General features: G+C 69.7%; 103 protein-coding genes and 1 pseudogene (1 of these 104 only partly in view). 44 read left to right on the top strand and 60 right to left on the bottom strand.

Annotated elements, in window-relative coordinates; all coding sequences use genetic code 11:
* Nucleotides 1–299: 299 nt before the first annotated feature.
* The 7 genes from ACIA47_RS18275 to ACIA47_RS18245 form a co-directional block, all read right to left on the bottom strand.
* Nucleotides 300–1106: an amino acid ABC transporter ATP-binding protein gene (locus ACIA47_RS18275; protein ID WP_396709272.1), complete on the bottom strand. Its 807-nt coding sequence runs from the start codon at nt 1104–1106 to the stop codon at nt 300–302.
* Nucleotides 1107–1111: 5 nt separating this feature from the next.
* Nucleotides 1112–1906: an amino acid ABC transporter permease gene (locus tag ACIA47_RS18270; protein WP_091406922.1), complete on the bottom strand. Its 795-nt coding sequence runs from the start codon at nt 1904–1906 to the stop codon at nt 1112–1114.
* Between the two features lie 101 nt (nt 1907–2007).
* Nucleotides 2008–2826: a basic amino acid ABC transporter substrate-binding protein gene (locus ACIA47_RS18265; protein ID WP_396709269.1), complete on the bottom strand. Its 819-nt coding sequence runs from the start codon at nt 2824–2826 to the stop codon at nt 2008–2010.
* A gap of 176 nt (nt 2827–3002) precedes the next feature.
* Nucleotides 3003–3680 (bottom strand): hypothetical protein, encoded by a 678-nt coding sequence (locus ACIA47_RS18260; RefSeq protein WP_396709267.1) that lies wholly within the window; start codon nt 3678–3680, stop codon nt 3003–3005.
* An 86-nt stretch (nt 3681–3766) separates the two neighbouring features.
* A complete protein-coding gene (locus ACIA47_RS18255; protein ID WP_396709265.1) occupies nt 3767–4678 on the bottom strand; it encodes a sulfotransferase family protein in 912 nt (303 codons plus the stop codon).
* A 3-nt stretch (nt 4679–4681) separates the two neighbouring features.
* Nucleotides 4682–5701 carry a sulfotransferase gene (locus ACIA47_RS18250; RefSeq protein ID WP_396709263.1) on the bottom strand — a complete coding sequence of 340 codons (1020 nt, stop codon included), beginning with the start codon at nt 5699–5701 and terminating at the stop codon, nt 4682–4684.
* A complete protein-coding gene (locus tag ACIA47_RS18245; protein ID WP_396709261.1) occupies nt 5698–6981 on the bottom strand; it encodes a glycosyltransferase in 1284 nt (427 codons plus the stop codon). Before ACIA47_RS18245 ends, ACIA47_RS18250 begins: the two co-directional genes overlap by 4 nt.
* Before the next feature lie 258 nt (nt 6982–7239).
* Between ACIA47_RS18245 and ACIA47_RS18240 the strand changes: the two genes are divergently transcribed.
* Genes ACIA47_RS18240 through ACIA47_RS18230 form a run of 3 tightly spaced genes read left to right on the top strand, consistent with a single transcriptional unit; the run spans nt 7240 to nt 10452 of the window.
* Nucleotides 7240–8202: a hypothetical protein gene (locus ACIA47_RS18240; protein ID WP_396709259.1), complete on the top strand. Its 963-nt coding sequence runs from the start codon at nt 7240–7242 to the stop codon at nt 8200–8202.
* Nucleotides 8195–8974, top strand: coding sequence for a sulfotransferase (locus ACIA47_RS18235; RefSeq protein ID WP_203119573.1), 780 nt, complete (start codon nt 8195–8197; stop codon nt 8972–8974). The genes ACIA47_RS18240 and ACIA47_RS18235 overlap by 8 nt, the downstream gene beginning before the upstream one ends.
* Nucleotides 8971–10452: a hypothetical protein gene (locus ACIA47_RS18230; RefSeq protein ID WP_396709257.1), complete on the top strand. Its 1482-nt coding sequence runs from the start codon at nt 8971–8973 to the stop codon at nt 10450–10452. The genes ACIA47_RS18235 and ACIA47_RS18230 overlap by 4 nt, the downstream gene beginning before the upstream one ends.
* Nucleotides 10453–10628: 176 nt before the next feature.
* Here the strand turns inward: ACIA47_RS18230 and ACIA47_RS18225 are convergent, their stop codons facing one another.
* The 7 genes from ACIA47_RS18225 to ACIA47_RS18195 all read right to left on the bottom strand — a co-directional run bounded on the left by ACIA47_RS18225 (nt 10629) and on the right by ACIA47_RS18195 (nt 20042).
* On the bottom strand, nt 10629–11483 hold the full coding sequence (locus tag ACIA47_RS18225) for a sulfotransferase (RefSeq protein ID WP_203119567.1): 855 nt from the start codon (nt 11481–11483) through the stop codon (nt 10629–10631).
* Nucleotides 11480–13069 carry a flippase gene (locus tag ACIA47_RS18220; RefSeq protein WP_203119565.1) on the bottom strand — a complete coding sequence of 530 codons (1590 nt, stop codon included), beginning with the start codon at nt 13067–13069 and terminating at the stop codon, nt 11480–11482. Before ACIA47_RS18220 ends, ACIA47_RS18225 begins: the two co-directional genes overlap by 4 nt.
* A 31-nt stretch (nt 13070–13100) precedes the next feature.
* Entirely contained in the window at nt 13101–14114 is a 1014-nt protein-coding gene (locus tag ACIA47_RS18215; protein ID WP_396709254.1) for a Wzz/FepE/Etk N-terminal domain-containing protein, read from the bottom strand.
* A 24-nt stretch (nt 14115–14138) separates the two neighbouring features.
* On the bottom strand, nt 14139–15596 hold the full coding sequence (locus ACIA47_RS18210; protein WP_396709252.1) for an O-antigen ligase family protein: 1458 nt from the start codon (nt 15594–15596) through the stop codon (nt 14139–14141).
* 180 nt (nt 15597–15776) lie between these two features.
* A complete protein-coding gene (locus ACIA47_RS18205; protein ID WP_396709250.1) occupies nt 15777–17069 on the bottom strand; it encodes a glycosyltransferase family 4 protein in 1293 nt (430 codons plus the stop codon).
* Between the two features lie 244 nt (nt 17070–17313).
* Nucleotides 17314–19590 (bottom strand): catalase/peroxidase HPI, encoded by a 2277-nt coding sequence (katG, locus tag ACIA47_RS18200; RefSeq protein WP_396709248.1) that lies wholly within the window; start codon nt 19588–19590, stop codon nt 17314–17316.
* Complete coding sequence (locus ACIA47_RS18195; protein WP_396709358.1) at nt 19587–20042, bottom strand: Fur family transcriptional regulator; 456 nt, start codon at nt 20040–20042, stop codon at nt 19587–19589. Before ACIA47_RS18195 ends, katG begins: the two co-directional genes overlap by 4 nt.
* Nucleotides 20043–20241: 199 nt before the next feature.
* Here ACIA47_RS18195 and ACIA47_RS18190 point away from each other — a divergent pair, with 199 nt between their 5' ends.
* The 3 genes from ACIA47_RS18190 to ACIA47_RS18180 all read left to right on the top strand — a co-directional run bounded on the left by ACIA47_RS18190 (nt 20242) and on the right by ACIA47_RS18180 (nt 23213).
* Nucleotides 20242–20649, top strand: coding sequence for a YciI family protein (locus tag ACIA47_RS18190; RefSeq protein ID WP_355432073.1), 408 nt, complete (start codon nt 20242–20244; stop codon nt 20647–20649).
* A 7-nt stretch (nt 20650–20656) separates the two neighbouring features.
* A complete protein-coding gene (locus ACIA47_RS18185; protein ID WP_396709245.1) occupies nt 20657–21802 on the top strand; it encodes an RNA polymerase sigma factor in 1146 nt (381 codons plus the stop codon).
* 385 nt (nt 21803–22187) lie between these two features.
* Nucleotides 22188–23213 carry a glycoside hydrolase family 11 protein gene (locus ACIA47_RS18180; protein WP_203116200.1) on the top strand — a complete coding sequence of 342 codons (1026 nt, stop codon included), beginning with the start codon at nt 22188–22190 and terminating at the stop codon, nt 23211–23213.
* A gap of 253 nt (nt 23214–23466) precedes the next feature.
* Here the strand turns inward: ACIA47_RS18180 and ACIA47_RS18175 are convergent, their stop codons facing one another.
* From ACIA47_RS18175 to ACIA47_RS18130, 10 genes are all read right to left on the bottom strand, one after another.
* Nucleotides 23467–24948, bottom strand: a complete 1482-nt coding sequence (locus ACIA47_RS18175) for a protein kinase (protein ID WP_396709243.1) — start codon at nt 24946–24948, stop codon at nt 23467–23469.
* Between the two features lie 124 nt (nt 24949–25072).
* Nucleotides 25073–25966, bottom strand: a complete 894-nt coding sequence (locus ACIA47_RS18170; protein WP_203116198.1) for an SGNH/GDSL hydrolase family protein — start codon at nt 25964–25966, stop codon at nt 25073–25075.
* A 198-nt stretch (nt 25967–26164) separates the two neighbouring features.
* The gene (locus ACIA47_RS18165; protein ID WP_396709240.1) at nt 26165–26779 is read right to left on the bottom strand and encodes a dihydrofolate reductase family protein; all 615 of its coding nucleotides are present in this window, start codon (nt 26777–26779) and stop codon (nt 26165–26167) included.
* Nucleotides 26780–26892: 113 nt separating this feature from the next.
* Nucleotides 26893–27396, bottom strand: a complete 504-nt coding sequence (locus ACIA47_RS18160; RefSeq protein WP_396709238.1) for a GNAT family N-acetyltransferase — start codon at nt 27394–27396, stop codon at nt 26893–26895.
* 188 nt (nt 27397–27584) lie between these two features.
* Nucleotides 27585–28997, bottom strand: a complete 1413-nt coding sequence (locus tag ACIA47_RS18155) for a non-reducing end alpha-L-arabinofuranosidase family hydrolase (protein WP_396709236.1) — start codon at nt 28995–28997, stop codon at nt 27585–27587.
* Nucleotides 28998–29183: 186 nt separating this feature from the next.
* A complete protein-coding gene (locus ACIA47_RS18150) occupies nt 29184–30269 on the bottom strand; it encodes a hypothetical protein (protein ID WP_396709234.1) in 1086 nt (361 codons plus the stop codon).
* Nucleotides 30270–30327: 58 nt separating this feature from the next.
* Nucleotides 30328–30771, bottom strand: a complete 444-nt coding sequence (locus ACIA47_RS18145) for an OsmC family protein (protein WP_396709232.1) — start codon at nt 30769–30771, stop codon at nt 30328–30330.
* Nucleotides 30772–30796: 25 nt separating this feature from the next.
* Nucleotides 30797–32536, bottom strand: coding sequence for a multicopper oxidase family protein (locus tag ACIA47_RS18140; RefSeq protein ID WP_396709230.1), 1740 nt, complete (start codon nt 32534–32536; stop codon nt 30797–30799).
* A complete protein-coding gene (locus ACIA47_RS18135; RefSeq protein WP_203116187.1) occupies nt 32533–32985 on the bottom strand; it encodes a DUF6220 domain-containing protein in 453 nt (150 codons plus the stop codon). Before ACIA47_RS18135 ends, ACIA47_RS18140 begins: the two co-directional genes overlap by 4 nt.
* Nucleotides 32986–32995: 10 nt before the next feature.
* The gene (locus ACIA47_RS18130; RefSeq protein ID WP_396709228.1) at nt 32996–33991 is read right to left on the bottom strand and encodes a carboxymuconolactone decarboxylase family protein; all 996 of its coding nucleotides are present in this window, start codon (nt 33989–33991) and stop codon (nt 32996–32998) included.
* A gap of 144 nt (nt 33992–34135) precedes the next feature.
* Between ACIA47_RS18130 and ACIA47_RS18125 the strand changes: the two genes are divergently transcribed.
* From ACIA47_RS18125 to ACIA47_RS18115, 3 genes are all read left to right on the top strand, one after another.
* Nucleotides 34136–35266: a sensor histidine kinase gene (locus ACIA47_RS18125; RefSeq protein ID WP_396709226.1), complete on the top strand. Its 1131-nt coding sequence runs from the start codon at nt 34136–34138 to the stop codon at nt 35264–35266.
* A 25-nt stretch (nt 35267–35291) separates the two neighbouring features.
* Nucleotides 35292–35954: a response regulator transcription factor gene (locus ACIA47_RS18120; RefSeq protein ID WP_203116175.1), complete on the top strand. Its 663-nt coding sequence runs from the start codon at nt 35292–35294 to the stop codon at nt 35952–35954.
* Nucleotides 35955–36062: 108 nt separating this feature from the next.
* Complete coding sequence (locus ACIA47_RS18115) at nt 36063–36776, top strand: hypothetical protein (protein ID WP_396709224.1); 714 nt, start codon at nt 36063–36065, stop codon at nt 36774–36776.
* A gap of 13 nt (nt 36777–36789) precedes the next feature.
* Here ACIA47_RS18115 and ACIA47_RS18110 read toward each other — a convergent pair whose 3' ends face one another.
* The gene (locus ACIA47_RS18110; RefSeq protein WP_396709222.1) at nt 36790–37557 is read right to left on the bottom strand and encodes a class I SAM-dependent methyltransferase; all 768 of its coding nucleotides are present in this window, start codon (nt 37555–37557) and stop codon (nt 36790–36792) included.
* A gap of 297 nt (nt 37558–37854) precedes the next feature.
* Nucleotides 37855–38130: a hypothetical protein gene (locus tag ACIA47_RS18105; RefSeq protein ID WP_396709220.1), complete on the bottom strand. Its 276-nt coding sequence runs from the start codon at nt 38128–38130 to the stop codon at nt 37855–37857.
* Nucleotides 38131–38651: 521 nt separating this feature from the next.
* Here ACIA47_RS18105 and ACIA47_RS18100 point away from each other — a divergent pair.
* The 3 genes from ACIA47_RS18100 to ACIA47_RS18090 all read left to right on the top strand — a co-directional run bounded on the left by ACIA47_RS18100 (nt 38652) and on the right by ACIA47_RS18090 (nt 41618).
* Nucleotides 38652–39500: a helix-turn-helix domain-containing protein gene (locus tag ACIA47_RS18100; protein ID WP_396709218.1), complete on the top strand. Its 849-nt coding sequence runs from the start codon at nt 38652–38654 to the stop codon at nt 39498–39500.
* Complete coding sequence (locus ACIA47_RS18095; protein ID WP_203116166.1) at nt 39497–39676, top strand: DUF397 domain-containing protein; 180 nt, start codon at nt 39497–39499, stop codon at nt 39674–39676. The genes ACIA47_RS18100 and ACIA47_RS18095 overlap by 4 nt, the downstream gene beginning before the upstream one ends.
* A gap of 409 nt (nt 39677–40085) precedes the next feature.
* A complete protein-coding gene (locus tag ACIA47_RS18090; RefSeq protein ID WP_396709215.1) occupies nt 40086–41618 on the top strand; it encodes a gluconokinase in 1533 nt (510 codons plus the stop codon).
* On the opposite strand, the gene ACIA47_RS18085 is transcribed toward ACIA47_RS18090, so the two are convergent.
* The 4 genes from ACIA47_RS18085 to ACIA47_RS18070 are packed head-to-tail and all read right to left on the bottom strand — an operon-like array spanning nt 41596 to nt 45711.
* Nucleotides 41596–42486 carry an ABC transporter permease gene (locus ACIA47_RS18085; RefSeq protein WP_396709213.1) on the bottom strand — a complete coding sequence of 297 codons (891 nt, stop codon included), beginning with the start codon at nt 42484–42486 and terminating at the stop codon, nt 41596–41598. The two genes, ACIA47_RS18090 and ACIA47_RS18085, sit on opposite strands and share 23 nt — an antisense overlap.
* The gene (locus ACIA47_RS18080) at nt 42486–43385 is read right to left on the bottom strand and encodes an ABC transporter permease (RefSeq protein ID WP_396709211.1); all 900 of its coding nucleotides are present in this window, start codon (nt 43383–43385) and stop codon (nt 42486–42488) included. Before ACIA47_RS18080 ends, ACIA47_RS18085 begins: the two co-directional genes overlap by 1 nt.
* Nucleotides 43382–44494 (bottom strand): ABC transporter ATP-binding protein, encoded by a 1113-nt coding sequence (locus ACIA47_RS18075; protein ID WP_396709209.1) that lies wholly within the window; start codon nt 44492–44494, stop codon nt 43382–43384. Before ACIA47_RS18075 ends, ACIA47_RS18080 begins: the two co-directional genes overlap by 4 nt.
* Nucleotides 44491–45711 (bottom strand): ABC transporter substrate-binding protein, encoded by a 1221-nt coding sequence (locus ACIA47_RS18070; protein WP_396709207.1) that lies wholly within the window; start codon nt 45709–45711, stop codon nt 44491–44493. The genes ACIA47_RS18075 and ACIA47_RS18070 overlap by 4 nt, the downstream gene beginning before the upstream one ends.
* A 185-nt stretch (nt 45712–45896) precedes the next feature.
* Between ACIA47_RS18070 and ACIA47_RS18065 the strand changes: the two genes are divergently transcribed.
* Together ACIA47_RS18065 and ACIA47_RS18060 are read left to right on the top strand one after the other, a co-directional pair.
* Nucleotides 45897–46979, top strand: coding sequence for a LacI family DNA-binding transcriptional regulator (locus tag ACIA47_RS18065; RefSeq protein WP_396709205.1), 1083 nt, complete (start codon nt 45897–45899; stop codon nt 46977–46979).
* 147 nt (nt 46980–47126) lie between these two features.
* Complete coding sequence (locus tag ACIA47_RS18060) at nt 47127–50588, top strand: alpha-glucuronidase family glycosyl hydrolase (RefSeq protein WP_396709203.1); 3462 nt, start codon at nt 47127–47129, stop codon at nt 50586–50588.
* 75 nt (nt 50589–50663) lie between these two features.
* On the opposite strand, the gene ACIA47_RS18055 is transcribed toward ACIA47_RS18060, so the two are convergent.
* A complete protein-coding gene (locus tag ACIA47_RS18055) occupies nt 50664–53663 on the bottom strand; it encodes a glycosyl hydrolase family 95 catalytic domain-containing protein (protein WP_203116144.1) in 3000 nt (999 codons plus the stop codon).
* A gap of 505 nt (nt 53664–54168) precedes the next feature.
* On the opposite strand from ACIA47_RS18055, the gene ACIA47_RS18050 reads away from it, so the two are divergent.
* Complete coding sequence (locus tag ACIA47_RS18050) at nt 54169–55173, top strand: hypothetical protein (protein WP_396709200.1); 1005 nt, start codon at nt 54169–54171, stop codon at nt 55171–55173.
* Between the two features lie 15 nt (nt 55174–55188).
* Here ACIA47_RS18050 and ACIA47_RS18045 read toward each other — a convergent pair whose 3' ends face one another.
* Nucleotides 55189–55992, bottom strand: coding sequence for a helix-turn-helix transcriptional regulator (locus tag ACIA47_RS18045; protein WP_203116142.1), 804 nt, complete (start codon nt 55990–55992; stop codon nt 55189–55191).
* Nucleotides 55993–56170: 178 nt separating this feature from the next.
* Between ACIA47_RS18045 and ACIA47_RS18040 the strand changes: the two genes are divergently transcribed.
* Both ACIA47_RS18040 and ACIA47_RS18035 read left to right on the top strand, forming a co-directional pair.
* Nucleotides 56171–56521 (top strand): DUF1330 domain-containing protein, encoded by a 351-nt coding sequence (locus ACIA47_RS18040; protein WP_203116140.1) that lies wholly within the window; start codon nt 56171–56173, stop codon nt 56519–56521.
* A gap of 98 nt (nt 56522–56619) precedes the next feature.
* Nucleotides 56620–57495 carry an alpha/beta fold hydrolase gene (locus ACIA47_RS18035; protein WP_396709198.1) on the top strand — a complete coding sequence of 292 codons (876 nt, stop codon included), beginning with the start codon at nt 56620–56622 and terminating at the stop codon, nt 57493–57495.
* A gap of 7 nt (nt 57496–57502) precedes the next feature.
* Here the strand turns inward: ACIA47_RS18035 and ACIA47_RS18030 are convergent, their stop codons facing one another.
* Entirely contained in the window at nt 57503–57733 is a 231-nt protein-coding gene (locus tag ACIA47_RS18030; protein ID WP_396709196.1) for a hypothetical protein, read from the bottom strand.
* A 96-nt stretch (nt 57734–57829) separates the two neighbouring features.
* On the opposite strand from ACIA47_RS18030, the gene ACIA47_RS18025 reads away from it, so the two are divergent.
* Both ACIA47_RS18025 and ACIA47_RS18020 read left to right on the top strand, forming a co-directional pair.
* A complete protein-coding gene (locus ACIA47_RS18025) occupies nt 57830–58555 on the top strand; it encodes a TetR/AcrR family transcriptional regulator C-terminal domain-containing protein (RefSeq protein WP_396709194.1) in 726 nt (241 codons plus the stop codon).
* A gap of 173 nt (nt 58556–58728) precedes the next feature.
* Nucleotides 58729–59127 carry a hypothetical protein gene (locus ACIA47_RS18020; RefSeq protein ID WP_203116133.1) on the top strand — a complete coding sequence of 133 codons (399 nt, stop codon included), beginning with the start codon at nt 58729–58731 and terminating at the stop codon, nt 59125–59127.
* Nucleotides 59128–59132: 5 nt separating this feature from the next.
* Here the strand turns inward: ACIA47_RS18020 and ACIA47_RS18015 are convergent, their stop codons facing one another.
* From ACIA47_RS18015 to ACIA47_RS18005, 3 genes are all read right to left on the bottom strand, one after another.
* The gene (locus ACIA47_RS18015; protein ID WP_396709192.1) at nt 59133–60305 is read right to left on the bottom strand and encodes a hypothetical protein; all 1173 of its coding nucleotides are present in this window, start codon (nt 60303–60305) and stop codon (nt 59133–59135) included.
* A complete protein-coding gene (locus tag ACIA47_RS18010; protein ID WP_396709190.1) occupies nt 60302–60664 on the bottom strand; it encodes a sigma factor-like helix-turn-helix DNA-binding protein in 363 nt (120 codons plus the stop codon). Before ACIA47_RS18010 ends, ACIA47_RS18015 begins: the two co-directional genes overlap by 4 nt.
* Before the next feature lie 235 nt (nt 60665–60899).
* Entirely contained in the window at nt 60900–62078 is a 1179-nt protein-coding gene (locus tag ACIA47_RS18005) for a MalY/PatB family protein (protein ID WP_396709188.1), read from the bottom strand.
* A 281-nt stretch (nt 62079–62359) separates the two neighbouring features.
* On the opposite strand from ACIA47_RS18005, the gene ACIA47_RS18000 reads away from it, so the two are divergent.
* The 3 genes from ACIA47_RS18000 (at nt 62360) to ACIA47_RS17990 (ending at nt 65165) form a co-directional block, all read left to right on the top strand.
* Nucleotides 62360–63406, top strand: a complete 1047-nt coding sequence (locus ACIA47_RS18000; protein WP_396709186.1) for an SMP-30/gluconolactonase/LRE family protein — start codon at nt 62360–62362, stop codon at nt 63404–63406.
* Between the two features lie 221 nt (nt 63407–63627).
* Nucleotides 63628–64308, top strand: coding sequence for a haloacid dehalogenase-like hydrolase (locus ACIA47_RS17995; protein WP_396709184.1), 681 nt, complete (start codon nt 63628–63630; stop codon nt 64306–64308).
* Nucleotides 64305–65165 (top strand): oxygenase MpaB family protein, encoded by an 861-nt coding sequence (locus tag ACIA47_RS17990; protein WP_396709182.1) that lies wholly within the window; start codon nt 64305–64307, stop codon nt 65163–65165. The genes ACIA47_RS17995 and ACIA47_RS17990 overlap by 4 nt, the downstream gene beginning before the upstream one ends.
* A 48-nt stretch (nt 65166–65213) precedes the next feature.
* On the opposite strand, the gene ACIA47_RS17985 is transcribed toward ACIA47_RS17990, so the two are convergent.
* Together ACIA47_RS17985 and ACIA47_RS17980 are read right to left on the bottom strand one after the other, a co-directional pair.
* Nucleotides 65214–65879: a response regulator gene (locus ACIA47_RS17985; RefSeq protein ID WP_396709180.1), complete on the bottom strand. Its 666-nt coding sequence runs from the start codon at nt 65877–65879 to the stop codon at nt 65214–65216.
* The gene (locus ACIA47_RS17980) at nt 65876–66724 is read right to left on the bottom strand and encodes a sensor histidine kinase (RefSeq protein WP_396709178.1); all 849 of its coding nucleotides are present in this window, start codon (nt 66722–66724) and stop codon (nt 65876–65878) included. Before ACIA47_RS17980 ends, ACIA47_RS17985 begins: the two co-directional genes overlap by 4 nt.
* A gap of 112 nt (nt 66725–66836) precedes the next feature.
* Here ACIA47_RS17980 and ACIA47_RS17975 point away from each other — a divergent pair, with 112 nt between their 5' ends.
* The 3 genes from ACIA47_RS17975 to ACIA47_RS17965 are packed head-to-tail and all read left to right on the top strand — an operon-like array spanning nt 66837 to nt 68934.
* A complete protein-coding gene (locus ACIA47_RS17975; RefSeq protein ID WP_396709176.1) occupies nt 66837–67550 on the top strand; it encodes an ABC transporter ATP-binding protein in 714 nt (237 codons plus the stop codon).
* Complete coding sequence (locus ACIA47_RS17970) at nt 67544–68296, top strand: hypothetical protein (RefSeq protein ID WP_396709174.1); 753 nt, start codon at nt 67544–67546, stop codon at nt 68294–68296. Before ACIA47_RS17975 ends, ACIA47_RS17970 begins: the two co-directional genes overlap by 7 nt.
* A complete protein-coding gene (locus ACIA47_RS17965; protein WP_396709172.1) occupies nt 68293–68934 on the top strand; it encodes a hypothetical protein in 642 nt (213 codons plus the stop codon). The genes ACIA47_RS17970 and ACIA47_RS17965 overlap by 4 nt, the downstream gene beginning before the upstream one ends.
* A gap of 78 nt (nt 68935–69012) precedes the next feature.
* On the opposite strand, the gene ACIA47_RS17960 is transcribed toward ACIA47_RS17965, so the two are convergent.
* Genes ACIA47_RS17960 through ACIA47_RS17945 form a run of 4 tightly spaced genes read right to left on the bottom strand, consistent with a single transcriptional unit; the run spans nt 69013 to nt 74541 of the window.
* Nucleotides 69013–71337 (bottom strand): glycoside hydrolase family 3 N-terminal domain-containing protein, encoded by a 2325-nt coding sequence (locus ACIA47_RS17960; protein ID WP_396709170.1) that lies wholly within the window; start codon nt 71335–71337, stop codon nt 69013–69015.
* 38 nt (nt 71338–71375) lie between these two features.
* Nucleotides 71376–72242 carry a carbohydrate ABC transporter permease gene (locus ACIA47_RS17955; RefSeq protein ID WP_091407036.1) on the bottom strand — a complete coding sequence of 289 codons (867 nt, stop codon included), beginning with the start codon at nt 72240–72242 and terminating at the stop codon, nt 71376–71378.
* Nucleotides 72239–73237 carry a carbohydrate ABC transporter permease gene (locus ACIA47_RS17950; RefSeq protein ID WP_396709167.1) on the bottom strand — a complete coding sequence of 333 codons (999 nt, stop codon included), beginning with the start codon at nt 73235–73237 and terminating at the stop codon, nt 72239–72241. Before ACIA47_RS17950 ends, ACIA47_RS17955 begins: the two co-directional genes overlap by 4 nt.
* On the bottom strand, nt 73234–74541 hold the full coding sequence (locus tag ACIA47_RS17945) for an extracellular solute-binding protein (protein WP_203116090.1): 1308 nt from the start codon (nt 74539–74541) through the stop codon (nt 73234–73236). Before ACIA47_RS17945 ends, ACIA47_RS17950 begins: the two co-directional genes overlap by 4 nt.
* 139 nt (nt 74542–74680) lie before the next feature.
* On the opposite strand from ACIA47_RS17945, the gene ACIA47_RS17940 reads away from it, so the two are divergent.
* Complete coding sequence (locus tag ACIA47_RS17940) at nt 74681–75685, top strand: LacI family DNA-binding transcriptional regulator (protein WP_203116082.1); 1005 nt, start codon at nt 74681–74683, stop codon at nt 75683–75685.
* Between the two features lie 24 nt (nt 75686–75709).
* The gene (locus ACIA47_RS17935) at nt 75710–75856 is read left to right on the top strand and encodes a hypothetical protein (RefSeq protein ID WP_396709164.1); all 147 of its coding nucleotides are present in this window, start codon (nt 75710–75712) and stop codon (nt 75854–75856) included.
* 44 nt (nt 75857–75900) lie between these two features.
* On the opposite strand, the gene ACIA47_RS17930 is transcribed toward ACIA47_RS17935, so the two are convergent.
* Together ACIA47_RS17930 and ACIA47_RS17925 are read right to left on the bottom strand one after the other, a co-directional pair.
* Nucleotides 75901–76314: a nuclear transport factor 2 family protein gene (locus ACIA47_RS17930; RefSeq protein WP_203116080.1), complete on the bottom strand. Its 414-nt coding sequence runs from the start codon at nt 76312–76314 to the stop codon at nt 75901–75903.
* A 69-nt stretch (nt 76315–76383) separates the two neighbouring features.
* The gene (locus ACIA47_RS17925) at nt 76384–77139 is read right to left on the bottom strand and encodes an SDR family oxidoreductase (RefSeq protein WP_203116078.1); all 756 of its coding nucleotides are present in this window, start codon (nt 77137–77139) and stop codon (nt 76384–76386) included.
* 127 nt (nt 77140–77266) lie between these two features.
* Between ACIA47_RS17925 and ACIA47_RS17920 the strand changes: the two genes are divergently transcribed.
* The 4 genes from ACIA47_RS17920 to ACIA47_RS17905 all read left to right on the top strand — a co-directional run bounded on the left by ACIA47_RS17920 (nt 77267) and on the right by ACIA47_RS17905 (nt 83027).
* Entirely contained in the window at nt 77267–77701 is a 435-nt protein-coding gene (locus tag ACIA47_RS17920; protein ID WP_203116076.1) for an Rrf2 family transcriptional regulator, read from the top strand.
* Nucleotides 77702–77931: 230 nt separating this feature from the next.
* Nucleotides 77932–79779 (top strand): glycoside hydrolase family 15 protein, encoded by a 1848-nt coding sequence (locus ACIA47_RS17915; protein ID WP_396709161.1) that lies wholly within the window; start codon nt 77932–77934, stop codon nt 79777–79779.
* A gap of 128 nt (nt 79780–79907) precedes the next feature.
* The gene (locus ACIA47_RS17910; RefSeq protein ID WP_203116075.1) at nt 79908–80462 is read left to right on the top strand and encodes a hypothetical protein; all 555 of its coding nucleotides are present in this window, start codon (nt 79908–79910) and stop codon (nt 80460–80462) included.
* 390 nt (nt 80463–80852) lie between these two features.
* Nucleotides 80853–83027, top strand: a complete 2175-nt coding sequence (locus ACIA47_RS17905) for a HelD family protein (protein ID WP_396709159.1) — start codon at nt 80853–80855, stop codon at nt 83025–83027.
* A 389-nt stretch (nt 83028–83416) separates the two neighbouring features.
* Here ACIA47_RS17905 and ACIA47_RS17900 read toward each other — a convergent pair whose 3' ends face one another.
* A complete protein-coding gene (locus ACIA47_RS17900; protein WP_396709157.1) occupies nt 83417–84190 on the bottom strand; it encodes an alpha/beta fold hydrolase in 774 nt (257 codons plus the stop codon).
* Between the two features lie 329 nt (nt 84191–84519).
* On the opposite strand from ACIA47_RS17900, the gene ACIA47_RS17895 reads away from it, so the two are divergent.
* Nucleotides 84520–85128 carry a TetR/AcrR family transcriptional regulator gene (locus ACIA47_RS17895; protein ID WP_396709155.1) on the top strand — a complete coding sequence of 203 codons (609 nt, stop codon included), beginning with the start codon at nt 84520–84522 and terminating at the stop codon, nt 85126–85128.
* 162 nt (nt 85129–85290) lie between these two features.
* On the opposite strand, the gene ACIA47_RS17890 is transcribed toward ACIA47_RS17895, so the two are convergent.
* From ACIA47_RS17890 to ACIA47_RS17865, 6 genes are all read right to left on the bottom strand, one after another.
* Entirely contained in the window at nt 85291–86730 is a 1440-nt protein-coding gene (locus tag ACIA47_RS17890; RefSeq protein ID WP_396709153.1) for a dihydrolipoyl dehydrogenase family protein, read from the bottom strand.
* A 1-nt stretch (nt 86731) separates the two neighbouring features.
* Nucleotides 86732–87292 (bottom strand): hypothetical protein, encoded by a 561-nt coding sequence (locus ACIA47_RS17885; RefSeq protein ID WP_203116068.1) that lies wholly within the window; start codon nt 87290–87292, stop codon nt 86732–86734.
* A gap of 72 nt (nt 87293–87364) precedes the next feature.
* On the bottom strand, nt 87365–87664 hold the full coding sequence (locus tag ACIA47_RS17880) for a hypothetical protein (RefSeq protein WP_203116066.1): 300 nt from the start codon (nt 87662–87664) through the stop codon (nt 87365–87367).
* Nucleotides 87665–87989: 325 nt separating this feature from the next.
* Nucleotides 87990–89165 (bottom strand): GDSL-type esterase/lipase family protein, encoded by a 1176-nt coding sequence (locus ACIA47_RS17875; protein WP_396709150.1) that lies wholly within the window; start codon nt 89163–89165, stop codon nt 87990–87992.
* 85 nt (nt 89166–89250) lie between these two features.
* Nucleotides 89251–89817: a TetR/AcrR family transcriptional regulator gene (locus tag ACIA47_RS17870; protein WP_396709148.1), complete on the bottom strand. Its 567-nt coding sequence runs from the start codon at nt 89815–89817 to the stop codon at nt 89251–89253.
* A gap of 170 nt (nt 89818–89987) precedes the next feature.
* Nucleotides 89988–91223 carry a low temperature requirement protein A gene (locus tag ACIA47_RS17865; RefSeq protein ID WP_203116059.1) on the bottom strand — a complete coding sequence of 412 codons (1236 nt, stop codon included), beginning with the start codon at nt 91221–91223 and terminating at the stop codon, nt 89988–89990.
* Nucleotides 91224–91415: 192 nt separating this feature from the next.
* Here ACIA47_RS17865 and ACIA47_RS17860 point away from each other — a divergent pair, with 192 nt between their 5' ends.
* A complete protein-coding gene (locus tag ACIA47_RS17860) occupies nt 91416–92660 on the top strand; it encodes a PQQ-dependent sugar dehydrogenase (RefSeq protein ID WP_203116057.1) in 1245 nt (414 codons plus the stop codon).
* A gap of 28 nt (nt 92661–92688) precedes the next feature.
* Here ACIA47_RS17860 and ACIA47_RS17855 read toward each other — a convergent pair whose 3' ends face one another.
* Together ACIA47_RS17855 and ACIA47_RS17850 are read right to left on the bottom strand one after the other, a co-directional pair.
* Nucleotides 92689–93183: a hypothetical protein gene (locus ACIA47_RS17855; protein ID WP_396709145.1), complete on the bottom strand. Its 495-nt coding sequence runs from the start codon at nt 93181–93183 to the stop codon at nt 92689–92691.
* The gene (locus tag ACIA47_RS17850) at nt 93180–93692 is read right to left on the bottom strand and encodes a DUF1772 domain-containing protein (protein ID WP_396709143.1); all 513 of its coding nucleotides are present in this window, start codon (nt 93690–93692) and stop codon (nt 93180–93182) included. The genes ACIA47_RS17855 and ACIA47_RS17850 overlap by 4 nt, the downstream gene beginning before the upstream one ends.
* 195 nt (nt 93693–93887) lie before the next feature.
* Here ACIA47_RS17850 and ACIA47_RS17845 point away from each other — a divergent pair, with 195 nt between their 5' ends.
* Nucleotides 93888–95036, top strand: a complete 1149-nt coding sequence (locus tag ACIA47_RS17845) for a sensor histidine kinase (protein WP_396709141.1) — start codon at nt 93888–93890, stop codon at nt 95034–95036.
* Complete coding sequence (locus ACIA47_RS17840; RefSeq protein WP_396709139.1) at nt 95033–95695, top strand: response regulator; 663 nt, start codon at nt 95033–95035, stop codon at nt 95693–95695. Before ACIA47_RS17845 ends, ACIA47_RS17840 begins: the two co-directional genes overlap by 4 nt.
* A gap of 60 nt (nt 95696–95755) precedes the next feature.
* Here ACIA47_RS17840 and ACIA47_RS17835 read toward each other — a convergent pair.
* From ACIA47_RS17835 to ACIA47_RS17810, 6 genes and pseudogenes are all read right to left on the bottom strand, one after another.
* A pseudogene (locus ACIA47_RS17835) lies at nt 95756–96333 on the bottom strand (IS5 family transposase); the annotation flags it as partial.
* A gap of 343 nt (nt 96334–96676) precedes the next feature.
* Nucleotides 96677–100696, bottom strand: coding sequence for a hypothetical protein (locus ACIA47_RS17830; protein ID WP_396709137.1), 4020 nt, complete (start codon nt 100694–100696; stop codon nt 96677–96679).
* An 11-nt stretch (nt 100697–100707) separates the two neighbouring features.
* Nucleotides 100708–101505, bottom strand: coding sequence for a hypothetical protein (locus ACIA47_RS17825; RefSeq protein ID WP_396709135.1), 798 nt, complete (start codon nt 101503–101505; stop codon nt 100708–100710).
* Nucleotides 101506–101935: 430 nt separating this feature from the next.
* A complete protein-coding gene (locus ACIA47_RS17820) occupies nt 101936–102718 on the bottom strand; it encodes an alpha/beta fold hydrolase (RefSeq protein ID WP_396709133.1) in 783 nt (260 codons plus the stop codon).
* Nucleotides 102719–102776: 58 nt separating this feature from the next.
* The gene (locus tag ACIA47_RS17815; RefSeq protein WP_203116044.1) at nt 102777–103346 is read right to left on the bottom strand and encodes a DJ-1/PfpI family protein; all 570 of its coding nucleotides are present in this window, start codon (nt 103344–103346) and stop codon (nt 102777–102779) included.
* An 89-nt stretch (nt 103347–103435) separates the two neighbouring features.
* Nucleotides 103436–104179: a GntR family transcriptional regulator gene (locus ACIA47_RS17810; RefSeq protein WP_238410195.1), complete on the bottom strand. Its 744-nt coding sequence runs from the start codon at nt 104177–104179 to the stop codon at nt 103436–103438.
* Nucleotides 104180–104597: 418 nt separating this feature from the next.
* Between ACIA47_RS17810 and ACIA47_RS17805 the strand changes: the two genes are divergently transcribed.
* From ACIA47_RS17805 to ACIA47_RS17765, 9 genes are all read left to right on the top strand, one after another.
* On the top strand, nt 104598–106004 hold the full coding sequence (locus ACIA47_RS17805) for an extracellular solute-binding protein (protein WP_396709130.1): 1407 nt from the start codon (nt 104598–104600) through the stop codon (nt 106002–106004).
* Nucleotides 106005–106084: 80 nt separating this feature from the next.
* On the top strand, nt 106085–106951 hold the full coding sequence (locus ACIA47_RS17800) for a carbohydrate ABC transporter permease (RefSeq protein ID WP_396709128.1): 867 nt from the start codon (nt 106085–106087) through the stop codon (nt 106949–106951).
* Nucleotides 106951–107862, top strand: coding sequence for a carbohydrate ABC transporter permease (locus ACIA47_RS17795; protein ID WP_203116031.1), 912 nt, complete (start codon nt 106951–106953; stop codon nt 107860–107862). The genes ACIA47_RS17800 and ACIA47_RS17795 overlap by 1 nt, the downstream gene beginning before the upstream one ends.
* Nucleotides 107862–108929: an ATP-binding cassette domain-containing protein gene (locus ACIA47_RS17790; protein ID WP_203116029.1), complete on the top strand. Its 1068-nt coding sequence runs from the start codon at nt 107862–107864 to the stop codon at nt 108927–108929. The genes ACIA47_RS17795 and ACIA47_RS17790 overlap by 1 nt, the downstream gene beginning before the upstream one ends.
* Nucleotides 108929–110005, top strand: a complete 1077-nt coding sequence (locus ACIA47_RS17785; RefSeq protein WP_203116019.1) for an ABC transporter ATP-binding protein — start codon at nt 108929–108931, stop codon at nt 110003–110005. The genes ACIA47_RS17790 and ACIA47_RS17785 overlap by 1 nt, the downstream gene beginning before the upstream one ends.
* Before the next feature lie 272 nt (nt 110006–110277).
* The gene (locus ACIA47_RS17780) at nt 110278–111738 is read left to right on the top strand and encodes an NAD-dependent succinate-semialdehyde dehydrogenase (RefSeq protein WP_203116018.1); all 1461 of its coding nucleotides are present in this window, start codon (nt 110278–110280) and stop codon (nt 111736–111738) included.
* Between the two features lie 101 nt (nt 111739–111839).
* Nucleotides 111840–112016, top strand: a complete 177-nt coding sequence (locus ACIA47_RS17775) for a hypothetical protein (protein ID WP_396709125.1) — start codon at nt 111840–111842, stop codon at nt 112014–112016.
* A gap of 1 nt (nt 112017) precedes the next feature.
* Nucleotides 112018–113256 (top strand): iron-containing alcohol dehydrogenase, encoded by a 1239-nt coding sequence (locus tag ACIA47_RS17770; protein ID WP_396709123.1) that lies wholly within the window; start codon nt 112018–112020, stop codon nt 113254–113256.
* A gap of 87 nt (nt 113257–113343) precedes the next feature.
* Nucleotides 113344–113556 (top strand): helix-turn-helix domain-containing protein, encoded by a 213-nt coding sequence (locus tag ACIA47_RS17765; RefSeq protein WP_396709121.1) that lies wholly within the window; start codon nt 113344–113346, stop codon nt 113554–113556.
* 376 nt (nt 113557–113932) lie between these two features.
* Here the strand turns inward: ACIA47_RS17765 and ACIA47_RS17760 are convergent, their stop codons facing one another.
* Nucleotides 113933–114642, bottom strand: partial view of an FAD-binding oxidoreductase gene (locus ACIA47_RS17760; RefSeq protein WP_203116010.1) — the 3' portion only. 586 nt of this gene lie beyond the right edge of the window; only the last 710 of its 1296 coding nucleotides appear in the window; its start codon lies off the right edge, out of view — the gene reads right to left on this strand; it ends in the stop codon at nt 113933–113935.

Below are 114642 nucleotides of genomic sequence, written 5' to 3'. Positions count from 1 at the left end.
CAACCGGGCGAAGACGCGACGAGGGCAGGGTGCATCGACCCGAGCACGGGGGCGGTAGCACGACTGAGGGTGAGGCTCGTCGCGAACTTTGCTCGGAAGACTCAAAGCTTTCTATGGATAACAGCAACTTATGTAATCCATCGACGAAAGTACAGCTCTGATTGCAAAAAGATTACCTTGACATCACGACGTCGGTCGATTGACATAGACCTGACACACAAGCAGACGCCGGGCTGCCGTCAATGCGGCAGCCCGGCGGGCAGACGTACGGAAGCTGTGGTCAGGGATCGTGGCGGGGGTCAGCCGGCCGACTGTGGGCCCGTCTGGTCGGGCTCACCGAGCTGCGCGACGTGGGTCGGGTCGAGGACCCGGGAGAGGAACGCCCGGGTCCGTTCGTGCTTCGGCGCGCCGAGCACCTTCTGCGGCGGCCCCTGCTCGACCACCACGCCACCATCCATGAACACCACCCGGTCGGCGACGTCGCGGGCGAACGCCATCTCGTGGGTGACCACCATCATCGTCATGCCGTCCTCGGCCAGCTTGCGCATGACGGTGAGCACGTCGCCGACGAGCTCCGGGTCGAGCGCGGAGGTCGGCTCGTCGAAGAGCATCAGCTTCGGCTCCATCGACAGCGACCGGGCGATCGCCGCCCGCTGCTGCTGCCCACCGGAGAGCTGCGCCGGGAAGGCGTCGGCCTTGTCGGTCAGCCCGACGCGCTCCAGGTTGGCCCGGGCGATCCGCTCGGCCTCGGCCCGACCTCGCCGGAGCACCCGGCGCTGGGCGATGGTGAGGTTGTTCAGGACGGTCAGGTGCGGAAACAGGTTGAACGACTGGAACACCATGCCGATGCCGCGGCGGACCGCGTCGATCTCGACGTCCGGGTCGGTCATCTCGACCCCGTTCACCCAGATCTTGCCGGCGGTCGGCTCCTCCAGCAGGTCGACGCAGCGCAGCAAAGTCGACTTGCCGGAGCCGGACGGCCCGATGACGCAGACCACCTCGCCCTGGCCGACCTCGAAGTCGATGCCCTTGAGCACCTTGAGTGGCCCGAAGGACTTGTGCAGGTCGCGGATCTCCACGGCAGGGCGGGAGGGGGTGGTCGTCATCGGGGTCACCGAGCCTTGGCGTAGCGGAGTTCGAGGCGTCGTACCACCTGCGACAGCGGCAGGGTGATCACCAGGTAGGCGAGGCCGGCCACCAGCAGCGGGGTCGCGTTCACCCGGTCGTTGAGCATGTCCCGACCGAACTTGGTGATCTCGATCGTCTGCGCCGTCACCCCGAGCACGTAGGCCAGCGACGAGTCCTTGGTGAGCAGGATGAGCTCGTTCGTCAGCGGCGGGATCACGATCCGGAACGCCTGCGGGATGACGATCGTGCGCATGGCGGTGAAGTGCGACATGCCGAGGGTCCGCGCCGCCTCCATCTGCCCCTTCGGCACGGCCTGGATGCCGGCACGGATCGTCTCCGCCATGTACGCAGCGGCGGTCAATCCGAGGCCGATCGCGATCGAACCGAACACCCCGCCCGGAATCTCGCGCTCCGGGAAGGCGATCGGGATGCCGTACCCGACGAGGAAGAGCACCAGCAGCGCGGGCAGACCCCGGAACAGCTCGATGTACGCCGTGGCCACCCAGCGGTACGGCGCCACCCGGGACAGGCGCATCAGCGCCAGGATGGTGCCGAACACGAGGCCGAAGGCGAACGCGCCCAGCGTGTAGAGGATGGTGTTGCGCAGCGCGACGGTGATGATCGTCGGGAACATCGACTTGATGATGTCGACGCGGAAGAACGCGTCGGCCAACCTGTCCCAGTCAGCGGCGACGAGCACCGTGGCGATGATGGCGATGAAGACCAGGTACTGGAGCCCGAGGGACAGCCGCTCCCGCTGGCGGCGTCGCAGCTTCACGTTCGCTCGTTGCCTTCCCGGAGGTTACCGACGTCGGAGGGCGCGCGGGACGCGCGCCCTCCGGTAGTGCGTGGCGCTCAGGCGCTCGGCCGCTCTGCGGCTCAGGCGCTCGGCTGCTTGCCGATCCACTTCTCGTAGATCGTGTTGTACGTGCCGTCCTGCTTGGCCTTGGCCAGCACCTCGTTGATCTTCTTGAGCAACTCCGGGTTGGCGTCCTTCTTCACGGGGAAGCCGTACTGCTCGCCGGTGTCGAACTCGGCGGCCACCTCGAACCCGCCCGGGTTCTTCTTCAGGTACTCGGTCCAGACCGGCAGGTCGTTGATGGCGGCCTCGACCTGGCCGTTGGAGACGGCCTGCTGGAGGGCGGCGAGATCCTCGAACTCGACGAGCTTCAGGCCCTTCTCGGACTCGAGCTTCTTGGCGTAGTCACGACCCGTGGTGGCCGCCTGGACGCCGAGCTTCCTGCCCTTGAGGTCGTCGAGCGACTTGTACGTCTTGCCGGTCTTCACCAGCATCGCCTGGGTGGCGTCGAAGTAGGGATCGGAGAAGTCGACCACCTTCCGCCGCTCCTCGGTGATGGTCATGCCGGCGGCGGCCGCGTCGCACTTGCCGGTGTTCAGGTCCTGGCCGGACTTGATCCCCTCGAACGGGGTGTCGATGATCGTCTGCTCGACGCCGAGCTCCTTGGCGACCAGGTCCATGATCTCGACGTCGAAGCCGGTCACCTTGCCGCTGGCGTCCTTGGACTGGAACGGCGGGTACGGCAGGTGGGTGCAGACGGTCAGCTTGCCCGCCGCGACCAGCTTGACGCCGCTCGCCTGGACCTCGCTGTCGTCCTTCTTCGCGCAACCCGCGGTCAACGCGAGGGCGGCGACGGCCACGACGAGACCGGCCTGACGGACGGCGCTTGGGAACCTCACGGCTGTGTCCCTCCGATTCGGCTTCCAATACACAGAAAGCCAATCTGGTTCATAGACTTTGCGATAAGCGACCGTACCCGATCCGGCGGGTCGCCCCCAGATCACGCTGCGACCGTTCAGCCGACGCGGCAGACCGACCCCCGCCGACAAACCGGACACTTACGCAGCAACGTGCCTCAGCCACCGGTTCCCTCGGCCGCCCCGTCCGGGGTGAGCGCCCCTCCGTGGGGGTCTGTGTCCAGGAACACGTGTTGGTGGCCATGGCCGGCGTCCACGCTGATCTGGTCGAGCTGGGTCGCCGCGACCGACCAGATCGTCGCGGCCTCGGCGGCCTGCCGCGCGGTGACGTCCAGCAGAGCCGCACGCTGGGCGGCCGGAACACCGGCGGCCAGCGCGTACGCGTCGACGGCCAGCGACGCCTGCTGGACCGCTCCGCGCAGCCCTCCGCGCGCCACGTTGGTGGCGGTGGTCCCCGACGGCGGGTCGGCGAACGGCTCGGCCGCCTGGCGCATGACCTCCTGCCACTGGCGTGCCTTCGCCGCGTCCGGCGCACGTCCGGCGGTCGTCTCCGTCTTGAGGGCGGCCAGCACCGGGGCGACCTGGTCGCGAACGCGGCGGGCCGTCTCGATCAGCTCCACGATCTGCTGAGCGTCCCGCTTCGCCTCGTCCTGCTTGATGCTCGCGATGGTCGCCTCGGTCGCGTCCGGGCGGCCCAACTGGTAGCCGATCAACCCACCCAGCAACGCGGTGACCAGGGCGATCACGCCCGCGACGGCCGCGAAGCGCACTGTGCGCTGGCGGCGCACGTCGGCCTTGTCCAGCTGGTAGGAGGGTCGGCCGGTACGGCGCGCCATCGCATCTCCTCACATCGATGGTGTGGGGCCAAAGATTAGCCGCCCCCCGTGACGTCAGTCGATAGCGAGGGCTTCGACACCCGCCCCTAGACCGGGTAGCCCCACTCGGCCAGCGACTTCTCCAGCACCCGTTCGATCGCGGCGAGCTGCGCCGGGCTGAGTTCGTCCCGGTACGCCTCCGCCCGGCCCACTGTGAAGTCGTACCGGGAGAAGCCCTTCTCGAAGGTGGTGGACCAGCTCAGCCCGAGGAAGTCGAGCATCCGGCCGACCTGCTCGCGCGGCTGCTCGACCAGGTCCTCGTAGCGCACGTCCAACCACTGGCCGGCCGGGTGCCGCAGCCGGGCCTGCGCGAAGGCGTCCATCAGCATCTTCCAGCCCAGCGCGGCGAGCACCTGGAAGGAGCGACCGGACTCGGCCCACTCCTCGCGCAGGTCGGACGGGAGCGGGCCGTAGATCCAGTTGTCCGGCCCGCGCCAGCCGTCCCACCAGCCCATCTGGAGCCACGAGTTGGCCACCGCCCGGCCGTCGCGCACCACGTTGACCACCCGCAGCTCCGGGTACGCGGCGTGCAGCAGGCCGGTTCGCGGCCACCCCGTGACGTGCTGCACCAACTGCTGACAGCCCTGCCGCGCGATCCGCTCGTCGAAGAAGGCCCGCAGCCGCCGGGCCACGAACGGGGTCAGGTCCTCGGCCACCAGGTCCCGACAGGGTCGGGAGAAGCCGGCCAGCACCTGCCGGTCGAGCAGGTGGTACGCCTCCGACGGCGCCACCCGGAGCCGGCCCCGCTCCAGCAACCGTCGACTGTGTCGCAACGAGGTCATCCCCGCCGGGCGCGGCGCCGAACGCCGGTAGAGCGCTCCGTTGAACCTGCCCTTGGGATTCAGCCGGGCCAGTTTGTCGTCCAGGCCGGAGACGAAGCCGACCGCTGGATGCCGGGAGAGCAACTCCTGGACCAGTGTCGAACCGCAGCGACCGGTGCCCACCACCAGTGAGAGCATCGTTCAGCCTTCCTGCCGGGTGGCGGGTGACGGGGAGACGGTCGGGTCCGCGGCGAGGCGGGCGGCGGGAGAGGTGCCCGCCGGGCGGCGCAACGGGTAACCGAAGCGGGGCAGGGCCACTGCGGTCAGCCCGGTCACCACTGCGTACGCGCGGGTGGGGAGCCGGGTCAACCACTCGGTGTCGGCGACCACATTGACCAGCCCGGTGCGGTGCCGCGACGGGTTGCCGGCCACCGAGTGGGTGGGGGCGAGCCGCACCGTGGCCGGTGTCGGGAACGGAAGCTCGTCGGGGGTCGCGCCGACGAAGCCGGCGATCCGGGCGGTGGCGCCGGCCGGGTCGGCCACGAAGTCCTCGTACCGCACCCGCAGGTAGCGGCCGGGCGCACGGCGGCGGTCGCCCCACAGTCGTACCGTCGCGGTGTTCCAGACCAGCCAGAGCAGCGCGGCCTTGCCGACCGGTGGCCGGCTCATCAGCTCATCGTCGGCGCGCCCGTCCAGTGGGCGTCGGCGACGCCAGGAGTACGCGGTGGCGCGCGGGTCTCGCACCACGTGCAGGACGTACAGGTCGATGCCGGGCAGGCTGCCGAGCAGGGCGCCGTACGGCGGCAGCTTGGAGGAGTCGACGATGACACCGTCCGACCGGCCGGCCAGGGCGTGCTCGGCGATCGAGGCGTAGAGCCGGGCCAGCTGCGTGTCGTCGGGGTGGCCCGCGACCGGCGGCTGCCCCCGACGCTGGCGGCGCAGCAGTGCGGGTACTCCGCGCAGCCGCAGCCGCTGGGCCAACCGGGCGGCGATCCCGGCCGGGTCGGCGTCGGTCAGGTCGGCGCGCACCCGGGCCCAGAGCGGGCAGTCGGCGACCGGGGAGCCGCAGCCGCAGGGTCGGTTCTCCAGGAGGCCGCGTCGCCACAGGTATCGCAGCTCGCCCGCCGCGAAGAAGCCCGGCAACTGTCCCAGGACCGTGGTCACCAGCGTGCTGCCACTGCGACCACTGCCGGCGAGGTAGAGCACCCGTACCGGGTTCACCGGGCCGCTCCCCCACCGGCGGTGGCCCGGCCGGCCCGCCGCCGCGACGGCAGCGCCTCGGCGGCCTCCGCGTACAGCCCACGGATCCGGTCCAGGTGCCGGTCCGGGGCGAACTGGGCGGCGATCTTCGCCCGGCCGGCCCGGCCCATCCGGTACGCCCGTTCGGGGTCGGCCAGCAGGTCGTTCAGCGCGTCGCCGAGGGCCGTCGGCGCATCGGCGGCGACAACGTGGCCATCCAGCTCGGCCTCGATCAGCTCGGGAAGTCCGCCCAGGTCGGTGGCGACCACCGGCACACCGCAGGCGAACGCCTCCAGCACCGCCATCGGCTGGTTCTCGTGCCACCGGGACGGGACGGCGGCCACCGCCGCCGAGCGGATCAGCTCGTGCAGGCGCGGCTTGTCGAGACGGCCGTGGAACCGGACCCGGCCGGGCACCCGCCGCGCGGCGAGCGCCTCCAACTCCGGGCGGGCCGGGCCGTCTCCGGCGATGTCCACGCTGACCCCGGGCGGCAGCGCGGCAGCCGCCTCGATCAGCACGTCGACACCCTTCTCCGGCGCCAGCCGGCCGGCGAAGACGACACCGCCGCCGGGCGTCTGCTTGGCCGCCACGCCGGTCAGGTCGACGAAGTGGTTGACCACCCGCAGCCGGTCCGGGTAGACGCCCGCGCGGCGCATCACGTCGGCCAGGAACCCGCTCGGGCTGACGAAGAACTGCACCGGGTCGTACGCGTCGAGCTGACGGTGCAACCAGGACTCGACGGCGAGCAGGCCACTGCGCGACAGCGATCCGTCCTTGCAGCGGCGACGGGCCGCCTGCAACGGGCCACCGGTGACGCACGCCTGGCAGGGGCGGCCCCGGTCGAGCAGTTGGTAGCTCGGGCAGGCGAGCTTGTAGTCGTGCATGGTCAGCACGCACGGCACACCGGCGGCGCGGGCCGCGGCGAGCACCGACGGGGAGAGCTGGTGGTAGATGTTGTGCAGGTGCAGCACGTCCGGCCGAAAGTCGTCGATCACCCGGGCCAGCCCGCGGCGGCTCGTCGGTGACCACAGCATCCGACCGACGGCCACGGCGCGGGGCCGCACCCCGCTCGGCACCGGCTCCAACTCCACTTCGGACGGAAACCGCGCGGCGTACGGCAGCGGTGACTCGTTCTCCGGGTGGCTCATCCCGAAGTAGGCGACCGTGTCACCCGCGGCCCGTTGCAGGTCGGCGAGGTCGAGCAGATACCCCTCCGCGCCGCCACGGCGGTAGAGGAACTTGTTCACATGCAGCACGCGCATCGACTCGGCCTGCTCACGTCGATCGGGCGAACCGGGCCCGGAGGTGGTGACCGGGGTCTGCCCGCCCCGGCCAGGGCCCACGGTATGCAGGGCGGGTCGGCGAGTCCAGCTCACATTTGGCATGTGGCTGAACGGGTGATCTTCGTCTGCCCGTGCGGTCCGCAGCCTGGCCTCCCGCCATGATCTCCCGATAGCCTGGCTGCCGCCGGTCGCACCCGCCCTGGTGCAGGGGCGGGCCGGTGTCCGACGAGGAGGACCGTGGCAGCCGACGACGAGGTCTCCGCGCTCGCGTACACCGCGCGGCGGGTCCGGCGGCATCTGCGCTGGGCGCGTACCGAGGGGATCGGACGGCTGATCGAGGAGGACCGCCTCAACCCGGTCGACCGGATCGGTACCGCCCTGGCGAAGCGACGCTGGCGCCGCCGAGCCGGCCGGACGCCCGGCTCGGCGATGCCCGTCTACCTGGTCGGTCTGCAACGCTCCGGCACGAACATGCTGGTCCGGGGCCTGGACGCCGCCGGAGAGGTCGAGGTCCGCAACGAGAACGACAGCACCCTCTTCCGCCGCTTCCAACTGCGCCCCGACCCGGTGCTGACCGCCACCCTCCACCGCAGCCGGCACGCGTACGTCCTGGTCAAGCCGCTCTGCGAGAGCCACCGCGTGGACGAGCTGCTGGCCCTGCCGGGGGTGACGCCGGGGCGCGCGCTCTGGGTCTACCGCGACGTCGACGACCGGGCCCGCTCCGAGGTCGCCAAGTTCGGTGACGCGAACCTGCGGGCCCTGCGCGCCATCGCCGACGGCAGCATCGGCCGCCGGTGGCAGGGGCAACGCCTCGACGCCGACACCATCGAGCTGATCCGGGTCCACGACCCGCAACGGTTGGATCCGCACAGCGGCGCCGCGCTGTTCTGGTACGTCCGCAACTCGCTGTTCTTCCAGCTCGGCCTGGACCGGCGGGCCGACGTGCTGCTCTGCCGCTACGAGAGCCTGGTCACCGATCCCGCCGCGCAGCTCCGGCGGCTCTGCGCCTTCCTCGACTTCCCCTACCATCCCCGGCTGCACGCGCACATCGCCCCACGCACGTCGCACGGTGCGGCCGGCCACCGACGGCTACCGATCGACCCGCGCGTCCGGGCCCGCTGCGACGAGCTGACCGACCGGCTCGACCGCGCCGCGGCCGACACCCCATCCGAGACGACGAAGGCGGTTGACAGTGGGTGAGACCGGAACCAGTACCGCGCCGATCTTCCTGGTCGGCTGCCAGCGGTCGGGCACCACGATGGTGCGCCTCGTCCTGGACTCGCACTCGCGGATCAGCTGCGGCCCGGAGACCCGGTTCCTGCCGGACCTGCGACGGATCGTTGGCCGGGACTGGGAACGACTGGCCCGCTTCGGTTTTCCGCGCGAGGACTGGCTGCGTCGGATCCGGGACTTCTTCGGCGGCGTGCACGCCGACTACGCCGCCGCGCGGGGCAAGACCCGGTGGGCCGACAAGACCCCGCTGTACGCGATGTCGCTCGACTTCGTCACCGAGGTCTTCCCGGACGCCCAGATCGTGCACCTCATCCGGGACGGACGCGACGTGGTGGTCTCGCACCGCAAACGGTTCGGCTACTGGTCCGCTGTGAAGTGCGTGGTGAAGTGGCCTCGCTACATCCGCGCCGCGCGGGCCGTCGGCGCCACCCTGCCGGCGGACCGCTACTACGAGCTGCGGTACGAGCAGGCGGTCAGCGAGCCGGAGAAGGCGATGCGGGGCCTCTTCGAGTTCCTCGGCGAGCCCTGGGAGGACGGCATCCTCGACTACGACAGCAAGCAGCACGACGTGGCCCAGAAGTACACCACCGAGGCGGAGCGACGACGCGCGGCCGTGGGCGACACCGCGCCGATCTACGGCTCCCGGGTGGGCAGCTACCGCCGCGAACTCGACCCGTTCCTCCGCCTGCTGGTCTGGGTCTTCTCCGGTCCGACCCTGCGCGCGCTGGGCTACCGGTGACCCGCCCCGGCCGGCTGCGCGCGGTCGCCACCGCCGTCGCCACCACCCTTCTGCTCACCGCCGGCTGCACCGCCGGCGGCGACGATCCGCCACCTGCGGCCACCCCCTCCGCGACGGCGGCGCCCGGAGCCGGCACGCCGGGGCGCACCGCCGACCAGGTGAGCAACCCGTTCGGCGCGCACTGGGACTGGTCGCGATATGAGCAGTTCGAGCCGTACCTGCGCCGGCTCGCCGGTTCGGCGACGTACGAGGAGATCTCCTGGTGCGACATCGAACGGACCTCGGGGCAGGCCGACTGGGCCGCGCTGGACGAGATAGCGTCGCGCAGCCGGGAGCTGGGCATCACAGTGCACCTGAAGATCCGCACCGGCGTGTGCTGGGCGACCGGTGGCACCGCCCGCTACACCCGGGGCGCGGCGAACAAGACCGAGTCGGCCATGCCCACCGACCTCGGCGCGTACCAGCGGTTCGTCCGCTCGGTGGTGCAGCGCTACGGCCCGTACGGAGTGCGGGAGTACGCCATCGAGAACGAGGTCAACGCGCCGAGCTACTGGGCCGGCAGCCCCGAGGAGTACGCGCGGCTGGTCCGGGCCGCCGCCGAGACGATCCGCGCGACCGACCCGAAGGCGCGGGTGGTCGACTCCGGCATCAGCAGCGTCGCGTACGGCATGGGTGTCGCCGACCGGCTGGTACGCGCCGGTCGGGTGCCCGAGGCCATCGCCGCCTACCAGGCGTACTTCCAACGTCGGGTCGGCACCCGGGGGCAGCAGATCCCGGCGGTGACCGGGGAGGCGCAGCTGCGCCGGGCACTCGCCACCGAGACCAACAGCCGCAGCCTGCGCTTCCTGGCGGTGACCGAGTCGCTGCTGACCGACCGCACCGTCGACGTCCGTCAGGTGCACTTCTACGAGCACTTCAGCGGGGTGGCCCCGCTGCTGGACTACCTACGCGCCACCACACCGCCGGGTGTGCCGATCCAGGCGTGGGAGGTCGGGCAGTTCTGGCGCGACGGCGACGGCGACCCGGCCAGCCGGGCGGCGGAGATGGTCAAGACGGTCACCCTGCTGGTCGGCGGCGGGATCGGCGAGATCAGTTGGCTGCCGTTGGCGTACAACCCGAACAACGCCGCCGGCAGCGAGGTCCGCTACGGCCTGCTCGACCCGGACGGCGGCGAACGGGAGGCCGGCCGGATGCTGGCCGCCCTGGCCGACGCGGCCCGGGACGCCACCGTCACCCCGCTGCCCGCCCCGGTGGCCGGCAGGCTGCACGGGGTCGCGTTCGTCCGGGGCGGGACGAGCACGCTGGTGCTCTGGTCGGCGTCGAACACGCCGGTGACCGTGCCGGCGACACCGGGCGGACGGACCGGGGCGGTGGGTTCCCCGCTGGGCGCGGCCGGTGGCGGCACCACAGTCACCGACGTCCCCGTCCTGCTCCGCGCCGACCAGCCGGTGGACCGGATCCTCGCCGCCGTCCGCTAACCCATTCCTGACGAAGGTTGACGAACGGCAGGTGTCGACCTCACCCCGCCGATCTTGCACTTTCTGTCGCCGTCTCACGGCTTCTGTGACTTATGTCGGGGCAGAAAGTGCAAGATCGGCGGGCTGCGGCGGCGGGTGGGCCCGGCCTGGACCGGGCGACACGTCCGAAACGCGCGCTAGGCGGCGGGCCAGGGATCGGGCCAGCCCAACAGGGCCGCCAGTCGCTCGTTGTGCGGCGCGAAGTACGCGCCCAGACGCTCGCGCAGAGCCGGGGTCAGCTGCGAGACGCCGTGGTCGACGCGACGGGTGTGCCTGGTGAACGCCTCGGGGGTGAAGGCCGGCAGGCCGAGGAAGCGCAGCATGTCGCCGTACGTGCCGGCCGGGTCGGTGTGCAGGTCTTCGGTCCGGGCGACGTGGATCCGTTCCCGCGGGACCTGCGCGAACCACCGGTCCAACTGCTCGGCGTAGCGACCCCGGGCCGCGTACGAATAATTACGCAACGCCCGGTGCGCGGCGGCGCTGTCCGGGCCGCCGCGCGTCGCCCGGGCCAGCCGCTCCTCCTCCGCGTCGAGCGCGTCCGCGAAGGACAGCGACTCCAAGCCGTAGGAGCGGGTGTGCAGGTAGTGCGAGTAGGCCCGCTGCACCGGATCCCGCAGCAGGACGACGAAGCGGGCCTGCGGCAGGGTCGCCGCGACCCGGGCCGGCACCCTCGGATGGAACAGGTAGTAGGGGCTCGCCTCGAACGTGCGCTCACCCGGGGCGAGGCGCGGGAAGTGCCCCCGGTACCACCGCACCCCCCGACCATGGTGGACGCTGAAGTACTGCAACTCCTTACCGCTGGCCACCCGGACCTGGGGATGCGCGGCGAGATGGTGGTACAGCGACGTGGTGCCGCAGCGCTGCCCACCGATCACCAGGAAGTCGGGCAGCGGACCAGGCTCTCCCGGCCGGGCCGCGCGTCCCCAGGCCCGCGCCGCGCGTACCCCCCGACGCAGCCGGTCGGTGACCTGACGCCGCGCGACGCCGGTCACGAGCGGACCACGGGACGGCCGGCGCCCACACCGGCACCGTCGGCGGGGCCGGCCGGGTCGGCTGGGGCGCGTCGACCACCTCGGCGGGTCACCGAGCGCAACACCATGACGTCCTCCCGACTGAGCCCGAGGGCGAGCACCACGGCGAGGTACGCCGCCACGATCGCGGCCAGACCGACCGCGAGCTGCGCGGTCCCGCCCTCGACCAACCACCGCACACCGAACCCGACGCCCATCGCGACCAGCGCGGCGATCAGGCCCTTGACCATGCCGGCCGTCACCGGCACGGTGTGCACCTGCGCGCGCACCTGCCAGACCCGGGCGACGTTCACCGTCGCCAACGACACCGCCCAGGCCACCGCCGCGCCGAGAATGCCGTACGCCGGGATGAGCCAGAGGTTGAGCAGGACGTTGAGCAGCAGGGCCGCGAGGTTGTCCACCATGTTGACCGAGACCCGGCCGGACATGTTCAGCAGCGTCCCGCAGGGCCCGGTGGCGGCGTTGACGAGCTGGCCGAGCGCCAGCACCACAGTCACCGCCGCACCACCGGCCAGACCCGGCCCGCCGACCAGCCGCAGCAACTGCTCCGGGAAGACCAGCAACGCCACGAAGGCCGGCAACGACAGCCGGAGCACCCAACCGGTGGCGACCCGGTAGATCCGGCGTACCTCGTCCAGTCGACCCTGGTGGTAGAGGTGCGCCAGGTGCGGACCGAACGAGGCGTTCACCGGTGCCAGCACGAACACCGCGATCGTGACCAGCCGGGTCGCCACGTGGTAGACGCCGATCGCGTCGGGACCGTAGTCGAAGAAGCCGAGCAGCAACGCGTCCACCCAGATCAGCCCGGTGGACGACAACGAGGAGACCCAGCTGACTGTGGAGAACCGGAACAGCTCGCCCGGCCGGTACGCGGGCCGGGCGGCGGGCACCCGGCGCACCATCCGCGCCAGCGCCACGAGGGCGAGCCCGGCCGCGCTCCAGCTCGCCGCCACCAGCGCCCAGAACGCACCGGTCAGGCCCGCCCCGAGGACGAGCGCCAGCGCGGTGAGCACCAGCCGGGCGGCCGGCTCGTAGACCTGGCCGATGAGCGCGTAGGCCCGCTGCGTGCGCCACCCCCGGGTGGCCGCGAGCGCGGCCTCGCAGACGGTCGCGGCGGGCAGGCAGAGCGCCGCCAACCGCAGCCCGGTGGTGAGCTGCGGGTCGTGCAGGGCGTCGGCGAGCCACGGCGCGCCGACCGCCAGGCCGAGGGCGATCACTGTGGACGCCACGGCCGAGATGCCGATCCCGAGGCGGATCGTGCCCCGGAGGGCGGCCGGCTCGTCGTCGGCGAGGTGCACCGCCACGAACCGGGTCAGCCCGGCCCGGAAACCGGAGAGCGAGAGCAGCCCCAGCAGCGACAGCACGGCGTAGACCTGGGCGTACCGGCCGAGTTCGCGTACACCCAGAACCCGGGCCAGCAACAGCATGACCAGGAAGAGCGCCACCTGGCTGAGCACGGCGCTGCCCAGGTTCAGCACACCGCCGCGGGCCATGCCGCGTACCTGCTGGTCGCCGGCCTCCGGCGCGGCCGGCGACCGGCCGGTCACCTCGCGCACCCGGCGGCCCGTTCTCCGACGGTCACGGCCGTGCCGCGGTCACGGTCTCCGCCGGCGCCGAGGGGGCCGCGGTGGTCGCCGCCGGGGCCACCGGCCGGGCGGCGGCACGACCCCGGGAGAGCAGTTCGAGTACGCCCACCAGCAGCACCCCGAGCAGCAGACCCGCACCGCCCACCGGCAGGGCGGTGCGCACCAGCTCCGTCATCCGGCTCACCTCGTGCGCCTCGCCGATGCTGGTCACCTGCAACGGATCGGCGGCCTGGGCCTGCGCCCGCGCCGCCTGCAACCCTTCCCGCGCCTGGGAGAGGGCGTTGGTGGCCGCGTCCCGCTGGGCGAGCAGGGCCTGGTAGTCGGGGAGCTTCGGCCCCAGCTCGTCGAGCTTCTTCTGAGCGGCGGTGATCGCGGCGGTCGCCGCGTCGACACCCCGGCCGTTGCCGACCGCCTGCATGGAGAGCTGCTGCTGGCGCAGACTGGTCAGCTCGCCCAGCGTGGCCTGGTAGATCCGGTCCGGCTGGGAGACCTTGTTCGCCTTCTCCCACTCACCGATCGCCTTGGTCGCGGCTGTGACGTCGGCGTTGGCCGCCTCGACCTCACCGGTGGCGATGCCGACCTGGGAGGAGAAGAGGAAGGCCAGCGCCCGGGTGGTGGTCGCGGTCAGCACCGGCGCGACAGTCGCCCGGTCGCCGGCGGTGTACGTCACCTCCAACTGGCTGCTCGCGCCGACCTGGGTGATGGCAAGCCCGTCACGCAACCGCTCCGGCGACACCCCGGTGTCAGTGGCCACGTCGGCGAGGACGCGGGGTGAGGTGACCGCCGCGCCGAACGCCGCGACGAACTGGTTCGCCGCCTGCGTACCGGTGTACTGCGTCCCGGCCGCGCCGCCCACCAGCGCCGGCGCCGCCACGTACGCGGTCCCGCTGAACTGCTGTGGCGCGAGCAGGACGATGGCGGCCGCGGCGCCGGTGGCGAGCACCGGCACCCCCACGAGTACCCAGAGGCGCCGCCGGGCGACCCGCAGGTAGTCGACGATCTCCACTTTTTCCCCAATGCTGTCGTTCAGTCAAACCGGGACGGACGTGCCTCGTGGCTGCTCGCCGGTCAGGTTCGGAGCCGGTTGGCGGGCGATCACGCTGGCCGCCGCGGCGAACGCGACGAAGTACCAGAGGGTGACCACGTTGGAAATGACGTTGGAGGCGGCGCTGACCGCCACGAACGCGGCGGCGCACCCGGTGAACCCGACCGCGACGCCGCGCTCGAAGCTGCCCGGAGGCGCGCGCCGCAGCGCGTTCCGCGCGGTGTGCAGGAAGGCGAACAGCATCAGCAGGTACGCCCCGAGACCGAGCAACCCGGTCTCCACGTACGCGCGCAGGAAGTCGTTGTGCGGCTTCTTCGCCTCGTCGGTCTCACGCTGAGTCATGTTCGGCCCGATGCCGGTCACCGGGTTCCGGTCGGCGAGCGTCACGATCTCGGTCCAGTAGCCGATCCGCCAGGCCAGGGTGTTTCCGGTCGGGTCTCCGCCGACCGCGCGCGACGTACCGAGTTGGGCGAAGCGTTCGCCGACGGCGGGCACCACTGCCACCCCGGCGACCGCCACCACGCAGAGGGTGACCAGCATCCGCTTGCTGCGATGCAGTGCGGCGACCACCACCAGGCCGATCGCCGCGCCGAGCAGGGCGCTGCGGGTGTTGCTGAGCAGCAGGAACAGCAGCGAGAGCGCGAGCAGCACCCCGAGGGACGCCCGCAGGCGACGATCCAGGAAGCGGTACACAGCGAACCCGAAGATCACCATGAACATCAGGTAGCGGCCGAACGTGGTCGACTGGCTGAACGTGCCGCTGATCCGGGTGAAGTCGCCCTTCACCTCGGCTGGCGGGTTGCCGAGCAGCGACATGACGACGGTGTAGCCCAGCGCCAGCACCAGGGAGGCGTAGCAGGCGAGCAGGACCCGACGGATCGCCGCGGTGTCCGGCATGAGCTGTTCCAGCACCACGAACATCACCACCACGGTGAGGATCCGCAACGCCTCCAACAGGCTGTTCGCCGGCCGGCTGGCACCGAGGGCGCTGACCACGCTGCTGGCTCCGACGAGCAGCATGGCCCAGCTGAGCGGGGAGCCGCGCAGCCGCCCGTGCCGGCTGAGCTGTGCGGCCAGCCAGAGCCCGGCGGCGAGGAGGAACAGCACCGCGAGCAGGGTGGAGGGGTCCACCGCCCGGGCCGTTCCGGCGGAGTCGGCCTGGCCGGCGCTCGGGCCGGTCAGCTTGAACAGGTCGACGCAGGAGCGCACCGCGAGCATCAGCAGCACGTACCCGGCGAAGCGGGTCAGCGCGAGGACGGCCACCGCGATCCCCGCGACCGCCGCGAGCGGCAGCACCATGCCCCTGCGGTCACCGGCCGCCATGGAGACACCCGCGACCACCGCCACGACCGCGGCGGCCAGCGCCGCCCCGCCGGTGAGCAGGCGGGTCGGGTCGAGCCGCTTGGTCATGAGCGGAGTGACCTGCTGCGTGTGTTGTTCCACTGATCCCACTGAACTGAATCGACGCTGCCCGGCCGCTGCCGGGCGCGGCCAACCGATGTCCTCCCGGCACAAGATCGGTTCAATCTAGTCCTGTCACCTCGACGGCAGAAGGGGCCGTTGCACCGACTGCTCCGTCCCCCGGGGGGCTGATCCGACACTCCCCCGGCTGAGGCCGTCCGGTCAGTCGGCGGCCTCCGTGGGTTGTGCCCGGACCCGGCGGCTCGGCTCCGGAGCCAGCCGGAGATAGAGCTGCTCCAACTCGCGGGCGGCGGTGTCCCAGCTGTACCTGTTGGTGATCCGCTCGCCCAGCGCCACGGCACCGGCCCGTTCAGCCGGCAGGTCGGCGAGCAGCGACGTCAACACCCGGACCAGGTCGTCCTCGTCGCCGTCGCGGAACAACCGCCCGCCGACGGTGTCGGACTTGAGCACCTCGACGTGCGGCGCGATGTCGCTGGCGACCACCGGTAGCCCGTACGCGGCCGCCTCCAGCAACGTCAACGGCAGTCCCTCCAACCGGGACGGTTGGACGAAGCCGGCGGCACCGGCGTACAGCTCAGCGAGCAGATCGCCGTAGGCGAACCCGGTGAAGACGATCCGCTCGTCCGCCCCTGCTTCCCGGCGCAGCCGGTCGACGAAGTCGTCGGTGAACGACGACCCTCCGACGATCGCCAGGCGCATCGGGGTCTCGGTCCGGCGGAAGGCCCGGATCAACAGGTCGGCCGCCTTCTCCGGCACCAGCCGACCGACCAGCAGCAGATAGCCGCCGGGGGTCAGCCCGAACCGGTCCTTGATCTGACGGGTCCGCGCTGGTCGGGCCGGGTTCACTCCGTTCGGGATGTAGGTCGTCGGGCGGCCGAACCGGGCGGAGTAGTGGGCGGCGAGCCCCTGGGAGACCGCCACCCGCTGGTGCGGGACGTACCCGCTGAACCAGTGGGCGCTGCCCAGCACCGCCCGCGCGGCGAGCCCCCACTTGCCCCGCTGGTTGTCCAGCCCGTGCACGGTCAACACCACGCGCGCCCGGGACAGGGCGCGCGGAAGTGGGGCGACCAGGGCCGGCCCGAGCCCGTGGTAGTGCACGATGTCGGGCCGCGCGGCCATCGCCGCCATGGTCGAGGTCGCCGCGTGCACGATGGCATCGAGGTGCTTGCTCGCGATCGTGTGGGTCTGGCGCAGCCGTACGCCCCGGTAGCCGTCGGCGGGCGTCTCGCCGTAGCTCCGACGGCAGTAGACGGTGACCTCGTGGCCGTAGCTGGCGAGCCGGCTGGCCATCTCCTCCACGTGCCGTTCGATCCCGCCGTAGGTCGCCGGCATCCCCTTCTGGCCGATCATCGCGATCCGCAGCGGACGCCAGGCGACGGCGCTGTCGGCGACGCCCGCTCGGGACCGCCGGGCGGGGACCACCCGCTGCCGGGGTATCGCAGGGCTTGCGGCGTGCTGGTCCACGTCCTCGGCCTGCAGGTCGGGATGGGCCACGTTGACTCCCTGCGTGACTAGGTCCGCGCCCGCCGCCCGGGCAGGGTCAACACCTTGCCATGGATGGGCCCGTCCGCCAGCTGATCAATGAGACAGGAAAATCATCCATGGGATTCGTCGCGAAGGGAATGGCACCGGGGGTGACATCGAGGTGGACGGCGCTGGTGCCGCGTCGAACGGCACGCGAACGGCGACGAGCCCCGGTCGACCACTGGGGTCGGCCGGGGCTCGTCGGTGCTACCTGTCAGGCGAGATCGAACCGGTCGAGCTCCATGACCTTGGTCCAGGCGGCCACGAAGTCCGCCACGAACTTGTCGCGGGCGTCCTGGCTGGCGTAGACCTCCGCGAGGGCACGCAGCTGCGAGTTGGACCCGAAGATGAGATCGACCGCGGTGGCGGTCCACTTCACCTCATCGGTGGCCAGGTCGCGAATCTCGTACACGTGCTCGTCGGACTTCGACGCGCTCCACCGGGTGCCCGGGGAGAGCAGGTTGGCGAAGAAGTCGTTGGTGAGCACGCCCGGCCGGTCGGTGAGGACACCGTGCTGGCTGCCGCCGACGTTGGCGCCGAGGGAGCGCAGGCCGCCGATGAGGACGGTCATCTCGGGCGCGGTCAGGTTGAGCATGTAGGCCCGGTCGATGAGCAGCACCTCCGGCTGGGTCTTCTCGCCGGCGCGCAGGTAGTTGCGGAAACCGTCGGCGCGCGGCTCCATGACCCGGAAGGAGTCGGTGTCGGTCTGCTCCTGGGTCGCGTCGGTGCGGCCCGGCCGGAACGGCACGGTCACCTCGACGCCAGCGTCCCGCGCGGCCTTCTCGACGGCGGCCGTACCGGCCAGCACGATCAGGTCGGCGAGCGAGATGGTCGCCCCACCAGCGGAGTTGAACTCCTGCTGGATGCCCTCCAGGGTGGCGAGGACGGTCGCCAGCTGCTCGGGCTGGTTGACCTCCCAGCTGCGCTGCGGCTCGAGGCGAATGCGGGCCCCGTTGGCGCCACCGCGCTTGTCGGTGTACCGGAAGCTCGCAGCCGAGGCCCAGGCGGTGGAGACCAGCTGGTCGATCGTGAGACCGGCCTGGAGGACCTTCGCCTTGAGGGCGGCGATGTCGGCGTCACCCACCAGCTCGTGGTCGACGGCCGGCACCGGGTCCTGCCACAGCTGCGGCTCGGCCACCCACGGCCCGAGGAAGCGCTCGATCGGGCCCATGTCGCGGTGCAGCAGCTTGTACCACGCCTTGGCGAAGGCCAGCGCGAACTCGTCGGGGTTCTCCAGGAAGCGGCGGGAGATCTTCTCGTACGCCGGGTCGACGCGCAGCGACAGGTCGGTCGTGAGCATCGTCGGACGGTGCTTCTTCGCCGGGTCGAAGGGGTCCGGGATGATCGCCTCGGCGTCCTTGGCGACCCACTGCTTGGCGCCACCCGGGCTGGTGGTGAGCTCCCACTCGTAGCCGAAGAGGATCTCGAAGAAGCGGTTGCTCCACTGCGTCGGCACGTCGGTCCACGTCACCTCGAGACCACTGGTGATCGTGTCGCCGCCCTTGCCGCTGCCGTGGGTGCTCAGCCAGCCCAGGCCCTGCGCCTCCAGCGGGGCACCCTCGGGCTCCGGGCCCACGTGGTTGTCGGCGACGCCGGCACCGTGGGTCTTACCGAAGGTGTGACCACCGGCGATCAGGGCGACGGTCTCCTCGTCGTTCATCGCCATCCGGCCGAAGGTCTCGCGGATGAAGTGCGCCGCCGCGGCCGGGTCCGCGTTACCGCGCGGGCCCTCCGGGTTGACGTAGATGAGCCCCATCTCGGTCGAGCCGACGCCGGCCGCCATCTCCTTCTCGGAGGCGTAGCGCTCGTCGCCCAGCCAGGTGTCCTCCGGACCCCAGAAGATCTCCTCGGGCTCCCAGACGTCCTCGCGACCGAAGCCGAAGCCGAAGGTCTTGAAGCCCATCGACTCCAGGGCGACGTTGCCGGCGAGCACGAGCAGGTCGGCCCAGGAGATCTTCTGGCCGTACTTCTGCTTCACCGGCCAGAGCAGCCGGCGGGCCTTGTCCAGGTTGGCGTTGTCCGGCCAGCTGTTCAGCGGCGCGAACCGCTGCCCACCGTCGCCGGCGCCGCCCCGACCGTCCTCGATGCGGTACGTGCCGGCGGCGTGCCAGCTCATCCGGATCATCAGGCCGCCGTAGTGGCCGAAGTCGGCCGGCCACCAGTCCTGCGAGGTGGTGAGCACCTCGACGATGTCGCGCTTGAGGGCCTCGACGTCGAGCTTCGCGAACTCCCTGGCGTAGCTGAAGTTCTCGCCCAGCGGGTTGCCCTTGGACGAGTGGGCATGCAGCACCGAGAGGTCGAGCTGGTTGGGCCACCAGTCCCGGTTGGTGCGCGGACGACCGCCGGTCTTCGGGGTCGGCGAGTCGATCGCCGGGTTCTCACTCTCGCTGCCGTGCGCGGTCACCGAGTCGTGCGCGACCGGGCAGCCGGCCGCTGCCTTCTGGTCCACGCCCTGCGCACTGGTGGGGCCGTTGTCCTGGGTGTCGCTCATGTACTTCCTTCCGAGCTTGCGGATCTCTGGGGCGTGCGTTCGGTCGCGCAGTCGGGGCAGGTGCCCCAGTAGACGACCTCCGCCTCGTCGACCGTGAAACCGTGGTCGCCGGAGGCGGTGAGACAGGGTGCGTGACCGACGGCGCAGTCGACGTCGGCGATGGCGCCGCAGGAGCGGCACACGACATGGTGGTGATTGTCCGCGATCCGGGACTCGTAGCGGGCGGTCGCCCCGGCCGGCTGGATGCGCCGCACCAGGCCGGCGTCGGTGAGCACCCGCAGCACGTCGTACACCGCCTGGTGGGAGACCGCGGGATGGTCCGCGCGGACCAGCTCGATCACCGCGTCGGTGCCGACGTGCGGGTGGTCGCGCAGCGCCGCGAGCACCGCCAACCGGGGCCGGGTCACGCGCAACGAGGCAGCCCGCAGCTGCGCCTCGAAGTCGGACATCACGGGTACGAACACTAGCTCACTATTTTGGAACGAATCAAGTTTTGCGCCGCTCGCGGTGCCCCAACGGCGGACGATTCACCCGAGGTTAACCTGCGGGAGGAGAAAAACCGGACAGCCATGTCGAGAAGTGCCGACCGGCTTCGTCCCCGGAGTGAACGTGACCACGATGGGTCACCACCAGCACCCGAGGAGCATCACGATGGCGAAGTACCTGCTGCTCAAGCACTACCGGGGCGGCCCGGCCGGGGTGAACGACGTGCCCATGGACCAGTGGACGCCGGCGGAGATCTCGGCGCACATGCAGTACATGCGCGACTTCGCGACCCGACTCGAGGGCACCGGCGAGTTCGTCGACGGTCAGGCGCTCGCCCCGGAGGGAGCGTGGGTCCGGTACGACGGCGAGGGTCGCCCGCCGGTCACCGACGGCCCGTTCGCGGAGACCAAGGATCTCATCGCCGGCTGGATGGTGATCGACGTCGACAGCTACGACCGGGCCGTCGAGCTGGCCGGTGAGCTGTCCGCCGCTCCCGGGGCGGGCGGGAAGCCGATCCACGAGTGGCTGGAGCTGCGCCCCTTCCTCAGCGAGCCGCCCACCATCACGGAGTGACGGTCCGATGGACGAGACGCTGCTGCGAAGCCTCACGCCGAGCGTCCTCGGGATCCTCGTCCGCCGCGGAATCGACTTCGCGGCGGCCGAGGACGCCGTGCAGGACGCCCTGGTCGAGGCGGTCCGGGTCTGGCCGGCCGACCCGCCGCGTGACCCGAAGGGCTGGCTGACGACTGTGGCGTGGCGACGGTTCCTCGACGCGGCCCGAGCCGACGCCGCTCGCCGCCGGCGTGAGGATCTGGTCGACGAGGAGCCGGCGCCGGGGCCGGCCCGCACGGTGGACGACACGCTCCAGCTCTACTTCCTGTGCGCCCACCCGTCGCTGACGCCGTCGTCGGCGGTCGCGCTCACGCTGCGCGCCGTCGGCGGGCTGACCACCCGACAGATCGCCCACGCCTACCTGGTGCCCGAGGCGACCATGGCGCAGCGCATCAGCAGGGCCAAGCGCACCGTCTCCGGGCTGCGCTTCGACCGACCCGGTGACGTCGCCACCGTGCTGCGCGTCCTCTACCTGGTCTTCAACGAGGGCTACTCCGGTGACGTGGACCTCGCCGCCGAGGCCATCCGGCTCACCCGGCAGCTCGCGGCCGCGATCGACCACCCCGAGGTGGCGGGGCTGCTCGCCCTCATGCTGTTGCACCACGCCCGGCGCGCCGCTCGGACCGCGCCCGACGGCAGCCTGGTGCCGCTCGCGGAGCAGGACCGCAGGCGCTGGGACACCCGGTCGATCGCCGAGGGCGTCGAGATCCTGCAGGCGGCCCTGGCCCGCGACCAGCTGGGCGAGTTCCAGGCCCAGGCGGCCATCGCGGCACTGCACGCGGACGCGCCGACCGCCGTGGAGACCGACTGGGTGCAGATCGTGGAGTGGTACGACGAACTCGCGCGCCTGACCGGGAACCCGGTCGTCCGACTCAACCGCGCGGTGGCGGTCGGTGAGGCCGACGGCCCCCGAGCCGGCCTGACGGCGCTCGCGGCGGTGGACGACGCGCTGCCCCGGTACACGGCGGTGGCGGCGTACCTGCACGAGCGCGACGGCGATCTGGCAACGGCGGCACGGCTGTACGCCAAGGCCGCCCAGCAGGCCCCCAACCTCGCCGAACGCGACCATCTGACCCGCCAGGCCGCCCGGCTCAACGCCCTGCGGCGTCGCTGACCGGCATGCGGTCCGGAAAGTCTCCGGAAGTTTCGGCGACCCCCACTTGGCCCGGCGCTCCGCCATCACGACTCCGTGACGACGGCCCTGAGCTCTGATCGACTACTGACCTGGATTGATGCCGCTCGGTGACGACAGCGGCGTTGCCACCTTGTTTCCGAAAATTGTTGACAAGTAGACGGCTGGGTTAATACGGTCGCCATCGACGGCGCTCGATTGTCGTCAGCACCAGCCACCACGACCCACCTCTCCGGTCGTCGTGCAGGACGACCGTCCCACCACCACCGAGCGGTACGACGCCGTGGCCGTTACCCGACCACCGGCAGCCTGCCGAGGCGTACCGCGCCGCTGGCCCCCGCCAGCCGTCAGAGGAGGCAACAGTTCCATGACCGACACCAGCCACACCAAACCGAGAGGCCGCGGCCGCATGCGGTTGCTCCTGGGCGCCGCATGCGCCGCCGTCGTGGCCGTCGCCGGCACGATGACGGCCACCAACGCGTACGCCGAGGCCGACCGGACCCTCACGTCGAACCTCACCGGCACGCACAACGGGTACTACTTCTCGTTCTGGAAGGACAGCGGCAACGCCAGCATGACGCTGCGCGCCGACGGCCGATACACCAGCAGTTGGGACAGGAGCACCAACAACTGGGTCGGCGGCAAGGGTTGGGCCACCGGCAACCGTCGGACGGTCACCTACTCGGGCAGCTACAACCCCGGCAACAACAACACCTACCTCGCCCTGTACGGATGGACGCGCAACCCGCTCATCGAGTACTACGTGGTGGAGAACTTCGGCAGTTACAACCCGAGCAGCGGCGCGCAGCGGATGGGCACGGTCACCACTGACGGCGGCACCTACGACATCCTCCGCAGCCAGCGGGTCAACGCCCCGTCGATCGACGGCAACCAGACGTTCTACCAGTTCTGGAGCGTCCGCCAGCAGAAGCGCTCGAGTGGCACGATCACCACCGCCAATCACTTCGACGCCTGGGCCCGGGCCGGCCTGAACCTCGGCACCAACCACAGCTACCAGGTCATGGCCACCGAGGGTTACCAGAGCAGCGGAAGCTCCGACATCACCGTCCGGGAGGGCAGCGGCGGCGGCAACCCGACCACCCCGCCCACCACCGGCAATCCGGGGACCGGAAACTGCAACGCGACGATCTCCGCCGGCCAGCAGTGGGGTGACCGGTTCAACCTCAATGTCGCGGTCAGCGGCACCAACAACTGGGTCGTCAGCCTCGGCCTCGGTGGCGGTCAGAGCATTCAGAACAGCTGGAACGCCGCCGTCAACGGCAACAGCGGCACCGTCACCGCGACGCCGAACGGCAACGGCAACAACTTCGGCGTAACGATCATGGCCAACGGCAACTGGAACTGGCCGACGATCAGCTGCCGTACCAGTTGACCCCGATCAGTTCCTGACATCGCACCACTGGCGTGGCGGCCTCGGTCGCCACGCCAGTCTGCGTTGCGCAGGCAACCCCCGTCCGCCTCGGCGTCCATGAAGGCCTCGGACCGACCCCGCTCGACGCGCCCTTTGCTCTGCACCCGCCGAGGCACCACCGGCCTACAGCTGGGTGGCGCTTCCGCGGGTGCAGAGCAAAGGGCGGATCTCGCGGCACGCCCAGTTGCGAGACCATGGTCGCTGCCGCCGTCCGCTACACCTGCGGCACCGCGGCCTCTCCTTCGGCCGTCGATTCCTCCGCCGACGGTTCCTCCGCCGACGATTCCTCCGCCGACGGTTCCGAGGTTGGGTCCGCGGCTGGGCCCTCCGTCGTCCCCGCGGTCGGTGCCACTGTCGTTCCGCCCGTCGGGGCTGCCGTCGGGGCTTTCGTCGGGGCTGCCGTCGGCTCAGCAGGAGCGCCCTCGGACGCGGTGGGACCGGGCGCATCCGTGGTGCTTCCACCGGACGGCGTCGACGGATCCACCGTCCCCTCTGCCCGGGTGGGCGTCGGGGTCGGGGAGCCGGGCGCTCGGACCGGCATGCCCGCGGAACTGCGGGTGGCTGGTTCACCGCCGCCGACGCCGGGGCCCGGTTCCCGCTGCGGCGGCACCGTTGGCGACACCGCGGGTGGCACCACGGGAGGCGTCGACGGTCGCCCGGCCGGGCCGGGCATGATTCCGATGGGTTCGGCGAGCACCAGGACGGCAACTGCGGCGGCCAACGATCCGAGAAGCACCGCGAGCGCTCTGGGCCCAGGAGTGACGGCCCGGCTCACCGTGCCGCCGAGGGCCGACCGCCGGGCACCCGTGACCTCGGTCCGCACCCCGATCTCGGTCGCCCCGGTCGCTGTGGACAGCAGGTGGTCAGACGGGTCCGCGAGTGCCTGCGCCGCCCCGGCCATGGCCGCTGCCGTCGGAAAGCGACGGGCGGGCTCCTTGGCCATCGCGGTGGCGACCACACGCCGGACCTCCGCCGGAACGTCCTCGGGTAGCGGCGACGGTTCCTCTTCGAGATGCCGCAGCGCCACCGCGACGGCATTCTCGCCCTGGTGCGGCGGTCGACCGGCGAGGCAGTGGTAGACGACAGCCCCCAGCGCGTAGATGTCGATCGCCGGTGTGGTCTCGTTCTTCGCGACCTGCTCGGGTGCCATGTACAGGGCGGTGCCGACGATCTGGTTCGCTCCGGTCAGGCTCGTCGCTTCCTGCGTCACCGCGACACCGAAATCGACGAGTACGACGTGTCCGTCCGGCTCGATGATCAGATTGCTGGGTTTGACGTCCCGGTGGACGACACCGGCGTCATGCGCGGCCTGCAGGGCACGGGCGGACTGCGCGGCGATCGACATCGTCTCGGCCACGTCCAGCTGGCCGACCTCGGCGATCCGCTCCGACAAGGGTTGCCCCTGCACGCATTCCATCACGATGTAGGCGAGGACCGGCGCTCCGGACTGGGACACCTCACCGTAGTCGTAGACCTGGGCGACACCCGGGTGACGCAGCGCTGCCATGGCCCGCGCCTCGCGCCGGAACCGCTCACCGAAGCCGCCGTCGGTAGCCAGCCGAGGTTGCAGCATCTTCACCGCCACGCAGCGGTCGAGGGTTTCGTCGACCGCCCGCCACACGTCACCCATTCCACCGCTGGCGATGCTTTCGACCAGGCGGTAACGGTCTCCGATGACTTGCCCCACATTCGGCATAGCTTTCGGTACCCCGGACTCCTCGATCTCAAGCACAGCGAGTCTGGGCACCGCCGCGCGGCGCACGCAGGAGTCACCCGCCCCGCCGCTGCCGGCGGGGCGGGCTCAACCGTCTACGGCCCGGTCAGCTGTTCAGCCTGGCAATCAGGGCGGTGGCCATGCCCTGCTCGCCTCGGGCGTTGGGGTGGAACGGCGCGGCCGAGTTCTGCGGCACCAGACCCTCGATCCACCGGGTGCCGCTGCCCTTGCACGCGTCGCGGCCGATCGACGGGGTGTAGACATCGGCGTAGGTGGCGCCGTTGGCGCTCGCGACGCTGGCCAGCATCGCGTTGAGTGACTTCTCGACGCCACGCAGGTACGGCACGTCCTGGTAGGCGATCGGAACGACCGGCCAGCAGCCGTAACCGCTGTCCGGCAGGATCGCCGGATAGCCGAGCACCACTACCCGCGCGCCCGGCGCCGCCTGCCGGACCGCCTGGAGCACGGCGGTGATCTTCGGCGTGGCGGCGACGATCCGCGCCTGCAACTGATCGACACCTCCGGCGGTGTACCGGTTCTTGCACGGAGATCCGAGCGGGCTGCTGACGCTCGCCTCCGCGCAGTCGCCGATGATGCCGGAGAAGCCGATGTCGTTGCCGCCGATCTGCACCGTCACCAGCGACGTGTTCGCCGTGACCGCGTTGAGCTGCGGCGGCAACGTGATGCCCAGTTGGCCACTACCGCCGTAGAGGATGTCCTCCGTGGTGGCGCCGGAGCAGCTCACGTCGGCGAACGACGACGAGCCGGCGGACGCCGCCACCAGCGACGGGTAGTTGCGGTTGGAGCGCAGGCAGTTGAGGTCGACCTGGGTGGGGATCAGCGGACCTGCGGTGTACGAATCGCCCAGCGCGACGTAACGGCCGGTGGGCACGGCGGCGCTGGCGGGGGTGGCGACGGTGAGCAGCACGCCGGCGGTGGCCAGCGCGAGTGCGGCCAACCGGGTGGCTGTCCGCAGGCGGGGCAGGCGGGGACGGGTCATGGCGCCTCCCAGGAGGGATCAGGGTGGTGGTGCCCGAGATCCTGTCGCCGTCAACGTCCACCGTCAATATCGATGAGCCTCACTAAATGCCGATCCGAAGTGTGGGATTAATCGGTGGTGGTCAATCCAGTGGGGCGTACCACCGGGCACCGGTGACCCGGATCCGACGGGACTGCTTGCGGTTCCACTCCACCCGCACTACTTTCCGGCCGGCACCTGGTCCTTGATCTCGTCGTAGCCGACCGGAGTCGGTGCCGTGCCCGGCGCGTAGATCACCCGCAGGACGCCGGTCGGGAACGCTTCCGTTGCCAGCAGTCGAAGGTGGTACGCCGCGTCGCCCTCGTCGAACAACTTGCGACCCTTGCGCGCGGCCACCGGATGCACCAGCAGACGCAGCTCGTCGACCAGGCCCGCGGCGAGCAGTTGCTGCACCACGGAGATCGACCCGGGGATGAGGATTCCCCGGACGCCGGTATCGGCCTTGAGCGCGGTGACGGCGTCGAGGAGGTCCCCGTTGATCAGCTCGGAGTTGCGCCAGGAGAATTCCAGCGGCTGGCGTGAGACGACGATCTTGCGCATGTCGCCGAGTTGCTTGGCGAACGGCGCGTCGTCGCCACCCGCGGCCTCCCGGCCGGGCCAGGCCCCGGCGAAGCTGTCGTACGTCTCGCGGCCGATGAGCAGCACGTCGGCGGCGTCATAGTCCTCGGCGACGGCGCGGCCCATGTTCTCGTCGAAGTACGGGAAGTGCCAGTCAGGGTCGATCTCGGCCACACCGTCGGCCGAGATGAACAGCGTGGAGATGACCTCTGCCATCGCGGGGGATCCCTTCGGGTCGGGGTGATGTGATGTCGGTAGTCGACCGGCGCATCGTCCCAAACTCGTCAGCCACAGGCCGCCCCGATGGTGCGTGTCGTATCCCGTCTTTGTCAGCCAGACGTCACGGGAGCGGTCCGATGCCACGTTTCGAGCAGCTTTGGCTGCCCCAACCCATTCGTCCTCTCGACGACGTCATCGTCGCTCCGGACGTATCCGGCGGACTCGGCGACCCGCTGCGAGGGCACATTGCCCTGCACGATGCTCAGCCGCAGTCGGGTGAAGCCGAGTTCTTCGTGGCAGAAGGTCGTCATCAACCGCAGAGAACGCGACGCCAGGCCTCGACCGCGGTGCGCGGGGCCGATGGCGTACCCCAGCACCCCGCTCGCCACGTGCAGTGCGACGAGGCCAAGCGGCTCCCCGCCGTCGCGTGTCACGGCCAGGTCGACAATGCCCTGGGCACGGCGCCGCCGAATTCTGACCAGAAAGGCGTCCGCGTCGAATGGAGAAGGAATATCGGTGTTCGCGGCGATGTCCGGCGCGTCGAAGAGGCCCGGCATGTGCGGCAGATCGGCGTCGAGCCAGTCCCGCAGCACAATCCCCTCCCCTTGCAGCATGAGAGGGGAGGCGATTGGATCGACCGCCGAAGAAATTGTTGATTCGCAGCTCACACGGCATCCTTACACGGACGTCGCCGCCGGCCTCAACGCTGCCGTTGCTTGATCGACTCGCGTTCAACCGCACCCGGCGTGGTGCGGGCGGGCTCGGCGTGACGCCGAGCCCGCCCGTTCCGGGTCAGCCGTGATCAAACCGGGCGCTGCAGGGTCAGCAGACCCGGCCGGTACGGCAGGAGGCCGTAGTCGCCGCCGGAGCTGGGGGAACGGCCCTGGTAGAGCAGTTGCAGGTTGCAGGGGTCGACGGTCATGGTCTGGTCGGCGTTGGTGCGCAGCAGCTCACCGTGGCTGATGTCGTTGGTCCAGGTGGCGCCGCTGTTGGCCTTGCCGGCGAACGGGTTGCTCTCGCTGGTGGCCTGCGGCGTCCAGGAGCCGCCCAGGCTGGTGGCCGTGAACGAGCGGAAGTAGCGGCCCTGCGAACCGATCGCCTCGACGATCATGAGATAACGGTTCTGGCCCTGGAGCTTGTAGACCTGAACGGCCTCGAACAGGTTGTTCGTGGTGTCGCTCATGATGGTCGTGTAGTTGGAGCCGAAGCTGCCGGGGAAGTTGCCGATCGGCATGCTGGCCCGGTAGATCTTGCCGTTGTCCCCTGCGAAGAACAGGTACATGTTCGTGTCGTCACCGATGACCGCCTGGTCGATCGGGCCGGTGCCCGAACCGGTGATGCTTCCGCTGAACAGGGTCTGTGCCGCGGACCAGCCGTTCGGGTTGGTCGGGTTGGTCGAGGTCCGGTAGGAGAACGCCGGGCCACCCCACTGGTAGGCGAGCACCCAGATGTTCTTCGGCGCGAAGTAGAACAGTGACGGCGCGACGGTCGCGTTGTTCATCGCGTTCTGGCTGGCCGAGGCCATCTGCGAGTAACTCGTGAAGAGGCCGAAGTTCATCGAGCCCCACCGGGTGCCGTTGTCGTGGGTGGTGGCGTAGACGAGTTGCTGGCCGTTGTAGGGGGCGACGGTGAAGTCCTTGAGTGACACCCAGCCCGACCTCGGGGTCGCCAACACCCCGGTGGAGGACCACCGGTACGTCGAGGGAAGGTTGCACGTGCCCGTCGGCGGCGGGGTCGTCGGCGGTGGGGTCGTCGGCGGTGGGGTGGTCGGCGGCGGGTCGGTCGGCGGAGTCGTCGTGCCACCGGTGCAGGTGACGCCGTTCAGGGCGAAGCTCGTCGGGTCGGGGTTGCTGCCCGTCCAGGACCCGTTGAACCCGAACGACACCGTGCCGTTGGTCGGCACCCCACCGTTGTAGCTCACGTTCTTCGCCGTCACCGCCGACCCGCTCTGCGTCAGCGACGTGTTCCAGGCCTGCGTCACCGTCTGCCCGGCGCCGTACGACCAGGTCAACGTCCAACTGCTCAACGGGTCACCCAGGTTCGTGATCGCCACGTTGGCGCCGAAGCCGCCCTGCCACTGCGACGACACGGCGTAGTTCACCGAACAACCCTCAGCCGCGGCACCGGCCGGCAGCGCCGCGACAACTGTCGACGACATCAGTAAGCCGACGCCGGCCGCAACCAGACCGACATTGGTGGCTCTGGATCTGGTCATGTAGCACCCTCCTCGCGGGACGGCGGCCCATGCATTGGTGGTGGTCATTGTGCGGTGACCGATTGTGAGCGTTAACAGGCCGCGTCAGGTATGTTACGGGAGCGCTCCCATACCCTCAACAGCATCTATCCCTTGTTCTCGCCTACGTCAACTTCGCCGGTGCGGCCGACCCGGCAGCGACCTTCCTCAGACGACGGTGAGGGTGAGGACACCGAACTGGTTGCCCCGCTGCACGTAGTGCGGCAGATACAACTTCCACGTCACGCTCAGCTCGCGCCCGGCCCGCATCGAGGCTGGCACCTCGGCGACCATTTCGAACACGGCACTGTCGCCGGCGGGGATCTGCGGGAGTGCGCGGCAGTTCAGCCGGTACAGCTGGGCCGAGTTCACCGCGTCGTTTGTCGCGTCGCCGAGAGAGAACCGCTCCATCAGGTACCCCGGGCAGGGGTCCAGCGCCAGGGAGCCGTCGGTCGGGTTGCCCAGCGTGACCCGGAAGGTGAGCCGCGACCCGGCGACGGCGGTCGTCGGCCCCTGAACAGCGACGGTGAGCTTGTCGAGCGGCGATGACGGGGGTTTCGACACCGTCACCGGCTCGGTGAACCCGCTCGCGGACAGCGTCCCCCGCGCGCGAGGGTGGACCCCCTCCCCCTGCGGACAGCCCGGACGCTCGTCGGCGGTGACCGGTGCGCGCAACCTGCCGCCGTCGTGCGGCAGCTCGATCGCGAGCTCCAACAACCCCTTCACGGGCTGACAGAACGGCCCGGACCAGTCCAGGCGCAGGCTGGCGTGGCCGCCCGCCGGCACGGCGACCACCCGGGTGCGGCCCTCCTCGTTGATGCCGTGGGTGTAGAGCATCGGGACCTCGCGGCCGCCGGCGAGCATGGTCGTGGGCACCTCGCCCTGCAGGGTGCATTCGACCGTCGACGAGTTCCGCACGTCCACTTCGCCGATGAGCTTGCCGATGGCGGCGTCGAAGCCCCGAGGCGTCTCACCGCCGGTGCCGGGCCGCGTCCAGGTGGTGAGCCGGCCGGTCAGCTGCTCCGCCCGGCACGGCTCGCTGCCGGTGGCCGGCGTTCTCGGCGCGGCAGGGCGGCCGTTGAGGTCCTCGCCGGTGATCTTCAGGTCGGCCCAGGGCACGCTGCCGTCGGCGAGCAGTTCGGTGGGCGCCGGCTGCGCGACTGTCGGGTCCGAGCGACCCGGCTTCGCGTTCGGGTCGGCGCACGCCACCACCATGGTGAGGACGATCAGCAGTGGCACCGGTAGTCGACGCATGCCGCCATCCTCACCCGAACGAACCGCACGGGGCCTGAGTAGCCGTGCTCAGCGCCGGTCAGTCCCCGGTGGGCCCGGGGCCCTCGGCGATCGCGACGGGAGTGCCGAGCTCGACGGTACGGGAGACCGTGCACAACCGATCGTGCGACTGCTGCAACGACCGGGGCAGCGCCGCACGGGCCGCGTCGCCCTCCGCGCCCTCCGGGAACGTCACGCTGAACTCGACCCGCAGGTTCCGCATCCGGTTTGCGCCGGCCTCGTCCCGGATCTTGTCACCGGTGACGGCGACGGCGAACTCGGTCGGCTCGGCACGACGACTGGTGATGTGGTCCACGTCCACCGCGGTGCAGCCGCCGATGGCGGCCAGCAGCAACTCCACCGGCGTGAAACTGCCGTCATCGCCCGTGCCCAACGACACCGACCCGCCACGGGTGTTCCGCACGACGTAGTTGCCCAGGCTGGTGCGCTCGATCGCCACCGAACGGAAGGTGTCTTCAGTCATGACAGAAAACTACAGGCCTCCGCGATCACGAGTACATGAGATGCAGCGTCATCCCGGCATCGGCGTGCGCCAGGTTGTGGCAGTGATTGGCCCACATCCCCGGGTTGTCGGCCCGGAACGCCACCTCCCACACCTCGCCCGGACGGACGTCGAACGAGTCCAGCCACAGCGGGCTTCCGGTCGCCGGCTCGCCATCGCGGGCCAGCACCAGGACGTGGTGGCCGTGCAGGTGCCACGGGTGCACGATCTGCGACCGGTTGACGATCGTGAACCGCACGACGTCACCCAGGCGTACGACCTGCGGTGGGATGTCCGGGTCAGCCGCGCCGTTGACGGTGTGGGCGTACCGCGGTAGCAGTCCGCGCAGGTCGAGGCCGCGATCGAGGACGAGGGTGAACGTCTTGTCGAACCGGGACCAGGGCACCGGAGCGGTCACGCCGTAGCCGAGCGGATCGAGCACCGGCCAGGCGCCGGTCGCCGTCGACACCGGGCCGGTCGAGTAGACCGCGCGTCCATCGACGAACAGCGCCACCGGGGTCGCCGGCGCGTCGAAGACCAGGTCGTAGCGGCCCCCGGCCGGGATCAGCACGGCGGTGTCCACCAGCGGCGTCGGGCCGCGTAGGTCGACGCCGTCGATCGCGGCCACCCGGAACGCGGTCCCGGCCAGGGCGTACCGGTGCGTCGTGCCGTCGGTGTTGATCAGCCGCAACCGCACCGGCAGGCCGGCCTCGACCTGCTCCACCTTCGGCGCGGGCAACGGACGGCCCGCCAGGGTGTGCACCGGCACTGTGACGTCGAGGCCGGTCACCGGGCCCGGTCGCACCACCAGCACGCCGTAGAGGCCCATCCGTACGCCGACATCGGAGGCCGAATGCGTGTGGTACCAGTACGTTCCGGCCTGGTCGGCGCGGAACCGGTAGACGAACTCCTGTCCGGGCCGCACCGGCGCCTGCGTCACCCCGGGTACCCCGTCCTGATCGTTCGGCACGTCGTACCCGTGCCAGTGCACTGTGACGCCGCGCCCGATGTCCCGGTTGCGCAGCGTCACCTCCAGGACGTCGCCGACGGTGGCGCTCAGTTCCGGTCCGGGGACCTGCCCGTTGAACGCCCACGCCGCGACGTTCCGGCCGCCCGCGTCCACAGTGGCGGTTGCGGCGGTCAGGGTGAACCGCCGGGTGGGTTCGTCGGCGATCCGGGCCGCCGGAGAACCATGATCATGCGGTACGGCGGGCGCGGCGCCCGGGGCGACGGTCAGCCCGGTTCCGGTCAGCAGCGCCGCGACCGCCACCACGAGGGCCACCCGGGACACCGTCCGGGACGGGTGCGCACCGAGCGCACGCCCCGAGAGCACCGTCGCCGCCACGACTCCGGCGACCGCGAGCAGCCCCGCCCCGGCCGACGCCGGATAGCCGTGCAGGATCGTCACGAGCAGGGCGCTGCTCGTGGCGTACCCGGCGAAGAGCAGCGGAACCGCGACGGCCCGGATGTCAACCCGGGCCCGCAGCAACCGCGGACCGGCGACGCCCACCGCCGCGAGCGACAGTGGGGCCGCGATGAGGACCTTCTCCGCGGCGAACCACCAGCCGGCGCGTGCGAGAGCGGTGATCGTGACCGCGCGGGCAAGCGTGGCGAGCAGCGCGACGGCCGCCAGTCCCAGTGCGAGCGGGCGGCGACGGGCGGCGGACGCGGCGCCACCGCCCAGCCAGGCGGCGGCCGCGAGGACCGCGATCACGAGGTCGGCCGCGAGCAGGGACCCGGTGGTCACGCCGGCTCTCCTTCCCGGGTGACCAGCCGAGCCGCGCCGGCGGGAACCGGGACGGTCAGCTGTCGCGCCGCCCGATGGACACCGACCACGACGTGTACCGCGATGATTCCGTTGAGCGCGTGCAACCCACCGATGGTCAGGCCGAGCGGGGTGCTGACACCCGACGCGTCAGTGGACGCCTCGGCCAGCATGGCGATGAGCGGCTGGAGGACGACGAGGCCGATCGGCAGGATCGCCAGGCCGACGATCTTTCCCGGCGCCTTCGCCAGCGCGGCGAACAGGGCGGTGAGCACTGTGAGAATCGGGATGACCGCCATGCCGTTGACGCTGTGCAGCGCGTACGCGTCGTCGCCGGCGGGTCTGGTGAACCCGCCCACGGCGGCGAGGACGAACTGCACGGCGAACGCGACGAGCAGCAGGGCGCTGACGATGACGAATGCCTTGCGCATGGGTTACCTCCTAGAGGCGCGCCGAGGCGAGGGCCCGGGCGACGTGATCGGTGGCCGTGATCGCCCCGTACGCGACCAACCGCACGAGGTCGGCGTCGGCGGGGTGGGAGAGCCGCCAGAGAGCGACGTCGCCCGGGCTGATCGCGCTGGGCGCGAACGCCGCCAGCAACGCGATCCGCGTCCCGATGCGGTCCGTGCCCGGCACGTCCCGCACCAGGTCGACGGCCCAGTCCGCCGGCCGGGCCGGGAACCGCCCGTCCTCCCAGCGCACAGTGGCCGTGACGGTCTCGCGCGCCACGTCGCCCAGCAGCAGGTCCCCACCCCGGGCGGCGGCGTCCCGCAGCGACGCGTAGGCGACGCCCACCGGGCTGTCCCCCGCCCAGACGGGAGGTGATGCCGTCGGGTCGGCGTCGAGGAGCGGGAGACTTCGGCCGGGCTCCTTGGACTCCCGGACCGCCTTGGCGTAGAGCCGGCCCCCGACCGAGCGCACCAGCGGGGAGCGTTGCAGGCCGCCGGGGAGCAGATCGGGGTCGAGCAACGCGGACACGACCCGGTTGATGAAGTGGAAGGCGAGCAGGGTGCCGGTGATCTCCGGGCCGTGGGTGCTGGTCCAGTCGGCGGCTCCGGGGCTGCGGCTCGCCTGCGCCCAGCCGACGAGCGCGGCGTGCCTCGGCTCGGGGGGCGTCTCGCCCCGGGCGACGGCCTCGGCCAGCTTCGGTGCGCCCAGCGCGTGCAGCAGCAGCACATGGGCGTCGACGCAGAACTGACAGCGGTTGGCCCGGGACACCGCGGCCGCGACGAGTTCGCGCTCGACCCGGGGCGCGTCCCCGGCGAGCAGCGCCTCCCGCATCAGCGCCCAGGTCGCGGCCAGCACCTCCGGCACGGCCGAGAGCGCCTGGAAGGTCGGCAACGGCCCGAGAAAGTCGTCGCGCAACTGTTGGTAGACGGCCGCTGTGCGGCCGGTGGCCGCCCTCGTCGGCGTGGGGGTGAAGAAGCGGTATGTCATGGGCTCGATGCTTGTTCCGGCGGGCCGGGAAAACGTCGTGCCGCCGTAGACACTTGCCCCGCCGCTCATACCGCGCCCGTGGTACGCCGCAGGTACCACGCGCGCGGGATGCTCCACCGACGACGGCCGTTCTACAGTGCGACCATGCGCCGCGACCTCCCGTACGCCCTCGGCGGTCTCGCCCTCGGCGTCCTCCTGCTCGGCAACGCCGTGCTCACCCCGGACGCCGCGCCGGTCGAGGTGCTCGACGTCGCCCTGGTCCTCGCCACGGTGGTGGCCCTGGCGGCGTGCCGGCGCCACCCGGTGGTGGCGCTGGGCGTGGTCACCGTCGCCATGCTGGCCGTTCACGTCCGGGTGCACCCCGGGGTGTCCGCCGCGTTCCCCGTCCTCTGCGCGGTCTACGTCAGCGCCTGGCAGGGACACCGGTCGGCCGCCGCCGTGGCGAGCCTCGCCTTCCTCGGTAGCTTCCTGGCCCGCGACATCTCGATGGCGCCGGCTGGCCGACCAGGCCAACTGGTCGCCGAGCGGACGGCCCTGCTGCTCGGCTGGTTCGTGGCGGCCAACGTCGCCGGGCTCGTCGCGCGGCAGCGCCGGGCGTACCTGGAGCAGGTTGAGCAGCGGGCGATCGAGGCCGAACGCACCCGCGAGGAGATGGCGTTGCGGCGCGCCGGGGAGGAGCGCCTGCGCATCGCCCGCGACCTGCACGACTCCCTGACCCACAGCATCTCGGTGATCAAGGTGCAGGCGGGGATCGCCGTACACCTGGCCCGCAAGCACGGCGAGGAGCCGTCGGCAACGCTGCTGGCGATCCAGGAGGCCAGCGGCGCCGCGATGCGGGAACTCCGCACGACCCTCGACGTCCTCCGCGCACCGACCGACGCCGATCGGGTCGGGCTGGCCCGGGTGGACGAGCTGGCCGAGCGGACCCGGGCGGTCGGCGTACCGGTGCAGGTGACCGTCACCGGCCAGCGCGGGGACCTGCCCGACGAGGTCGACCAGGCCGGGTACCGGGTCATCCAGGAGGCGCTCACCAACGTGGCCCGCCACGCCGGGCCCGCGACCGCGCACATCCAGGTGGAGTACGCCCCGGCGGGACTGACCGTCGCGGTCACCGACGACGGTCAGGCGTCGCCGGCCGAGCCGCTGACCCCGGGCGTGGGCCTGCGCGGCATGCGGGAGCGGGTCAGCGCCCTGGGCGGCACGCTGCGGACCGCCGCGCACGACGACCACGGGTTCACCGTACGGGCCACCTTTCCGCTGAACCGCCCGCGATGACCGCCCGCCGCGGGGAGGAGCCGGGATGATCCGCGTGCTGCTCGCCGACGACCAGGCGCTGATGCGAGCCGGCTTCCGGGCACTGCTCGACGCCGAGGACCACCTGGAGGTCGTCGGCGAGGCGACCGACGGCACCTCGGCCGTCCACCTGTCGCGCTGTCTGCGCCCGGACGTCGTGCTGATGGACGTACAGATGCCGGGCCTCGACGGCATCGAGGCCACCCGGCGCATCGCCGCCGATCCCGACCTCACCGCGATCCGCGTTCTCATCCTCACCAACTACGGGCTCGACTCCTACGTGTTCGCCGCCCTCCGCGCGGGCGCCAGCGGCTTTCTCCTCAAGGACGCCGACCCCGCCGACCTGCTGCACGCCGTCACCGTCGTCGCGCGCGGCGACGCGCTGCTCGCGCCAACCGTCACCCGCACCCTGATCAGTGAGTTCGTGGCCGGCCCACCGCCGGCCGTGCCGACAGCCGGACGCGACGTGCTGACCGCCCGGGAGCAGGAGGTCGTCGAGCTGGTCGCCCGTGGGCTGACCAACGACGAGATCGCCGCGCGCATGGTGATCAGTCCGCTGACCGCGAAGACACACGTCAACCGGGCGATGACGAAGCTGCACTGCCGCGACCGGGCGCAGCTGGTCGTGTGGGCGTACGAGTCGGGGCTGATCACGCCGCGTCGGCGGTGATCGCCGTCTCCGAGAGCGGAGTTGATCAACCCCCCCTTGGGAACATGAGGGAGGGCCGACGCACTAGCATTGCCGCCGTCCGCGACGGCTCTGCTGAATCGAGGCGACATGCGTTGGCTCCGTCGTTTGCTGGGCGGTAGGCGGGTCCAGCTCGACCCGGGACGCCAGCAGGCGCTGCTGCACGACGTCCAGTCCCGGTACGGCTCCCACGCGCGGATCCGGTTCAACGAGCAGGTCGAGGCGCTCACCGGTTCGCTCGACAGTGACGACGGCCTGGTGGTGGCGACCCGGATCGTGAGCCAGGTCGCCGATGAGGCCCACGTGGACCTTCAGGCCCAGGCCCAGGAGATCCACCGACGGACGGGCCGACGGCTGCTGGTGCACCGCCGCAACTACCGGCCGCTGTGGAAGGAGGCGGGCCAGGCCCTACGCTGGCCGCTGTTCGCGTTGCCGTGCGGCTTCCACCCGTACGCGCAGGTGGCCGCCGCCGTCACTGTGGTCGGCAACCGGGCGCCCCGGCTCGACCGGGTGACCGACCCGAACCCGCTGGTGACCCGCGTGTTCGAGGTGCTCGACCTCACCACCTCCGGCTGGGAGTACGGCCGGGTGCGGGTGGACACCGACGCCGCCACCCTGGCCGATCGACTGATCGTCAGTGCCGGGCAGGTCCTCGCGGCGATGGACGACCCGCCGCGACTGCCGCCCGCGGTGCGGGAGCTGATGCGTCGCAACAACACCGTCGCCGTGCACGACCCGGCCGGCCCTCGGGCGGTGGGCGGGATCAACCTGGGCGCGCGGATGCGGGAGGAGTTCCTGGTCTGAGCGCCAGCGGGCGCTACTGCTCGGGGCGCCGGCGGGCGAGATGCACTATGACGTCTGCGGAAAGCTCGACCCTCTCGGGCAGGATCCGCTCGATCTGGCTGAAGACCTGCTCCTGCTTCGAGGTCGGCAGCTCAAGATACGCCGAGATCGTCGACAGATGTCCGACGTAGTCGCGCGCACTCATCGTCAGTCGACGCTCGATCACGGTCTGCCGCACATCGGTGAACAATTCGGAGCGTTGGAGTTCGGTGCCGGGCCACTGCATGGCCTGCCCCGGGGGCGTGCCGTCGGGAGAGGGAATCTCGTCGCTCTCCAGGAAGGGCGCCCGGGCGAGCCGGACAGCGTCCGCCACCGCCGGGTCGACCAGCCGGGTTGGTCCACCGAACGAGGCGAACACGCGGCCGGGTTCCAGCAGCGCGGCCACCCGTGACCATCGCCCCTCCGGTTTTGTCCAGTGCAGAGCCGCCGCCGCGTAGACCAGGTGGTACCTCGCGCCCGGCCGCAGGTCCTCGAACGCGGCCCGCACGGTCTCGACGCCTGCTGGCACGTGCCTGCGCAGCTCGGCGAGCATGGCCCCGTCCGGCTCGGTCGCGGTGACAGTGACGCCCGCTCCGGCGAACAGCCGGGTCGCCTTGCCGGTTCCGGCGCCGATCTCCAGGGCCGTTCGAACAGGCCGACCCGCGTACGTCAGCACCAGGTCGACAAGCTCGGCGGGGTACCCCGGTCGGTACCGTTCGTACTGTTCCGCCACCGTCCCGAAGCTCAGTGCGCGAGCAGGCATGCCGACAATCCTGTCACCAGTCGCGTCGGTGCTGCCCGATCTTCCAAGCAACGGGTCGGCTACGCGCCGCCGTGACCACGGGTTACCTAATGCGATGACCGCATGGAGCGAACGGCGATGATCCACACCCGCATCTCCAGCGACCGGGCAGGCCGACGTCTCGGCGTTGAGCGCCAGGAGGAGCCCGACCACGCACGGTGGCGACCGGTGGCACAGCTCGACCATCCGAGGCGTTCTCAGCCGGTCCGGAGGCGACCCCAACGCGCGAACCCGTCCACTGGCACCCGCCGGTACGGCTTAGGCCATTACGCGACGGCTGGGAGCCCTCTTCCGCCCCGGTTGCCCGACAGCCACGGGTGCCGGGGCGGAACGCAACCCGGCCTTCATGACGAAGATCGACCGTCGCGCCAACGCGTCGCCACGGGAGTCCAACTCATACCCGTCGAGCCAAACCCACCCGTCGTAGGTGATCCAGTCGAGTACGCGGATGAGGCGGAGCCTGATTGGTCGGGTGAACTGCACGCTAGCCGCTCGGTCCACGATCAACACGTCCCCGGCCTTCACCCCAACCACCCGAGGAACCTGCGATTCAAGGTGTCCGGGGGTGCCCAGGTCATGTCCTGGCGCGCTGCGATGAGGTACGACCCGAGGTAAGCAGCCAGCGCGACCGGCGAAGCGGCGTACTCATCCAGCAGCTCGACGCGGCGTGCGGCACAGGGCCAGGGGCGCTGACACGTCTCGCAGAGCCATAGCGGCAGGACCGGCCCGTGCTTGGTCATCAGCTCTCACCTGGCCAGTGACCTCGATTGATCGGGATCTTGTGCCTGGCCCGACACGGCAGCTCGTTCCCGCACTTGCAGACGTTCCGCCACTTGATCCACGACCACACCGGCTTATGTCTTCGGGCCAGGGTCATCGCTACCGCTGCCAGGTATTCGCCGTAGGGCACGTGCCTAGACATGTTCGCCCCCTCGCATTTGCGTGGCATTGCTCACACCGCCATTTTGCGCGCGCAGATATACGGGGTCAATGGCCTACGGTTGTCGATGACGCACGGCGTGTGGTCGCACGAAGCGCGAGGGAGGGGAGGCATCATGGCGCTCATGGAGAGCCCGACGTTCCTGCGATTCCAGCTCGGCGCACAGCTCAAGCGGGCACGCGAGGAAGCAGGCGTGACCGTCGAACAAGCCGCCGCGCTGATCGAGGTTTCACCGAGCACACTGCGCCGGATCGAGCAGGGTCGCGTCGGCTTGAAGGGTCCAGCGCTCAACGCGTTGCTCGACCTGTACAGCGTCACTGATGCTGAGCTGCGGGAGACGTTGTTGTCCATGGCTCGCAGCGGCAAGCAACGCGGCTGGTGGGCAAAGTACGGCGACCTCCCGAACTCCTATCGCCAGTACATCGGCCTGGAATCCGCAGCGTCAGAGATCCACAACTTCGAAACGTTGGTAGTGCCCGGCCTGCTCCAGACCGCCGAGTACGCCCGAGCGATCATCAGCGCCGACGCCTCGCAGCCGACCCCGGATGGTGTGGCCCAGCGAGTAGCCGCCCGGACGGAACGGCAGAAGCTGCTAACCGATGGTCAACTGAAGCTCGTAGCGGTCATCGACGAGGCGGTACTACACCGGCAGATCGGCGGGCCGGAGGTCATGGCTGAACAGCTCACGACCTTGCTCGAAGCGCAGAAGCGCTGGAACGTCACCGTCCAGGTCATCCCGTTTCGCGAGGGCGCCTACGCGTCGATGGTGTCCAGCTTCCATATCCTTGGCTTTGCGGAAGGTCCCGGGGTGGTGTACATCGAGGGACTGACCGGTGACCTCTACGCTGAGGGCGAGGACGTCGACAGGTGTGCACGGGTGTTCAGCAACCTGCGGGCAGCCGCACTTTCACCTACGGCCTCAACCACATTGATCAGGAAGCTTCGTGACAAGGAGACGCCATGAAGGCGCTCGATAACCAGTGGCGCACCAGCACCCGTAGCGGTGGCAACGGCGCGTGTGTCGAGGCTCGGTACGCGGACCACACCGCACAGGTGCGGGACTCTAAGGACCGGCAGGGACCGGTGCTCTCCTTCAACCCGTCCGCCTGGTCGACGTTCGTCCGAGGGCTCAAGCGCTGATGACTAGCCAACACCCCCGACCGTGACGGTGGGAGGCGCTGGCTAAGGGTCTTCAGTTGGTCGCAGAGACGATGTCACCGCACGCCGGGGTTTCGGCACGCGGTGCGGGCCTTCGTGGTGGCAGGGTGGCCGCACAAGCGGTGATTGATCACCATGCCTGATCCTGTTCCGCCCCAGAGACAGCAGAGGAACCCACAGGCCAGGGGCGGGGCTCGCCCCTCGGTGTGAGTTCCCGGTTTTGCCCCGCATGGGGTGGGAAGCCAGCGCAACCGCCTGACGACCGGCGGGTCGGTTGCGTGCGTCGGATCGATCATACCCGTCACTCCGGATGTCGATTTTCGTGCCACGCGCGACGACAACTGCGCGCAACCGCTTGCCGGCCCGTCGAACACCGCTCGACCATGTGCGGATGGGGCCGGAGCGTCGGGTGATCGTCGGAGTCGACGTGGGCACCACTGCCGTGCGGGCTGCCGCGTTCGCGTTGGACGGCACCACACGACACGTCGCGACGCGGGAGTACCCACTGCTTGCGCCGATGCCCGGTTGGCAAGTACAGGAGCCCGACGTGGTCATGGCGGCCACCCTGGCCGCGATGACCGCATGTGTGGCCGGCACCTCCGGGGCGGAGGTGGTCGCCCTCGCGCTCAGCTCCGCCAGGTACGGCCTGATCGGGTTGGACGCGACGATGACGCCGGTGACGCCGCTGCTGACCCGGCGCGACACGCGGTCGTCGGAGGCGGCCCGCGAGCTGCGGTTGTCCGGCCAGAGCCGGGAGCTGCACCGGATGACGGGTACGCCCGTGCACCCGATGAACCCGCTCTGCAAGCTCCTGTGGTTCGCCCGCCACGAGCCGTACCTCTGCACGGCGACCCGGTGGTGGGTCGGCCTCAAGGACTATGTGGTCCATCGGCTCACCGGGATGTTGGTGACCGAGTTGTCCTCGGCGTCCGGCACCGGAATGTGCGACGTGCACCGTCGGGTGTGGAGTTCTGCCGTACTCGATCTCGCCGGGGTGTCCGAGAGTCAGCTACCCCCGGTCCTGCCCACGACGGCGGTGTTGCGGCTCTCACCGGCGGCCGGGCGCGCGGTCGGCCTGCCGTCGGGCACACCGGTCGTCGTCGGCGCGGGCGACGGTCCGTTGCGGAGCCTGGGCGCGGCGGCGATCGACCGCGGCGTCGGTGGCCTGACGCTCGGGGCCACCGGGGCCCTGCGGACGGTCGTCGAGGCACCCCTCACCGATCCGGTCGAGACGTTCTCCTGCGCTGCGTTGACCGACGACGCGTGGGTCGTCGGCGGGGCGGTCAGCAACGGCGGCAATGTCGTGCGGTGGGCGGGACGGGTCCTCGGTGACGACCGTGCCGCGCCGGCGCTCCTGGATCTCGCCGAGCGGATCGCACCGGGCAGCGACGGTCTCGTGATGTTGCCCTATCTGCGGGCCGACGAGGCCCCGCCGCAGGGGTGCGGCCCGCCGGGCGCGTTCCTGGGACTGCGCAGCGAGCACTCGCGCGGTCACCTGGTCCGGGCCGCCGTGGAGGGCGTCTGCCTGCAACTCGGTGGTATCCGGGACCGTCTGGCCGAGCTGACGCCGATCGGCAGCGTCCGCCTGACCGGAGGCGCCTTCCGGTCTCCGCTGTGGCGCGCGGTGATGGCGGCGGTCCTGGACTGCCCGGTCCGCGTCGCGGGGGCTGCGGACCACGTCACCCTCGGCGCGGCGGCGCTCGGGCTCTTCGCGATCGGCCACACCTCCGACCTCAAGGAGGCGGTCACTCAGCTCGATCCCGGGGTCGCCAGCGGCGAGCCCGTCGCGGTCGACCCGGCTCTCGTCGCGGCCTACCGCGGTCTGCGGACGAGCTTGCCCGCGCTCCTCACCGTCGCGGGTCGCCTGGGCGAGATCCTCCACGAGGCGGCCACCACCGGCTTCAGTGCTCCGGCTCGTCCTTGACCTGGGCCACCAACTGGGTCGGGTTGACGTAGCGCAGCGCGACGACGAGGAGAACCAGCATCATCGAGGTGTAGATGACCGCCATGGCGTCGACCGACTGCTGCGCCCTGATGCCGGACGCGGACATCGAGTAGTAGAGCGCCACCACCAGGGTCTGCGAGTCCGGCCCCGCGGTCAGGAAGGTGAGCTCGAACATCCCAACGGTGCGGACCAGCACGAGGATCGCGGAGGCGAGGATGCCCGGCACGAGCAGCGGCGTGAGGACGCGGAGGAACACCGTCCGCAGGCCCGCGCCGCACATGCGCGCGGCGCTCTCGATCCTCGGGTCGATCTGCTCGATGAACGGGGTCATGGTCAGGATGACGAAGGGCACCGACGGCACGAGGTTGGCGAGCACCACCCCGGACATGTGCCCGGCCAGGCCGAACTTGTAGAGGACTGTCGCCAGCGGAATGCCGTAGGTGATCGGGGGCATCAGAATGGGCAGCAGGAACACCAGGAAGATCAGCCGTTCGCCCGGGAACGAGCGCCGCGCGAGGGCGTAGGCGGCCGGCACGCCGATCACCAGCGAGAGGCCCACGACGAGTACGGAGACCTCCAGCGTCACGACGATGACCTGGAGGAGCGCGAACTCGTCCCAGGCTCGGGCGTACCAGTCGGTGGTGTAGCCGTCGGGGAGCCAGGTGTCGAACCAGCGCTGGCCGAACGAGCTGACCAGCACGGACGCCACGACGCCCAGCAGGTTGAGGAAGAAGAAGATGACGACGCCCCACACGATCCAGGCGGCCGGGCGCGCGACGATGCGCCGCCGCCGGTCGGTGCTGGTGGCGGGGGGCCGCGCTGGTGGGGCCTGGGTGGTCGTTGCCATCAGCCCTTGCCTCCGGTGGAGCCGGTGTAGAAGCGGCTACGAGCGGCCAGCACCACAGCGATGATGACCAGCTCGACGAAGCCCATGATCATGGCGATCGCCGACGCGTACGGGTAGTCGTACTGCTCGTAGGCCGCCTGGTAGGCGGCGAGGGAGATGACCCGGGTCTCACCGGCCGGGTTGCCGACCAGAACAGCCGACGGAAACACGCTGAACGCCAGGACGAACGTCAGGCAGAAGGTCGTGGCGAGGCCGGGCATCAGCAGCGGCAGGGTGATCCGGGTGAACCGACGACGCCAGTCCGCGCCCAGCGTCGCGGCCGCCCGTTCCAGTGTCGGGTCGATGCCGGACAGGTACGACAGCACCAGCAGGAACGCGAACGGAAAGCCGGTGATCACCAGCGAGAAGAACACGCCCCAGTAGTTGTGGGTCAGCCGCACCGGCTCGTCGACGAGGTTGCTCGCCAACAGGATCCGGTTGAACCAGCCGGTCGGGCCGAGGAAGTTCAGCAACCCCTGTGCGGTGAGGACCGTGCCGAGCGTGATCGGCACTACCAGCAGCGTGGTGACCAGCCGCTTGCCCCGGAACCGGCCACGCATCCGGTAGGCGATCGGCACCGCGGCGAGGACGTTCAGGAGCGCGGCGGGCAATGCGATCCGCAGCGTGATCCAGATCGTGCCCCGCTCGTAGGAGTCGGAGAAGAACCGGGCGTAGTCGCTGAACGGCCCGCCGTTGGTCGGCTGGAACGAGAGCGTCAGCCCGTAGAAGAACGGGTAGAGGAACAGGGCGATGACGAAGACCAGGGCCGGGACCAGTAACCAGAGCTGACGGTCGATGCCCCGCTCGGCGAGACGGTGCTGCCAGTGCGCCAGCGGTTTCCCAGGCCCGGCGCCGCTCACCGCGTCGCCCCCGGGGCGTCCGCGAGGCGGTCGGGCTGCGTCGACGCGTCGGCGGGATAGACGAGCAGCCGTTGCGGGTCGACGGCGAGCTTGACCTGGTCGCCGGGCGCGATCCGCTGCTCGGTCCGCAGGTGTAGCAGCAGTCCGGTGTCGGTGCGGGCCTCGGCCGCCAACTCGCGGCCCTGGTACTCCACCACCTCGACCGTCGCCGACATGGCGTTGCGGGTCTCGCCGGGCTGGTCGACGCGGATGTCCTCGGGGCGTACCGCGACCACGACGTCCGCCCCCGGCTGGAGGCCCCCCACCACCTCGCCGAGCAGGCGATGGCCGGACGGCTCGACGGTGGCACGGTCGCCGTCCACCTGCTGAACCCGCCCCCGCCACAGGTTGCGGTAGCCCATGAAGTCGGCGACGTGCCAGTTCGCCGGTCGGGTGTGCAGGTCGCGGGGGGAGCCGATCTGCTGCACCCGGCCCTCGCGCAGCACCACCAGCCGGTCGGCCAGGGAGAGCGCCTCCTCCTGGTCGTGGGTCACGTAGACGGTGGTGAGCCCCAACGACTGGTGCAGCCGGCGAATCTCGGTCCGCATCTCCAGGCGCAGTTTGGCGTCGAGGTTGCTCAACGGCTCGTCCATCAACACCAGCGACGGCTCGAACACCACGGCGCGAGCGATGGCGACGCGTTGCTGCTGACCACCCGAGAGCTGACCGGGCAGCTTGTCGACGTGGTCCTCCAGTCGCACCAGCCGCACCGCCTCCGCCGTACGCCGGCGCGTCTCCTCCTTGGGCAGCCGCCGCATCCGCAGTCCGAAGGCGATGTTCGCCCGGACCGTCAGGTGCGGAAAGAGGGCGTAGCTCTGGAACACCATGCCGAAGCCGCGCCGCTCCGGTGGGAGCGTGTCGATGCGGCGCTCGTCCTGCCAGATGCTCCCCGCCGTCAACGGCAGCAGCCCGGCCAGGCAGTTCAACGCCGTCGACTTGCCGCAGCCGGACGGGCCGAGCAGGGCGATGAACTCCCCCGCCTCGATCGTCAGGTCCAGCTCGGTGAGCGCGGCCTGGCCGCCGAACCGGCGGGACACCCCGTCCAGCCGCAGCTGGGTGAAGGCGCTCATCCCTGCTTGACCTTGCCGCCGCCGATCTCGCGGTCCCAGCGGCTGAACGCGGCCACCAGGCTCTTCGCGTCGAGCGGGACCTCGGTCGGGTTTCCGGCGATCAGCGCGTCGTACTCCGGGCGACCGAACTCCCGGATCGCGTCCTGGCTCTTCTGCGGCGCCGACGAGAGCTGGACCTCTTTGATCGCCGGGCCCGGGTAGAAGTAGCCCTCGTCGTACGCCTTCGCCTGCTGTTCGGGGGTGAGCATGAACGCCAGCAGGGCCAGCACCGCGGCCTGGGTGTCGGTCGACACGCCCTTGGGCAGGACGGCGTAGTGCGCGTCGGTGACCCAGTGGAAGCCGTCGATCGGGGTGATCCTGGCCTCCTTGGGCACAGTGCCGAGCACCCGCGGGTTGATGTCCCAACCGGTTGTGCTGACGATCAGGTGCGCGGTGCCGTTGGCGAGGTTCTTCATCGTCTCGGTGGTGCCGGACGGGTAGTAGTCGACGTACTGGCCCAACTCCTTGAGGAAGGCCCACGTCTTGTCCCAGCCCGCGGTGGGGTCCTTGGGGTTCGAGTCGCCCAGGATGTAGGGCAGACCCATCAGGAACGTCCGGCCCGGGCCGGAGTTGGCCGGGCGGGCGTACTGGAATTTCCTGGGGTTGGCCTTGGCCCAGGCGAGCAGCGCCTCCGCGCTGGTGGGTGGCGTCGCCAGGCGCGACGGCAGATATTCGAGCAGCGGACCTGACGGGTAGTAGGTGACGGTGACGCCCGCGTTGCCGGCGAGCTTCTGCATCGCGGCGGCCGGCTCCAGGTAGTTGCTCATGCCGCCGAGGCGGTCCTGGAAGGTCGGCAACACGTCGATCCAGAGCCCCTGCTCGATCCCGGCGGCCAGGCCGTCGACGCCGGTCAGCACGAGACCGATGTCCACCCGGTCCGCCCCCTGCTGGGCCTTGATCTTCCCGGCCAGCTCTGGTGCCGGAGCCTTCGAATAGGTCACCCGGGAGATCACGTCGGGGTTCTTCGAGACGAACTCGTCGATCATCCCCTGGGTCAGCTGGAGGTTGCCCGCCACGTCGAGGACGTTGAGCGTGACGGCCTTACCGGGCCGCTGTGGCACCTCACCGGTGCTGTCGCCAGTGTTGTCGCCGGGGGCCTCGGGTGCCCCACACCCGACCGCGCCCACCAGGAGCGACGATGCCGTGACCAGGAGAGCGCCGCGCCGCGAGATACCCATGAGCCGTTCCCTCCGCCAGGTGTCATCAGTGCTGATTGAGGCAGCCGGCGCGCCGCGGCGGCAACGGGTTGCCATGTATTGCCTCGCGCGAATCTGATCGGGCCGCTGGATTGTTGCGGGGGCATTGCCGAGTATTCACCGCCGCCATACCATGATCACGGCGCGTAGCCGGGAGGAGCATGCAGATGCCCGACCACATCAGGCCGCCGGGACAGCGAGTCACGATCTACGACGTCGCCCATGAGGCGGACGTCTCACCGTCCACGGTGTCCCGCGCCTTCTCCCGACCGAGTCGCGTCAACTCCGAGACCGCCGAACGGATCCGGCAGGTCGCCGAGCGATTGGGCTACCGGACCAACCCCCTCGCTCGTGCCCTCACCACGTCCCGTACGCAGATGATCGCGCTGGTCATCGCCGACATCACCAACCCGGTGTACGCCGAGATCGTGCGCGGTGCGCAGGAGGTGGCGGCCGACGGCGAATACACCACAGTGCTGATCGACGCCCAGGAGTCCGACCGGCTGGAACGGGCGGCGGTCGAACGCACCATGTCGACAGTCGACGGCATCGTGCTGGCCAGCAGCCGGATGTCCGACTCGGCCATCCGGATGGTCGCCAAGCAGCGGCCGGTGGTGGTCCTCAACCGCGCTCTCGCCGACGTGCCGTGCGTCGTCACGGACGACAGTCGTGGGGTGCGGCGGGCCGCCGAGCACCTCGGCGAGTTGGGACACGACCACATCACCTACGTCGCGGGGCCGCAGGCGTCCTGGCCCAATGGCGTGCGCTGGCGCTCGCTGCTCGAGGCGGGGATGGAGCTGGAGATCAAGGTTCGGCAGATCGGGCCGTTCAGCCCCACCTTGGCGGGCGGTGAGCGGGCCGCGCAGGAGCTGTGCGCGCGTCCCGCGACGGCGGTCCTGGCCTTCAACGACCAGATGGCCATCGGGATCATCCGCGGCCTCAGCCGGATGGGCGTCAACGTTCCGGGCGACGTCAGCGTCGTCGGATTCGACAACATCCTCGCCGCCGACATCGTCACGCCCGGGCTCACCACCGTCGCGGCTCCGCTCTACGCGGAGGGCTCGGCCGCCACCCGGCACCTGCTCACGATGATCGAGGGGGCGCCCGGGCACACCGGCCGGCCGATGGTCCTGCCGGTACGCCTCGTGGTCCGCGACTCGACGGCCGTGCGCAACCCGAGCCCCGGTCGGGCCCGACCAGCGTGGGTGCGGCAGCGGCCTGTTCCCGGCCCGGCGGCCCACCTGCCGTGAGGGCCGAGCGGCCCCGCGACAAGAAACGACAACTCGTTGCCGGGGCGGAGCCACGCCGGGAAGGATCGACGCGCATCCATCCAGCAACGTCGTTGCGCTCGCGGGACGGGCCGAACGGCGTCCCAGTGAACGAACGAGGAGATGGTGATGAACCGAGCTTCGGTGCCCCGGCTACGGCGAACCCTCATCGTGCTGGGCACGGCACTGGCCACCGTCGCGGCCACCCTCACGGTCGCCACCACCACGCCGGTCGCCGCGGCCCCGTCGCCGGACGACTACAACGGCTCCGACCTGTGGCTGCGGTACGTGCCGGTCGACGACGCGAAGCTGCTGCGTGACTACCGCCGCGCGGCCACGACGATCGTGGTCGAGAACGCCGACGCCACGAAGGTCCATCGGCACACGACGGACCTCGCCATGGCCCCCGGTTCGAGCGAGAAGCTCGTCGAGACCACGCTGGGCGCCGCCCGGGACGAACTGGTCCGCGGTCTGGGCGGGCTGCTCGGTCAACCGACACCCGTGGCGACAGTCGACGCCGGCACGGTCCCGGACGGCGCGGTCGTGGTGGGCACGCCGACGAGTTCGCCGCTGGTGGGCCGCACCGTCACGACCCGCGACCTGGCCAGTGTGGGCGACGAGGGCTACCTCGTCCGGTCGGTGTCGAAGGGCAGGGCACGGTTCACCGTCATCGCCGGAAACACCGACCTCGGCGCGCTGTACGGCACCTTCGCCTTCCTCCGGCTGCTACAGACCCAGAAACCCATCGACCACCTCCGCGTCGCGGAGTCACCGAAGATCAAGCATCGGTTGCTGAACAACTGGGAGACCGAGCGTCTCTACGCGGGCAACAACGCCTCCGGCCTGGGCGGGCTGAACGGGGAGAGCGGGGCGATCTTCAACTTCGCCGCGACCGGTGCCAGTGCCGGCCGGAACCTGCCCGTCATTCTCGACCGCTACCTCGTCATGGCCCGCGCGTTGGCGTCCCTGGGCATCAACGGGATCACCATCAACAACGTCAACGCCGACAACGCGTACCTGACGAGCACCCGCATCGCGCAGGAGGCGGCCCTCGCCGACGCGCTGCGTCCGTACGGCATCAGGCTGGGCCTGTCGATCCGCTACACCGCGCCCACCGACAGCCGGTTCGCGCCGGACACCCTGACCAACAGCCAGCTCGATCCGTACGGCGCGGATTTCCGGGGCTGGTGGCACCGCCGGGCCCAGCAGATCCAGGCCGCGATCCCGGACTTCATGGGCCTCACCGTCAAGGCCAACTCCGAGGGCCAGCCGGGGCCACAGGACTTCGGGTACGACCACGGTGACGGCGCCAATGCCATCGCCGCCGCGGTGGCGCCGCTCGGGATGACAGTGCACTGGCGGACGTTCGTCTACAACGCCGAGGTCGACAACGACCGGCTCAAGCGGGCCTACCTGGAGTTCGGGCCCATCGACGACGAGGTCCAGCCGGACGGCAGCCGGGGACGCTTCGCCGACAACGTGTTCCTCCAGACCAAGAACGGGCCACTGGACTTCCAGGCCCGGGAGCCCATCCACCCGATGTTCGGCCGGATGGAGAACACCAACCAGGCCCTGGAACTCCAGATCACGCAGGAGTACACCGGCCAGAACTGGATGCTGGCCTACCTCGGCCCGATGTACGAGGAGATCCTCAAGACCGACACGTACGCGACCGACGCGAACGGGAAGCTGCTCAAGAAGCGCCTGGTCGGCAACATCGTCGACGGGACCGCCCAGCACCACCCGGACACCGCCATCGTGGGTGTCGCCAACCTCGGCAACGCGGACAACCTGACCGGGCACCACTTCTCCCAGGCGAACCTGTTCGCCTTCGGACGCCAGGCCTGGGACTGGACGCTCGACTCGGCGGACATCGCGACCGACTGGACGCGGATGACCTGGAGCAACGACCGGCGCGTCGTCGACACCATCCGCGCGATGATGATGGGCTCGTGGGAGTCGCTGGTCAGCTACCAGACGCCGCTGGGCATCGGCCACCAGTTCGCCGAGGGCGCCCACTACCGTCCCGACCCCGCCGACTGGGCCGGCCGCGACGACTGGAGCCCGATCTACTACAACAAGGCCGACAGCGTCGGTCTGGGCTTCGACCGCTCGCCCACCGGCAGCAACCTGGCCGCCCAGTACTTTCCCCGGTTGCAGCAGCGCTACGGGAACATCAACTCGGTCCCGGAGAACCTGCTGATGTGGTTCCACCACGTGCCGTGGGGCCATCGGATGGACAGCGGCCGGACGTTCTGGGACGAGTTGGTCTACCGCTACCAGATGGGCGTCCAGTACGTGACCTGGATGCGGGAGACCTGGGACACGCTCCAACCCGACATCGACGCACGCCGGTTCGCGGAGGTGCGCGCCAAGCTGGCGGTGCACGAGGCGGACGCCGCCGACTGGCGGGACACCTCGGTGAACTACTGGAAGGAGTTCAGCGGGCGGGACATCCCGGTCGACGACGCGCCACTGTCGGCGACGATCGTGGTGAACGGGAAGAGGTTCGGCGGCTTCAACCTGTCGGACACCTCGTACACCATCCCGGTGCCGGCCGGGGCGTCGCCGACCATCACGAAGGTGCGCACGGCCGATCGGAAGGCCCGCTACGAGATCATCTCCCAGGCGGCCGGCGTACCCGGTCAGGCGGTCGTCAAGGTCACGACGGAGAGCTTCTTCGGCCCCCTGGTGAAGAACTACGTCTTCAACCTGGTGCCCGACACGACGCTGACGGCCCTGCGCGTCGACGGCAAGCGACTGGCGTCGTTCGCGCCGACGGTGCTGCGTTACAACGCCCTCACGCCGGCCGGCACCACGACCGCGCCGACGGTCACCGCCAGCGCCGCCGACCCCGCCGCCACGGTCGCGGTCGAGCAGGCGAACAGCCCCATCGGGCAGGCCCGGGTCACCGTCACCAACGGCGGAGCCTCATCGGTCTACACCGTGGACCTGAACACCACCATCACCGGCAGCGACGAGTTCGACTCGGCTCAGCTCAGCCCTCAGTGGCAGTGGGTCCGGCCGGACGAGAGCAGCCGGCGTCTGGCCGACGGGTCCCTGGTCATCACCGCGCAGCAGGGCGACCTCCAGGGCAACGCCAACACCGCGAGAAACCTGGCCCTGCAGGACGTCGACGGCGACTGGACGGCCGAGTCCAGGGTCGTCTTCTCCCGTCCACTCGCCACCAACAACGAGCAGGGCGGTGTGCTCGGGTACGCGGACGACAACAACTACGTGAAGCTCGCCTGGGAGATGGGCAACGCGACCGCCGCCGTCAACAAGACCCGGATCGTCTTCCTGCGCGAGCAGAACGGCACGGCGTCCACCCTGGAGATCACCGGAGCGGATGCCCAGCGGATCGTCGGGGCCGACGGCGTCATCTGGCTGCGACTGACCAAGATCGGGGACAGCTACCGCGCCTACTACTCCACCGACGGGAGCGTCTACCGCTACATCGGCTCCACGACGCTCAACGTCGAGCCGACGAAGGCCGGGCTGCTGGCCTTCAACCGGGCCGGCACCTCTACCGACCTCGACGTCGCCTTCGACTACTTCCGGATCGAGAGCCGCGGCGAGCGCATCCGCTGACGCCCGACGACGTCCGGGCCCGTCCCACTCGGGACGGGCCCGGACGCGTTCACCAGGTGGTGGGCTCGGCCGCGGTCAGCCCCCGATCGCGATGGCGAAGATGTGCATGGTCGGCACGTTCGTGGCGGGCCGGGCGCTGATGTTGGGCAACACGACCGAGGCCACCGCCTTGCTCTGCAACGCGACACCCACGTAGTAGATGCAGGCGGCGGTGGCCTGGCGGCCGTTGTTGGGCCGGTTCTGGTACGCGGACACGATGGCCGCGGTTCCCCCGGAGTGCGGCCCGCCGTACCAGTCGGGCGTGCTCAACGTGAACGTCTGACGGGTGCCGTCGGCGTAGACCACAGTGCCGGTCCCCGACACCGCACCGTAGGTGCCGGTCAGCAGGAAGCCAAGCGTGCTGCCGGTGCCGGTCACACCGATTGTCTGGCCCGAGGCGATGGCGTTGTCGGCGGCCCCGGAGCTGACGTTGGGCCAGCGGAAGTTGACCCCGTTGCGACTGATCGTGCCGCCCGGGTTGGCCCCGGCCTGCGCCAGGGCCTGTGCGGAGAGCGAGGCCCCGCCGCCGTCGAAGTTCCCGACGTTCGTGTTGTTGTCGCTGGTGATGCCGACGTTGCTGAAGCTCTGCTCCAGCGTCGGCGTGGTGGCACCGGAGCTGGTGACCCGGTAGGTGCGTCCGGCCTGCACTGTGACGTCGATCAGGTCGGACTCGATCCGGGTGGTCCGGGCCGTCGTACCGTCGGCGGTGTCGACCACCGTGACGGTGCCGGTCAGGATCCGGGAGCGCAGGCGGACGGTGCCGGCCCGGTCCGGTCGGATGAGGATCTCGGTGGCCAGACCGCTCGCCCAGGTGATGCCGACCGTGTGCCCACCCCGACCGCGCAGGCCGGTCACCCGTCCGCTCGGCCAGGCCGGCGGCAGCGCGGGCAGGACGTGCAGCTCGCCGGTGTGGCTCTGCAAAAGCATCTCGGCGATGCCGGCGGTGGCGCCGAAGTTGCCGTCGATCTGGAACGGCGGGTGCAGGTCGAACATGTTGGGCGCGAGCCGCGCGGTGGTGGCGAGGTAGCGGATCAGGTCGTGGGCCCGCTTGCCCTCCTCCATCCGAGCCCAGAAGTTGATTTTCCAGGCCAGCGACCAGCCCGTGCCGTCGTCGCCGCGCAGCGCCAGGGTCCGCCGGGCCGCCTCGAACAGCTGCGGGGTGCCGCGCTTGGTGATCTGGTTGCTGGGGGCCAGCCCGTAGAGGTGGGAGATGTGCCGGTGGTTGGGTTCGGTCTCCACCCAGTCGTAGAGCCACTCCATGATGTTGCCGCGCGAGCCGATCTTCATGGGTGGGAGCCGGTCCCGGGTGGCGCGAACCTGCGCCCGGAATGTGCTGTCCACGTTGAGGATCTCGCTGGCCCGTGCGCACGCGTCGAACAGGTCCCGCAGGATCTGGTTGTCCATTGTGGGGCCGGCACACACGCTGGCGTTCGCGTGGTGGCTCAGCTCCGGCGAGTTCGACGGGTTGGTGACCAGGTAACCGAGGGTCGGCTCGGTCACCAGGGTGTTGAGGAAGAACTGCGCCGCCCCCTTCATGGCCGGGTAGTTCGTGCGCAGGAACTCGATGTCGCCGTTGAACAGGTAGTGATCCCAGATCAACGTGGACAGCCAGGCGCCGCCGGTCTGCCACATGCCCCAGAACGCGCCGTCCACCACCGCTGTGGCCCGCCACGCGTCTGTGTTGTGGTGGGTGACCCAGCCACTGGCGGCGCCGTACTGCACCTGGGCGGTCCGCGCTCCGGCGACGGCGAGGTCTCTGACCATGTCGAAGACCGGGTTGTGGCACTCGGCCAGGTTGGTGGTGTTGGCCGGCCAGTAGTTCATCGGCAGGTTGGCGTTGATCGTGTATTTCGAGTCCCACGCCGGGGCCAGCGAGTCGTTCCAGATGCCCTGGAGGTTGGCCGGCTGGGTGCCGGGCCGCGACGACGAGATCAGCAGGTAGCGGCCGTACTGGAACAGCAGCGTGGAGAACTGCGGGTCGTTGACGCTGTTGTGCTGGGCGATCCGGACATCCGTGGTCTGGTCGGCCGCGGACGTGCGGCCCAGATCGAGAGTGACCCGGCCGAACAGCGCCTGGTAGTCGGCCACGTGCCGGCTGCGCAGCTGGTCGTAGCTGCTGGCCCGCGCGGCGGTGAGGCGCTGCCGGGCGATGCCCTGGTAGTCGCCGCCGACGTTGCGGTAGTTGACGTAGCTGGAGCCGATGGAGATCAGCAGGACCACGCTGTTGGCGTTCGTCACCCGCAGGGTGCCGCCGGAGCTGGACACGCTGCCGCCGCTGACTGTCGCGTTGGCGAGGGCCAGGAAGCGGACCTGGCCGTTGACGCCCTCCATGTTTCCGGAGATGCCGTCGAGGCCGATGGTGGTGCCGTCGGGGCTGGACACCGACGTCCGCTGCGGGCTGTCGAAGGTGGCGGTGAAGCTGATCGAGCCGGTCCGGTCAGCGGTCAGTCGCATGGCGATGACCTGATCCGGCGCGCTCGCGAACACCTCCCGCTGGTGGCGAACGCCGTTGAGCACGTACGACGTCGTGACGGTGGCGGTGGTCAGGTCGAGCGTCCGGTCGTACTGTGACGCCCCGCTGGCGGAACCGAACGCGAGCCGCAGGTTGCCGACGGTCTGGTAGGCCAACTGGCCGCCGGGGTTACCCATCATGGTCTGGTTGATCAGATCCTGGGCCTGGGTCCACTGGTTCGCGTTGACCAGCCGCCGGATCTCCGCGAGTGCTCCCGCGCCTCTGGGGTTGCTGGGATCGTGCGGCCCACCGGCCCAGACGGTGTCCTCGTTGAGCTGAAGTCGCTCGGTGTCGACGTTGCCGAAGACCATGGCGCCGAGCCGGCCGTTGCCGATCGGCAGCGCCCGCAGCCAGTCGGTCCCGGCACCTTCGTCGTACCAGAGGGCGAGGTCCCCGGCGGCCAACACCTGCGGCGGCGCCACCGAGTCCGCTCGTGCCACGGCGGTCCAGGGCACCGGCAGGAGAGCACCACCCGCGCCGGCTGCGCCGATCTTGAGAGCCTGCCGTCGGGTCAGGTCTGACATCGATCCTCCAAACGGTGACCAGTCCGGCCACCCCGAAGCGTGACAACTATGGGACTCGACATGGGGATCCGCTTGGTGGGGCCAACCGGGACCCTGCCTGAGCAGGCCGACGCCGGGCCTTGGCGAGCCAGACATCTGATGTGTTTCGGGAAGGTTACTCCGGGGCCACAGAATAGGCAACGGTCGATCGATGGGTGGACGCCGCACCCCTCTGGCCGGTCAGCGAGACGAACGGACGGGTGAGCAGCGGCGGACCGACGCGGCACCGCACGGCAATCCGCCAGAATCACGCCGACGATCACCCATCCCGATGGACATACATCAGATGTACGCAGGCGGGCAGCCGAGCCACCCGCGCACCAGCTCCGACGTGCGCCGCGAAGCGGCAGCGCAACCGCAGTGGGTTCAAGAGCGCGCCCATTGAGGACTGCGGCTCCCGTTCCGCAATCGGGTTGTTCTCTGCCGGCGCACGGGTGACCATGGGCGGCATGGCGGGAGCTCGGAGGTGAGATCGCCACTTCAAGGTGGACTGCCGCCGGGCGGCGCGGTGGTGGTCGGGGCCGTCGTGGAGATCGCCTGCGACGAGTCGGGATTCTCGGGTACGAACCTGCTGCACTCGACCGCCCCGGTGATCACCCACGCGAGCGTCGACCTGGCCGTCGACGAGGCGGTCGCGCTCATCACGGCCCTGCGGTCCGGGTTCCGGATCGCACCGCACGAGCTCAAGTCCGGCCGGTTCCTGCGCGGCTCGGGTGCGCAAGAGGCACTGGAATGGTTCCTGGCGGCGCTGGCCGGCCGCGCGCACGTCCACCTCATCGACAAGGAGTTCTTCCTCGTCACCCGGATCGTGGACTTCCTGCTGACCGAGCCGTCGTACGCGGCGGGCACCCGCCTGGCTCGCGAGCACCATCCGGCGGCTCTCGCCCTGCACGAGGCCGGACGCTCGACCGGCAGCGACTGGGGCACCTTCCTGTCGGCGTTCGTCGACCTGGTCCGGATGAAGCGGCGACTTCCGGTCGACCAGACCGTGCAGAGGTTCTTCCAGGCCCGGGACGCGCTGCGGCGACACGGCCTCGGCACGGTGGCCGACGCCGTCCTCGACGAGCTCAGCCCGAGCCGCGTGCGGGCCGTGGTGGCCAGACTCGACGTCGACGACCGCACGGTCCCACCTCCACTGGAACCGCTGCTGCCGGCGCTGGCGGAGACGGTCCTGTCCTGGAGCGGCGGCCAGCGGCAGGTGCTGGTGACCCACGACGAGCAGAGCGCCCTGACGGCCGACCGGCTGACCCGCCTCCAGCGGGTGTTGGCCGACGGTGACGCGTCGGCGGCCGGCGTCGACCGGGCCGGGGCGTTGCCGAACGGGGTGTCACCCCTGGCGGGGCTGGTGATGGTCGACTCCCGCGACGATCCGCGCGTCCAGGTCGCGGACCTCCTCGCGGGAGTGGCCCGACGGATGCCCGGCATCATCGACGACGCGCTCCGTCAGCCGCCGCCCATTCCCACCGGGTGACGGCAGCGGCGCTGGTCACGAGTCGGCACGAGCTCGGAGGGCTTGCGTGGTCGCCGAGTCAGCGGGAAAGAACGCCTCGACGGCCAACCCGGCGACTGTCACCTCCCGCGGCGTACCGAAGAGGGTCGTGGTGCTGACGAAGGACAGCTCCTGGTCACCGTGCCGATAGCGCAACGGGACGAGAACACGTGAGAGGGCATCGCTGGCCGGTGTCGTGTCGACGTCGCCACCGGGATAGCCCCGCAGCTCCTCGTGCAGGTCGTACAGGATCGGGTCGTTTGTCGTCGCCGCCTGCTGGCGCAGCCGTTTCAGCAGGTGGGTGCGCCACTCGGGCAGGTTGACGATGCGCGGTGCCAGACCGTCGGGGTGCAGGCTGAGGCGCAACACGTTGATCGGTGGGGTGAGCAGGTGAGGCTGCGCGTCCATGGTGAACAGGGCGACGGCAGGGTTGGCTTCAATGAGGTGCCAGTGCTGGTCGACGAGCAGCGCGGGGTACGGGCTGTGACCGTCGAGGATCTGCCGTACGGCGGCCCGTACCGGTGCCAGCTCGGGGTCACCCAGTTCGTGGCGGGGATAGGCTGGCGCATAGCCGCCGGCCAGCAGCACCGTGTTGCGCTCGGCCAGCGGCATCTCCAGGTGTTCGGCCAGCCGCAGGATGAGGTCCGGGCTCGGCCGGGATCGCCCGGTCTCGACGAAGCTCAGATGCCGCGCCGACACTCCCGCCTCGATCGACAGGTCGAGCTGGCTCATCCCGCGAGTCCGGCGCCAGTCGCGCAGCAACTCCCCCACTGGTGGCCCGTGCCGGGTCGAGATCGTCACCCACCGACCCTAATTCCGCACCGACAGCCGGGCCATTACCTGCGAGGTAATCGACAGCCTGCCGGGACAGCGGAAATAGTTCTTTCGGCACTACCGATCCGGTGCCGTGCCGGGGCGGCCCACGCCGCCCGCCACCACCGCGACCCAGGTCCACAACCAGACGCAAGGACAGGCAATCATGACCGCGTACGCGCTCGCACACCTCCGCAAGGCGCCCGTCCACGCCGAGGTGCTGACGTACCTGGAGCGAATCGACGCCACCCTCGCACCCTTCGCGGGCCGGTTCATCGTCCACGGCGGCACCATCGACGTCCTGGAGGGCGACTGGCCCGGCGACGTGATCGTCATCGAGTTTCCCGACCTGCAGCAGGCCCGCTCCTGGTACCGGTCCAGCGACTATCAGGAGATCAAGCCCCTGCGGACGAGGCACCTCACCGGCGAGGTGATTCTCGTCGACGGAGTCGAGCCGGGCCATGACTCGTCGCAGCTGGCCGCGACCATCCGCCGCGCCACGATCGGTAGCACCTGACCTTCGCCCCGCCGGGGCACGAGCGCCGTCCCGAAGAACCGGATGGCTCGCCGCTAGCAAGGCACCCTGACACAGTCAGCCGCCCATAGTCTCATCGGATGCAGGACATCCAGACGCACACCCTGGTCATTCCCGGCGTCGACCTGGTCTACGACGTCCGCGGCCCGCTACCTCCCACCGGCGCCCATCGTGCGCTGCTCATGATCGGCCAGCCGATGGCGGCGGAGGGCTTCACCGCGCTCGCCCCGCACTTCACGGACCGCACGGTCCTCACCTACGACCCGCGTGGTCTGGGCCGGAGCGTCCGCAAGGACGGTCGGTCCGACCACACGCCGCAGCAGCAGGCCGCCGACCTGCACGCGCTCGTTCAGGCGCTCGAGGTCGGTCCGGTCGACGTGTTCGCCAGCAGCGGCGGCGCGGTGACCGCACTCGAACTGGTCGCCACCCACCCCGACGACGTCGCCACCCTGGTGGCGCACGAACCGCCGATCAACGCCGTGCTCCCCGACGCCACGGCCGCCGAGCGCGCCCGAGCCGGCTTCTACGAGGCGTACCAGGCGAAGGGCTCGGGTGCGGGGATGGCCGCGTTCATCGCCATGACGTCCTGGCAGGGCGAGTTCACCGATGCCTACTTCGCCCAGCCCGCTCCCGACCCGGCGATGTTCGGCATGGCCCCCGACGACGACGGCAGCCGCGACGATCCGCTGCTGTCGCAGAACTCGTGGGCGATCACCGACTACCGTCCCGACGCGAGCGTGCTCACCGCCGCGCCCACCCGGATCGTGGTCGCTGTCGGCGAGGAGTCGGCCGGCACGTACACCGCTCGCACCGCCCTGGGCCTCGCGGCGCTGCTCGGCCAGGAGGCCGTGGTGTTCCCGAGCCACCACGGCGGGTTCCTCGGCGGCGAGTTCGGCTACGCGGGCAAACCCGAGGAGTTCGCCGCGCGGCTGCGGCAGGTGCTGGACGCCGGCTGACCCCTGCTCAACGGGTTGCGTCGGAGTAGACCTCGACGTCGTAGAGCAACTGGACGTCGCGGCGGCCGTTGGTGATGCCGACGAAGACCGGATCACCGGCCGGGGTGCGGCCCTGACGCCACGCCTGCTCCCGGGCGGCCTCCCGCGACGCGTGATGGATCCTGCCCTCCTGATGCAGTTGCAGCACCCGACGAGCGGTGCTCCGGTCGGTGCCGAGGTGGATTCGCAGGAGAGGCATGCCGGGACCTCCTTGCGCCAACCGTCACTCCAACTTTCCTACGGACAACCACCTTACCGTCGTTAAATTGCCTGTCCATCTGTTTAGGATGCCCCCATGACCCCCGTCGAGCCCGGCATGTCCACCTCACCCTCGACGGCGCGACCCGACAATCACACCGCGCCGCCGGTATGGCTGCGCGCGGCGCCGTCGCGGGCGCGGCGGAAGCCACCCTTGACCCTCGATCGCATCGTGGACGCGGCCGTGATCGTGCTGGACGAGCTTGGCGCCGAGGGCCTGACAATGCGCTGTCTCGCGCAGCGGCTCGACGTGACGGCGACCGCGTTGTACTGGCACGTGAGGACGAAGGACGACGTCCTGGACCTGGCCGTCGACCGGATCTTCGGCGACGTGACCGTCCCGGACGCGAGCGACAACTGGCTGGAGGACATCCGCGTCCTCGCTCGCGCCTGGCGCGGCGCCATGCTGGATCATCCCTGGGCCGCAGGGCTCGTCGGCCGCCCCATGCTCGGTCCGAACGTGCTGGCCCGCACCGAGTTTCTGCAATCGGCGCTGGTACGCGGCGGCTGTAGCGGGCTGCACCTCGCGGTGACGACGCGCCTGCTGGCCAACTACGTCATCGGCGCCTCGCTCACCGAAGCCACCTGGCGACGGACCACGGAGCCTGAAACCAGGGCCGCGGCCCGTGCCCATATCGTGGCGAGCGCCAACGCCTATCCGACCCTCGACGCCTCGGGCCACCTCGACGACACCCGATGGGACGACGACCTGCTGTTCGAGCAGGGCCTCAACGGCATTCTCCGCACGGCGGCCTGGCGCTAGCGAGCGAACCCATCGGTACCGGTGCCAGCAGACGTCGCCGACCCCGCACCGTCCGGAACGAGTAGGAGGCTGGGAGCTCGTGCAGTTAGGCCGACCAGCCGTATCGTGGGAAGCGAAGGCGACGATCCGCCGCCTTCGATGAAGTTCCTCCCGCGGCGGTCGAGGAGAACGAGATGACTGGTCTGGCGGCCGTCGGCGCAATCGTGGGTGTCCTGCTCGTCGGTCTCGTGGTCCTGGTCCGCAAGCCGGCCAACACCCGGTCGGTGCTCAGATGGTCGGCCCTGGCGATCACCGCGCTGGTGGCAGCCGTGCTGGCTCCCTTCACCGTGGACGACTCGGGCGCCGCGGCCAGCTATCTGCTCGGCGTTCCCGTTGTCGCGGCACTGCTGCCCGTTCTCGCGCAGCGGGTCGGTCGACTGACAGTGGTCGTCGATCTGGTGGCCGCGCTCGTCCTCACCGGCTGGGGGCTGCTGCTCGGGCTGGGCATCGGTGTCGCGTTCCTACCAGCGGTGATACTCCTGATCGCCAGCGCCGCGGGCACCTGGGCGCCGCGACCGTCCACCACCACGTGACCCGGTCACTGGCGGGTGCACCGCCACACCAGCGGCCGATACGCCCGCTTCTCGTGGACCGCCCCGACCACCGTCAAACCGTCGTCGCTGATTCCCTCGGCCGTGTACGTGCCCGCCTCGGTCGCCCGGACCTCGGGGTGGCCCGGCAACCGGCGGGAGGTGCCATCCGGAGCGACCACCAGCGGCGCACCGTCGCTGACCAGCAGCTCACCATTACCGGCAACGCCGTTCGCCCCGGAGAAGGGCAACAGGTTCACCGCCCCCGTGGCGAGGTTCCACCGCACCGGCAGCATCTGCACGGCGCCGCTGCGCTTGCCGCCGGGAACCATGCCGATCGCCCATTCGCCCCGAGCCGAGTCGACCGAGGCCCGCCGGTAGCCGTCGGGCACCGCCAGCGCCGACCCGACGCCCTGCGGCGTCCACCGGTAGGGCCTCTCGCCCATGGTGCCGACGATCGTGCCGTCTTCGGTGATCCCGGTCGCGGACGACCCCGGCTGGCCGACCAGCCGGTACTTCTGTGGTTGGTCCGTCGACCACAGCACGGCGTGGTGCGAGTCGTCGAACCTACGGGCGGTGCCGACGATGTCGCCCCGACCGTTGACCGCGTGCACGAGCACCGCGTCGTAGCCGGGCGGGGTGGCCAGGAAATGCAGCTTCCCATTCCGGTACAGCCAGCCGGTGCCGTCGCCGTCGGTGCCGACGACATCGCCACTGGCGTTGACCGCTGCCGCGTGCCGCGCGCCCGCCGGCAGGACGACCGACCGGCCGTCGGTCCACAGCACGACCCGGCCGTCCTCCTGCCCGGTTCCGACGTCGCCGACGATGTGCCGCCCGCTGGGGTCGACTCTGTTGGCCACCGCGACCGGACCGCCGATCGGCTGCGACAACCACGACGCCTGGCAGGTGAGTGGCGGGCGCGGGACAGCCGACCCGCTTCCGGCGGGTGACACAGCGAGCGCTGGCGGGGTTGGAACTGGCGGGCCGGCGGTCCCGCCGGCCTGGACGGCGCCCACGACGCCGACCCCGGCCAGCACCGTCAGTGCCGCGATCCCGCCGACGCGGCGACGCCGGCGGCGCCGACGGCCGTCGCGGACCGCCCGGCGCAGGTCGACCCGGGGCTCGGGCACCGGCACCGAGCGCAGCAGCTCGGCGATCCGCTGATCGTCCACCGTGGTCATCTCGGACTCCTCACTGACATCTCGGTGACGTCGAGCACCTGGCGGACCGCCGCCAGCGCCCGAGCCGTCTGCGCCTTCACGTTGCCTTCGGAGCAGCCCATAGCGGCGGCCGTGTCGGCCAGCGACAGGTCGCACAGGAACCGCAGGACCAGCACGGTGCGCTGCCCGCGCGGGAGGCGAGCGAGCGCGGCGAGCAGGCTGTCCCGCTCGGCCAGCCAGTTCACGTAGAGCGCCGTGATCGTCTGCTGCACCACGTCGTCGGCCAGATGGGCGTCGCCGCACATCAGGAACGCGGTCCGGTGCAGGCTCGGCAGTCGCGCGGAGACGTACTCCACGAACTCACCCTCGGCATCCACCATCGAGGCTCCCTCCTCCGCAAGCTCGACGGGGCCGGACCACCATCAGGTTGCGTCCCGTCCAAGAACGCTCGGAAGCCCTACCGCTCGGCCGGGCCGGGGGTGTCCCGCCCGGCCGCGGCGGCGGACGGATCAGTGGTTCAGGCGTGCCGCGAGGCGGTGCCGCCGGCACCAGTAGGGCGTCGAGGTGAAACGGCCGGGGAAGGACTGGAAGCGCAGTTGCTCCCGGCTGACGGTCTCAGTCGACGGCGCTGGTCATCCGGCGTACCGCCTCGGTGATGAGCTCCGGTGCGGTGGCCAGGTTCAGTCTCACGTGCCCGCCACCGCCGGTCCCGAAGGCCAGTCCGGAGTTGAGCGCCACCCGGCCACGGTCGAGGAACACGCTGGCCGGGTCGTCGCCGAGGCCCAGGGCGCGGCAGTCCAGCCAGGCCAGACAGGTGGCCTGACCGGGCTGGTAGCGGACGGCCGGCAGGTGCTCGGCGAGCAGCGCGGTCAGGAGCCGACGGTTGTCGTCCAGGCCTGTCAACAGGGCGTCGAGCCACTCGCCGCCGTCGCGGAAGGCAGCGGTGTGGGCGATCACGCCGAGGTGGCTGGTGCTGACGCTGACCCCGAACGGGACGCGGGCGAGGTCACCGGCTGCGGCCGGGCCGGCGACCAGGAGGCCGCCGCGCAGACCGGCCAGGTTCCACCCCTTGGAGGCGGACATCAGCGACAGGCCGTTCTCCGCGCCGGGCACCGAGAGGTACGGCACGAACCGCGCTCCCCCAGCCACCACCGGAGCGTGAATCTCGTCGGCTACCACCCGCACCCCGTGCCGCTGGGCCAGTCCGGCGACGGCGGTCAACTCGGCCGCGCTGTGCACCACGCCTGTCGGGTTGTGCGGGCTGCAGAGCAGGTACGCGACCGGCCTTCCACCGGCGCGAGCCCGCCGGAACGCATCCTCCAGCGCGCCGAGGTCGATCCGCAGGTCCTCGCCGAGCGGTGCCTCCACGATCCGGCGCTCGGCGTGCGCCACGGACTCGTAGAACGGCGGGTAGACCGGGCAGTTGACGACCACCGCGTCCCCCGGCTCGCTGACCAGCCGCAGCGCCTCGACGACGCCGTGCATGACGTCGGGCACCAACGCGGTGCGCTCCACGGCCAGCCCGTCCCAACCCCACCGCCGGGCGGCGAACTCGGCCACTGCCTGCGGGTACGCCGTTCCGACGGTGTAGCCGGTGTCACCGCGCGCGACGGCATCGGTGATCGCCCGTGCGACCGGCTCGGCCAGAGGCACGTCCATCTCGGCCACCCAGAGCGGCAGCACGTCGTCGGGGTACTCCCGCCACTTGAGGCTGGTCCGCTGCCGGAGCTGGTCGATCGTGAGCTGGCGAAGGGGATTGACCGCGGTTCGGGCACCACTGAGCAGACCACTCATGTCCCCACCCTATTCCTTGCCTCCGGCCGACGCCCAGGGTCACCACTGATCTGTCCACTGTGGTCGTACCGGAAGGAATTTCGGAGGCTTTTTAGCATTGACCAGCGTCTTTGTGTGCGATCCCCGATCCGTCTCGGAATCAACGGCGAAAGACTGCTGCGGGTTGCCAGTTCATAACTTAGGCTCCCGAATGCCCACATCGACGGCCCGCCCTCACGCCGTGCCAGCCACCGACCTCGCACGCCGGCCATCGCAACCCTCGACGCCGATTGGAGTATTCGATGACCTGGCGTCCAACCATTGCCGCACTGGCCGGTCTGTGCCTCGCGGTCAGCGCCACCCCGTTGCCCGCCGGTGCTGCCGCCGACGCTGCGCATGTCAGCGCTCACGCCGCGCTCGCCGGTCCGCCCGGCGCACCGCCCGGGGCCTGCCCGACGGGGGCCAGTTACGGCCCGCCGCTGCCAGCCAGCACCGTTACTGCCCCGCGAATCCAGGGTGGGTTCACGTTCCTCGAAGGGCCGGTCTGGATCGCCGATGGCGGCTACCTGCTGATGTCCGACATGACCGCCGGCACCGGGCCGTACAACGTCCAGCCGTCGACGATCCGCCGGTTCACCCCGCCAGCGAGCTTCGACACGTTCATCGCCGACGCCGGCAGCAACGGCCTGGCACTCAGCGCCGACGGCCAGCAGCTCGTCGCGGCCACCCACGACCAACGGAGCGTGTCCGCGTACCGGTTGAGCGACCGGGCCCGCAGCACCGTCGCGCCGAACTACCAGGGCCGGGCGTTCAACTCACCGAACGACGTCGCGGTCCGCTCCGACGGCGTCGTCTACTTCACCGACCCCAACTTCCAGCGCGGCAACCGCCCCGACCAGATGAGCGGGCGTACCAGCGTCTTCCGTGTCTCCAACGGGCAGGTCTCGCTGGTCGACGACCGGTTGCGCCAACCCAACGGCATCTCGCTCTCGCCGGACGGGACCGCTCTGTACGTGGGCGCCTACTCCGAGAACAAGATCTACAAGTACGCGGTCCAGCCCGACGGCAGCATCGGCGCACGCAGCGTCTTCGTGAACTACATCGGCGGCCCGGACGGCGGCACGATCGACTGCGCCGGCAACGTGTACTGGACCTCGGGCGCGGATTCCCTGGTCCACGTCTACTCCCCCACGGGCACCCAGCTCGGCACGATCCGCTCCGGCAACTCCGGCACGACCAATGTGGCGTTCGGCGGCCCCGACCGGCAGACCCTCTTCGTCACGTCGGGCCGGTGGGGCGACTCCGGGCTGTACAGCGTGCGACTGAACGTCCCCGGATATCCGTACTGACCGACGGCTGGATGACGCGCCGCTTCCGTCGTAGCCCGACGAGGCGGCGCGCTAGCCGGCGGTCGCGGCGATGAACACCACCGTCCGACCACTACCAGCGCGGCGGCAGGAAGGTCTCCCGTCGGGCCCGGCGCAACGCCTCCCGGACCGACCTGACCCACCCGGCCACCCGTACACTGGCCTCATGGCGAACCGCCCGTGGCACCAGGGTCGGTAGACCGATGAGGGCGTCGACCCCAGACACCGTGATCTTCGATTTCGACGGTGTACTGCTGCGCGGGGACGCTTTCGGGCTGTTCCTGCGACGCACTGCTTTCGCGGGTGCCCGGCTGCCGCTCGCCGTCGCCGCGCTCGTTCTCCTCGCGCCCATCGTCACCATTCCCGCCTTCCGTCCCTGGGCGGGGCGGTGGGTGAGCCGAATCGGCTTGTTGGGCCGGAACGCGGACGAGTTGCGGGCAGAGCTGGAACGTTTCGGCGCGGGCCTCGGTGCGGAGCCAGGGCGGATCATAGCGCCCGGTCTGCGGATGATCCGTACCCACCTCGCCGCCGGCGACCGGGTCATCGTCGTGACCGCGTGCGAGCACACCCTGGCGCGCGCGGTGCTCGACGCGATCGGCCTCGCCCGGGTCGAGCTCGTGGCCTCGCGCATTCGCGGGCCGAGGCTGATCGTGCACAACCACGGGGCGACCAAGATGGCGCAGCTCGCCGGCCAGGGAGTGACGCCACCGTGGCGGGTGGCCTACAGCGACTCGCTGTCGGATCTGCCCGTCCTCTGCGCCGCCGAGCAGCCCGTGCTGGTCAACGCGAACGCGCGTCAGGTCGCCCGGGCACGCCGGTTACTCGGCGCCCGGCTGACCACCGTCACCTGGTTGGGTGGCCAGGCCCCGGAGGTCCGCCGATGAGAGGCCGCTACGACAACCTGACCCGCACCCGTGCTCTCGACCCGGAACGCGACTACCTGGCCATCTACCAGACCATGCTGCGCTACGAGTTTCCGTGGGACATGAAGCTCGGGCTCAACCTCGCCTTCAACCGTTCGTTCTCCATCCCCGCCATCGCCACCCTGCACACCGCCACGGGCGAGCTGACCGAACGCACCCAGAAGCGGATCGACGACACCGGTCTGCTGATGTACGAGATGGTGCTCAACGGCTTCGACCAGCCTCGGGGCCGCGACGCGTTGCGGCGCGTCAACCAGATCCACCGCCCGTACGACATCAGCAACGACGACTTCCGCTACGTCCTCGGCTGCCTGGTCGTGATCCCCACCCGGTGGTTGCAGGAGTACGGCTGGCGCCCACCCTGCTGCCACGAACGTCACGCCACGTACCTGTTCTATCGGGAACTCGGCCGACGAATGGGCATCACCGACATCCCCGGGTCGTACGACGAGTTCGAGGTCTGGTTCGACGCGTACGACGCAGCTCACCTGCAACCCAACGACGACGCGGCGGCCATCGAACGCGCCACCCGCATGCTGATGCTCACCCGGATCCCCCGGACGCTCGCTCCACTGGGAAACGCGCTGGTCAGCGCCCTGTACGACGCGCCGCTGCGGCGCGCAACGCGGGTCGACACGCCGGCCTGGCCGGTCCGGGCGGGGTTGCACCTGGCCTTGCGGACGCGCTCACGGTTGCAGCGGTTGTTCGGGGCACCACTGACGACCGCGTTGTTCGCCGACGGGATAACGGCCAAGAGCTACCCCCACGGGTACGAGATCAGCCAACTCGGGCCGCACCACGATCGGGAGCACGAATAGGTATCGGCGGAGACAGCGAACGATCGACGCAGACCGCGCTGCTTGGTCTCAGTGACGCGGCCGCACCAGCCCTGCGTCGAAAGCCGCGATCACCAGCTGTGCCCGATCTCGTACGGCCAGCTTCGCCAACAGGTGCGTGATGTGCGTCTTCACCGTCTTCACGGAGATCACCAGGGCAGTTGCGATCTCGTCGTTCGACAGGCCGCCGCCGATCAGTGTCAGCACCTCGACCTCCCGGCCGGTCAGCCCCCGCAGCCGCGGCGTCGGCCGGTCCGGGTACGGCGCCGCGACGTAGTGCGCCACGAGCCGGGTGAGGATCGACGGCGCGAACAGCGATTCACCTCGGTGGGTCCGGCGGATCGCCTCGATCAGCTCCTCCGGGCGGGAGTCCTTCAGCAGGAAGCCGGACGCGCCGGCGTGCAGCGCCTCGTACACGTACTCGTCGAGTTCGAACATGCTCAGAACCAGGACGCGGGCGGCGGACAGCGCGGGGTCGGCACAGATGCGGCGGGTGGCCTTGAGGCCGTCGAGGTGCGGCATCCGTACGTCCATCAGGATGACGTCGGGGCGGGTGGTCCGCGCGTGCGCCACGGCGTGTGCTCCATCGCCGGCCTCACCGACGACGGTCAGGTCCGGCTCGTTGTTGATAATCATGGCGAGGCTGTGTCGGAGAAGCGCCTGGTCGTCCACCAGCAGCACCCGGATGTCGCTCACGCTGCCCCGTCCCGAATCCGCGCGGTGACGCGGAAGCCCTGGCCGACGTGCTCCGCGGACAGGGTGCCGCCGAGACTGCCGATCCGTTCCCGCAACCCGGCCAACCCGTGCCCGGCGCCGGGTGTCGCCAGCCACCCGTCACCTTGCGGGCCGGCGTCCGCAACCGTGGTCACCACGTACGTTCCGTCCCGAGACACCCGCACCCGCACGTCTGTCGGGCCCGCGTACCGTGCCGCGTTGCTGAGCGCCTCCCGGACGGTCTTGCAGACGGCGACCTGTACACCCTGCGATACCGAACCGAGCGGTTCGACCGTCAGCCGTGTCCGAAGCCCCGCGAGCGACGCCCCGTGCACGATGCCGGGTAAGTCGTCGAGGTTGTCCACCGGAGCACGGCGGCTGGCGGCCGACGGCTCACGGAGGACTGTGAGCATGCGGCGCAACTCGGCCGTCGCATGCCGGCTCGCGTCCTCGATGTCGGTGAGCGCCGCCTCCACCTCGGCAGGCTTGGGTAGGTGCCGGGTGGCCGCCGCGCGGACCGTGATCAGACCCAATCCGTGCGAGACGATGTCGTGCAGGTCGCGGGCGATCCGCAGGCGTTCGGCGAGCACCGCCTCGGACGCCGCCCAGGCGGTCAACCGGGACTCGTAGGCGGTCCGGTCGGTGCGTGAGCGCCGCACCGCCCACACCGCTGCCGCGACAGCGCCGCCGACTGTCAGCGACGGCAGAACGACCGCGAGGGGGCCCCGCGCGCCGACCGTACACATGGCCATCACCAGCACGCTGGTCACCGCGACAACAACCGGCACGGCCCTGGACTGCCCGGAGGGGCGCGGATGGGCGTTCACCACCCCGACTGTAGATCTCAGACCAGGGTCTGAGGGTCCGTGGACCGACCCGGCCGTCGAAATCCGAGAACGGTCGGATGTACGAGCGCCGACAGGCCGGTTGACTCGACGCATGATCACGATCGATCGCGTCAGCAAGACCAAGAGCAGGACGCAGATCCTGTACGACGTCAGCTTCGAGGCCCGGCCCGGCCGGGTCACCGGCTTCCTCGGGCCGAACGGAGCCGGCAAGACGTCCACGCTCCGTATCCTGCTCGGCCTGGACCGCCCACAGAGCGGCACCGCACTGATCTGCGGGCGTCCGTACCGGAAGCTGGACCACCCGCTGACAACTGTCGGCGCGCTGCTCGACGGCAGTGGCGCGCACCGGGCCCGCCAGGCCCGCGCCCACCTGCGGTGGGTGGCCGCCAGCAACGGGCTGCCCGATTCACGCGCCGACGAGGTCCTTGAAATCGTGGGCCTGGCCGATGCCGCGCGCAAGCGTGCCGGCCGTTTCTCTCTCGGGATGAGCCGCCGGCTCGGGCTCGCCACCGCCCTGCTCGGCGACCCAGAGGTGCTGGTCCTGGACGAACCGGTCAACGGCCTCGACCCGGCCGGGATCCGCTGGGTCCGCGAGTTTCTCAAGGACAGCGCGGCGGAGGGCCGAACCGTCCTGCTCTCCAGCCACCTGATGGGGGAACTGGCCGAGATCGCCGACGACGTCATCGTGATCGACAAGGGACGGGTCGTGATCCAGGGCGGGCTCGCCGACGTCACCGGCGGTCATCGCACGCTCGAAGACGCCTTCCTGGCGCTGACCGCCACCGGAACAGGTGGATCATGGTGAGCCTTGTTCGCGCCGAGCTGCGTAAGTTGTTCGGCCTGCCCACGGCCTGGGTCGGCCTGGTGCTGGGCACCCTGGCGGCACCCCTGATCGTCCTGCTGAACGCGCCGTACACCCGCCGTGCGATCGCCGCGGGCACCGTTACCGACACGTCCGACCTGGGCCTACGCGACCTGGGTTTCGGTCTTATCGGTCCGATGATCCTCGGTGTGATCGTGGTGAGCAGCGAATACACGTCCACCGGACCGGACAGCCCCGGCGCCCGCCAGCTCACCACGACGCTCACCGCCGTCCCCGACCGACGGCGTCTGCTCACCGCGAAGACCACCGCACTGGTGCTTGTCGTCGCGGCACAGGCGGCGGTCACCGCTGCCGCCGCACTCAGCCTCGCCCGAGTGCTGCATGGCGACCACGCACCGACGCCCGCCGCGGCCCGAGTCGCCGGCGCGATCCTCTACTGGACGCTGACCGCACTACTCGCCTACGCGATCACGCTGATCACTCGCAACGGGATAGTGCCGCTGACACTGCTGATCATCAACAACACTGTCGTCTCGGTGTCGTACCTGCTGACGAAGGTCACCGACCTCGCCGCCTACCTGCCGGACATCGTCGGGGCGCGGATGTTCCTCCGCACCGCGGACTTCCCCGTTCAGATCTCTCCGCTGACCGCCGGGCTGGTGATGACCGCGTGGGTCGTGGCGTTGCTCGCGGTCGGCGCGGTCCTGTTTCACCGGCGGGACGTGTGAACACCGCCCGCGCGGAACTACGCAAACTGCTGACCCTGCCGTCGCTGCGCCTGACCGTACTGCTGACCTGGACCGCCCACCTGGCGCTGACCTGTGCGTACAGAGTGGCCGAGTCTCGCGGCGAGCCACTCGGCGACAACGCCGCCCTGGCACCACTCGCCTACACCCAGGCCGGCTTCCTGGTGCTCGGCGTGCTGGCGGCCGCATCCGAGTACGAGGACGGCGGCCAGATCCGCACCACACTGCTCGCGTCGCCCCGGCGGCTGCCTCTACAGGCGGTGAAGGCCCTCACGCTGGCCGTGGTCACGCTTCCGGTCGCCGCCACAACGGCGGCCACCAGTGCGTTGCCGGCCGGCAAGGCCACGTGGACGCCGACCGCAGCCGCGTACCTGACGCTCACCACACTGCTCGGGGCGGCGTTCGCCAGCGTCGTCCGCCGCTCGGTGCTCGCCGTGATCCTGTTGCTCGGTCTGTACTTCATCGCGGGACCGTTGATCCGCACCTGGTCCGCCACCAGCGCTGCCTACCTGCCGGACACCGCGGCCCTCGACCCCTCCCGTGGCGCCGCCGCAACGGTCGGCTGGACCCTCGGTGCCCTGGCCCTCGCCGCTTACACCTTCCACCGACGCGACGCCTAGGTGTGCACATCTCCGCTGGGGCACACGAGTGGGGCCGGTCCGCCGACAAGTCCGCGAGGAATGACGGCGGACCGGCTCTCAGCGGATGTCGGTGGTGGTCCAGCGTGGGGAGGTGTTGGTGACCGGGACGGTGTCACCGACCAGCGTGGTCACCGCCTGGGAGTCCCGCCGCGCGCTGGTGCCGACCCACAGCTCGACGTCGCCGGGCTCCACGACGCGGGTGAAGGTGCGGTCGGAGAAGGCCAGGCGGGTGGTGGGCACCGTCAGCTCGACCGTGACGGACTGGCCCGGTTCCAGATGGACTCGCCGGTAGCCGAGCAGCTGCGCCACCGGCCGGGTCACCGAGGCGACCACGTCGCGACCGTAGAGCTGGACCACGTCGTCGCCGGCGACCGCGCCGGTGTTCGTCACCCGCACTGTCACCGCTACCGCCCCGCTGGTGGGCGCCGTGCTGGGCACTGTGAGTTCGCTGTACGCGAATGTCGTGTAGGACAGGCCGTGGCCGAACGGCGCCACGGGCGTCGCCGGCAGGTTCGTCACCTCGTTGCCCGCACCGAGGGTGGGGTGCAGGTAGGAGTACGGCTGCGCGCCGGCCGATCGGGGCAGGCTGACCGGCAGCCGGCCCGACGGGTTGACCCGCCCGGAGAGCACCCCCGCGATCGCCCCCGCGCCCTCCTCGCCCGGGAAGAACGCCTGCACCACCGCCGCGCAGCGCGAGAGCGCCCAGCCGACCGCGTACGGCCGGCCGGTGACCAGCACGAGGACGACCGGTGTGCCGGTTGCCAACACCGCCTCGACCAGTTCACGCTGGACGCCGGGCAATTCCAGGTCGTCCCGGTCGCAGCCTTCGCCGACAGTGCCACGTCCGAAGAGGCCGGCGTGGTCGCCGACGACCAGGACGGCCACGTCGGCGCCGGAGGCCGTGGCAACGGCCTCGTCGAAGCCGGATCGGTCGTCGTCGTCCACGTCGCAGCCGCGTGCCCAGGAGACGAGATCGCCGCCGAGCTCAGCCCGCACGGCGTCGAGCACGGTCGGCACCTCGATGCCGGTCTCCACCCCGGCGTGCTGGACGAGGACGTGGTTGAGGAACGAGTAGCACCCGAAGAGCGCGCTCTGCCGGTCGGCGTTCGGGCCGATGAGGGCCACCCGTCGCCCGGCGGGCAGCGGCAGCGCGTCCCGGTTGGCGACCAGCACGATCGATTCCTCGGCGAGCCGGCGGGCGATCGACCGGTGCTCGGGCGAGTCGAGGTCGATCGCCTCGGGCGGCTCGTCGGTGAATGTCGCGTCGAGCAGCCCCAGGTCCTGCTTCTGGCGCAGCACCCGCAGCACCGCGCGGTCAATCAGCGCCTCGTCGAGCTTGCCCGCCCGCACCGACTCCCCCAGGGTCAGATAGGCGTCGCCGGTCGGCAGTTCGACGTCGAGACCGGCGGTCAACGCCTGCCCGGCCGCGTCCGCGTGATCGCTCGCCACGTGGTGCAGCAGGTTCAGGAACGCGACCCCGTAGTAGTCGGCCACCACAGTGCCGTCGAAGCCCCACTGGTCGCGCAGGATGCCGGTCAGCATCGTCGGGTCGGCGGCGACCGGCACCCCGTCGATCTCGGTGTACGAGTGCATGACGCTGCGGGCGTCCCCGTCGATGATCGCCATCTCGAACGGAAGGAGCAGCACGTCGGCCAGTTCCCGACGGCCGACATGCACCGGGGCGAAGTTGCGCCCGGCGCGCGAGGCGGAGTAGCCGGCGAAGTGCTTGAGGGTGGCGTGCACCCCCTGCGACTGCAGACCGCGCACGTACGAGGTGCCGATGGTGCCGACCAGGTACGGGTCTTCGGCGATGCACTCGTCGACCCGACCCCAGCGGGGGTCACGGATCACGTCGAGCACCGGAGAGAGCCCCTGGTGCACGCCCAGGGCACGCATCGAGGCGCCGATCGCCGCGGCCATCTCGGTGACCAGGTCGGGGTCGAACGCGGCACCCCAGGCCAGCGGGGTGGGGAACGTGGCCGCCTTCCACGCGGACAGCCCGGTGAGGCACTCCTCGTGGACGATAGCCGGGATGCCGAGCCGGGTGCCGGTGACCAGGTCACGCTGGAACTTCCACAACCAGGACGCGCGTTGCGCCGCGTCCAACGGGCGGGTGCCGTAGGCGCGGGTGAGGTGACCGAGCCCGTGCCGGGAGAAGTCTTCGAGCTTGAAGGCGTCGGCGAACTCCCCCTGCAACGGTGCGACCGCCTCGCCGTCCACCTTCTCCCAGAAGCCGACGAGCTGGGCGATCTTCTCCTCGATCGTCATCCGGCCGAGGAGATCGCGCACGCGGGCCTCGCCGTCATGCCCGTCCGGTCGTCCGTGCTCCGGACCTGCCTGAGCCGGTGCCGGCCCGCCCACCACCGCGTGGACCTCAGTCATGCTGTGCCTTCCTGTGGTTGTGCTCGTACCGCTGCCGCTCAGCCCTTGACCGCGCCCTGCAGACCACCGACGATCTGCTTCTCCGCGAGCGTGAAGAAGAGCAGTGCCGGCAGCATCGCCAGCGAGGTGAAGGCGAGTACGCCTGCCGTGTCGGTGGTGTACTGGCTGGAGAAGTTCTGCACGCCCAGCGGCAGGGTGTGCAGGTTGACATCGCTGAGGACGAGCAGCGGCAGCAGGAACGAGTTCCAGCTCGCCACGAACGCCAGGACGCCAACGGTGACGAGCGCGGGCCGCGACAGCGGCATCGCGACGCGCCAGAGGAAGCCGAGCCGACTCGCACCATCGATGGCGGCGGCGTCTTCCAACTCTCTCGGGATGGCCGAGAGGAAGGGACGCAGGATCACGATCGTCAGTGGCAGTGAGAAGGCGACCTGCGGCAGGATCACCGCGTAGTAGGAGTTGATCAGGTTCAGGTCACGCAGCATGAGGTAGAGCGGCAGGATCGCCGCCCCGGCCGGAAACAGCAGACCGAGGGTGAAGAAGGTGTAGAGCCCTTCCCGCCCGCGGAAGCTGTAGCGGGCGAGCACGAACGCGGCGGCCAGTCCGAGTACGACCACGGCCAGCGTGGTTCCCAGGGCGATGACCGCGCTGTTGAATGCCTGTTGCCAGAAGTTGCTCTGGGTCAGCACCCTGGCGTAGTTGTCCCAGACGAACGGGTCGGGCAGGCCGGCCGGGTCCGCGACGATCTGCGGGGTGGTGCGGAAACCGCCGATGACCACGTAGATGACCGGGGCGATCGACACCGCAGCGATCGCGAGGGCGAGCGCGTAGGTGAGCGGCGTGCCCCAGGAAACCTGACGGCGTCCGGTGGACGGGGGGAGAACCGAGTTCACGGCCATCGTCACTTCGCCCTTCCGGTGATGGCGCCCTCGATGTCGCGGCGAAGCAGGAACCGCTGGAACAGCAGCGCCGCCACGAAGGAGATGACGAACAGGATTACCGCCACAGCGTTGCCGTAGCCCCACAGCCGGGCGAAGAACCCGTTGTCCACCATGTATGTCGCCATGGTGGCCGACGCGCCGAGGGACCGCACCGCGGGCACCGAGGTCACCCAGATCATGTCGAAGATCTGCAGCGAGCCGATCATGGACAGGAACATCCAGATCCGGATCGTCGGGCCGAGCAGCGGGATCGTGACGTGCCGTTGGATCTGCCACCAGCTCGCGCCGTCGATGGCCGCCGCCTCGGTCAGCTCGTCGGGCACATTGGACAGCCCGGCGAGGAGCAGGATGATGGCGAAGCCGACGTATTTCCAGGTGAGGATGGCCAGCAGGGTCCAGATGACCACATCCAGGTCCGCCAGCCAGGCTTGCACCAGGCCGCCCATTCCCAGCGACCGCAGCAGCGCGTCGACAGTGCCGTCGCCGGTCAGCAGCAGCTTCCACATGATGCCGACGGTGACCTCGGCCAGCACGTACGGCACGAACACCAGCAGGCGGAACACGGCCCGCCCACGGAAGCGACGGTTGAGCAGCAGGGCGACGCCCAGGGCGATCGGGCCCTGGATCAGCAGCGACCCGAACACGATGATCGCGTTGTTGCGCAACGCGTCGAGGAAGATCGGGTCCTGGAAGGCGAGGGTGTAGTTCCGCAGACCGACGAACTCGGTGGGAGGGCCGACCCCGCGCCACCGGAAAAGGCTGTAGTAGACCGCGAAGCCCATCGGCACCAGCACGAACATCACGTAGATCAGAACGGCCGGCGTGGTGAGCCCGATGATCTCGTACCACTTGCGGCGGTTGTCGGCTCGGCGGGCGGACTCGCGCCCGGCCTTGTGGGGGCCCGCCGGCGACGCGGAAGCGCCGCCGGCGGGCATACGGATCTGGTTGGCGGAGGTCACTTGCTTGCGGCCGCCTTCATTGCCGAGACGACCTTCTCAGGCGTCCCGTTGCCGGCGAAGATGGCGACGATCGCGTCGTTCATCGCGTTGCCGACGGTGCTGCCGTAAGCCGTGTCCAGCCAGAGCTGGACGTAGCTCGCCCCGGAGGTGGCCTCCAGAATGGACTTCAACGCGGGATCCTTCACGGCGTCCGCCGCGCCCTTAGCGACAGGCAGGCCAGTGCCGGTCTCGGCGTAGCCCTTCTGCACCTCAGGGCTCACGATGTACTTGAGGAACTCGACGCACTCCGGCGGGGCGTTCTTGGCGCAGGAGAACCCGTCGCCACCGCCGAGAGCCGCCTTCGGGTCACCCGGGGAACCGGAGATCGCCGGCACCGGGAACCAGCCGAGGAACGACGCGAGCTTCGCCTTGTCCGTGGTGACGGTGTCCAGGGTGCCGCGGTTCCAGTCACCCATGAGCTCCATCGCGGCCTTGCCGTTGGCGAGCATGCCGTTGGCGCTGGTCGGGTCGTTCTGGCCCGGCGTGGCGATGAAGTTGGGCTGGAACGGCTTGGTGTCGATGAACGCCTTCAGGTCCTGGCCGGCCTTCACGAAGCACGGATCGTCGAAGTTCTTCTCCGCGGAGGCCTTCTTCAGGGCGTCGACCGAGCAGGCGCGCAGCGCCATGTTGTACCACCAGTGCGCGGCCGGCCACTTGTCACCGGCACCCACGGCGATCGGAATGACGTTGATCGCCTTGAGCTTGGTGACAGCGGTGTTGAGCTCCTCGAAGGTGGTCGGCGGAGCCGCGATGCCCGCCTTGGCGAACATTTCCTTGTTGTACCAGATGCCCTCGATGCCCATCCGGAACGGCAGACCGTACTGCTTGCCCTTGACCTGCCAGATCTCCGCGGCGCTGCCGATGTCGCCGACCTCGGTCTTGGTCTGGTCGGTGATCTCCTTGAGGTAGTCGGCCTCCACCTGCTCGCTCATCTCGCCGCCGCCCCAGGCCTGGAAGATGTCCGGCGGGTCGCTGCTCAGCAGCGCGGCAGGGAGCCGGGTGCGCTGGAGCTGGTTCGTCTCGATCGCCTCGATCTCGATCTTGACGGTGGGGTGGAGCGCGGAGAAGTCCTTGGCGACCTTCTCCCAGTAGGTCTTGCCGGGCCCGTCCTGTGAGGCGTTGTGCCACCAGGTCAGGGTCACCGGGTCCTTGTACAGCTCGCTCTGAGGGGCTGCCTCTTCGCCGCCGCCGGAACACCCGGCGAGGACGACAACACTTGTCATTAACAGTGCCAGAACGGCACTCGCACGCCGCTTCGTTGCCATCGATGTCTCCTCGACTAGTCAGTCGCGGTACTCGGCCTGCGGCGAAGTTTTACAGTCATGTAACTTGATGTCAATCGGTATCGATAACGTTTTCGAGTCGCTGGCGACGCGCCCGCTGCGGGGCCCTATCATCATCGACGTGGTGTTTCAGCAGCGCGTCAAGATGTCGGATGTGGCACGTACTGCCGGCGTCTCGGTCGCGACCGTGTCGAAGGTCGTCAACGGCCGCTACGGCGTGGCCCAGGCAACCGTGGAGCGCGTCCAACAGGTCATCCACGAGCTCGGCTACGAGGCGAGCCTGGGGGCGCAGAGCCTGCGCAGCCACCGCACCAACGTGCTCGGCATCCTGGTCGCCGAGTTCGAGCCGTTCTCGACCGAGCTGCTCAAAGGGGCGTCGCAGGAGGTCGCCGGGAGCGGATACCAACTGCTGGCCTACTCCAGCGGGGACGGCGAGGGCGCCGCCGTGGGGTGGGAGCGGCGCTCGCTCGCCCGGCTCTCCGGCACCCTCATCGACGGCGCCGTGATCGTCACGCCGACCGTGGTCGAGACCGAACACAGCTTCCACGTCGTGGCCGTCGACCCACACACCGGGCCGTCCGACCTGCCCACCGTCGATTCGGACAACTTCGCCGGCGCCGTGCTGGCGACCAACTACCTACTGTCCCTCGGCCACACGCGGATCGGGCACATCAGTGGACGCACCGACCTGAAGTCGGCGCAGCTGCGCGAGGCCGGCTTCCGCAGTGCCATGGCCGAGGCCGGTGTGCCGGTGGACGAGCGGCTCGTCCGCGTCGGCGGGTTCCGGATCGAGAGCGCCGCCGGCACGGCCGCGGAGCTTCTCGCCCTCACCGACCGGCCGAGCGCGATCTTCGCGGGTAACGACCTCTCCGCGATCTCCACGATGACCGTGGCCCGCGACATGGGCCTGTCGGTGCCCGACGACCTGTCGGTGATCGGCTTCGACAACGTACCGGAGTCGGCGCTTGTCAACCCGCCGCTGACGACCATCACGCAGCCGTTGCAACGGATGGGCGCCGAGGCGTTGCGCCTGCTGGTCGACCTGATCGCCGGCGTCGAACGCGACACCCACATCCGGCTCCCCACCGAGCTGGTCATCCGTTCCTCCTGCCGCCCGCTGCACTGACCATGAGGCTGACCGGCCCGGCCCGTGGTCGTCATCGGCGTCGACACACACAAGGACACCCGTACCGCCGCGCTGCTCGACCCCCGCACGGGCGGGGTCCTGGCCAGGGTCACGGTGAGCGCCGACCCGGATGGCTACGCCGAGCTGGCGGCCCTGTCCGGTCAGCAATGACGCCCAGGCATGTTGTTATCGCCTCGGCGTCGGGATCGCGTGGCTCACGCCTGGAAGGCCTGGTTCACGGCGTGTGTGTCCTCGTAGAGGTGCATACGCACGATCTTGCCGTCGGAGATGGTGAGATGCAGTGCGACCGGCGTCTCGAACCGCTTGCCCGTAGAGACGACGGTGTGCGAAAACGTCCCGAGGATGACGGCATCGTCGCCGTCGACGACCACCGCGCCCGGGATCGCGGTGCTCTGGCCAGCGACGAAAGCCTTCCACATTGTGCGGAAGTAGACGGGGACGTGTTCGCGTCTTGACCGGCGCCCGGTCCACGGCAGTTCCTCGCTACCGGGGACGTTCCAATCGATCTCGTCGGCGAACAGTTCGCCGAGGCCCTCCGCGTCCTGCTTGGCCAGACGCTCCATGAACTGGTTCACCATGGCCTTGGTGACATTGGTCGAGCTGGTCATTAGGGTGTTCCTCCGAGTTGTCGCTCACTGGATCACTTCGGTCGCCGACCGAGGCCCTCTCCCGGTCATTCAGGCGTTGTAGCCGCCGTGGGCGTCCAGCACCGCGCCGGTGACGTACGACGCGGCGGGGCTCGCCAGGAAGGCGATCGCCGCGGCGATCTCGTCGGGGTGGCCCATGCGCTGCAGGGACAGTGAGCTGAGCAGCGCCTTGAGGGTCTCGGGGTTCGGTGGTTCCAGCCCGCTCTCCATCAGTCCGGCTTCCACGACGTTGGCCGTGATGCCCCGGGGTCCGAGGTCCCGCGCGACGCCCATGGTGTACCTCTCGATTCCCGACTTGGTCGCCGAGTAGTCGGCAAGACCGGGGACGCCGACCCGGGTGCCCAGTCCGGAGCTCACGGTGATGATTCGGCCGTCCGCGCGCAGCACTCGGGAGGCGGCCCGGATGATGGCGATCACGCCGAGGTAGTTGGTGGCATGCATCCGGTCCAGCGCCGCGTGGTCGGCCTCCGGGTCGTCCACCGTCCGGCCCTGCTCCGGCGAGATCGCCGCGTTGTTGACCAGGATGTCCAGGCCGCCGAAGTAGGCGACCACGTCGTCGATGAGCACCGACGCCCGGCTCATGTCCGCCTGGTCGGACTGGAAGGCGACGGCCTTCACGCCCTTGCCGCGCACCTCGTCGACGACGGCCCGCGCCTGCTTCTCAGAGCTGACATAGGTGAACGCGACGTCCGCGCCGTGCTCGGCCAGCAGTCGTACGGTCGCGGCCCCCAGGCCGCGGGAGCCCCCGGTGACCAGGGCGATCTTGCCCGTGAGCGGCTTGTTCATTCTTTCCACCTCGCTGATTGATCCTCCAGGAAGTCGTAACGCTAATGGTTACAACAACACTGTCGCAACATTTGTTGTTACGACGTGACGGTCGTAACGTGGAGCGTTACGGCAGGAAGGAGGACTCATGAGCGCCAACAGCAGGCTGACGATCGCCGCCCACGCGCTGGCCTGGATCAGCCTCTACCAGCGCCGGGGCAACCCGGTCGCCACCTCGGAGCAGATCGCGACCAGCGCCAACACCAACCCCGTGGTGATCAGGAGGCTGCTCGGCGAGCTGCGCAGGGCAGGGCTCGTGGACTCCCGGCGGGGCGCAGGAGCAGGCTGGTCGATAACACGCGAGCTGGAGTCCATAACCCTGCTCGACGTGTACGAGGCAGTGGAACCCGGCCCACTCTTCGCGATGCACCGCGCCACCCCGGACCAGGAGTGCGTGGTCGGCTACGGCATCCAACCGGCGATGCAGGGCATCTACGGGGGCATCGAGGAGACCTTGAGACGAGAGTTGGCCCGCGTCACGCTCGAGGACGTACTCCGGGACATCCTCGCGGCACCTCGCTAGGTGTGCTGCTTCGAAGTCGGGTGCGGCGTGTCGGTGGTCGTGCCCCGTCTCGGTGTCGGCCGTCCCCGCGTACGACCCGACCGGGGCTACACCTCCCGCGCCAATCGGACCCGGCGGACGGTCGGTGCAGGTTGTGCCACGCGACAGGGTGGCGGAACGTGAATCTCACCTAAGTTGACAATTCCTCCCCTAGGTTCGGTGCGCAGGACGCAGCCGAACCGGGGAGAGACGTGGACAGCTATCCGGCGATCGAGGATCACGGGCTCATCGGCGACCTACAGACCGCCGCGCTGGTGACGTGCGACGGGACGGTCGACTGGTTCTGCGCGCCGCGGTTCGACTCGCCGAGCATCTTCGCCGCCCTGCTCGACAAGGAGAAGGGCGGCTACTTCCAGATCGCGCCGCACGACGTGCGGTACGTGACCAAGCAGCTCTACCTGCCCGGCACACCCATCCTGATCACCCGGTTCATCAGCGCCGACGGGGTGGCCGAGGTGATGGACTTCATGCCGGTCACCGGCGAGCGGGCCACCGACGCGCATCGGCTGGTCCGCACCGTCACCATGGTCCGCGGCAGCATGCGCTTCCGGGTGGAGTGTCGTCCGCGGTTCGACTACGCCCGCGAAGAGCATCAGCTTGAGCGCCACCACAACGGTTACGTCTTCCGCAGCCGGTCGGCGACGCTGACGTTCAACCCGGTCGACCCCGTGCGGCGGTTGATCTCCGAACAGGGCGACGTCCACCTTGAGGGCGGCGATCTGGTCGCGTACGGCACTCTTAACGAGGGCGACACCGGCGGGGTGGTCCTGGAGACGGGCGGCGCCGAACCGCGCATCTTCGCGCCGGAAGAGATCCAGGGCATGTTCGAGTGGACCCAGGACTACTGGCGGCGCTGGCTCGAACGTTCCCGATACACCGGCCGCTGGCGGGAGATGGTCGAGCGCTCGGCCATCACGCTCAAACTCATGACGTACGCGCCGACCGGCGCGATGATCGCCGCACCCACCACCGCGCTGCCCGAACTGGTCGGCGGAACCCGCAACTGGGACTACCGCTACACCTGGGTACGCGACACGTCGTTCTCGGTGCACGCGCTGCTCGGCCTCGGCTTCACCGAGGAGGTCAGCCGGTACATGAACTGGCTGGACGAGCGGATCCGCGAGGCCGGCGACCACCAGGACCCTTTGAAGATCATGTACCGCGTGGACGGCTCCTCCGACCTGCACGAGGAGGTGCTGGAGCATCTGGAGGGCTACCGAGGCTCCTGGCCGGTGCGGATCGGCAACGGCGCCGCCGACCAGCTGCAGCTCGACATCCACGGCGAGGCCCTCTACGCCATGCACCTCGCCGACGAGCAGGGCATCCGCGTCTCGCACCAGGTGTGGAAAAGCACCGTCCGGCTGGTCGACTGGCTCTGCCACAACTGGGACCAACCCGACGCCGGCATCTGGGAGAGCCGCCACCACCCCCGCAACTACACATTCGGTCGGGTGATGTCCTGGGTCGCGCTGGACCGGGCCATTCGGCTGGCCACCCGCACCGGCCGCCCCGGGGACATGACCTGCTGGACCGAGCAGCGCAACCGCATCTACAACCAGGTCATGGAGCGCGGGTACGACCGGGCCCGCGGCACCTTCGTGCAGGCGTACGACGAGAACGTGCTGGACGCAGCGCTGCTCGAGATGCCGGCGGTCGGTTTCGTCACGCCGAGCGACCCGCTGTGGCAGTCCACCTTGCAGGCGATCGAGCGTGAGCTGGTCTCCGACAGCCTGGTCCACCGGTACGACCCGGTCCACTCCCCCGACGGCCTCCCGGGCCACGAGGGCACCTTCAACATGTGCACCTTCTGGTACGTCGAGGCCCTGGCCCGTTCGGGCCGCCTCGACGACGCCCGACTCACCTTCGAGAAGATGTTCACCTTCAGCAACCACCTCGGCCTCTACGCCGAGGAGATCGCCTCGACCGGAGAGCAGATCGGCAACTATCCCCAGGCGTTCAGCCACCTCTCATTGATCAACTCAGCGCTGACGCTCAACGACCTGCTCGACACCGAGGCCGACGCCCGCCGCAGGCGGTAGCGCCAGCAGGTTGCGGCCGGCCGCCGCACACCCGGAGCCGACGGCGGGAAGTGCTTGACGCGCCCACGTCCATCGCGCATCGTCGACATGCATCGACTATCTCGAATGTATTGACGCGGGGAGAACCGATGAAGGCGTTCGTCACCACCGTCTCGGCTGCGGCCCTGCTGCTCCTGGCCACGGGCGGCGCATCCCACGGCCAGCCGGCGGCGGACCCGCCCTGCACCGGGCAGATCCACCCGAACCCGGGGTTCGAGCGCGGCACCACCGGCTGGACGGCAGGCCCCCGCATCGTCGTGTTGGGCGACGCGACCCGGCCCGCACACACCGGCCGCGCGTACGCCACCTTCGCCGGGCTGGACGTGACACGTAGCGACCTGCTGCGCAGCACCGTCACAGTGCCGGCCAACTGCGACCTGACGGTCCGCTTCTGGGTGCGGACCACCACCACGGAGACCAGCCGCGGCGACTACCTGAACGTCGGACTGGCGGTCACCGGGATTCCCCCGAAGACGAGGTTCTCGCTGGCCTTCGACGGCGGGGCGGAGTGGCGGCAGTACGTCATGTCGAGCGGAACAGCCACTACCGAACGCACCGCGACGGTCAGCTTCCTCGCCAGCGAGACGGCCGGCAACGGCGCCACCGCCTTCGACGTCGACGACGTGTCCTTCAGGTTGAGCTGACCTCCGCGGGACGACCCTCGCCGACGCGGTGATCGGCCCAGTAGGTAGCAGTCCGTCCAGATGAACCAGGACCGATCCGTGGGCGACAGATTCGTCGGCGCGAACGGGTAAAGCAGTGCGCGTTCTTCGAGCGGTTCGGGGACAGCCGGCAACGGCCCCGACACACATGAGGGTTTCGGAACACACACCCACAGAACAGATGAAGACTGGACTGTCAATAAGAAAATCGGGATTGGTGAGGTCACGAGCAACCCCGGAACCGCAAGCCATTGAGATACCGATCTCTGCCAGCTGATTCCCTGGCCGGTGAGGGAAACCAACTCTATGCTTGCCGCCGAATGCGCTGCGGCTCATCCGGGCCGAGGGTTACCCCGATACAAGGATTTGCGAATGCACCGGAAGTCTGCCCTGAGCAACGGCACCGCTGGCGTCGGCGAGGTAGCACCTGACGGCCAACTGCCGACCTCGACCGCAGAGGGTGCCGCGCGCCGATCCGCAGTCGCCGAGGAACAGGCATTCTTGGACTTGGCAACGGCCCGGCGCGACAGGCTGGCCGCTCACCTACAGGTCGAACTTTCGTCAGAGCCCCTGGACGCGTTGGAGCGGGCCCGGCAGCGCATGCTCCGCCAGCAGTACGACGAGCTACGGCGAGCAGAGGACGGTCTGGTCTTCGGCCGCCTCGACGGCCTTGACGGCACCGTGCGCCACGTGGGCCGTGTCGGTCTCCGTAACGACGGCGAGGGCGCTGAGCCACTGCTGGTGGACTGGCGCGCTCCCGCAGCTCGGCCCTTCTACACCGCGACGGCTGTCGACCCACAGGGTCAGGCGCGGCGCCGGCACATCCGTACGACGGGATCGGCCGTCATCGGCGTGGACGACGAGCCCCTGGACGGGAGCGCAACGGCGGAACTCGTCGGCGAAGGCGCTCTACTGGCCGCCCTCGACCAGCGCCGCACCGGTCGCATGTCGACGGCGATCTCCACCCTGCAACGCGAACAGGACGACATCATCCGGGCCGAGGCGACCGGCCCGTTGATCGTCCAGGGCGGTCCCGGCACGGGCAAGACAGTGGTTGCCCTGCACCGCGTCGCGTACCTGCTGTTCACCCACCGAAAGATGGCCGACCAGGCGGTCCTGGTCCTGGGCCCGTCGCCGCGGTTCCTCCAGTACATCGCCCAGGTGCTGCCCGCGCTCGGTGAGACCGCCGTCGTCTCGGCGACCTGCGACACCCTGTTGGCCGACATCCACGTGGGCCGCGACGAGAGCCGGCTTCTCGCCGAGATCAAGGGCCGCGCCCTCTGGCAGTCCACGCTCGAAAGCTACGTCGCGTCGCTGCTCCCCCGACCGCACGAGCTGAAGCTGCGCTGGGAGGGCGAGTTCTACGTCATTCCAGCGGCAACTGTGGCGCAGGCGCTCGCCTCGGCGGTGCAGGGACGCCCGTACCACCGCGCCCGCGCGGCGTTCGCCGAGCAGGTGCACCACCTCCTGGCCGATGTCGTCGCCGAGCAGCGCGAGGCGCTGATGGAGGAGATGGAGGAGGGCTTCGAGGACATCCTCGCCCGCGTCGACAAGGGCATGGAGCAGGACCACCCCTCCACCCGGACGGCCACCGGCAGCGACATCGACGGTCTGCTCTCCGAGGAGGAAGTCGAACAGCTTCGTTGTCGTATCGCAGAGAACGCCACCATCGCCCGGTTCATCGAGGCATGGTGGCCCACCCTCGACCCCGAGACCCTGCTGGGTGATCTCCTGACCGACCGCACCCTGCTGGCCCGGTTCGCCCCGCAGCTGTCCCCCGAGGAGATCACGGCCGTCGCGGCCGAGCCCGCTCCATGGGCATCAAGCGACATCCCTCTGCTCGACGCCCTCGCCGACCTGCTCGGCGAGGTCGACACCCCGCAACCACAGGGCGAGTTCCTCGCCGACCGCGCTCGCCGCCAGCGCGGCTGGGTGTACGGCCACGTCGTCATCGACGAGGCGCAGGAGCTGTCCGAAATGCAGTGGCAGATGGTTCTCCGGCGCTGTCCCAGTCGCTCCATCACCGCCGTCGGCGACATCGACCAGGCCGAGGCAGCGCACCGGCACACCACCTGGGCACAAGCGGTGCGGGCTGCCTTCGGAGACCGCTGGACCGGCGCGGAACTCACCATCTGCTACCGGACCCCGCGCGAGGTCATGGACCTCACCGAACCGGTCTTGGAGAAGGCTGGCAGCCACAACACTCCGCCACGAGCGGTACGTTCCTCCGGCATCGCCCCCTGGGAGCTCACGATCACCCCCGCTGAGCTTGCCGGCGCCACCGTGGAAGCGGTGCGGCAGTTGCAACAACGGTGGCACGGCGGCACGGTCGGCGTCATCGCGCCCGCGGAGCGCATCGCCACACTCCAAGCCGTACTCAGTGATGTGCCGGTGCTCACCGCAACCCAGTCCAAGGGACTGGAATGGGACGCGACGCTCCTCATCGATCCTCAGGGCATTGCCGCCGAACCGCGCGGTTGGAACGGCCTCTACGTCGCGCTCACCCGATGCACCCAGGAACTCGGACAGCTGACACTCACGCAGTAATCAGCACACCCATGACGTCTGTGGACGCTGTTCGAGATACGCGCTGTTGTGCTGAACCAGGAACGGTCACCCAATCCTGACGAGTGCCCGGAACAAGCCCGAACAGGCCGGTGAGCAGCCCGGACAGGTGCGCTTATTTCGGGACAGCCATCGGCGCTAGCGACCGCCTGTTCAGCGCCCGTACACTGAGCCCCGCACCGAATCGACCAGCCTCGCACCTTGAGGAAGGCTTTCGGGGTGGTCACTGCGTCCAGGTACAGCGAGCCCGCCTTGACCGCACAGAAGAGCTTCTCGGCGCACGCATCCCCCGCGCCTTTCCGCACTGATCCGACACCGCGCCAACCGGCCCGGTATGCCCGCCCGGCCGAACGCCGCTTCGGCAAGCCTGGTTAACCCCGACGACTCTTGGACAGCTGCATCGAGCGTGCGGTGGCGCGGGCGGCGGTGTCGATGAGGTCTGCGACCGGTCCGGGTTGCGAGACTGCCACCGCGTGGGAGGCGGCGATTTCAACTGTCGTGGACCCCGCCCTGTCGGCCAGGAAGCGCTGCAGGTCCGGCGGAATGCCCTGGTCCTGGGTGGTGATCAGGGTCCAGGAGGGGATCGTCTTCCAGGCGGCCTTGGTCACGCCCTCCTCCTGGGCGCTCGCCGAGGCGGGCCGCTGCGTTGCCGCCATGATTTCGGCGGTGCCGGGGTCGACGTCGGCGGCGAACACCTCGGGGTACTTGTCCTGCAGGATGTACTGGTCCATGGTCGTGCCGCCGTCGTCGGAGGGGATCGGCACCATATTGATGCTGGTGGCGAGCTGACTTCCGGGGTACTTGGTGAGCAACCCGATCACGCTTTCGCCCACGTCCGGGCTCACGCTGGCGACGTACACCAGGGCCTTGACGTTGGAGGCACCGGCCGCGGCCTCGGTCATGACCAGCCCGCCGTAGGAATGGGCGGCCATCACGACCGGTCCGGGCAAGCTGTCCAGGAGAGCCCGCACGTAAGCGGCGTCCTTCTGCACACCGCGCAGCGGGTTGGCGACGGCAATGACCGGGTAACCCCGACGTTTGAGGTTGGCAATCACCCCGTTCCAACTCGACGAGCCGGCGAATGCCCCATGGATCAGCACGACTGTCGGCATCTCCTGGGCAGACCTGTCAGAAGCAGCGCTCATCTGGAGTTCCTTTCGAGGGCTCGCCACCCGCTGCCTGCGGCATGCAGGCCGGACCGACGAGGACGGTCGACGGAGCATTTCCCCGGCATTGCGAATCAGCCCGCGCGATCCCGGCTCCGATGGGGTTGCAGCATCCAGAATCCAGCATTGATGAGGCCACTGTCAGCGAGATCGAAGAACGGAGTGCCTCGTCAAACATCTGGCCGGCGCCCGACTCGGACACGAGATGATTGGCCGGTCACTGTTCGCGCGCTGTGCGGCCATCGGATACCACGCTCAATGCCCGCAGGTACGGATCAGACCGAACGTTCTGTCGCTAAGATGGATGGATGGCGAGCGACGAACCCGATGCCCGACCCTCTGAGGCACGTCTCAAGCTGCTCCGCACGGCGACCAGGATCTTCTACGCGGAGGGCATCCACTCCGTCGGCGTCGACCGGATCATCGCCGAGGCGAAGGTGACCAGAGCTACTTTCTACCGGCACTTCCCCAGCAAGGACGACCTCATCCTGGCCTACCTGCGTGAGGTGCATCAGCTGGAGCGCGGCATGGTCGACCAGGCCCTCTCCGCCAACCGACCGCCGCTCGAGCCGCTCCTGGCCATCGCCAATTCCATCGCTCAGAACATCCAGTCCCCCGGGTTCCGTGGATGCGCGTTCCTGAACGCCGCAGCGGAATACCCCGACACGAACCATCCCGTGCACCAAGAACTCATAGCCCACCGGCAATGGTTCCTGGACAGCATCACCACGCTCATGGCGCAGGTCCACAAAGAAACGGCGGATCCCGCAGCGCGCCACTTCGTCATGCTCCGGGACGGCGCCATGGCCGCCGGATGCCTCTCCGAGCCCACGTTGGTGTCCGAGACCTTCCTGCGCGGTGTCGAGGGACTCCTCAGGATCAACTCCGAGCGCCAGTCGGCAGAGTCGGCCCGTTAGCCGTCGCACGACCTCGGGCTGGGCCACCCCCCGGTGAGGGGATGACCCAGCTCCTCGGTGTTGCCACCACCGGTTGAGCCCGCTTCCGCTCGGCGGGCTTCGTCTCCCTCTCGTCGCGCGGGTGCCCGGCCAGCGACGGCGCGGACGGCCGCACGGCTCAGATCAGCGGCCGTACGCCTCCAGCAGGCGCAGCCAGACCTCGCTGACGGTCGGGTACGCGGGCACGGCGTGCCACAGCCGCTCCAGTGGGACCTCACCGACGATGGCGATCGTCGCGGCGTGGATCAGTTCCGCGACGTCCGGGCCGACGAGGGTGAGGCCGACGATCACCCGTCGGTCCTCGTCCACGACCATCCGGGCATGCCCCTGGTAGCCGTCGGCGTGCAGCGCGGCCCCGGCCACGGCGGCCAGGTCGTAGTCGACGACCCGGATCCGGAGTCCGGCGGCCTCGGCGGCGGCTGCGGTCAGCCCCACCGACGCGATCTCCGGGTCGGTGAAGACGACCTGCGGCACGGCGCGCTCGTCGGCGGTAGCGACGTGCCGACCCCACGGGCGGTCGTCTGCCGCTTCGCCAGTGGCCCGCGCCACGATCACGTCGCCCACCGCGCGAGCCTGGTACTTGCCCTGGTGGGTCAGGAGCACCCGCCGGTTGACGTCCCCGGCCGCGTACAGCCATCCGTCGCCGATCAACGCACCGGCACCGTCGACCACCCGCAGTGTGTCGTCGACGGTGAGCCAGGCGCCCGGCTTCAGGCCGATCCGGTCGAGGCCGACGTCGTGCGTGTTCGGCGTACGTCCGATCGCGACGAGGATCTCGTCGGCCTCGACCTGGTCGCCGCCGGTGAGTGTGATGTGCACCGTGCCGTCGCCGTCGCGGTTCACCGACGTGGCCTCGGCACCGAGTTGGACCGACACGCCAGCTTCCCGCAGGGACTGCGTGACCCGCTCGCCGACGAACGGCTCCGCCAGAGTGAGCACTCCGTCGCGGACGAGCACCGTCACCGCCGATCCGAGGCCGGCGTACGCGGTCGCCATCTCCGTGGCCACCACGCCACCACCGATGATGGCGAGCCGGCCGGGAACCTCGCTGGCGGCGGCTGCCTCACGGCTGGTCCACGGTGCCGCCTCGCGCAGACCGGCGATGTCCGGCACCAGTGCGCTACTTCCGGTCGCGATGACGACCGCGTGTCGGGCGGTGAGCGAGGTGGTGGCGCCGTCCGCGCCGGTCACCTCGACGATCCGGTCGGAGCCGATCCGCCCCTGGCCCCGATACAGGGCGATGCCCGCGGAGTTCAGCCAGGACACCTGCCCGTCGTCCTTCCAGTGCGAGGCGACGGCGTCCCGGCGGCGCAGCACGGCCGCCGCGTCCAGCTCGCCGGTCACCGCCTCGCGCGCACCGGGCAGCTGACGAGCCGCCCGGAGCGCGGCCTGGCTGCGCAGCAACGCCTTGGTCGGCATGCAGGCCCAGTACGAGCACTCGCCACCCACCAGTTCCCGCTCGACGATCGCGGCGGTCAGGCCGCCCTGCACGACGCGGTCGGCGACGTTCTCCCCCACCGGCCCCGCGCCGATGACAACGACGTCGTACGTGGCGTTCTGCACGTCAGTTTCCCTTCTTCGCGGGGCGACCGAGGCGGATGGCCGCGATGAGGAAGAAGATGGCGCCGGGGATGGCGTAGCCGATCGCGTTGGTCAGCGCCGGGTTGTCCGCGGAGGCCGCCGCGATGAACGATCCGCCGGCGAGTACGGAGAGGCCACCGCTGATGATCATCGGCCACTGGCCGCCCATCTTGCGGCGGGTGACGCCGACGATCAGCTGCACCAGCCCGGCCACGACCGCCCAGGCACCCCAGACCCGCAGGACAGCCGGGACGCCGGACGTGCCGGCGATGCCCAGGCCCACCGCGGCGAGCAGACTGATCGCGACGTTCACGTACAGCAGGGTTGGCGATCCGGTGGCCCGCGACGCGCGGACGTCGACGATGGCGGCGGCCACGTCGAACAGCGGGTAGAGCACGAGCAACGTGGCGGTGAGGGGGTTGAGGTGCTTCGCGAGTGGCAACGTCACGGCAGCCCAGACGACTGCGAAGGCGAAGCGACCGAAGTACAACCGCCGCAGGGCAGCGGCCGTCGTCGAGATGCCGGGAGCGGCAACAGTGGTCATGGTCATCCTCTCGGTGATTCCGGGGCGGAGGGACGCCCAGCGGGGCTCAGGCCACCGCCGGGTCGGGTGGCGCTATTCGACGTCTGAGAACAGCCCCGTGATCTCCACCTGAGCGCCCTGGAGCCCACCGAAGACGGCGCCGGCGGCGGGCGTCGCGACCGCGGCAGAGGCGTCCTCGTAGCTGGCGAAGTAGAGGTCGAGCGTCCGGTACGCGGGAGTGGGCGTGCCGTCCTCCTTCGGCCACACCTTGGCCGACTCGACCCGCTGAAGCTTTGGGAACGTCTCCGCGGCCCGGCGTAGGTCGGCGTAGACCTTCTCGAATTCGTCGGGGTTGGCGGGATTACCGATGACAAGGGTGATCTTGGTGGGCATGACGCTCTCCTTCAGGCACAGCCGCACACCTGACTGGCGCCAGGTAGAACGAACGTTCTGTCCCTGAGAACCGTACCGGCCCAGATCCCCATCGTCAAGACCGATCGTTCTATCCATCCCTCGGGTGAGGCGGGGGAAGCGTGGCGCTCGCCACCACCCCTGAAGGAAACGCCGGTTCGACATCACCGCGCGGTGCGCGTCTCTCCTGCCGGTTGTGCGGCGAGACGGGTGATCGCGGCGATCGACCGGTCCACGTCCGCTTCGGTCGTGGCGGGCGGGCACGCCGCGGAGGGCAATGGGCCTCGCTGTCCGCGTACCCGAACGGTTAGCCGGTCTTCGGGGCGAATGGGCCGCCGTCGCCGAACGCAAGCCGCGCGAAGTTCTCCGCGATGCGGCGATGCCCGGCAGAGTCGGGGTGTACCTCGTCGGGCAGTGGGAGTTCGGCGTAGTCGGCCTCGCCGTACAGGTCGCGTCCGTCGAGGTAGTGCAGGTTCGGGTCGTCGGCCGAGCGCTGTTCGACGATCCGGGCGAGTTCGTCACGGATGATGTTGAGGGTCAGCCGCCCGGCGCTGCGTTCGGCCGGATCTCCCGTGGCCTTGAACCGCAGGCTCCCGCCCTCAAGGTCTGGCGCGAGGGGGCCGGGCGTGTCTTCCTGGACCGGGCACAGGATGGCGGACACGACCAGCAGTGGTGTGGTCGGATGCCCCTCCCGGACAGTGTCGAGGAACCCGTGGACCGCGGGGGTGAAGGCGCGTAGACGCATCACATCGCTGTTGACGATGTTGATGCCGATCTTGACGCTGATCAGGTCCGCCGTGATGTCCCGCATGGCGCGGGCGGTGAACGGGTCGAGCAGCGCGCTCCCGCCGAACCCCAGGTTGACCAATTCCACGCCGCCCTCAGCCGCGGCCAGGGCCGGCCAGATGGCCCTGGGATGACCGGCGTTCGAGCCGTGGCTGATGGAACTGCCGTGGTGTAGCCACGTCCTGCGCCGGTTGGGCGGGGTCGGCTCGACGGGCGCGTCGGTGCGCAGCGCGATCAGCTCGGTGATCTCCGTGTGTGGGAGCCAGATCTCGACGTTTTTCTCACCCGCGGGCAGATCGGCGAAGCGGGCGGTGCCGGTCGGCCCCTCGGCCAGCACCGAGGTTTGGGTGAACATGTCGGTGACGGTCCGGACGTTGCCTCCGGGCACCGAGGCCTGCGCGGCCAGGCGGCCGTCGATCAGCAGGTCGTAGACGCCGTCCGGTGGGGGCGGAAAGCCTTGGTAGACCCGTTTGGTGGGCAGCGTTTCCAGTTCGATAGTGGTGGCCTGGGTACGGAACGCCAGCCGCACACCGGAGGGCTGGGCCTCGGCCATGGCCAGTTGGTCGTCGGGGATCTGCCGGCGCGCCCGTGCGGTCAGCCGATGCGGCAGCAGACCGCGCGCAGTCGTCTCCAGGTCGACGAAGCCGCGCAGCAGCTCCGCAGTGATCGGGGTGGTCCAGTGATGCTCGGTGGTCATTACCTCAATGCCTCTCGAGGGATATCGGTGTTCATCGGCGCGCGCGCCGCAAACCACTCGCGGACGAGTGCGGTCCCTCGCCCCGTCAGGAGCTGCGGCTGCGTAGCAGCGCGTCGAGTGAATCCACGATCCAGTCCCAGGATTGCTGCTCATCGGGGGCGCTGTGCGCGAAAGCGCCGGCCCGCTCCAGGCTGACGTAGCCGTGGAAGACGCTGCCCAGCAGCCGGACCGCGTGCGTCGCGCCCGGGTCGTTCAACTCATAGCCCCGCAGAATCGCCCGGGCCATCTGCGCGTGCCGGACGCCAGCGCTGGCGGCCGCCGTTTCCGGATCGAGCCGGAGCCGAGCGGCGGCATAGCGGCCCGGGTGCTCCCTGGCGTAGTCACGGTAGGCGTCGGCGAAAGCGGCCAGGGCATCCCTGCCAGCACGACCGGCGACGGCATCGGCCACCCGGTCGGCGAGTTCCTCCAGCGCGAACAGCGAAATGCGGACCCGGAGGTCGTGTGAGTTCTTCAGGTGCGAGTACAAGCTCGGGAGCTTGACGCCGCACCGCCGGGCGAGCGCCGAAACGGTGACCTCGTCGAAGCCGACCTCGTCGGCCAACTCCGCCCCCGCTCGGGTCAGACGCTCCGGCGTCAGCCCTCGCTTCTCCATGACCCTCCCTAGCTGCCTACCATTATTAGGCGAATGGCTAATAGTACTAGGTGAACCGTTGACAGCTTACGGGGAGGGGCTATTCGCCAGTGCGCGGCCGAAGCCGGAGGCAGCCGCTCCGAAGTTGGACGGCGGGCCCGCGGTGGCCGCGGTAGCCACGCCCGACAACGTCACGCCTCGGAATCGCCAACGTCGGAGGTTCCGCCTCCGATCGGTGAAGCGGAAATCTCCGTCGGCTGCCCCCACCTGCGCAACGCGTCGACAAGCGCGACCAGAGCCAGCACTCCGGCCACCACGCTCAGCCCGACCATCGGCGCCCCCTGGGCCAACGCCGGCGTGCACAGCAGCAGAGCGACCAATCCGATCAGGTGGGAATGGGAAACCCGACCAAAAATCTCGTACTGCAACCGCACCCGGGCGACGAGGAAGAGCATCGGACCGCCCACCAAGAACAGCAGCCAACTGGGCCGCGGCTGCCCGAACGGATGATCGATCACCAGCTCGTAGCCGACCGCCGTGACGAGCACGCTGAGCACGATCAACAGGTGCGTCCGTTCCGATACCGCGCCCAGCCGGGCGGGCATGCCCGCCCGGTCGAACGCCTCGGTCAGCAGCAGACCGGCGCGGTAGAAGTAGATCCGCCAGAGCAGCGCGCTGGTGGCGAAGGCGACCGCGAAGGCGGCTGCCCGCTCCGCGGAGTAGTCAGCGCCGCTGAAAACCACGCCGATAACCAGAATCGACTCACCGAGCGCGATGAGGAACATCTGCTGATAACGGTCCGCGAGATGGGTCCCCGCGATCCGCCACCGACCGACCTTCGCGACCCCGAGCCATGGCAACGGCCAGCCCAATGTCCAGGCGAGGTAGTCGACAGCGAGGGCGACAACCCACAGTGGCAGGCGGAGGTGATCCGGGCCCAACGCGCCGGCCAGCCACAGCGGGGCGCTCGCCAGAGCCCACACGACAAGCCGGAAGGGCACCAGTCGTCGCGGATGACCACGCAGCGCGACGGCGACCACGAGCGGCCGCACCACCATCACCATCAGGTACGCGACCGCGAACGGCAGCGCTCGCTCCTCCATGGCGCGGGGCAGCGTCACCGCCATGATCAGGCCGGCGAACATGGTGCCGACCACGACGGCCTGAATGATCGGCTGCTCCGGTTCGTACCGGCTGGTGATCCAGGCGGTGTGCGACCAGATCAGCCAGAGCGCCAGAAAAAGCAGCAGGGTACGCCCGAACCCCGTGACGAGCGCCCAGCCAGTCTCGTCGCCCAACCCCGCGAATCGTTGCGAGACCCGGGTGAGGGCCACAACGAACGCCAGATCGAAGAACAGCTCCAGGAACGTCGCCCGACCCGAGCTCACTGGAGGGCGCAGCAGCTCGACACCCCGCCCCGCCGCCATCGCCCGCCTCCGTCCGCCCCTCGCTACCAACGAGCCGGCCGCCAGCGGAGTTGCGTCAGCGCGCACCCGCCGCAACCACACCTGGTACGGCTGGCCGCGAGATCAGCGAGAGGTTGGATATCGATTCGAGCCAATGTATCGTGGGAACGCTCCCAGACCGCGTCCACCACCCACCTGCTCGAGGAGCTGAACATGTCACGACGACGTCGTCGCCCGGCCGCCATATTGGCCGGGTTGCTCGTTCTGGCCCTGGCTACGTCCCTGTCGCCACTGGCGCCGGTGGCCAGCACCGCCGCGGCCGGCCCATCCAAACTCCGCGCTGTGCCACTCGCTGAGCTGACCGTGGTTTCCGAACAGGTGGCCTTCGGCCTGCAGCGTCCGATAGCGATCACCGGGCTGCCGGACGGCCGGATGCTGATCGCGGAGAAGAACGGCACCGTCCGCGCCTACCACCCCGACACCGGCCTGGCACCCGACCCGGTGATCGACCTGACCGCCCGGATCGACACGTCGGACAACGAGCGCGGCCTTCTCGGCATCACTCCGGCGCCGAACTTCGCGCGGACCGGGATGCTCTACGTGGCCTACACGAGCCTGCCGGCCGGCGCGCTGACCCTGGCGCGAGTGCCCATCAACGCTCCTGATCGGGTGCAGGTGCTGCTCACCCAGGAGCACGCCGAGTACGGCAACCACAACGGCGGACAGGTGGCCTTCGGCCGCGACGGCTACCTCTACTGGTCCCTCGGCGACGGTGGCTACGCGAACGACCCCTACAAGAGCGGCCAGAACCTCGGCACCCTGCTCGGCAAGATTCTGCGGATCGACGTCAACCGCAGCTGCGGGGGGAAACCCTACTGCGTGCCCTACGACAACCCGTTCGTCCGCACGCCGGGAGCGCGGCCGGAAATCTGGGTCTACGGGCTGCGCAACCCGTGGAAGTTCTCCATCGACCCGGCCGACAACTCGCTGTGGATCGGTGACGTCGGCCAGGGTCTGATCGAGGAGATCAACCACGTCCGCCCGTCGCAGCGTGGCGCGAACCTCGGCTGGTCCTGTCGAGAGGGCACGCCGGTCTTCGACGAGACGCAGTGCCGGCCGGGCGTGCGGCTCACCGACCCGATCGTCGAGTACGACCACTACATGACGGAAAACTGCTCCATCATCGGCGGCCTGGTCTACCGGGGGTCCGTCACCCCGGAGGCGCGGGGCACCTACATCGCTAGCGACTACTGCTCGACCCGCGCTTTCGCCGTGCGTCCCAAGTCCACGGGTGGCTACGAGTCCGCTGAAATCGGCACCTTCCCCACCCAGCCGACGGCGTTCGGCGCCGATGTGAACGGCGAGCTGTACGTGCTCAGTGACCTCCCGGGATGGCTGAGCAAGGTGCGGTTCGAGCGGGCCCAGCCGACCCCCACCGGCGGGGCGACGATCCGCTGAACCTCGGGACAAACCCTTGACACCCGCGCTACCTCTGGGGGGCGGCCGCATCCGGCGGCCGTCCCCCGGCCCGCTCCGACTCGGCGGCACGCTGCCGCCCGATGACGAGCCGGCTCAGCACCGCCGCCACCGCCCCGGCCACCACCCCGCTGAGGATTCCGGTGACGAGGCTGGAGAACACCGCCGCCACCCGAAGGATCGCTTCCTGCGCCCGAGGGTCGATGTCCCCGAGCCTCGGCCCGGTCGCACCGAACGCCTCGTCCCACAAAATTTGGTGACCAACCGCGAGAAGAACACCGTAGATCGCCCCGATGACCACCACGGTCAGGAACGGCCGCGGCGGACGCCGCCACAGCACGGCGGCAACCCAACAGATCAGCGGTACGACCGCGAGCAGCACGGCGATGGGCCGCCCTTCCTCCACGACGTGCAGGTCGTGCAGGACCACCCGCGGTGCGGCCAACACGGCCAGCGCGACCAGGGCAGGCCACGAGAACCCGAGCGTGCGACGCCCGACGCTCATCGCTCGACCCGCACCGGCGCGGTTTCCCTGGCGAAGCGCAGCAGGGCGGTGAATGCCAGCGCGGACGTCACCGCTCCGCCGGCGAGGCGCACCCAGTGGCCGGCGACGAACTCCTCGGCGACCTGGCGCAGGTACTCCGGGGAATGCGTGCCGACCGGGTCGACGAACATGATCTCGTTGCGTGGCCAGAAGAACACCACCGAGAACAGGAACTCGCAGGCGATGAAGACCACCGCGGCGGCGGCGACGTACCACCGCAGGCGCCGATTGCGCCACGTGAGGGCGGTCGCGGCGAGGCTCATCAACACGACCGAGGCGCCCAGCGGCGGGAAGTAGTCGCTCGGGCCTCCGGCGACCAGGAACTCACGGGCCCGGTCCAGCGAGGCGGGCGCGTCCCCGAAAATGTTCGGGTAGAGCATCACGGTCTCGGCCGCGACCCCACCAAAGGACATCATCGCCGCCCAGACGAGCACGATAAGGACGATCCACGTCAGCCTGATACGGGTCACGGCAGTACTTCTCCTTGGTCTCGGCACCCCTGTGGGCACGATCTGTGATGTCGCCGTCGACGCTAGGTCGCCAACTCGGGGCCGTCTGCCGCGCAGCCGCGTGAGCTGGCATCGCTTCTCGACGTACGTGCGGGGGCGGGGGTGATGCCTGCGGACGGCAGCGGCGCGGGTCCGCGCCGACTTAGGCTCACGGACGTGCAGGCCACCTCTCCCACCCGAACCGAGGCGCTGCTCGCTGTGGCCATCCTGGGTCTGGTTGCGGCGGCGATCGTGACCGAGGACGCGGCGACCTCCCAGGCGGCGCTGGCTGGCGGGTTCGGGGTCGGCTGGGCCGTACTGCTGCTGGTAGCTCGGCGTTGGACCGTCCCCGCGCTGCTGGCGACGGCCGCCGGCATCCTCGGGTACTACGCGCTGGAGTTGCCGCCGGTCGGCGTGGCCGCCCCGGCCGCCGCCATCCTCTACGTGGCCGCCCAGCGGGGCCGGGTGGTCCCGGCCGCCGCCGTCGGCGGGAGCCTGCTGACCGTTTCGGTGGTCGCCCGGCTCGTCGAGGGAGACGACATCTCTGTCGTGATCGGTGCTGGTCTCGGCTCCGAAGCGGCCCTGATCCTCGCCGTCATCGCTCTCGGAGACGCCGTCCGCAACCGGCGTTCGCTACGGGTCACGCTGGCTCGGCAGGCCGCCTCGGCGGCCGAGGAACGCCGCCGGGAGGCAGCCCGGCAGGTTGAGGCCGAGCGGCTGCGGATTGCCCGGGAGGTGCACGACACGCTCGGACACACCATGTCGGTGGTCACCCTGCAGTCGGCTGTGGCGAGGGAGGCACTTGCTGATGCCGAACCTGAGCGGGCCGAGGCCGCCCTGGCCGCGATCCACTCCGTGAGCGGCAGCGCCATGGCCGAGCTGCGTGCCACGTTGGGCACGCTGCGTCGCGAGCCCGGGCCGCGCGAGCCAGCCCCCGGTTTCACCCAGTTGCGTACGCTCGTTGAGGGCGTCCGCCGCGGTGGGCTACCGGTCGAACTGCGCCTCGACGGCTCGGTCGACACCCTGCCCACGGTGGTCGGCAGCACTGTGTACCGCATCGTGCAGGAGGCACTGACCAATGTGCTGCGCCACGCACACGCCACCCGCGCCACGGTGACGATCCGGGCGACCCCGGCCCGGCTGTCGGTGGAGATCGTCGACGACGGCCGGGGACCCGTCGGCGGCACGGCGGTTGAGACGGGTCAGGGGCTACGCGGTATGTCGGAGCGGGTTGCCCTGCTCGGCGGAACCCTCGATGCCGGCGAGACCGCTGACGGCGGCTTCCGGGTCTCGGTCCACCTACCGCTGGCCGGAGTCGCCGCATGACCCACGTACGCGTCGTCCTCGTCGACGACCAGCACCTGGTCCGCACCGGACTCCGCGCGTTGCTGGAACGGGCCCCGGACATCACCGTTGTCGGCGAAGCCGGCGACGGCCGGGTAGGCGTGGCGGTCACCCGCGAGCAGCGGCCCGACGTCGTCCTGATGGATGTCCGGATGCCCGGCGGCGACGGTATCGAGGCCACCCGCCGCATTCTCACCGACCCGACGTTGGCCGACGTCCGGGTGGTCATGCTGACCACCTTCGACGACGACGAGTACCTCTTCGACGCCATCCGCGCCGGCGCCGCCGGCTTCCTCCTCAAGGACACCCCGCCCGACGCCCTGCGGGACGCCGTCCGCGTCGTCGCCGGCGGAGACGCGCTGCTGTCACCGGCGGTGACCCGGCGGGTGATCGCCGCGGCCGCCCGCTCCCCCGTCGCGGACCCGGCCCGGCTGACCGGGCTCACCGGGCGGGAACGCGACGTCCTGACACAGGTCGGCACCGGACGGTCAAACGTGGAGATCGGGGCGGCCCTGCATCTCAGCCCGGACACCGCCCGCACGTACGTGAGTCGTCTGCTGCACAAACTGAACGCCCGCGACCGGGCCCAGCTTGTGGTAATCGCGTACGAGAGCGGGCTGGTCCGCCCCGGCGACGGCTGACCCTCTCCGGCGACGGCTGGCGACCACCTCCGCGATCGGCTCGGCCCCGGCTCAGAACTCCTAACTCTTTGAGTGTCGGAGTCGGCGCCAGCAGATGATGGCGCAGACAGGGGGAGGAAGACCTCGTGGATGTCGTCGCGGATCTCCCAGCGGATGCGCAGGCGGCGGAACCAGCGCAGTAGGGTGATGGTCTGTTCGACGCCCAGCGTCGGGTGCCGAGCCCTGAGCCGTGGTCGGTGCCGCGTCGGGCGATGACCGGGGTGATGCCTTGGCACGTAACTCGCGGCGGCACTTGTCGAAGTCGTAGCCGCGGTCGGTGTAGATCCGCTCGGGTCGTTGACGCGGTCGGCCCCGGATTCCCTTTACGGGTGGGATCTTGTCGACCAGGGGCAGGAATTGGGTGACGTCGTGGCGGTTGCTGCCGGTCAGGCTGACGGCGAGGGGGATGCCGCCCGCGTCGGTGATGACGTGGTGTTTCGAGCCTGGCTTGCGGCGGTCGACCGGGCTCGGACCGGTTCTGGGCCACCCTTGAGCGCCCGGATGTGGGAGCCGTCGATCACCGCCCGGGACATGTCGAGCTGGTCGGCGGCTCTGAGCTTGCCGAGCTGGACTTCGTGCAGGCGTTGCCACACGCCGGCGTCGCAACAGGCGGCGGCCGAGCGGCTCCGCCCACAAATCGGGCCGCCTTGGTTCAGCGAACGAACGATTCGGCAGGCATCCCGGCTGAGGCTTGACCAGCGGTCAAGCAGGCAGGCTCGCTCGCCCTGATCAGATTGGGGGTCGGGCCCTGGCGGTCACGTCCGCTGTCGTCCAGCAAGGTCCGGGCTCCCGTCGACCCCGATCGTCACACGGTCAATGCCGTTGGCCGCCAACCTCCCGCCGCCGCAGTTGGCGAGCCACAGATCCGGCAGCTCCGAACCCTTGTGCTTGCCTCGCCCCGGCCGCCTGCCCTGCCCTGGCCTGGGGCGTGCCCACTGCGCGTCATCGCGATCTCGATTCCCGGGCTGCCACGTCCACCACGATCACGGCAGAGCTTCGCGTCCGTCCTTCTGATGAGGGGACCAGCATGGCTGCCGCCTGGCCGGGACTGCCCGGCTTCTTTAGGGCGCGCAAGACGTCGGTGCGGGAGCAGGTTCCCCAGACACCACTGCTACAGATCAGGTAGCGATCTCCAGCCGACACCTCGTGCACTGAGCATGCCGCCTCGATCGGCTGACCATTCAACACGCGCGACGGAGTCCATCGACCGTCGTTCGCATAGACGAACTCGGGACTGATCCGACGTTCGTCGACGAGTCGCTGCGCCTCGGTCTCGTCCCTGGTGAGCTGGGTAAGTTGGCCGCCTCGGAGGCGATACACCCGGACATCGCCGACATGGACCACGCCGACCTTGTTGGCCGAGAAGATCAGAGCGCCGACGGTGACCGCCGCCCCATTCAGCGCAGCGTCCTTCCGGACCGCTCGCAGCAGCGCGCCGTTGGCTGCCTCGATCGCCCCTCGCAAGTGCTGTTCCAAGTCGCGAGGCGCGGCCCGTTCGAGCCCGGCCATCGCATCGACCACGGCACGGCTCGTAGTTTCCGCACCCGACACGCTGACTCGCCCATCCCCAACTGCGAACATCGTCGCACCGGCGTACCAGGCCGGGGCCTCCTCGGTCGCGGGGCCGGCGCCGCTCAGCCCGGCGCTGATGATGGCGAACGACGAGCCCACCTGCGGCCCCACCGGCTTGGGAATCCGGGTCGAGGTCGGGCCGAGGCCCCAGCGCAGCGACTCGTCCAGGAGGAAAGTTGCGTCGTCGACCGTGAACGACGACGCGGGCACGAGGACGCCCGTCAGGATGCGACGGGTACTGCCCGTGGGAGGCGTGGGTGCCTCGATACGGAAGGCGAGAGTCTCATTGCCCATCCTTACCAGCAGGTCACCCTGCTCGGAGGCATGCAGGCCCTCCACCGGGGCAGCCACGTCCATCTCGTCCATGATGGCGCCGTGGATGTCCCAGGCGCGTACCTTCCCGTCCGTGTCCCCCGTAAAGAACACAAGCGCGTCGTTGACGAGACCGGCAGCGGCGGACATCACCGGCGCATCGTGCCGGAGGCGGGGGCCCTCCACGCCCCGGTAGTAGATCACTGCTTCCTCCGGCTCGTCTGCCAAGCGCACGATGCGAGCCGGTTCATCATCGACACTGAAGCACTCCGCCAGCTCAGCAACGAAATCCATGGTAGCGAGGCGGGTGCCGGTGTCGAGGTCCCAGATGCCGCCGGTCCCTGCGTCCCCCACGGCGGCCACCGAGTGCCAACCCGCCATACGGCCAAGGGTGAGCACACGATTCTGGTCGCTGACCGGTACCGGACGATGAGCGTGCTTGCCGGTCAGCGGATGGACGAGAAGAATGCCATCGGCACCGGCACTGACGACCACCTTCCTTGCCCCGACGTCGCCGATGCAGAGGCCGGTGACCGCCCCCTCATGCACGCTCTGTTCAAGCCCAAGCAGGAGGCCAGTCCGCAGGTCGCGCAGGGCGATGCTGCCGTCGCCGGTTCCGAGGGCCGCGTATGAGCCACCCTCGTCCACCGCCGTAGCCACCGCGGTCACCGTACGGCCCGTCGTGTCCGTATGTATCCACGCTGGTTGCCAGAAGACGTGGGCACCGGGGACGTCCAGGATCTGCCGCAGATACTGGGTCTGGTTGCCGCGAACAGCGGCCAGTGCCAGCGCTTGGCGCCGACGGTCGGCGTCGCCCGTCGGCAGGTCCGACACCGTCCGGTAGATCCCGAGCAGCTCCAGCTTCGCGGCGTCGCTTGGGGACAGCGCCTCCGCCTCGGCCAGCACAACGCTGGGATCGGCGGCCATCAGGTATCCGATGTCCGCCATGAGTTCCGGCAGCCGGTCCGCCAGTACGGCGTGGGTGGCGGCATGACGGAGCAGGTAGGGCTCAGCGATCTCCCAATACCGGACGGCGGAGGCGTCCCCGCCGACTAACCGGTCGGCCAGCGCATTGAGCAGGCCGGCCCAGACCGTCCGTACCTCGCACTGTTGTTGAAGATGGTCGGCGAGACCCTGGTGGAAGAGGCGGTACAGGGTCGCGCCGTCGACCTCGGCACTGATCCGCAGGTAGAACCGTATGGTGTCCAGCGCGGCGAGGATGTCCTCGGCTTCGGGAGCGGGGTTGCCTGCTATAGCGGCAGCCACATGGGCCAGGATTCGGACCGGCATCCCATCGCCCTTGGCGTGGGCCAGCGCGACAAGCACCGGCTGCACCCACGGCCCGGCGGCGCGCGTGCGCAGGTCGAGATCCAACAGCTCGGGAAGGGTACGGGGGACGCTCCTGCCGAGCTGCTTCGCCGCGTCCTTGTCGCCGATCGGCTCGTCGTAGGTGCTCAGGATGTGGGCCGCGAACAGACCCGCGACGAGGAATGCGCCCCACTCTCGATTGACGGCGTCGCCAATCAACGCATCCGCGACCTCCCAGGCAATTTGTTGGGCGTGGCCCACGTAGTCGCCCTGGTCCCATCGCTGGTCCGTGACGAGGAGGTTGTAGACGTAGCCACGTACGTCGGCGCGGAGTCGCCTCGGCTCGACCTGGTCGAGGTCCAGCACGAAACCGCTGTCGGAGTCGGCGGCGACGAAGAGTGGGCCGAACTCCGGCAGGGGGCGCGTTCCAACCAGGATCCGCACGAGGATGCCGTCGGGACGGGTCACGCGACTCAGGGGCAGCAGGAATTCGTCCATGATGGCGAGCTTGTCCGGCGCCTCGTCCAGTCCGTCAATGATTATCAGCGGGGCGTCCGGCATCGCAGCGACCGCTGAGACAACCTCGCCGACCGACGGATTCCGGACGTCCGGGAGAAGCTTGAGCTGTCGCGCCACCGAGGTGACGACCTGGGACAGGGAGCGCTCGCGCGCGCTTATCGCGGCCATGTGGTGGTTCGGGTACGGAGCCCGCTCGGCGTGCTCCCACACCTCCCGGGTGGGCTCGCGCAACTCCGGGTGCGCTGCACAGACCAAGAGGCCGATCAGGGCAGACTTTCCTGCCCCTGGGCCACCCGTGACAACACAGAGCCCGGTGCCTCCCGGGATATCAATCCACGGCACCAGAAACCTCAACTCCCGTGACCGGCCGCTGAAGCAGCCGATAAGCCGGTCGGTGGCGAGCACGCCGTATCCGGCCGCCCGCGAGAGGAAGTGACCGGCGTCCAAGGCCTCGTCGACGTCGTCGAGGAATGGGAGCAGCGCAATGTCCACTCGGTTTCGGACTTGCTGACGGTGGCCGGTCGCGTACGCCCGGTTCGGGAAGAAGGGGAGCTGCGGTGGCGGAGAGCTGATGTCGACGCGGTTGGCGGTGACCCGCTGCCCCAGAGCGCCGGCTCGGCCGCCACGTCGGGTCACCTCACGACGAATTTCCCGTGCCATCGTCTCCAGGGGCGCATACGGCACCGACTGGTCGAGGTCGAGCCGGCCATCGGTGAGCTTGAGCAGCACCTCGGCGACGGCGTCACTGAACCGTCCCTCGAATGCTCGCTGCCGTGGCCCGCACGCCGCGATCACCCAGGCGCGGGTGCGCTCGTCGCTCTGCCTAGCCTGCCAGTGCAGTCGGGCGGCCAGGCCGGCGTGGCAGAGGTCAAGGAGGAGAAGCGTATGAGGACCTGAGGGGGGCTCGTGGTCGCTGACCTGGCGCAGCCACCACTCAACGTTGGACTCGCTGTGGTGACGGCCGTCCGCCCCGACCACGTACAGTGCTTCATTCGAGGTGATGCCGTGGCTGTAGACGTGCACGATCAGCACGTCATCCGAGTCGAGCGACTGCATGGCCCCTCGGACCGCGCCGCCAATCTCTGCGGCGCTGTACGCACCGACCATAGGTGCGCAATCGTAGCCCAGTTTGACCAGCGTGTCGGTCACGGCATGGACGCGTAGGCCCACCTCCGGCAGTTCCTCCAACGCGTCCGGGTGCGACTCCTCGGCCTCTGGTGTCTGCGCCAACACTCCGATGCTGAGCGCCACCCGTCGCCGAATCATGCCAGCCGTCCGATCTCCTCGGCGGTGACGGCTGCGGCCAGGTACCTCGAGGCGCGATGGAACTCGAAGAGCCCGAGGTTCACCTCGTGGTGTGCGTCGACGTCGAATACATCGCCCAGCCGTGGCGGGGCTGCCACGAAGTCGCCAATGTCCGCGATGTTCACCCAGCGTCGGACCTGCGGGGGACGGCGTACCAACGGCGGCTGGATCTTGTGGAACACGACGTTTGGTAGTCCGAGCGGGGAGCCGAGGGTGATTAGTAGGTCCACGCCCAGCTCTGGATTCGCGCAGAGCGTCTCGAAGGCGACCACCGAGCCGAGCGAGTGTGCGACCAAAACATGGGGCCGGTGCTCGGCCAGCACCGTCGCCAGTCGATCCTGCGCGTTCTGCCGGCCGGGACCACCGAGGTAGGCGGGCACCTCCCGCAGGAAGCGATCGACAAACCGGTCGACGGTGTCATACGCCAGCCCGTATCGTCGACTGATCCAGCTGACGATCTGGCGTACCGGCACCGTAGCGACGCCCTCCGCCACTTCGTGCGGCGCGCCGAGCGCCAGCACCCATTCCGCCAGCTCCTGTTGCGCGCCGAACGGCAGGTTGTCCGCGTTTCCCCCCTGCGGGGTGTCGCCGGCGATGCAGTCGGCGTAATACGCGACCTGTACGGCCATCGGCACATGCGCCATCGAGGAGGTCAGGGCCGCACTCCAGATTGCCGAGAGATTGGCAGCTGCCAGCGGGACGCTTCGCTTCCGGTCGAGGTTGAAGATGCCGTGCATTCCGGCCACCCGCAGCATCCATACAGCTTATCCGCTGTGGACTCCGAAGCCGAAAGACAGAATCCCGACCTTGGTCTGGAGCTAGATCGCGTTCATCGTCGTAGCACGGCCAACGCGCCGCGCAACTCGTCCGTCCATACATCCGTCGTCTACGGACGCCTCCAGGCGTGATCCGAACATCCACTGGTTCGGCATGCGCCAGGGTTCGAGGGTGTTGCGTACACCGAAGCGCAAGTCTTGGGCCCAGGATCGGGTAAGGGCGTTCCCGGCCGACATCACTGGCGAGCGCCTACCTGCCCCTGCCTGCTGATGCTCATGGGCCTGCGGCTCGTCGAGGTTTGTGGGCTGCGGTGGTCGGATGTCGACTTCGAGACCAGCACGATCGCCGCCGACGACATCACCCGCACCCTCGTCGACGGCGAGATCGAGGGAAAAGCTGCCGCAACGATCAGTGACCTCGGTCCGGGCGGAGGAAGCACGACAGCAGTTGCCTGAACTCGTGCGGGTGCTCGATCGCCGGCACGTGCCCGCATCGGCCGAACACGTGCAGACGGACGTCGGCCAGGTGTTCGAGCAGGGGCTGGGCTGCCGTCTCGAGCGGGGTCACCCGATCCTCGGCGCCGTGGACGAGCAGCACTGGCGCGCGCACCGCTGCCAGGGTTTGCGCCGAGAGGGTGAGCTCGTCGACCCATCGTGCCCTGGGTGGTGGGAACAACGACGCGAATGCGGCCTCCCCGGCTCGCATCGCGGCTGCACGGGCATCGACGGCCGAATCGGTCACGAGTGCCTGGTCGAGGACGAGGCGACTCAGCATGTCTCGGGCCCCGAGCGGGCCGGCGGGGGCGGCCCAGATCGCGTCGAGGTCGGCGGAGAGCGGCGCCCCGGGTGCGCCCATTGTCGAGACCGCCACGACCCGGGTGACCTGCTGGGGGCGCGCGGCCGCCAACGCCAGCGCCACGGCGCCACCCATGGAGTGACCCACCACCGCGTAGTGCTCGACACCGAGAGCGTCCATCAGGCCCGCGGCCTGCTCCGTCCACAGCCGGAGCCCACCGCTGGAGCCCGCCGGGAGAGGTGTACGGCCGAAGCCTGCCTGGTCAGGAGCCACCAGCCGCCAGGACGCGCCCAGCGCCTGCGCCGTCGTTGCCCAGGCGCCGGACCCGGTCGTGCCGGGTCCGGAGCCGTGCAGCATCAGCACCGCGGGCCCCGTGCCGCCCTCCAGGACGTGCACGGGGGAACCGTCGACGGTGACGGTCCGAAGTGCCGTCACCGAGTCGGGCCAGGTGCGCTCATGCCGAGGCGGAGCTGACGGACTTCGAGAAGAGCTCCATCATCGCCCTGCCGAACTGCGGCATGTCGGGCCATCCCCGACAGGAGACGAGGTTGCCGTCCACGACGTCGGGAGCGTCGATGACCGTCGCGCCCGCGTTCTCCATGTCACCGGTGATGGGCGGAAAGCACGCCGTCTTTCGACCCTTCAGCAGCCCGTACACCGCTGGTACCTGCGCGCCGTGGCACACCAGCGCGATGGGAAGGTTGCGCGCGAAGAAGTGCTCGGTGATGCGCCTGACGTCGGCGTCGACCCGGATCCACTCGGGGGCGCGTCCCCCGGGAATGATGAGGGCGTCGTAGCGCTCGACGTCGACCTCGGCCCAGGGCACGTCGACCGGCAGCTTGCGGCCGTTCTTCTCCACGTAGGCGTCGGAGTTGGGGTCGAACTCGTGGATGACCAGTTGCACGTCACGCATCGTCCGTGACGAGACGTCGACGTCCCAGCCGCCCTCCTGCACGCGATAGTAGGGATACATGGTGTCGAGCTCCTCGGCGGCGTCGCCGGTCAGGAGCAGCGCTCTGGGCACCTGCTTCTCCTCGCATCTGGGGGCGGGTGAGGTGGATCCAATCCGATCCGATCAGGATTGAGTCAGCATTCCTGGGCCCAGCGCGCCCGTCAAGCCTCTACCGCCAGTCCGTGCGCGCCCTCGATCTCGTCGAACAATCGTCGGAAACGCTCGCCGGACCGCAGGATGTGCCGACGCATCGCGTAGGCGGCGGCGTCGGGGTCACGCGCGGCGATCGCGGCCACAATGTCCTCATGCTCGGCCATGGCCAGGTGGGTGACCTGGGTGTCGTGGTGAAGCCGGAAGAGGTGCACGTGGCTGTGCAGGCGAGCGAGCGCTTCACGGATGACCTGGTTCTCCGCGCTGAGGGCGACGAGATCGTGAAAAGCGGCGTCACGTAGTCCGAAGGCGCCATAGGCCATGGGCCCGTTGCCTCCCTCCAGCTCCGCCATCTCCTCCAGCATTTGTCGCAGTCCGGCCACCTGCTCCAAGGACGCGCGTTCGGCGGATCTGCGCGCCGCCGCCGGCTCGAGGAGCAGGCGGACCTCCAGCATGTCCTCGAATCGGTGACGGGTGATTTGGGGAGGAATGCGGTAGCCGGCATGGGGCACCCGCACGACCAGGCCCTCGGCCTCCATGCGGTTGAGAGCGTCTCGGATCGGCGTTTGCGAGACCCCCAGCTCCCGCGCCAGGACGTCGATCGTGACGCGGGAGCCAGGCTCGATCCGTAGCGACATCAACTGTCCGAGCAGCGTGTCGTACACCTCGTCGGCAAGCCGGCCACCAGATCTTCCCGGCGGCATTCCGCCCGTCGCCGCCCTACGGCCCCGCACGATCATCGCTTCGTCGTCCATCGTGACGTGAGGTCCTTCCTTGCGCCTTCGGGAACCTATTGACATCAGTCACAACGCTGCGACATGCTGACGCCCCCGCTCGATCGTATAGGAAAAGCGACGGACGCCCGCCATCCTGCACCACCGCGGAGCCGCCCGCCCTCGCTCTACTTCGATCACCTGGAGCTCCCATGAGCATGCTCGACGTCCTGCCCGGTTCGTCACCGGGCCGCAGACGGGCCGAAGGACCTCTCGACAGCATGAAGACCCGGTACATCGCGGCGTACTCGTGACGCCGGTTCGCGGGTCGGCCCCCGCGACAGCCCGGCGACACGCCTGAACGACCCAGCAACTGCTCGGCGAAGCACATAGCGAGGTTGTAGAAGTCCCCACCCAGAAAGCAGGCATAAATATGCGCTATCCGAAGCGAATAGGAAGAATGTCCGCTCCCGGCCGAAAGGTACGGCTGGCGACGGCGGCCATGCTGCTGGTGGTCACGACCGTAACGGCTTGCGGTGATGGCAAGGACGACGGCGGGAAGGCGAGCGCGCCCAAGGCGCCGGCGACCATCCCGGAGCTCACCAAGGACCCGCTGACCCTCAGCTTCATCTGGTTCGACTGGCCCCCCGCCAAGGCACTGGAAGCCTTCGCGAACGCGGAGTACAAGAAGGAGCGGCCCAACGCGACCATCAAGGTCAACACTGTGCCGAACGCGAACTGGCACGACGCGATGTTCACCCAGTTCGCCGCGCGCAAGACCGACTTCGACATCGCGATCCTGGACTCGCAACACATCGGCGAGGCCGTGACGAACGGCAACATCCTCGACCTCACCGACTTCGTCAAGGAGAACATCGACGTCGCGGCGTACAACCCGTACCTCCTGGCGGCGTACGGCCAGTTCCCCCAGGCGGAGACCGGCAAGCGCGACGAGAACGCCAGCCTGTACGGGCTGCCGCTGCTCGGCGACACCTGGACGATGATCTACCGCAAGGACCTGATCGGCGACAAGCCGCCGCAGACCTGGGACCAGATGATCTCAGCCGCCGAGAAGTGCCAGGCGGACAACCCTGGCGTCAGCGGGCTGGCTTTCCACCAGGCCAACGGGTCCGACGCCGCGGCCGTCACCTACAACACGGTCAACGGCGTCTACGGCGGCAACCTCTGGGATTCCAAGACGCGCAAGATCGATGGTGTCATCAACGACGCTGCGGGCCAGGAGGCGATGGACGTCCTGGTCAACAAGATGAAGCCGTTGACCGCCAAGGGCTCCGGCAACTGGTTCATCGACGAGGTGAACGCGGCTGTCGCCCAGGGCAAGGCCTGCATCGCTTTCAACTGGATCGCCGCGAGCGGCGGCCTGCTCGATCCGAAGCAGTCGACGCTCGGCACCACCCGGGAGCAGATTCTCGACAAGCTGGGCTTTGCCACCCTGCCGAGCCAGAAGACGAACCTGGTGCCGCTCGGCGGTATGGGGATGCACGTGTCGGCCTACTCCGCCACGGCGAACCAGACCGAGGCCCTGAACTTCATGAAGTGGTTCGAGCGGGCTGACGTCCAGAAGAAGTGGGCCGCGGCCGGTGGCGTGCCATCGCGTACGGACGCCCTGGAGTCGCCCGAGTTCCTCAATGCGGGGCCGTTCAACCAGGTGTACACCGACTCGGTTCCGCGGATGCGGGACATGTGGAACGTGCCCGAGTACGCGCGCCTCGTCGACATTGAGAACACCAACGTGAACGCGGCTCTGAACGGCGCGAAGAAGCCGAAGGATGCGCTCGACGACATCGCCAAGGAGCAGCAGAGCGTGCTCGACTCGAGCAGCCGCAAGGGCGGCGGCGGACTGTGAGTGACCCCGTCCCTCTGACGACCGATCACCCCGGGCAGGTGGCGTCTGCGACGCCACCTGCACCGGGTCGGTCCCGCCGGTTGAGCGACCGCTGGCTCGCCGTCACCTTCATCTCCCCCGCGATGCTGCTGTTGCTCGCCATGTCGGTGTTCCCGTTGCTGTGGGCGTTGTACCTGTCTTTCACCGACTACTCGGCCACCCGCGGGGGGCCCGCCCATTTCATCGGGTTCGGGAACTACACCGCCATCCTGACTTCGGCGCAGGTCCACACGAGGGCCCTGACGACGTTGATCTACGTGGTCGGCGCGGTCGGCCTGCAGACCGTGCTCGGATTCGGCATCGCCTACCTGATCTCACGGCGCACGCATGGGCGCGGAGTGCTGACCACTCTGTTCCTGGTTCCGATGATGCTGTCGCCGGTCGTGGTCGGGCTGTTCTGGCGATTCATGCTCGACGCGCAATTCGGCGTGGTCAACAGCATGCTCGGCTCGCTCGGCCTGGGGCAGGTGGAGTGGCTCACCCGGCAGCGAACGGCTTTGCTTTCCCTGATCGTGGTCGACACCTGGCAATGGACGCCGTTCATCATGCTCATCGCGCTTGCGGGCCTTACCGCGGTTCCCAAGTACCTCTACGAGGCCGCCTCGATCGACCGGGCGTCCGAGTGGTTCCGGTTCCGCACCATCACTCTTCCGCTGGTATGGCCACTGCTTCTCATCGCCGTGATGTTCAGGGCCATCGAGGCGTTCCGGCTGTTCGACCTCGTCTACATCCTCACCAACGGAGGTCCGGGTGTCTCCACCGAGACGTTGTCGTTCCACATCTACAAGGTCGCGTTCCTGGGCTTCAACACCGGAACCGCCTCGGCGTACGGGATCCTCATGGTCCTCGTCGTCATCGTCCTCACGCAGTTCTACCTGCGCTACTTGAACAAGCTCAAGGAGGGCTGATGGCCGTCTCCGTCGACGAGGCCGTGTCCACAGGTCCTGCCCGGGATCACACGCCCCCCGCGCGCCGCCTTGGCGGCCGAGGCCGCTCTGTGCTGGAGGTCGCGCTGCTGACCGTGCTGGCCGTCGTGATGCTCTTTCCGGTGCTGTGGATGATCGAGACGTCCATCAAGGAGAACCGAGACGTCTACGCCATCCCGGCCAAGTTCTTCGACTTCAAGATCACTCTGGACCATTACAAGGACGTGTTCGTCGCCCCCGACGGCGGCCGCTCAGCCTTGTCCGTCTCGTTCCTCAACTCCGTCGTGGTCGCCGGAGCTTCCACGGTGCTGGCCACCGTGCTGGGGGTCCCGGCGGCCTGGGCCTACTCACGCTTCGCCGTGAAGGCCAAAAAAGACCAGCTGTTCTTCATCCTGTCCACCCGCTTCATGCCGCCCGTGGTGGTCGTGATCCCGATCTTCCTCATGTACCGCCAAGTCGGACTCATCGACAACAAGCTCGGCCTGATCCTCATCTACACCGCGTTCAACGTCCCGTTCACGATCTGGATGATGAAGGGGTTCGTCGACGAGGTGCCCGCGGAGTACGAGGATGCCGCCATGCTCGACGGCTACACCCGTTTGCAGGCGTTCCGGCGATTCACCCTCCCCCTGCTCGTACCCGGCATCGCCGCGACGGCGGTCTTCGCACTCATCTTCTCGTGGAACGAGTTCGTGTTCGCCACCTTCCTCACCTCCAGCGACAGCGTGCGGACAGCCCCACCCGCCATCGCCGGCCTCATCGGTGGCACCACTACGGACTGGGGTCTCGTGGCCGCCGCCTCCGTGGTGTTCGCGCTACCGGTGCTCGTCTTCGCGTACCTGGTGCGCAAGCACCTCATCGCCGGTGTGACGCTCGGGGCGGTGCGACGCTGATGGCGAGCATCGAGGTGACAGCCCTGCACAAGCGCTATCCGGACGGGACGGTCGCGGTTGACCACGTGGACCTGTCCATCGACGACGGCGAGCTGTTCGTGATGCTCGGCCCTTCGGGGTGCGGCAAGACGACCACGCTGCGGGCCATCGCCGGTCTGGAGAGGCAGACGACAGGCGATATCCGCATCGGCGACACGCTGGTCAACGACCTGCCGCCCGCCGAGCGCGACATCGCCATGGTGTTCCAGTTCTACGCTCTCTACCCGCACCTGAGGACCCGCGACAACCTGGCGTTCCCACTGCGGGCCGAGGGACTGCCCAAGCAGGAGGTGCGCGAGCGGGTCGACGAGGCCGCCCGGCTGATGCGGCTTGGTCCGCTCCTGGACCGGCGCCCGCGCCAGCTGTCCGGTGGGGAGCAGCAGCGTGTCGCGCTTGCTCGTGCCCTGGTGCGGCGACCGCGCGCATTCCTCATGGACGAACCGCTCACCAACCTGGACGCGGAACTGAGGGCGGACATGCGCACGGAGATCAAGCATCTGCAGGGGGAGCTGGGGGCGACGATGGTCTACGTCACCCACGACCAGGTGGAGGCGATGTCGCTCGGTCACCGAATCGCCATCCTCAACAAGGGCCGCGTCGAGCAGATCGGCACGCCGCTGGAGGTCTACGACCGCCCGGCGAGTCTCTTCTGCGCCGCGTTCATCGGGTCCCCGCCGATGAACCTCATCGAGGTGGACGTGGCCGACGGGAAGCTGCACGGTCAGGGCGGACTGGTCCTCACGCCACCGCCAGGCCTGCCGCGGGACCGTCGCCTGGTGGCAGGCGTCCGGCCGGAGGCGCTGGAAGTCACCGCACCAGAGGCGGAAGGGTCGGTCCCGGCCCGCGTGGTCTCGGCGGAGTGGCTGGGCGACGAGATCATCTACGTGGTCGACCACGGCGGCCAACGCGAGGTACGGGTTCGGATGCCACCGACTGTCCGTTTCGCCGCCGACGCGAAGGTCGGCCTGCGACACACCGGCGCGACCCCGGCGGTCTACGACGTGAGCACGGAAGAGCTGGTGGCCTGATGGGAACCGTGGCAGTGCAGGGGCTGTGCAAGTCCTTCGGAAAGGTCCGGGCCCTGGACGGGGTGACGCTGGACGTGCCGGACGGCTCGTTCTTCGTCGTGCTCGGGCCGTCCGGGGCAGGCAAGACGACGACCCTGCGGGCGATCGCCGGCCTGGAGAAGCTCGACGCCGGGACGGTGCGCCTGGACGGCCGGGACGCGACCGGTGACACCCCGGCGGCCCGCGACCTGGCCATGGTCTTCCAGAGCTACGCCCTCTACCCACGACACACGGTGTACGAGAACATCGCTTCGCCGCTGCGGGCACGCCGCTGCTCGTCGAGTGAGATCGCAGCTGCCGTGGAGCAGATGTCGAGCCTGCTGCACATCGAACGTCTGCTGCAGCGTCGTCCCGCCCAGTTGTCGGGCGGTGAGATGCAGCGTGTCGCCCTGGCCCGGGCGCTGGTCCGTCGCCCGCGCGCGTTTCTCATGGACGAGCCGTTGACGAACCTCGACCTCAAGCTCCGCGTCGAGATGCGCACCGAGCTCACCCGCATCCATCGCAGCCTCGGAGCGACCTTCGTCTACGTGACCAACGACCAGGTCGAGGCCCTTTCCATGGCCGACCAGGTCGCGGTCCTCAAGGAGGGGAAGGTGCAACAGGTCGGAACGCCGACCGAGGTGTACGAGCGTCCAGCCAATCAGTGGGTCGCAGGATTCGTCGGGAGCCCGCCGATCAGCCTGCTCGCCTGCCACGCCGAGGGAGATCGTCTGGTCGGTGCGGAAGGCTGGACGCTGCCGCGGCCCCGCTGGACCACGGCTGAGGACGGTCGTCCGATGTTGCTGGGCCTGCGCGCGGAGGACCTGTCCGTCGAGCGGCGTGGGAACGCGTCGTTGTCGGGTGAGCTCTACGGGCTTGAGCCGCTCGGTGACCGAACGGTGGTCGACGTCCGGGTGGGGACGAAGATTCTCAAGGTCAAGGCACGACCCACCGTCACCGGTACGCCGGGCGAGCCGCTGCTCGTCACGGTCGACCTGGATCGTGCGCACCTGTTCGATGCGGACACCGGGCTGTCGCTGTCCGAGGCGGGGCGGTAACCGCGCCGGGCGGCGATGGCCACATGCGCCCGCACCTGGCAATCGGGCCTCGGCCGACCGCCACCAGCGGGCACGGTCAGACGACGCGGAGACGGCCGTGGCCCGAGAAGGCATTGGTGGCGCGGGGGCGGCCGCGCAGCCCGGGCCGCTGCCACCTCCGACCCGCTCGGCAACCTCGCCCCCGACGAGGGGTGTGACCCGTCCGTCTACGCGCACAGCGCGATCGCTGAGGCACGCCGGACATCACCAGGAAGATCACAGGAGGCGACGCGATGAGTGACCCGATGAACGTGCTGGCCCCCGAGCATCGGCGGCTGCGGATCGGCGACGCCTGGCGCGACGCCGCAAGCGGAGCCACCTTTGCCGTCGAGGACCCGGCCACCGGCAAGACCATCGCCGAGGTGGCGGACGCCGGCGTCGTTGACGGGCTCGCCGCCCTGGGCGCGGCCAGCAAGGCAATGGCGGAGTGGGCGGCGACCCCGCCGCGGAAACGGTCAGAGTTGTTGACCGCCACGTACCGGGCACTGACCGAGCGATCGGAGGAGGTCGCCCGCCTGATCACGCTCGAGATGGGCAAGCCGCTCGCCGAGGCTCGTGGAGAGGTGGCCTACGGCGCCGAGTTCTTCCGTTGGTTCGCCGAGGAGGCGGTGCGCGTCGAGGGGCGCTACAGCATTGCTCCCGCGGGTGGATATCGCATCCTCACCGTGCCGAAGCCGGTCGGACCGTGCGTCTTCGTAACGCCCTGGAACTTTCCGTTGGCCATGGGTGCCCGCAAAATCGCTCCTGCGCTGGCTGCTGGCTGCACGACGATCACCAAGCCAGCAGGCCAGACGCCACTCACCATGCTGTTTCTGGCCCGCATCATGGAGGAGGTCGGCGTTCCCCCGGGCGTGGTCAACGTGGTGACCACCAGGCGTTCCGGCGAGGTGGTCTCCGCACTGCTGGCCGACAGTCGGACCCGCAAGCTTTCGTTCACCGGGTCGACCGAGGTCGGGCGCGTACTGCTACGACAGGCGGCGGACAACGTGCTGCGCACCTCTATGGAACTGGGCGGCAACGCGGCCCTGATCGTGTGTGCCGACGCTGACCTGGACGTCGCGCTCGACGGTGCCATGGTGGCCAAGATGCGCAACATCGGGGAGTCCTGCATCGCGGCCAACCGGATCTACGTCGAGGAGCCCGTACGCGAGGAGTTTGCGGCGCGCTTCGCCGAGCGGATGGGCGCGCTTTCGATGGGTCATGGTCTCGACGACGGCGTGAACGTCGGGGCGTTGATCGACGAGGCCTCGGTCGCCAAGATCGACGAGCTCGTCGCCGACGCGGTCGATCGCGGCGCCCGGGTCCTGGTGGGCGGCGAACGTCCGGATGGGCCGGGCCACTTCTACCCGCCTACCGTCCTCGTCGACGTGCCCGAAGGTGCGCGGATGCTGAAGGCGGAGATCTTCGGCCCGGTGGCGCCGATCATCTCGTTCACGTCCGACGACGAGGTGATGGCGAAGGCCAACGACACCGAGCACGGCCTGGCCGGATACATCTTCACCCGTGACCTCCAGCGGGCGCTCCGGTTCACCGAAGGGCTGGACACGGGGATGCTCGGCATCAACCGTGGTCTGATATCGGATCCGTCAGCTCCGTTCGGAGGCGTGAAGCAGTCCGGGATCGGCAAGGAGGGGTCGCACGAGGGCATCCTCGAGTACCTCGACCTCACCTACGTGGCGATCGACCTACCGTGACCGGCCTACGGTTCCGGACGCCCGTCGAGGATGCGGGCCGGACTCGTACCACCCTTGGCAACGATGTCCGCGGGACCCTCGACCCGACCCACCCGTCCACCATGGGCGACATCTTCATCGCGATGGAGCCGAGGGCGACCGGGCGCGCCCGAGTCCGGACGTTCGGCGCGCGCGCCTGCGCCACCCGGGCGACCAACGTTACCGACGCCGTCCCGGTCTCGCAGATGACCTGGACGTCCACCCAGCACATCGCCGCCGACGTTCCGGAGAGGCACTGACATGCTTGAGACCGTCCGCGGACCACGGCAGCTGATAGTGGGCGAAGGGGTCGCGCAGAACATCCCACGAGTGGTGGCCGAGAGCGGCTCGCGAGTCCTCATCGTGACCGACCAGGTTCTTCTGGGGCAGCCGGGCGTGGCCGAGATCGTGGCCGCCGTGCGGGAGAAGGTCAAGGTCGTCGAGGTGTTTTCCGACGCGACACCAGACGTGCCACTCTCCGATGTCGCCCTGGCCGTCTCGGTCGCCGCCGAGGTGGACGCCGACGTGATCCTCGCCATCGGGGGTGGCACGGTGATCGACCTCGCCAAAATCGTCGGCGTCATCCGGCGCCACGGTGGGACGCCGCGTGACTTCTACGGCGAGTCGAAGGTGCCGGGACCGACGATTCCTCTCGTCGCGGTCCCGACAACGTCAGGCACCGGCTCCGAGCTCACACCCGTCTCGGTGTTGACCGACCCGGACCGCGAGCTGAAGGTGGGGGTTTCCAGCGTCCACATCGTGCCTGACTTCGCCATCGTCGACCCCGAACTCACCTACACCTGCCCTGCTACCGTCACCGCCCACTCCGGCATCGACGCGTTCTGTCACGCGGTGGAGAGCTACACCGCGCGACCGCGGGCCCACGGACCGCGCGACCCGGTGGAGCAGGTGTTCCTCGGCCGCAACCCGATCACCGACCACTACGCGCTCCGGGCCGCGGAGCGAATCGCCCGTAGCTTGCGCCGTGCTGTCACGGACGGAGGCGACACGGACGCGCGCGCGGACATGTCCTACGGGTCCATGCTCGCCGGGCTCGCCTTTTCCCACGCGGGCAACGCGGCCCCGCACGCTCTCCAGTACCCCATCGGCGCAGCCACGCACACGCCGCACGGCCTGGGCGTCGGGCTGCTACTTCCCTACGCGCTGGACGCGGCCAAGGATGCCATCGGTGACCGGCTGGCCATCCTCGCCCGGGTGTGCGGGCTCGATGTGACCGACGCCTCCGACGCCGAGGCCGCAGATACGTTCCTCACCTGGCTTGACGGGCTCCTCGCCGACATCGGCATCCCTCCCACCTTGGCGGACATCGGCGTGGCACGCGCCGACCTCCCGCGCTTCGCGGAGATGGCCAGTGGGGTCACCCGCCTGATCCAGAACCATCCAGGCCCGACCGACAGCGCCAGCCTGACCGCGATCCTCGAAGCGGCCTGGGCCGGGGACCGGGCCCGACACGCCCTGACCTCCGAGCAGAGACAGTGACCGCGTGAACCGTCCAGTGTGGTGCTTCGACTCCACACACCCGCCTTGGCCGGTGCGCCAGCCGGACTGGCCCACATCAACCGCGCCGTGCGTCACATCCGGGGGAACTACGCCACCGCCTTCCGCGTGGAGGACCTGGCGGAAATCGCCGGCATGAGCATCACCGGCGTGGGCCTCAGTGTCGGCTACGACAGCCCCTCCCAGTTCAGCTGTGAATACCGCCGCATGTTCGGCACACCGCCCAGCAAGGGCACCCATCTCCGCACTCCGCCAGCAGAAATCGTCACCGCGCTGCCCTGAGCCCGACCCTGTCGGGGATCTTGGTGTTCGATTCCCCAGGGCGAGCGGAACGCGGTCCGGCGGTCCGGCTCCACCGTGACCATTGAGGACGACGACCGGCGGCGTTCATTACGCCTGTGGTTACGCTAGTGCGCGGCCGGCGAGAGTCGACTGCACGAATGGCCCGATCGGCATTCAGCGGTTGCCACCACGGCACAAACTGGCGGCAGTTCTAGCCGCATTGGTCACGAGCGCCGCCGGCACGAGGCGATGCGAGCTAACCTCTTGTCGAGCCTCGTTCAGGGCATTTCAGTGTTTGTGAAGACCCCTTGTTACGGTCCGTAACCGACTCAACCTTGTCGTTGACGCAGCCGCCTGGCGCTGTCCAGAGGCGACATCAGCAGAGACCGAACGGTGGCTTCAGGTATCCGGGGCGCTCTCCGGCGTGTTCGTCATTGTGCAACAGCGGGGTGAACGTCTCCTGCGGGATCGAGCTGTCCCACGTTTCACCGCAGAGCACCCGCGCGGCCAGTCTGCCGATTTCGTCCGATCCGCGGGCGCCGTGCCCGTTGCCGCCCACCGCCACCGTGATGGTCGGGTCACCGTTCAGATGGCCGATGTACGGGTAGCGCGAGGGCGTCTTCTCGATGATGCACCCGGAGAAGCGCACCGACACGGGTTCGAGGGCCGGCACCAGGAGGTTCATCATTCTGGTCAGTGACGCCGTCTGGCGGGCCGTAGGCTCCTGCCGGGCGTACCAGTCCACCATATCGTTGACGGTGCGGAGCTCTTCGACGTAGGGCTGCATGCCCGGGCCGATACGCATGTACCACTTGCCGTCCGGATATTGGACCGGCGGCACCATGTAGAGCGACAGATTGGCGTCACCGAGGTCGTCCGGGTCGACCGTCACCACCGGCGGAACGTGGCGCATCTGCTCCAACTGGCTGTCGCTCACCTCGAACAGCAGGTTCGGCTCGCTGAAGGCGTGCAGGGCGAGACGCGTTCCGGCGGGAAGCACGTTGTTGTGGTTGGTGAAGGCGCCTGTGGCGATGAGGATCCGTTGCGCGCGTACCGTCGAGGTTGTGTCACCGTCCTGGATGCTGA

The organism is Micromonospora sp. NPDC051227 (assembly GCF_044455385.1).
Lineage (GTDB): Bacteria > Actinomycetota > Actinomycetes > Mycobacteriales > Micromonosporaceae > Micromonospora.
Note: the sequence above shows the minus strand (reverse complement) of the source record. Positions and strands in the feature narration are given on the sequence as shown.

What these genes read in the sequence shown, in the direction of transcription:
- ACIA47_RS18275 (WP_396709272.1), bottom strand. Translation starts at nt 1,106, where the DNA reads ATGACGACCACCCCCTCCCGCCCTGCCGTGGAGATCCGCGACCTGCAC.
- ACIA47_RS18260 (WP_396709267.1), bottom strand. Translation starts at nt 3,680, where the DNA reads ATGGCGCGCCGTACCGGCCGACCCTCCTACCAGCTGGACAAGGCCGAC.
- ACIA47_RS18255 (WP_396709265.1), bottom strand. Translation starts at nt 4,678, where the DNA reads ATGCTCTCACTGGTGGTGGGCACCGGTCGCTGCGGTTCGACACTGGTC.
- ACIA47_RS18245 (WP_396709261.1), bottom strand. Translation starts at nt 6,981, where the DNA reads ATGCGCGTGCTGCATGTGAACAAGTTCCTCTACCGCCGTGGCGGCGCG.
- katG (WP_396709248.1), bottom strand. Translation starts at nt 19,590, where the DNA reads ATGAGCGACACCCAGGACAACGGCCCCACCAGTGCGCAGGGCGTGGAC.
- ACIA47_RS18190 (WP_355432073.1), top strand. Translation starts at nt 20,242, where the DNA reads ATGGCGAAGTACCTGCTGCTCAAGCACTACCGGGGCGGCCCGGCCGGG.
- ACIA47_RS18185 (WP_396709245.1), top strand. Translation starts at nt 20,657, where the DNA reads ATGGACGAGACGCTGCTGCGAAGCCTCACGCCGAGCGTCCTCGGGATC.
- ACIA47_RS18180 (WP_203116200.1), top strand. Translation starts at nt 22,188, where the DNA reads ATGACCGACACCAGCCACACCAAACCGAGAGGCCGCGGCCGCATGCGG.
- ACIA47_RS18175 (WP_396709243.1), bottom strand. Translation starts at nt 24,948, where the DNA reads ATGCCGAATGTGGGGCAAGTCATCGGAGACCGTTACCGCCTGGTCGAA.
- ACIA47_RS18170 (WP_203116198.1), bottom strand. Translation starts at nt 25,966, where the DNA reads ATGACCCGTCCCCGCCTGCCCCGCCTGCGGACAGCCACCCGGTTGGCC.
- ACIA47_RS18165 (WP_396709240.1), bottom strand. Translation starts at nt 26,779, where the DNA reads ATGGCAGAGGTCATCTCCACGCTGTTCATCTCGGCCGACGGTGTGGCC.
- ACIA47_RS18160 (WP_396709238.1), bottom strand. Translation starts at nt 27,396, where the DNA reads ATGCTGCAAGGGGAGGGGATTGTGCTGCGGGACTGGCTCGACGCCGAT.
- ACIA47_RS18155 (WP_396709236.1), bottom strand. Translation starts at nt 28,997, where the DNA reads ATGACCAGATCCAGAGCCACCAATGTCGGTCTGGTTGCGGCCGGCGTC.
- ACIA47_RS18150 (WP_396709234.1), bottom strand. Translation starts at nt 30,269, where the DNA reads ATGCGTCGACTACCGGTGCCACTGCTGATCGTCCTCACCATGGTGGTG.
- ACIA47_RS18145 (WP_396709232.1), bottom strand. Translation starts at nt 30,771, where the DNA reads ATGACTGAAGACACCTTCCGTTCGGTGGCGATCGAGCGCACCAGCCTG.
- ACIA47_RS18135 (WP_203116187.1), bottom strand. Translation starts at nt 32,985, where the DNA reads ATGCGCAAGGCATTCGTCATCGTCAGCGCCCTGCTGCTCGTCGCGTTC.
- ACIA47_RS18130 (WP_396709228.1), bottom strand. Translation starts at nt 33,991, where the DNA reads ATGACATACCGCTTCTTCACCCCCACGCCGACGAGGGCGGCCACCGGC.
- ACIA47_RS18125 (WP_396709226.1), top strand. Translation starts at nt 34,136, where the DNA reads ATGCGCCGCGACCTCCCGTACGCCCTCGGCGGTCTCGCCCTCGGCGTC.
- ACIA47_RS18120 (WP_203116175.1), top strand. Translation starts at nt 35,292, where the DNA reads ATGATCCGCGTGCTGCTCGCCGACGACCAGGCGCTGATGCGAGCCGGC.
- ACIA47_RS18115 (WP_396709224.1), top strand. Translation starts at nt 36,063, where the DNA reads ATGCGTTGGCTCCGTCGTTTGCTGGGCGGTAGGCGGGTCCAGCTCGAC.
- ACIA47_RS18110 (WP_396709222.1), bottom strand. Translation starts at nt 37,557, where the DNA reads ATGCCTGCTCGCGCACTGAGCTTCGGGACGGTGGCGGAACAGTACGAA.
- ACIA47_RS18100 (WP_396709218.1), top strand. Translation starts at nt 38,652, where the DNA reads ATGGCGCTCATGGAGAGCCCGACGTTCCTGCGATTCCAGCTCGGCGCA.
- ACIA47_RS18095 (WP_203116166.1), top strand. Translation starts at nt 39,497, where the DNA reads ATGAAGGCGCTCGATAACCAGTGGCGCACCAGCACCCGTAGCGGTGGC.
- ACIA47_RS18090 (WP_396709215.1), top strand. Translation starts at nt 40,086, where the DNA reads ATGGGGCCGGAGCGTCGGGTGATCGTCGGAGTCGACGTGGGCACCACT.
- ACIA47_RS18085 (WP_396709213.1), bottom strand. Translation starts at nt 42,486, where the DNA reads ATGGCAACGACCACCCAGGCCCCACCAGCGCGGCCCCCCGCCACCAGC.
- ACIA47_RS18075 (WP_396709209.1), bottom strand. Translation starts at nt 44,494, where the DNA reads ATGAGCGCCTTCACCCAGCTGCGGCTGGACGGGGTGTCCCGCCGGTTC.
- ACIA47_RS18070 (WP_396709207.1), bottom strand. Translation starts at nt 45,711, where the DNA reads ATGGGTATCTCGCGGCGCGGCGCTCTCCTGGTCACGGCATCGTCGCTC.
- ACIA47_RS18065 (WP_396709205.1), top strand. Translation starts at nt 45,897, where the DNA reads ATGCCCGACCACATCAGGCCGCCGGGACAGCGAGTCACGATCTACGAC.
- ACIA47_RS18060 (WP_396709203.1), top strand. Translation starts at nt 47,127, where the DNA reads ATGAACCGAGCTTCGGTGCCCCGGCTACGGCGAACCCTCATCGTGCTG.
- ACIA47_RS18055 (WP_203116144.1), bottom strand. Translation starts at nt 53,663, where the DNA reads ATGTCAGACCTGACCCGACGGCAGGCTCTCAAGATCGGCGCAGCCGGC.
- ACIA47_RS18040 (WP_203116140.1), top strand. Translation starts at nt 56,171, where the DNA reads ATGACCGCGTACGCGCTCGCACACCTCCGCAAGGCGCCCGTCCACGCC.
- ACIA47_RS18035 (WP_396709198.1), top strand. Translation starts at nt 56,620, where the DNA reads ATGCAGGACATCCAGACGCACACCCTGGTCATTCCCGGCGTCGACCTG.
- ACIA47_RS18030 (WP_396709196.1), bottom strand. Translation starts at nt 57,733, where the DNA reads ATGCCTCTCCTGCGAATCCACCTCGGCACCGACCGGAGCACCGCTCGT.
- ACIA47_RS18025 (WP_396709194.1), top strand. Translation starts at nt 57,830, where the DNA reads ATGACCCCCGTCGAGCCCGGCATGTCCACCTCACCCTCGACGGCGCGA.
- ACIA47_RS18020 (WP_203116133.1), top strand. Translation starts at nt 58,729, where the DNA reads ATGACTGGTCTGGCGGCCGTCGGCGCAATCGTGGGTGTCCTGCTCGTC.
- ACIA47_RS18015 (WP_396709192.1), bottom strand. Translation starts at nt 60,305, where the DNA reads ATGACCACGGTGGACGATCAGCGGATCGCCGAGCTGCTGCGCTCGGTG.
- ACIA47_RS18010 (WP_396709190.1), bottom strand. Translation starts at nt 60,664, where the DNA reads ATGGTGGATGCCGAGGGTGAGTTCGTGGAGTACGTCTCCGCGCGACTG.
- ACIA47_RS18005 (WP_396709188.1), bottom strand. Translation starts at nt 62,078, where the DNA reads ATGAGTGGTCTGCTCAGTGGTGCCCGAACCGCGGTCAATCCCCTTCGC.
- ACIA47_RS18000 (WP_396709186.1), top strand. Translation starts at nt 62,360, where the DNA reads ATGACCTGGCGTCCAACCATTGCCGCACTGGCCGGTCTGTGCCTCGCG.
- ACIA47_RS17995 (WP_396709184.1), top strand. Translation starts at nt 63,628, where the DNA reads ATGAGGGCGTCGACCCCAGACACCGTGATCTTCGATTTCGACGGTGTA.
- ACIA47_RS17990 (WP_396709182.1), top strand. Translation starts at nt 64,305, where the DNA reads ATGAGAGGCCGCTACGACAACCTGACCCGCACCCGTGCTCTCGACCCG.
- ACIA47_RS17975 (WP_396709176.1), top strand. Translation starts at nt 66,837, where the DNA reads ATGATCACGATCGATCGCGTCAGCAAGACCAAGAGCAGGACGCAGATC.
- ACIA47_RS17970 (WP_396709174.1), top strand. Translation starts at nt 67,544, where the DNA reads ATGGTGAGCCTTGTTCGCGCCGAGCTGCGTAAGTTGTTCGGCCTGCCC.
- ACIA47_RS17960 (WP_396709170.1), bottom strand. Translation starts at nt 71,337, where the DNA reads ATGACTGAGGTCCACGCGGTGGTGGGCGGGCCGGCACCGGCTCAGGCA.
- ACIA47_RS17945 (WP_203116090.1), bottom strand. Translation starts at nt 74,541, where the DNA reads ATGGCAACGAAGCGGCGTGCGAGTGCCGTTCTGGCACTGTTAATGACA.
- ACIA47_RS17930 (WP_203116080.1), bottom strand. Translation starts at nt 76,314, where the DNA reads ATGACCAGCTCGACCAATGTCACCAAGGCCATGGTGAACCAGTTCATG.
- ACIA47_RS17925 (WP_203116078.1), bottom strand. Translation starts at nt 77,139, where the DNA reads ATGAACAAGCCGCTCACGGGCAAGATCGCCCTGGTCACCGGGGGCTCC.
- ACIA47_RS17920 (WP_203116076.1), top strand. Translation starts at nt 77,267, where the DNA reads ATGAGCGCCAACAGCAGGCTGACGATCGCCGCCCACGCGCTGGCCTGG.
- ACIA47_RS17910 (WP_203116075.1), top strand. Translation starts at nt 79,908, where the DNA reads ATGAAGGCGTTCGTCACCACCGTCTCGGCTGCGGCCCTGCTGCTCCTG.
- ACIA47_RS17905 (WP_396709159.1), top strand. Translation starts at nt 80,853, where the DNA reads ATGCACCGGAAGTCTGCCCTGAGCAACGGCACCGCTGGCGTCGGCGAG.
- ACIA47_RS17900 (WP_396709157.1), bottom strand. Translation starts at nt 84,190, where the DNA reads ATGAGCGCTGCTTCTGACAGGTCTGCCCAGGAGATGCCGACAGTCGTG.
- ACIA47_RS17895 (WP_396709155.1), top strand. Translation starts at nt 84,520, where the DNA reads ATGGCGAGCGACGAACCCGATGCCCGACCCTCTGAGGCACGTCTCAAG.
- ACIA47_RS17885 (WP_203116068.1), bottom strand. Translation starts at nt 87,292, where the DNA reads ATGACCACTGTTGCCGCTCCCGGCATCTCGACGACGGCCGCTGCCCTG.
- ACIA47_RS17880 (WP_203116066.1), bottom strand. Translation starts at nt 87,664, where the DNA reads ATGCCCACCAAGATCACCCTTGTCATCGGTAATCCCGCCAACCCCGAC.
- ACIA47_RS17875 (WP_396709150.1), bottom strand. Translation starts at nt 89,165, where the DNA reads ATGACCACCGAGCATCACTGGACCACCCCGATCACTGCGGAGCTGCTG.
- ACIA47_RS17870 (WP_396709148.1), bottom strand. Translation starts at nt 89,817, where the DNA reads ATGGAGAAGCGAGGGCTGACGCCGGAGCGTCTGACCCGAGCGGGGGCG.
- ACIA47_RS17865 (WP_203116059.1), bottom strand. Translation starts at nt 91,223, where the DNA reads ATGGCGGCGGGGCGGGGTGTCGAGCTGCTGCGCCCTCCAGTGAGCTCG.
- ACIA47_RS17860 (WP_203116057.1), top strand. Translation starts at nt 91,416, where the DNA reads ATGTCACGACGACGTCGTCGCCCGGCCGCCATATTGGCCGGGTTGCTC.
- ACIA47_RS17855 (WP_396709145.1), bottom strand. Translation starts at nt 93,183, where the DNA reads ATGAGCGTCGGGCGTCGCACGCTCGGGTTCTCGTGGCCTGCCCTGGTC.
- ACIA47_RS17840 (WP_396709139.1), top strand. Translation starts at nt 95,033, where the DNA reads ATGACCCACGTACGCGTCGTCCTCGTCGACGACCAGCACCTGGTCCGC.
- ACIA47_RS17825 (WP_396709135.1), bottom strand. Translation starts at nt 101,505, where the DNA reads ATGCTGCGGGTGGCCGGAATGCACGGCATCTTCAACCTCGACCGGAAG.
- ACIA47_RS17810 (WP_238410195.1), bottom strand. Translation starts at nt 104,179, where the DNA reads ATGGACGACGAAGCGATGATCGTGCGGGGCCGTAGGGCGGCGACGGGC.
- ACIA47_RS17805 (WP_396709130.1), top strand. Translation starts at nt 104,598, where the DNA reads ATGTCCGCTCCCGGCCGAAAGGTACGGCTGGCGACGGCGGCCATGCTG.
- ACIA47_RS17795 (WP_203116031.1), top strand. Translation starts at nt 106,951, where the DNA reads ATGGCCGTCTCCGTCGACGAGGCCGTGTCCACAGGTCCTGCCCGGGAT.
- ACIA47_RS17790 (WP_203116029.1), top strand. Translation starts at nt 107,862, where the DNA reads ATGGCGAGCATCGAGGTGACAGCCCTGCACAAGCGCTATCCGGACGGG.
- ACIA47_RS17785 (WP_203116019.1), top strand. Translation starts at nt 108,929, where the DNA reads ATGGGAACCGTGGCAGTGCAGGGGCTGTGCAAGTCCTTCGGAAAGGTC.
- ACIA47_RS17780 (WP_203116018.1), top strand. Translation starts at nt 110,278, where the DNA reads ATGAGTGACCCGATGAACGTGCTGGCCCCCGAGCATCGGCGGCTGCGG.
- ACIA47_RS17775 (WP_396709125.1), top strand. Translation starts at nt 111,840, where the DNA reads ATGGGCGACATCTTCATCGCGATGGAGCCGAGGGCGACCGGGCGCGCC.
- ACIA47_RS17770 (WP_396709123.1), top strand. Translation starts at nt 112,018, where the DNA reads ATGCTTGAGACCGTCCGCGGACCACGGCAGCTGATAGTGGGCGAAGGG.